Annotated in this window: 110 protein-coding genes, 2 tRNA genes and 5 pseudogenes (2 of these 117 only partly in view); 49 read left to right on the top strand and 68 right to left on the bottom strand. The window is 50.9% G+C overall.

Translation table 11 applies throughout. The features are described from left to right. The 12 genes in view from murB to BN4_RS07980 are tightly spaced (at most 48 nt apart) and all read right to left on the bottom strand, a layout consistent with a single transcriptional unit that may run on beyond the window. On the bottom strand, positions 1-738 hold the 5' portion of the coding sequence (murB, locus tag BN4_RS08035; protein ID WP_015414881.1) for a UDP-N-acetylmuramate dehydrogenase. The gene continues 144 nt to the left of window position 1, outside the view; only the first 738 of its 882 coding nucleotides appear in the window; it begins with the start codon at positions 736-738; its stop codon lies beyond the left edge, outside the window. Between the two features lie 3 nt (positions 739-741). After that, positions 742-2202 carry a UDP-N-acetylmuramate--L-alanine ligase gene (murC, locus tag BN4_RS08030; protein ID WP_015414880.1) on the bottom strand — a complete coding sequence of 487 codons (1461 nt, stop codon included), beginning with the start codon at positions 2200-2202 and terminating at the stop codon, positions 742-744. A 17-nt stretch (positions 2203-2219) separates the two neighbouring features. Continuing rightward, on the bottom strand, positions 2220-3299 hold the full coding sequence (gene murG, locus BN4_RS08025) for an undecaprenyldiphospho-muramoylpentapeptide beta-N-acetylglucosaminyltransferase (RefSeq protein WP_015414879.1): 1080 nt from the start codon (positions 3297-3299) through the stop codon (positions 2220-2222). Then, positions 3296-4420 (bottom strand): putative lipid II flippase FtsW, encoded by a 1125-nt coding sequence (gene ftsW, locus BN4_RS08020; protein ID WP_015414878.1) that lies wholly within the window; start codon positions 4418-4420, stop codon positions 3296-3298. The genes murG and ftsW overlap by 4 nt, the downstream gene beginning before the upstream one ends. Then, complete coding sequence (gene murD, locus BN4_RS08015) at positions 4413-5717, bottom strand: UDP-N-acetylmuramoyl-L-alanine--D-glutamate ligase (RefSeq protein ID WP_015414877.1); 1305 nt, start codon at positions 5715-5717, stop codon at positions 4413-4415. The genes ftsW and murD overlap by 8 nt, the downstream gene beginning before the upstream one ends. Before the next feature lie 14 nt (positions 5718-5731). Then, positions 5732-6808, bottom strand: coding sequence for a phospho-N-acetylmuramoyl-pentapeptide-transferase (gene mraY / locus BN4_RS08010; protein ID WP_015414876.1), 1077 nt, complete (start codon positions 6806-6808; stop codon positions 5732-5734). Continuing rightward, a complete protein-coding gene (locus BN4_RS08005; protein ID WP_015414875.1) occupies positions 6805-8247 on the bottom strand; it encodes a UDP-N-acetylmuramoyl-tripeptide--D-alanyl-D-alanine ligase in 1443 nt (480 codons plus the stop codon). The genes mraY and BN4_RS08005 overlap by 4 nt, the downstream gene beginning before the upstream one ends. Further along, positions 8244-9761 (bottom strand): UDP-N-acetylmuramoyl-L-alanyl-D-glutamate--2,6-diaminopimelate ligase, encoded by a 1518-nt coding sequence (locus BN4_RS08000; RefSeq protein WP_015414874.1) that lies wholly within the window; start codon positions 9759-9761, stop codon positions 8244-8246. Before BN4_RS08000 ends, BN4_RS08005 begins: the two co-directional genes overlap by 4 nt. Further along, the gene (locus BN4_RS07995) at positions 9736-11694 is read right to left on the bottom strand and encodes a penicillin-binding transpeptidase domain-containing protein (RefSeq protein WP_015414873.1); all 1959 of its coding nucleotides are present in this window, start codon (positions 11692-11694) and stop codon (positions 9736-9738) included. Before BN4_RS07995 ends, BN4_RS08000 begins: the two co-directional genes overlap by 26 nt. A 48-nt stretch (positions 11695-11742) precedes the next feature. Beyond that, positions 11743-12027: a hypothetical protein gene (locus BN4_RS07990; RefSeq protein WP_015414872.1), complete on the bottom strand. Its 285-nt coding sequence runs from the start codon at positions 12025-12027 to the stop codon at positions 11743-11745. Continuing rightward, a complete protein-coding gene (gene rsmH / locus BN4_RS07985; protein ID WP_015414871.1) occupies positions 12024-13004 on the bottom strand; it encodes a 16S rRNA (cytosine(1402)-N(4))-methyltransferase RsmH in 981 nt (326 codons plus the stop codon). The genes BN4_RS07990 and rsmH overlap by 4 nt, the downstream gene beginning before the upstream one ends. Then, positions 13004-13450, bottom strand: a complete 447-nt coding sequence (locus tag BN4_RS07980) for a division/cell wall cluster transcriptional repressor MraZ (protein WP_041720220.1) — start codon at positions 13448-13450, stop codon at positions 13004-13006. The genes rsmH and BN4_RS07980 overlap by 1 nt, the downstream gene beginning before the upstream one ends. 324 nt (positions 13451-13774) lie before the next feature. Between BN4_RS07980 and pyk the strand changes: the two genes are divergently transcribed. Continuing rightward, on the top strand, positions 13775-15217 hold the full coding sequence (pyk, locus tag BN4_RS07975; protein WP_015414869.1) for a pyruvate kinase: 1443 nt from the start codon (positions 13775-13777) through the stop codon (positions 15215-15217). Next, complete coding sequence (locus BN4_RS07970; RefSeq protein WP_015414868.1) at positions 15217-16224, top strand: HD-GYP domain-containing protein; 1008 nt, start codon at positions 15217-15219, stop codon at positions 16222-16224. Before pyk ends, BN4_RS07970 begins: the two co-directional genes overlap by 1 nt. 76 nt (positions 16225-16300) lie before the next feature. On the opposite strand, the gene BN4_RS07965 is transcribed toward BN4_RS07970, so the two are convergent. Continuing rightward, positions 16301-16786, bottom strand: coding sequence for a CBS domain-containing protein (locus BN4_RS07965; protein ID WP_015414867.1), 486 nt, complete (start codon positions 16784-16786; stop codon positions 16301-16303). 316 nt (positions 16787-17102) lie between these two features. Between BN4_RS07965 and BN4_RS07955 the strand changes: the two genes are divergently transcribed. After that, positions 17103-17870, top strand: coding sequence for a DUF3108 domain-containing protein (locus tag BN4_RS07955; protein WP_015414866.1), 768 nt, complete (start codon positions 17103-17105; stop codon positions 17868-17870). A gap of 173 nt (positions 17871-18043) precedes the next feature. Next, positions 18044-18409: a helix-turn-helix domain-containing protein gene (locus BN4_RS07950; RefSeq protein WP_015414865.1), complete on the top strand. Its 366-nt coding sequence runs from the start codon at positions 18044-18046 to the stop codon at positions 18407-18409. Positions 18410-18434: 25 nt separating this feature from the next. Here BN4_RS07950 and BN4_RS07945 read toward each other — a convergent pair whose 3' ends face one another. Together BN4_RS07945 and BN4_RS07940 are read right to left on the bottom strand one after the other, a co-directional pair. Then, positions 18435-18710, bottom strand: a complete 276-nt coding sequence (locus BN4_RS07945) for a hypothetical protein (protein WP_015414864.1) — start codon at positions 18708-18710, stop codon at positions 18435-18437. Continuing rightward, positions 18707-19012 (bottom strand): hypothetical protein, encoded by a 306-nt coding sequence (locus BN4_RS07940; RefSeq protein ID WP_041720832.1) that lies wholly within the window; start codon positions 19010-19012, stop codon positions 18707-18709. Before BN4_RS07940 ends, BN4_RS07945 begins: the two co-directional genes overlap by 4 nt. 68 nt (positions 19013-19080) lie before the next feature. Between BN4_RS07940 and rlmD the strand changes: the two genes are divergently transcribed. The 6 genes from rlmD (at position 19081) to trhA (ending at position 24980) form a co-directional block, all read left to right on the top strand. After that, positions 19081-20466 (top strand): 23S rRNA (uracil(1939)-C(5))-methyltransferase RlmD, encoded by a 1386-nt coding sequence (rlmD, locus tag BN4_RS07935; RefSeq protein WP_015414862.1) that lies wholly within the window; start codon positions 19081-19083, stop codon positions 20464-20466. 118 nt (positions 20467-20584) lie between these two features. Beyond that, entirely contained in the window at positions 20585-21832 is a 1248-nt protein-coding gene (locus BN4_RS07930) for an HD domain-containing protein (protein WP_015414861.1), read from the top strand. A 234-nt stretch (positions 21833-22066) separates the two neighbouring features. Then, entirely contained in the window at positions 22067-22675 is a 609-nt protein-coding gene (gene cbiM, locus BN4_RS07925; RefSeq protein WP_015414860.1) for a cobalt transporter CbiM, read from the top strand. A gap of 2 nt (positions 22676-22677) precedes the next feature. Beyond that, complete coding sequence (locus BN4_RS07920) at positions 22678-23274, top strand: hypothetical protein (RefSeq protein ID WP_015414859.1); 597 nt, start codon at positions 22678-22680, stop codon at positions 23272-23274. A 461-nt stretch (positions 23275-23735) separates the two neighbouring features. Then, positions 23736-24182 (top strand): RrF2 family transcriptional regulator, encoded by a 447-nt coding sequence (locus BN4_RS07910; RefSeq protein ID WP_015414857.1) that lies wholly within the window; start codon positions 23736-23738, stop codon positions 24180-24182. A 156-nt stretch (positions 24183-24338) separates the two neighbouring features. Then, the gene (gene trhA, locus BN4_RS07905) at positions 24339-24980 is read left to right on the top strand and encodes a PAQR family membrane homeostasis protein TrhA (RefSeq protein ID WP_015414856.1); all 642 of its coding nucleotides are present in this window, start codon (positions 24339-24341) and stop codon (positions 24978-24980) included. On the opposite strand, the gene BN4_RS07900 is transcribed toward trhA, so the two are convergent. The 8 genes from BN4_RS07900 to BN4_RS07860 all read right to left on the bottom strand — a co-directional run bounded on the left by BN4_RS07900 (position 24942) and on the right by BN4_RS07860 (position 32127). Further along, positions 24942-26093 carry a substrate-binding domain-containing protein gene (locus tag BN4_RS07900; RefSeq protein WP_015414855.1) on the bottom strand — a complete coding sequence of 384 codons (1152 nt, stop codon included), beginning with the start codon at positions 26091-26093 and terminating at the stop codon, positions 24942-24944. The genes trhA and BN4_RS07900 overlap by 39 nt on opposite strands. A 234-nt stretch (positions 26094-26327) precedes the next feature. Further along, a complete protein-coding gene (locus BN4_RS17730; RefSeq protein WP_157871312.1) occupies positions 26328-26429 on the bottom strand; it encodes a methionine/alanine import family NSS transporter small subunit in 102 nt (33 codons plus the stop codon). Between the two features lie 9 nt (positions 26430-26438). Then, the gene (locus BN4_RS07890) at positions 26439-27923 is read right to left on the bottom strand and encodes a sodium-dependent transporter (protein ID WP_015414854.1); all 1485 of its coding nucleotides are present in this window, start codon (positions 27921-27923) and stop codon (positions 26439-26441) included. 448 nt (positions 27924-28371) lie between these two features. Then, positions 28372-28713: a DsrE family protein gene (locus BN4_RS07880; protein WP_015414853.1), complete on the bottom strand. Its 342-nt coding sequence runs from the start codon at positions 28711-28713 to the stop codon at positions 28372-28374. 119 nt (positions 28714-28832) lie between these two features. After that, positions 28833-30209 (bottom strand): SLC13 family permease, encoded by a 1377-nt coding sequence (locus BN4_RS07875; RefSeq protein WP_015414852.1) that lies wholly within the window; start codon positions 30207-30209, stop codon positions 28833-28835. Positions 30210-30502: 293 nt separating this feature from the next. Further along, positions 30503-30579: transfer RNA gene (locus tag BN4_RS07870), tRNA-Pro, on the bottom strand. A gap of 146 nt (positions 30580-30725) precedes the next feature. Further along, positions 30726-31742, bottom strand: a complete 1017-nt coding sequence (gene amrS, locus BN4_RS07865) for an AmmeMemoRadiSam system radical SAM enzyme (protein WP_015414851.1) — start codon at positions 31740-31742, stop codon at positions 30726-30728. A 34-nt stretch (positions 31743-31776) separates the two neighbouring features. Further along, entirely contained in the window at positions 31777-32127 is a 351-nt protein-coding gene (locus BN4_RS07860; RefSeq protein WP_015414850.1) for a hypothetical protein, read from the bottom strand. 281 nt (positions 32128-32408) lie between these two features. Here BN4_RS07860 and purM point away from each other — a divergent pair, with 281 nt between their 5' ends. Beyond that, positions 32409-33470, top strand: a complete 1062-nt coding sequence (purM, locus tag BN4_RS07855) for a phosphoribosylformylglycinamidine cyclo-ligase (protein ID WP_015414849.1) — start codon at positions 32409-32411, stop codon at positions 33468-33470. A gap of 179 nt (positions 33471-33649) precedes the next feature. Next, positions 33650-34072, top strand: a complete 423-nt coding sequence (locus BN4_RS07850; protein WP_407635865.1) for a rhodanese-related (seleno)protein — start codon at positions 33650-33652, stop codon at positions 34070-34072. A 328-nt stretch (positions 34073-34400) separates the two neighbouring features. Here the strand turns inward: BN4_RS07850 and BN4_RS07845 are convergent, their stop codons facing one another. The 6 genes from BN4_RS07845 to BN4_RS07820 all read right to left on the bottom strand — a co-directional run bounded on the left by BN4_RS07845 (position 34401) and on the right by BN4_RS07820 (position 43186). After that, a complete protein-coding gene (locus tag BN4_RS07845) occupies positions 34401-36722 on the bottom strand; it encodes a PAS domain S-box protein (protein ID WP_015414846.1) in 2322 nt (773 codons plus the stop codon). 45 nt (positions 36723-36767) lie between these two features. Next, a complete protein-coding gene (locus tag BN4_RS07840; protein WP_015414845.1) occupies positions 36768-38750 on the bottom strand; it encodes a hybrid sensor histidine kinase/response regulator in 1983 nt (660 codons plus the stop codon). Positions 38751-38855: 105 nt separating this feature from the next. Continuing rightward, on the bottom strand, positions 38856-39209 hold the full coding sequence (locus tag BN4_RS07835; RefSeq protein WP_015414844.1) for a response regulator: 354 nt from the start codon (positions 39207-39209) through the stop codon (positions 38856-38858). 307 nt (positions 39210-39516) lie between these two features. After that, positions 39517-40224 carry a DUF1641 domain-containing protein gene (locus BN4_RS07830; RefSeq protein ID WP_015414843.1) on the bottom strand — a complete coding sequence of 236 codons (708 nt, stop codon included), beginning with the start codon at positions 40222-40224 and terminating at the stop codon, positions 39517-39519. An 18-nt stretch (positions 40225-40242) separates the two neighbouring features. After that, positions 40243-41478 carry a type III sulfide quinone reductase, selenoprotein subtype gene (gene sqr / locus BN4_RS07825; RefSeq protein WP_015414842.1) on the bottom strand — a complete coding sequence of 412 codons (1236 nt, stop codon included), beginning with the start codon at positions 41476-41478 and terminating at the stop codon, positions 40243-40245. Positions 41479-41566: 88 nt separating this feature from the next. Continuing rightward, entirely contained in the window at positions 41567-43186 is a 1620-nt protein-coding gene (locus tag BN4_RS07820; RefSeq protein ID WP_015414841.1) for an FAD-dependent oxidoreductase, read from the bottom strand. Between the two features lie 20 nt (positions 43187-43206). Here BN4_RS07820 and BN4_RS07815 point away from each other — a divergent pair, with 20 nt between their 5' ends. After that, positions 43207-43617, top strand: coding sequence for a hypothetical protein (locus tag BN4_RS07815; protein ID WP_041720214.1), 411 nt, complete (start codon positions 43207-43209; stop codon positions 43615-43617). A gap of 296 nt (positions 43618-43913) precedes the next feature. On the opposite strand, the gene BN4_RS07810 is transcribed toward BN4_RS07815, so the two are convergent. Further along, positions 43914-44339 carry an RrF2 family transcriptional regulator gene (locus BN4_RS07810; RefSeq protein WP_015414839.1) on the bottom strand — a complete coding sequence of 142 codons (426 nt, stop codon included), beginning with the start codon at positions 44337-44339 and terminating at the stop codon, positions 43914-43916. Between the two features lie 291 nt (positions 44340-44630). On the opposite strand from BN4_RS07810, the gene greA reads away from it, so the two are divergent. The 4 genes from greA (at position 44631) to BN4_RS07785 (ending at position 49242) form a co-directional block, all read left to right on the top strand. Next, positions 44631-45125, top strand: a complete 495-nt coding sequence (gene greA / locus BN4_RS07805) for a transcription elongation factor GreA (protein WP_015414838.1) — start codon at positions 44631-44633, stop codon at positions 45123-45125. A 68-nt stretch (positions 45126-45193) separates the two neighbouring features. Continuing rightward, positions 45194-45976, top strand: a complete 783-nt coding sequence (locus BN4_RS07800) for a hypothetical protein (protein ID WP_041720824.1) — start codon at positions 45194-45196, stop codon at positions 45974-45976. Beyond that, complete coding sequence (locus tag BN4_RS07795; protein ID WP_015414836.1) at positions 45973-46620, top strand: RluA family pseudouridine synthase; 648 nt, start codon at positions 45973-45975, stop codon at positions 46618-46620. Before BN4_RS07800 ends, BN4_RS07795 begins: the two co-directional genes overlap by 4 nt. A gap of 438 nt (positions 46621-47058) precedes the next feature. Beyond that, positions 47059-49242: a glutamine synthetase III family protein gene (locus BN4_RS07785; RefSeq protein WP_015414835.1), complete on the top strand. Its 2184-nt coding sequence runs from the start codon at positions 47059-47061 to the stop codon at positions 49240-49242. A 220-nt stretch (positions 49243-49462) separates the two neighbouring features. Here BN4_RS07785 and BN4_RS07780 read toward each other — a convergent pair whose 3' ends face one another. Next, positions 49463-50470, bottom strand: a complete 1008-nt coding sequence (locus tag BN4_RS07780) for a Gfo/Idh/MocA family protein (RefSeq protein ID WP_015414834.1) — start codon at positions 50468-50470, stop codon at positions 49463-49465. Positions 50471-50691: 221 nt separating this feature from the next. On the opposite strand from BN4_RS07780, the gene ppnP reads away from it, so the two are divergent. The 10 genes from ppnP (at position 50692) to BN4_RS07730 (ending at position 60672) form a co-directional block, all read left to right on the top strand. Continuing rightward, on the top strand, positions 50692-51006 hold the full coding sequence (gene ppnP / locus BN4_RS07775) for a pyrimidine/purine nucleoside phosphorylase (protein WP_015414832.1): 315 nt from the start codon (positions 50692-50694) through the stop codon (positions 51004-51006). Between the two features lie 8 nt (positions 51007-51014). Further along, positions 51015-51428: a hypothetical protein gene (locus tag BN4_RS07770; RefSeq protein WP_015414831.1), complete on the top strand. Its 414-nt coding sequence runs from the start codon at positions 51015-51017 to the stop codon at positions 51426-51428. Between the two features lie 294 nt (positions 51429-51722). After that, positions 51723-52781: a UDP-glucose--hexose-1-phosphate uridylyltransferase gene (locus tag BN4_RS07765; RefSeq protein WP_015414830.1), complete on the top strand. Its 1059-nt coding sequence runs from the start codon at positions 51723-51725 to the stop codon at positions 52779-52781. Continuing rightward, entirely contained in the window at positions 52781-54079 is a 1299-nt protein-coding gene (locus BN4_RS07760; protein ID WP_015414829.1) for a galactokinase, read from the top strand. The genes BN4_RS07765 and BN4_RS07760 overlap by 1 nt, the downstream gene beginning before the upstream one ends. A gap of 3 nt (positions 54080-54082) precedes the next feature. Then, positions 54083-55111 (top strand): LacI family DNA-binding transcriptional regulator, encoded by a 1029-nt coding sequence (locus BN4_RS07755; protein ID WP_015414828.1) that lies wholly within the window; start codon positions 54083-54085, stop codon positions 55109-55111. Further along, complete coding sequence (locus BN4_RS07750; protein ID WP_015414827.1) at positions 55108-56160, top strand: aldose epimerase family protein; 1053 nt, start codon at positions 55108-55110, stop codon at positions 56158-56160. Before BN4_RS07755 ends, BN4_RS07750 begins: the two co-directional genes overlap by 4 nt. 30 nt (positions 56161-56190) lie before the next feature. Beyond that, on the top strand, positions 56191-57288 hold the full coding sequence (locus tag BN4_RS07745; RefSeq protein ID WP_015414826.1) for an ABC transporter ATP-binding protein: 1098 nt from the start codon (positions 56191-56193) through the stop codon (positions 57286-57288). 78 nt (positions 57289-57366) lie between these two features. Beyond that, positions 57367-58623: an ABC transporter substrate-binding protein gene (locus BN4_RS07740; RefSeq protein WP_015414825.1), complete on the top strand. Its 1257-nt coding sequence runs from the start codon at positions 57367-57369 to the stop codon at positions 58621-58623. A 103-nt stretch (positions 58624-58726) separates the two neighbouring features. After that, on the top strand, positions 58727-59845 hold the full coding sequence (locus BN4_RS07735) for a carbohydrate ABC transporter permease (protein WP_015414824.1): 1119 nt from the start codon (positions 58727-58729) through the stop codon (positions 59843-59845). 2 nt (positions 59846-59847) lie between these two features. Continuing rightward, the gene (locus tag BN4_RS07730) at positions 59848-60672 is read left to right on the top strand and encodes a carbohydrate ABC transporter permease (protein WP_015414823.1); all 825 of its coding nucleotides are present in this window, start codon (positions 59848-59850) and stop codon (positions 60670-60672) included. 119 nt (positions 60673-60791) lie between these two features. On the opposite strand, the gene BN4_RS07725 is transcribed toward BN4_RS07730, so the two are convergent. Continuing rightward, positions 60792-62072 carry an HD-GYP domain-containing protein gene (locus BN4_RS07725; protein ID WP_015414822.1) on the bottom strand — a complete coding sequence of 427 codons (1281 nt, stop codon included), beginning with the start codon at positions 62070-62072 and terminating at the stop codon, positions 60792-60794. A gap of 400 nt (positions 62073-62472) precedes the next feature. Here BN4_RS07725 and BN4_RS07720 point away from each other — a divergent pair, with 400 nt between their 5' ends. Both BN4_RS07720 and BN4_RS07715 read left to right on the top strand, forming a co-directional pair. Next, the gene (locus BN4_RS07720; RefSeq protein ID WP_015414821.1) at positions 62473-62961 is read left to right on the top strand and encodes a hypothetical protein; all 489 of its coding nucleotides are present in this window, start codon (positions 62473-62475) and stop codon (positions 62959-62961) included. Between the two features lie 150 nt (positions 62962-63111). Next, a complete protein-coding gene (locus BN4_RS07715) occupies positions 63112-63618 on the top strand; it encodes a hypothetical protein (RefSeq protein WP_015414820.1) in 507 nt (168 codons plus the stop codon). 46 nt (positions 63619-63664) lie between these two features. Here BN4_RS07715 and BN4_RS07710 read toward each other — a convergent pair whose 3' ends face one another. Then, positions 63665-64060, bottom strand: a complete 396-nt coding sequence (locus BN4_RS07710) for a DUF2721 domain-containing protein (protein WP_015414819.1) — start codon at positions 64058-64060, stop codon at positions 63665-63667. A 32-nt stretch (positions 64061-64092) separates the two neighbouring features. Further along, positions 64093-64260, bottom strand: a complete 168-nt coding sequence (locus BN4_RS18130; RefSeq protein WP_015414818.1) for a hypothetical protein — start codon at positions 64258-64260, stop codon at positions 64093-64095. 504 nt (positions 64261-64764) lie between these two features. Here BN4_RS18130 and BN4_RS07705 point away from each other — a divergent pair. Then, positions 64765-64956: a hypothetical protein gene (locus BN4_RS07705; RefSeq protein ID WP_157871310.1), complete on the top strand. Its 192-nt coding sequence runs from the start codon at positions 64765-64767 to the stop codon at positions 64954-64956. 638 nt (positions 64957-65594) lie between these two features. Next, positions 65595-66389 carry an Eco57I restriction-modification methylase domain-containing protein gene (locus tag BN4_RS07700; protein ID WP_015414814.1) on the top strand — a complete coding sequence of 265 codons (795 nt, stop codon included), beginning with the start codon at positions 65595-65597 and terminating at the stop codon, positions 66387-66389. Between the two features lie 164 nt (positions 66390-66553). Here BN4_RS07700 and BN4_RS07695 read toward each other — a convergent pair. The 15 genes and pseudogenes from BN4_RS07695 to BN4_RS18215 form a co-directional block, all read right to left on the bottom strand. Next, positions 66554-66940, bottom strand: a pseudogene (locus BN4_RS07695) (integrase core domain-containing protein); the annotation flags it as partial. Between the two features lie 151 nt (positions 66941-67091). Next, positions 67092-67409 (bottom strand): hypothetical protein, encoded by a 318-nt coding sequence (locus BN4_RS07690; protein ID WP_015414812.1) that lies wholly within the window; start codon positions 67407-67409, stop codon positions 67092-67094. A gap of 5 nt (positions 67410-67414) precedes the next feature. Then, the gene (locus tag BN4_RS17965) at positions 67415-68431 is read right to left on the bottom strand and encodes a VENN motif pre-toxin domain-containing protein (RefSeq protein WP_407635868.1); all 1017 of its coding nucleotides are present in this window, start codon (positions 68429-68431) and stop codon (positions 67415-67417) included. Between the two features lie 105 nt (positions 68432-68536). After that, positions 68537-68752: pseudogene (locus BN4_RS18340) on the bottom strand (DUF637 domain-containing protein); the annotation flags it as partial. Positions 68753-69041: 289 nt separating this feature from the next. Next, positions 69042-69314: a colicin immunity domain-containing protein gene (locus BN4_RS07680; RefSeq protein WP_015414809.1), complete on the bottom strand. Its 273-nt coding sequence runs from the start codon at positions 69312-69314 to the stop codon at positions 69042-69044. Continuing rightward, positions 69315-69980: a colicin D domain-containing protein gene (locus BN4_RS18335; protein ID WP_407635867.1), complete on the bottom strand. Its 666-nt coding sequence runs from the start codon at positions 69978-69980 to the stop codon at positions 69315-69317. It abuts the gene before it with no gap. A 66-nt stretch (positions 69981-70046) separates the two neighbouring features. Next, a pseudogene (locus BN4_RS18330) lies at positions 70047-70268 on the bottom strand (DUF637 domain-containing protein); the annotation flags it as partial. Positions 70269-70354: 86 nt separating this feature from the next. Further along, a complete protein-coding gene (locus BN4_RS07670) occupies positions 70355-70594 on the bottom strand; it encodes an Imm32 family immunity protein (protein ID WP_015414807.1) in 240 nt (79 codons plus the stop codon). Between the two features lie 4 nt (positions 70595-70598). Continuing rightward, positions 70599-71369 carry a VENN motif pre-toxin domain-containing protein gene (locus BN4_RS17980; RefSeq protein ID WP_269450399.1) on the bottom strand — a complete coding sequence of 257 codons (771 nt, stop codon included), beginning with the start codon at positions 71367-71369 and terminating at the stop codon, positions 70599-70601. A 66-nt stretch (positions 71370-71435) separates the two neighbouring features. Next, positions 71436-71657, bottom strand: a pseudogene (locus BN4_RS18220) (DUF637 domain-containing protein); the annotation flags it as partial. Positions 71658-71986: 329 nt separating this feature from the next. Further along, complete coding sequence (locus BN4_RS17975) at positions 71987-73027, bottom strand: VENN motif pre-toxin domain-containing protein (RefSeq protein WP_051053245.1); 1041 nt, start codon at positions 73025-73027, stop codon at positions 71987-71989. Positions 73028-73039: 12 nt separating this feature from the next. Next, positions 73040-73168, bottom strand: a pseudogene (locus tag BN4_RS18325) (hypothetical protein); the annotation flags it as partial. A gap of 197 nt (positions 73169-73365) precedes the next feature. Further along, positions 73366-73737 carry a hypothetical protein gene (locus BN4_RS07645; RefSeq protein ID WP_015414802.1) on the bottom strand — a complete coding sequence of 124 codons (372 nt, stop codon included), beginning with the start codon at positions 73735-73737 and terminating at the stop codon, positions 73366-73368. Positions 73738-73892: 155 nt separating this feature from the next. After that, a complete protein-coding gene (locus tag BN4_RS07640) occupies positions 73893-74201 on the bottom strand; it encodes a hypothetical protein (protein WP_015414801.1) in 309 nt (102 codons plus the stop codon). A 71-nt stretch (positions 74202-74272) separates the two neighbouring features. After that, positions 74273-74407: a hypothetical protein gene (locus tag BN4_RS18215; protein ID WP_269450396.1), complete on the bottom strand. Its 135-nt coding sequence runs from the start codon at positions 74405-74407 to the stop codon at positions 74273-74275. A gap of 99 nt (positions 74408-74506) precedes the next feature. Here BN4_RS18215 and BN4_RS17710 point away from each other — a divergent pair. Further along, positions 74507-75672 (top strand): IS3 family transposase gene (locus tag BN4_RS17710; RefSeq protein WP_407635864.1). Its coding sequence is split into 2 segments (ribosomal slippage): positions 74507-74782 and positions 74785-75672, totalling 1164 coding nucleotides; the frame shifts between segments, so codons are not numbered across the junction. A gap of 31 nt (positions 75673-75703) precedes the next feature. Here the strand turns inward: BN4_RS17710 and BN4_RS07620 are convergent. From BN4_RS07620 to BN4_RS07610, 3 genes are all read right to left on the bottom strand, one after another. Beyond that, positions 75704-76225, bottom strand: coding sequence for a hypothetical protein (locus BN4_RS07620; protein WP_015414799.1), 522 nt, complete (start codon positions 76223-76225; stop codon positions 75704-75706). Then, complete coding sequence (locus tag BN4_RS07615) at positions 76209-76829, bottom strand: TnsA endonuclease N-terminal domain-containing protein (RefSeq protein WP_231856592.1); 621 nt, start codon at positions 76827-76829, stop codon at positions 76209-76211. Before BN4_RS07615 ends, BN4_RS07620 begins: the two co-directional genes overlap by 17 nt. Positions 76830-77135: 306 nt before the next feature. Beyond that, complete coding sequence (locus tag BN4_RS07610) at positions 77136-79961, bottom strand: SIS domain-containing protein (protein WP_015414797.1); 2826 nt, start codon at positions 79959-79961, stop codon at positions 77136-77138. A gap of 296 nt (positions 79962-80257) precedes the next feature. Here BN4_RS07610 and BN4_RS17145 point away from each other — a divergent pair, with 296 nt between their 5' ends. The 3 genes from BN4_RS17145 to BN4_RS07595 all read left to right on the top strand — a co-directional run bounded on the left by BN4_RS17145 (position 80258) and on the right by BN4_RS07595 (position 85425). Further along, positions 80258-82918: an ATP-binding protein gene (locus BN4_RS17145; protein WP_231856591.1), complete on the top strand. Its 2661-nt coding sequence runs from the start codon at positions 80258-80260 to the stop codon at positions 82916-82918. A 356-nt stretch (positions 82919-83274) separates the two neighbouring features. Continuing rightward, a complete protein-coding gene (locus BN4_RS07600; RefSeq protein ID WP_015414795.1) occupies positions 83275-83655 on the top strand; it encodes a response regulator transcription factor in 381 nt (126 codons plus the stop codon). 21 nt (positions 83656-83676) lie between these two features. Next, complete coding sequence (locus BN4_RS07595; RefSeq protein WP_015414794.1) at positions 83677-85425, top strand: HD-GYP domain-containing protein; 1749 nt, start codon at positions 83677-83679, stop codon at positions 85423-85425. A 38-nt stretch (positions 85426-85463) separates the two neighbouring features. Here BN4_RS07595 and BN4_RS07590 read toward each other — a convergent pair whose 3' ends face one another. The 4 genes from BN4_RS07590 to BN4_RS07575 all read right to left on the bottom strand — a co-directional run bounded on the left by BN4_RS07590 (position 85464) and on the right by BN4_RS07575 (position 89333). Next, positions 85464-87050, bottom strand: a complete 1587-nt coding sequence (locus BN4_RS07590; protein WP_015414793.1) for a DUF885 family protein — start codon at positions 87048-87050, stop codon at positions 85464-85466. Positions 87051-87073: 23 nt separating this feature from the next. Next, entirely contained in the window at positions 87074-88036 is a 963-nt protein-coding gene (locus tag BN4_RS07585) for a chemotaxis protein (RefSeq protein ID WP_015414792.1), read from the bottom strand. Positions 88037-88334: 298 nt separating this feature from the next. After that, complete coding sequence (locus BN4_RS07580) at positions 88335-88607, bottom strand: acylphosphatase (RefSeq protein ID WP_015414791.1); 273 nt, start codon at positions 88605-88607, stop codon at positions 88335-88337. A gap of 222 nt (positions 88608-88829) precedes the next feature. After that, a complete protein-coding gene (locus BN4_RS07575; RefSeq protein ID WP_015414790.1) occupies positions 88830-89333 on the bottom strand; it encodes a hypothetical protein in 504 nt (167 codons plus the stop codon). 330 nt (positions 89334-89663) lie between these two features. Between BN4_RS07575 and BN4_RS07570 the strand changes: the two genes are divergently transcribed. From BN4_RS07570 to BN4_RS07545, 6 genes are all read left to right on the top strand, one after another. Continuing rightward, positions 89664-89990 (top strand): FmdB family zinc ribbon protein, encoded by a 327-nt coding sequence (locus BN4_RS07570; protein ID WP_015414788.1) that lies wholly within the window; start codon positions 89664-89666, stop codon positions 89988-89990. An 82-nt stretch (positions 89991-90072) separates the two neighbouring features. Then, positions 90073-91380, top strand: a complete 1308-nt coding sequence (gene purB / locus BN4_RS07565) for an adenylosuccinate lyase (RefSeq protein WP_015414787.1) — start codon at positions 90073-90075, stop codon at positions 91378-91380. Beyond that, entirely contained in the window at positions 91373-91936 is a 564-nt protein-coding gene (pyrE, locus tag BN4_RS07560; protein ID WP_015414786.1) for an orotate phosphoribosyltransferase, read from the top strand. Before purB ends, pyrE begins: the two co-directional genes overlap by 8 nt. A gap of 53 nt (positions 91937-91989) precedes the next feature. Continuing rightward, positions 91990-93249: a L,D-transpeptidase family protein gene (locus tag BN4_RS07555; protein ID WP_041720813.1), complete on the top strand. Its 1260-nt coding sequence runs from the start codon at positions 91990-91992 to the stop codon at positions 93247-93249. Continuing rightward, complete coding sequence (locus BN4_RS07550; protein WP_015414784.1) at positions 93246-93953, top strand: hypothetical protein; 708 nt, start codon at positions 93246-93248, stop codon at positions 93951-93953. Before BN4_RS07555 ends, BN4_RS07550 begins: the two co-directional genes overlap by 4 nt. A gap of 159 nt (positions 93954-94112) precedes the next feature. Beyond that, the gene (locus BN4_RS07545) at positions 94113-95864 is read left to right on the top strand and encodes a M14/M99 family metallopeptidase (protein ID WP_015414783.1); all 1752 of its coding nucleotides are present in this window, start codon (positions 94113-94115) and stop codon (positions 95862-95864) included. Between the two features lie 341 nt (positions 95865-96205). Here the strand turns inward: BN4_RS07545 and BN4_RS07540 are convergent, their stop codons facing one another. The 3 genes from BN4_RS07540 to BN4_RS07530 all read right to left on the bottom strand — a co-directional run bounded on the left by BN4_RS07540 (position 96206) and on the right by BN4_RS07530 (position 97162). Beyond that, positions 96206-96457 carry a hypothetical protein gene (locus BN4_RS07540; RefSeq protein ID WP_041720205.1) on the bottom strand — a complete coding sequence of 84 codons (252 nt, stop codon included), beginning with the start codon at positions 96455-96457 and terminating at the stop codon, positions 96206-96208. 161 nt (positions 96458-96618) lie between these two features. Beyond that, positions 96619-96695, bottom strand: a tRNA-Arg gene (locus tag BN4_RS07535). Between the two features lie 50 nt (positions 96696-96745). Beyond that, positions 96746-97162 carry a pyridoxamine 5'-phosphate oxidase family protein gene (locus tag BN4_RS07530; RefSeq protein ID WP_231856590.1) on the bottom strand — a complete coding sequence of 139 codons (417 nt, stop codon included), beginning with the start codon at positions 97160-97162 and terminating at the stop codon, positions 96746-96748. A 95-nt stretch (positions 97163-97257) separates the two neighbouring features. Here BN4_RS07530 and BN4_RS07525 point away from each other — a divergent pair, with 95 nt between their 5' ends. From BN4_RS07525 to BN4_RS17705, 8 genes are all read left to right on the top strand, one after another. Beyond that, positions 97258-97941, top strand: coding sequence for a phosphoadenosine phosphosulfate reductase family protein (locus BN4_RS07525; protein WP_015414780.1), 684 nt, complete (start codon positions 97258-97260; stop codon positions 97939-97941). 338 nt (positions 97942-98279) lie between these two features. Further along, complete coding sequence (locus BN4_RS07520; protein ID WP_015414779.1) at positions 98280-100175, top strand: NADH-quinone oxidoreductase subunit 5 family protein; 1896 nt, start codon at positions 98280-98282, stop codon at positions 100173-100175. Next, positions 100175-101023, top strand: a complete 849-nt coding sequence (locus BN4_RS07515) for a respiratory chain complex I subunit 1 family protein (RefSeq protein WP_015414778.1) — start codon at positions 100175-100177, stop codon at positions 101021-101023. The genes BN4_RS07520 and BN4_RS07515 overlap by 1 nt, the downstream gene beginning before the upstream one ends. Before the next feature lie 3 nt (positions 101024-101026). After that, positions 101027-101470, top strand: a complete 444-nt coding sequence (locus BN4_RS07510) for an NADH-quinone oxidoreductase subunit B family protein (protein ID WP_015414777.1) — start codon at positions 101027-101029, stop codon at positions 101468-101470. Between the two features lie 20 nt (positions 101471-101490). Continuing rightward, on the top strand, positions 101491-101859 hold the full coding sequence (locus BN4_RS07505; RefSeq protein ID WP_015414776.1) for an NADH-quinone oxidoreductase subunit C: 369 nt from the start codon (positions 101491-101493) through the stop codon (positions 101857-101859). A 9-nt stretch (positions 101860-101868) separates the two neighbouring features. Continuing rightward, complete coding sequence (locus BN4_RS07500) at positions 101869-102948, top strand: hydrogenase large subunit (RefSeq protein WP_015414775.1); 1080 nt, start codon at positions 101869-101871, stop codon at positions 102946-102948. A 10-nt stretch (positions 102949-102958) separates the two neighbouring features. Next, the gene (locus BN4_RS07495) at positions 102959-103447 is read left to right on the top strand and encodes a 4Fe-4S binding protein (protein ID WP_015414774.1); all 489 of its coding nucleotides are present in this window, start codon (positions 102959-102961) and stop codon (positions 103445-103447) included. Between the two features lie 340 nt (positions 103448-103787). Then, a complete protein-coding gene (locus BN4_RS17705) occupies positions 103788-104015 on the top strand; it encodes a hypothetical protein (RefSeq protein WP_015414773.1) in 228 nt (75 codons plus the stop codon). Positions 104016-104174: 159 nt separating this feature from the next. On the opposite strand, the gene dxs is transcribed toward BN4_RS17705, so the two are convergent. The 9 genes from dxs to ispG form a co-directional block, all read right to left on the bottom strand. Further along, positions 104175-106088 (bottom strand): 1-deoxy-D-xylulose-5-phosphate synthase, encoded by a 1914-nt coding sequence (gene dxs, locus BN4_RS07490; RefSeq protein ID WP_231856589.1) that lies wholly within the window; start codon positions 106086-106088, stop codon positions 104175-104177. Positions 106089-106124: 36 nt separating this feature from the next. Continuing rightward, positions 106125-107024: a polyprenyl synthetase family protein gene (locus BN4_RS07485; RefSeq protein ID WP_015414771.1), complete on the bottom strand. Its 900-nt coding sequence runs from the start codon at positions 107022-107024 to the stop codon at positions 106125-106127. Beyond that, positions 107014-107253, bottom strand: a complete 240-nt coding sequence (gene xseB / locus BN4_RS07480; protein ID WP_015414770.1) for an exodeoxyribonuclease VII small subunit — start codon at positions 107251-107253, stop codon at positions 107014-107016. Before xseB ends, BN4_RS07485 begins: the two co-directional genes overlap by 11 nt. Before the next feature lie 269 nt (positions 107254-107522). Continuing rightward, complete coding sequence (locus BN4_RS07475; protein ID WP_015414768.1) at positions 107523-108515, bottom strand: M23 family metallopeptidase; 993 nt, start codon at positions 108513-108515, stop codon at positions 107523-107525. Next, the gene (gene xseA, locus BN4_RS07470) at positions 108512-110011 is read right to left on the bottom strand and encodes an exodeoxyribonuclease VII large subunit (RefSeq protein ID WP_015414767.1); all 1500 of its coding nucleotides are present in this window, start codon (positions 110009-110011) and stop codon (positions 108512-108514) included. The genes BN4_RS07475 and xseA overlap by 4 nt, the downstream gene beginning before the upstream one ends. Before the next feature lie 153 nt (positions 110012-110164). Further along, positions 110165-110920: a substrate-binding periplasmic protein gene (locus BN4_RS07465; protein WP_015414766.1), complete on the bottom strand. Its 756-nt coding sequence runs from the start codon at positions 110918-110920 to the stop codon at positions 110165-110167. Positions 110921-110973: 53 nt separating this feature from the next. Then, positions 110974-112680 carry a methyl-accepting chemotaxis protein gene (locus tag BN4_RS07460; RefSeq protein WP_015414765.1) on the bottom strand — a complete coding sequence of 569 codons (1707 nt, stop codon included), beginning with the start codon at positions 112678-112680 and terminating at the stop codon, positions 110974-110976. Positions 112681-113043: 363 nt separating this feature from the next. Beyond that, positions 113044-114789, bottom strand: coding sequence for a proline--tRNA ligase (locus BN4_RS07450; RefSeq protein WP_015414764.1), 1746 nt, complete (start codon positions 114787-114789; stop codon positions 113044-113046). 5 nt (positions 114790-114794) lie between these two features. Continuing rightward, on the bottom strand, positions 114795-115343 hold the 3' portion of the coding sequence (ispG, locus tag BN4_RS07445; protein ID WP_015414763.1) for a flavodoxin-dependent (E)-4-hydroxy-3-methylbut-2-enyl-diphosphate synthase. The gene runs 522 nt beyond the window's last position; 549 of the gene's 1071 nt are visible here — the last part of the coding sequence; its start codon lies beyond the right edge, outside the window — the gene reads right to left on this strand; the stop codon is at positions 114795-114797.

The following is a 115343-nucleotide window of genomic DNA, read 5'->3' as shown; positions in this document are numbered from 1 at the left end:
CATGCCTCCGATGCTGACGCCCTTCATTCCGGCTTCATCGAGGAGCAATCCTGCGGCTTTTTCTTCAGGGTTTTTGAAGACACAGCCCGCACTTCTTGTCGTCACGGGTTGTGTGCTTTTCTTACGGATATAGAAATCTTTCATGGTTGCCCGCACTTCCTTGGGTGAGGATTCCGTCAAGGAGAACTCCACTTCCCAAATCAGGGCCTTGGAAGCTTCGGGACCGCAGGAAAAGTGGCGATATCCGAAAATGCACTCCTTGGCATCAACCCAGTGCAATCCTGCCGAGGGGGTCCAGAGACGGACTCGGGTGATGGCATCACCTATTTCCATCCCATAGGACCCTGCGTTCATGGCGACACTGCCTCCCACTGATCCAGGTATTCCGGTGAGGCCTTCCAGACCGGAGAGTCCGGCCATTTGTGCCCAACCGAGCAGCCCAGGAAGTCTTTGTCCTGCACCGCAATGAACGATGAGTTGTTTTCCTTGCTTCTCGACTCGTTCCGGTCCGGGCATGGTGGCTGTGCGTATCAGGGCCATGTCATGATGACCGTCGGATGCCAGGATATTGCTTCCTTCACCAATGACAAATGGTCGTAACGGGTTTGACATGAGGAACATCCCAAGCCCGTCGAGATCACGCGTATCACGAACGACTATTTCGACCTCGGCTGTGCCGCCGAGTCCCAAAGTCGTGCGTTCCGCGAATGACGGATTCTTGATCAGTTCAAGTTTCATTGTCTAGACCTCGTTTTCTCCGGATTCCTCTTCCAAATCCGGGGTGTCGGCCTGATTCAGCCAGTTTTCACCTATCTGCCAAATGGAGCCTGCGCCTTGGGTGATGAACAGGTCTCCGGGCTTGAGGGTGTCCTTGAGTCGTTTCTCAAGGGCGTCGAAGTCCGGGAAGAAGTGGACCTTGGTTTCGGAAACCTGCTTGATTCCTTGCGCCAGGGACAACCCTGAGACTCCGGGGATGGGGGATTCGCTGGCCGGATATATTTCAGTAAGCATCAGTAGATCGGCCTCGGCAAAAACTTTACAGAAATCGCCGAAGAGCGCCTGGGTTCGAGAGAATCTATGGGGCTGGAAAGCGATAACCAATCGACGATCAGGGAAGCATTCCTTGGCTGTTTTGAGTGTCGCAAGAATTTCCGCCGGATGATGACCGTAGTCATCCACAACCATCACGCCCTTGCGTTCTCCCTTGCGTTCGAACCGGCGTCCGACACCACCGAAATTGGACAGGCCATTGATGATGTCTTTCTTTTCCAATCCGGCTTCCAGGGCCACTCCGATACAGGCAAGGGCATTGAGAACATTGTGCACGCCGGGCTGCGCTACTGTGACTTCTCCCCATTCTTTTCCGTCCAGATAAACCCGAAAAATCGACCGGAGATGGGAACTGATGATTTCGCCACGCAGCTTATTCTTGGGACCAAGTCCGTAAGTCAGGCAGGGGCGTTTGATGTTGGGCAGGAGGCGTTGTACACCCTCGTCATCACCGCATACCACATTCATGCCGTAGAACGGGATCGAGTTCATGAATTTGGTAAAGGAATCATCTATGGCCTGCTGATCCGCGTAAAAATCCATGTGGTCCCTGTCCACGTTCGTAACGACAGTGATAATCGGTGACAAAAGTAGGAACGAACCGTCGGATTCATCGGCCTCAGCGATGAGATAGTCGCCTTCGCCAAGACGGGCATTGGCTCCGAAGGTATTGAGCTTGCCGCCGATAATGACCGTCGGATCAAGCCCTGCTTCAGTGAAGATGGTCGCCAGCAGGGATGTCGTGGTGGTTTTGCCGTGGGTTCCGGCAATGGCGACGCCGGTCCGCAGTCGCATCAGCTCGGCCAGCATTTCGGCGCGGGGGATGATGGGGATACCGCGCTCCTTGGCCGCAATGACTTCAGGATTCTTGTCCGGTATGGCTGTGGACTTGATCAGGACTTCCGCATCTCCGACGTTATCCGCCCCGTGTCCGATGAAAACGGTAGCGCCCAGTTTTTCAAGCCTTCGCACTGCGGCTGATGCCGAGAGGTCCGAGCCTGTGATGGTGAATCCCATATTGATGAGAACTTCGGCAATGCCGTTCATGCCCGAACCGCCAATGCCCACCATGTGGATATTGTTGACTCGTGCCCGCATTGCCGGACACGCTTCTCCGCTCACTGTAAGGTATGGTCCCTGTGCTGCTGCCATGTTTCCTTCTCCCTGCCTTATGCCGCCAGGGCCTCGAGGCCCACTGCTATATCCGCAGCCGCCCGCTCTTTTGCAAAGCGACGTGCTGCTGTTCCCATGTCTTTCACTTGCGCAGGAGCATTCAGAAGCTCCAGTGCCAGAGAGGCCAACACTTCCCCGGTCATTTCCTTTTGGGGGAGGAGTCGGGCCGCGCCTATGTCGGACATGGCTTTGGCATTCATTGTTTGGTGGTCATGTGTGGCGTGGGGGAAAGGCACGAAAATGGCCGGAACCCCTGCCGCCGCTATTTCAAAAACCGTTGTTGCGCCGGATCGGCAGATGATTAGATCCGCCGCGGCATAACAGGCTGCCATGTTGTCGATAAAGGCGTGAACCTGCCCCGAATCTGCCAGGGCTGTCTTGTATGAGTCGTGAACCCGTTGATAATCGGATGCGCCTGCCTGGTGAGTCAATTTGACTCCTGCATTCATGAACATCGGGAGAGCTTGAATCACGCTATCATTGATGGCGCGTGCCCCCTGGCTTCCTCCGAGGACGAGGATATGCCTGCCGATTTTCCGTTGAGCACGGGCCGAGGCTGCATTGATTATTTCGGCTCGAACCGGGTTGCCGGTCAGAACGGTCTTCGCCGGAGGAAAGGCTCCGAGCGTATCCGGAAAACTCAAAAATATTTTCTTGACCATCTTTCCCAACACTTTGTTGGTGACACCGGGCACTGAATTTTGTTCGTGTACCGCAGTTGGGATGCCCAAGAGTGCGGCAGCCAGCACCGGGCAGAACCCCGCGTATCCGCCGAATCCGATAACCGCATCCGGCGCGAATCTTTTGACGGCGTGCATGGCTTTGGGAATGCCGAAACCGAGCCACCCCAATCCGGAAAGAATTCCTTTGATACCGCGCCCCATGATGCCCTTGGCTGGCAATTCGAGAAAATCCAGACCGTGCTTTCGGGCCATATCTCCTTCCGGCCCAGCTCCACCTACAAACAGGATCTTTATACCGGGATTGCGGCGTGTCAGTTCGTCCGCCACAGCCAGAGCCGGGAAAATATGCCCGCCAGTGCCGCCGGTGGTCAGAATGATTTTGCTTAGGCTCATGATTGTGCCGTCCTTGAGAGGTTGAGCAGAATACCGGCACAGATGAAGGAGACGGTCAGGCTGGAGCCTCCATAGCTGATGAAAGGCATGGCAACGCCCTTTGGTGGGACGGTGCCGAGGACAACGGCCAGATTCAGGATCATGCCGAGGGCCAGGATGCAGGTGACACCAAAGGCGGTAAAGCGATCCTGCAGGTCTTCCTGTTTGAAGGAAACACGAAACGCCCGCCACAGGAAGAACCCTATGACGATGAAGAAGAGGGACATGCCCACGAAGCCGAGTTCTTCACCAACCACGGCCATGATGAAATCGTTGTGCGCTTCCGGAAGGAAAAAGAGTTTTTGTTTGCCCGCGCCGATGCCTGTGCCGAAAATACGGCCGGACCCAAAGGCATAGAGCGATTGAACGAGTTGGTAGCCTTCGTTTTGTGCCGAGGCAAAAGGATCGAGAAAAGCAGTCCAGCGTTTGAAGCGATATGGTGAGGAGGAGATCAGCAGCCATCCTGCACCGGTTCCGAAGAGGAAGGAAACAAAGAGATAGATAAAACGGGTTCCGCCTACCAGACACATCAGGAAAAGCAACATTGCCAGGACGACTGCTCCGCCGAAATCCGGCTGGAGCAAAAGCAGGCCACACAGAAAGCCGGTGACGATGAATGGTGGCAGGAAACCGACAGAGAAAGTCCGTACAAGCTCCTGTTTTCTTGCAAAGAAATAGGCGAGGTAAAGGACCAGCGCGATCTTGGAGTATTCCAGAGGTTGCAAGTTCACCGGTCCGAGATTGATCCATCGGCTGGCACCGTTCACATTGACGCCAAGGGGAGTGACGCACAGGGCGAGCAAAATAACAGCCGCTGCGACCCAGACATATGTCAGGCTGTAAAGGAGCTTTCGGGGCATCTGCATGCAGGCGAGCATGATGGCGATGCCGACTCCGGTGAACATGAGCTGACGTTTGAAGAAGAAGTAAGTGTCATTGTAGACACGCTCGGCCATGATTCCACTGCTGGAAAGGACCATGATCAGACCGAAACCGCCCAAGAGCAGGGTGGAAGTCAAAAGCCATGGGTCAATTTTTCCCATGCGGATATTGGGCGTATTGGCGGTGAGTTTATTACTCATTCAGCCCTCCGACTACACGCTTGAAGTCATCGCCGCGCTGGGTATACCCGGTGTACTGGTCAAAACTTGAGGTCGCGGGAGACAGCAGGATCACGTCCCCTTCGATCGCATCCCGAACCTGCCGCAGGGTGGCCTCTTCAAGAGTTTCATCCCAACTGACGGGAAAAACCTTGGAAAGAGGAGCTTCCAGAATATCCCGGCTGCTTCCGAACAGCCCTATTTTCACGACCGTATCCTTGACGCTTTCGGCAAAGGCTTCAACGTCTCCGCCTTTCCAGACACCGCCCATGAGCAAACGGACCGGGCGGTCAAAGGATTTTACCGCAGCCACAACAGCGTCCAGGGTAGTGGCCTTGGAATCATCGACAAAGAGAATTCCGTCTACTTCGGCCACGGGTTCGATCCTGTGGGCAAGGGGTTTGAAATTCAGAATTGCTTCGGCAGCCTGTACCTCGCTGACACCAAAGCGTCTGACAGCCTGCCATGCAGCTTCAACATTGGAACGGTTGTGCTCGCCGAGAAGATACGGGGCTTGGAAGCGGTCCGTGGGACCGAACCATTCAACATGGGCGTTGGTGAATCCTCGGTCTCTGATGACGGGGCGCAGGGATTCGTGGAGTAGAGCCGTGTCTTCTCCCGTCATACGGTTGAACATGACCAGTTTGGCATCGAGATATTCTTCCATGTTTTCATGGTAGTCGAGATGGTTGGCCGCAAAATTCAGGAAGACTCCGACCTTTGGTTTGAAAAGTCGGCAGTTCTGGAGTTGGAAGCTGGATATTTCCAGGACAATGACGTCAACAGGGTCCATATCAAGCAGATATTCGCACAAGGGCGTGCCGATGTTGCCACCGGTAAAAGTCTTTTTACCCGCACTTTCAAGAATTGAGCTGATGAGAGTGGTTGTCGTGGTCTTGCCGTTGGTTCCGGTAATGGCGAGGACCGGAGCTTCGATAAACCATGAGGCGAATTCTATTTCAGAGACAAGGGTGCGTGCAGGGATGCCTTCAAGGGCATGGGCCATTTTTTTGACCGGTACGCCCGGAGAAAGAATAATGACGTCTGCGTCTGAAAAATGTTCTTTTTTGTGCGGTCCAGTTATCAGGTCAGCCTTGCCTGCCATCGGTCCCAGGACTTCCTCAGTGATACCTTCATTCACATCCACGACTCGAACCTTGGCTCCGAGCACATCAAGGAGCCGGGCTGCGGCCAGTCCTGACTTGCCCACGCCTACCACGACTCCTTGTTTGTCGGAGAGGATGGATTGCTCGATGAAGTTGCGAACGATGCGATTCACGTCATTGCTCCGGGTTATCTCAGTTTGAGGGTGGACAGCGCCATAAGCGCCATGAGGATGGAGAGAATCCAGAATCGGACAATGATCTTGGATTCCGGAATACCTTTCAGTTCAAAATGATGGTGAAGCGGTGCCATCTTGAAAATCCGTTTTCCGCCGCTCAATTTGAAATATCCGACTTGGAGGATCACGGAGAGGGTTTCGAAGACAAAGACCCCGCCAACAATAGCGAGCAACAGCTCCTGTTTGGCAAGGACCGCCACGAAACCGAGAGCTCCCCCCAGAGACAGCGAACCGACATCACCCATGAAAACCTGGGCCGGGTGCGCGTTGAACCAGAGAAAACCGAGTCCGGCTCCGACCATAGCTCCGCAAAAGACAGTGACTTCTCCGATGCCCTGCACATTTTGCACGGCAAGATATTCGGCCATTTGAGCATGTCCCGAGACGTAGATGAAGATGGAGAAGCACGCCATGGCAACGACCATGGGACCAATGGCGAGACCATCCAGTCCGTCTGTCAGGTTGACAGCATTGCTCGCTCCAACCATGACGATCATGGCAAAGGGGAGGTAGAACCAGCCAAGGTCGGGGTTGAAATTTTTGAAGAACGGCACGGAAAGTTGGGTAGAGTAAGCCGGTTCCTGGATGAGCAGGGCTATAGCCGTGGCAGCAACGGCGCATTGGCAGAAGAATTTGGTCTTGGCCGACAGTCCGTCGTTGTGGCGTTTGACGACTTTGATATAATCATCGGCAAAGCCCACGGCACCGAATCCGGCAAAAACAAGCAGGGTGAGCCAGACATATGTATTGGTCAGGTCAGCCCATAGCAAGGTGGAAACAGCCACGGAAAAAAGGATCATGATCCCGCCCATGGTCGGAGTGCCTTGCTTGGCCTGATGTTGAGGTCCGTCTTCTTTGATATATTGGCCGCATTTGATGTGCTGGAGCCACCGAATCATGCCGGGACCGAAAAGGATGGAGATGATCAATGCCGTCAGAAGTGCCCACACCGACCGAAAGGTGATGTAGCGAAAGACATTCAGGACGCCGAGGTCCTGACTGAGCGGGACGAGTATATTGTAAATCATCGGGGTGTCTCCTCTGTTCCCGCTATGGTGTTCAGCCTTTTGCACAAGGCTCCGGCGAAAGTTTCCATTTTCAATGAGCGTGATCCCTTGACGAGCACGACAGCCTCGTCCAGCTCCAGATCGTTCCAGGCCTGTATGAATTCTTCTGGCGAGTGAACTTCAGAGAGGTGGATACTCCCGTTCAAGCCTCTCCTGACGTCCTCTTGCAGAGACCCTTTGTAGAAGAATGCCTTGGGAGCCATGTCCCGAACCAGTCGGCCAAGCTCCTCGTGCCGCATGGATGTTTCTTCACCCAGCTCCCGCATGTCACCCAACACCAGCACCAGAGGTCTGGCACCAGCCATTTTCGCAGCGGTTTTCAGAGAATGAGCCATGGAGAGCGGATTGGCATTGTAGCTGTCGTCGATAACCAGCACCGAGTCCGATCCTTTGCAGCAAAAACGCTGGCTGTCGGTCTTGAGCGTGGAAATTCCCTTGATAACATCTTCACGTGTCAGCCCTAATTGGTGGGCAGCCGCAGCCACGCAGGCCAGATTTTCGGCAAAATGGTCGCCACAGAAGGGAGCGGTTATTTCCCCATCCCCATCCGGGGTACGAAGTCTGAAACGCCCCCAACCATTGGCTTCGGCTGCAAGGAATGATGCGACGTAGTCGCATTCGGTCTTTTCGAAAGTGTCATTCCAGGCTGATTCGTGTGTCTGGTCATAGGGTAGGCCGGAAAATCCTACCGGATTGTCTACCAGTTCACGGGCTGCATCCCACAGCAGGGGGTAGTCCTGACTGATGACAGCTGTACCGGACTGGCGAAGGTATTTGAGCAAGGATGTTTTTGCCAGAGCTACACCTGTTTCATTCCCCAGGCCTTCCAGGTGTCCCGGACCGACATTGGTGATGACGGCCATGTCCGGGCTGGCAATGGGCGCGAGTTCTTCCATGTCCCCACGAACTGAAATTCCCAGTTCCATGATCCAGATATCTTGTGTGCAGTCCGCCTTGAGCATGGAGAGAGGGAGCCCTATCTGGTTATTGAAATTGCGGTAATTTTTGGCTGTCGTAAATTTTTCGGAAACCACTACAGAGAGCATTTCCTTGACCGTGGTTTTTCCGGCTGTTCCGGTGACGGCGACCAGTTTGGCACCACAGGTGTCGCGCCAACAGGCAGCAAGCCGTCCCAGTGCCGTGGTCGTGTTGCGGACCATGATCACGGGCACACCAAGATCAGCCAGCATGCGTGAGGCGACGATTCCGGCGGCTCCGCTCTTCGCGGCCTGGGCAGCGAATTCGTGACCATCGAACTTCTCACCATCAATGCAGAAGAAAAGGTCCCCCTTGCCAACGGTCCGACTATCCGTCTGAACCGAAGTAATGGCGATAGTTTCGTGGCCCTCTTCGGCCATGCTGCTCAAGCAGCGTTCCACGTCAGCCAGTGTCAGATTCACGCTGTGCGTTCTCCTATGGCCTTGAGAGCCGCTTCCTTGTCGGAAAAGTGGATGGTTTCGTCTTTGAGGATCTGGTAATCCTCATGCCCTTTGCCTGCGATAAGCAGGGCGTCACCTGGCTGCATCTGGGCCACGGCCATGGTGATGGCTGTTTGCCGGTCAGGGTGTTCGAGAGTCCGGGGCGACTTGGCCAATCCGGGACGGATGTCATCCATGATTGATTCAGGAATTTCACTCCGAGGATTGTCAGAGGTCAGCACGGCCACATCGGCATAGCGGGCCACGGATTGGCCCATGAGCGGGCGTTTTGTCTTGTCGCGATCTCCACCGCACCCAAAAACAGTGATCAACCTGGTGAAATCAAGATTCTTCAAGCTCCGTTGCACATTTTCCAACGCGTCCGGGGTGTGGGCATAATCCACAAAAATATCCAGCCCGGCATCATTGGCAACGCGTTCCAAACGACCGGGGACACCCTGAAAGTCTTTGAGCTTGCGCATGTCCTTGCAGGTCAGCCCGAGTTCCAGCCCCACAGCCTGTGCTGCCAGCAGATTCATGGCATTGAATGCGCCGATGAGGGGAGAGTCTATTTCCCAGCTTTTTCCTTTGTAAGCAGTCTCAATCTTCATGCCCTGTCCGGTGAGGGACAGAATTCGTCCTTGCACCATGGGCTTGTCACCCACTTCATGCCGGACGATACCGGTCTTGCCGATACCATAGCCGATGCCGCGCTCACTGGCGGCAAGGATGCGCCGTCCGTAGGGATCATTGTAGTTGAGGATATTGGTCTTTGACTCACGGGGATAGTGATTGAAAAGTCGTGACTTTGCCGCGAAATAGGTTTCCATGTCACCATGGTAATCAAGATGATCCTGCGTGACGTTGGTCAGAACTCCGGCATCGAAATCCAGTCCGGCCACCCGGTACTGGTCGAGAGCGTGGGAAGAGACTTCCATGACGGCGACGTCTACGTCCGCTTTCTTCATATTGTAGATAAGCTCATGAATCATCCAGCAATCCGGTGTTGTCAGCGGGGCATCCATCTGGAAACCGGGCCAGCGGTAGTTGACCGTGCCGAGAACACCGACTTTCAGTCCGGCAGAGGCCAGAAGATGTTCAATGATATACGTCGTCGTGGTTTTGCCGTTGGTCCCCGTAATACCGACCAGCTTGAGGTCCCGGTCAACCAGTTTGAAGTAGGCGCGGGCAAGTTCGCCCAGGGCCACGGCCGGGTTTTCGTGGTACACGGCCACAGCGCGTTTCTCCACGATGGGGGCGACCAGATCGCGGGCCGCTTCGGGTGCGACAATGTATTTCGCGCCGTTGTTCAGGGCGCTGGGGATGAAATCTATACCGCGCACATGTGTTCCCGGCATGGCGATGAAGCATTCACCTTCCTGAACTTTGCGCGAGTCCGTACGGACGAGCATGCCTTTTTCGGCTTTTTTGAGAAGAGTCTCGAATTCCATAACGCCTGCCTTTTTCTCGCTAGGAGAGCCGGAGAACAAAAACATCATTCGTTCCCTCCGTGTTTGATTCGTCTGGCCATGGCTGTCCTGCAGCCGGAGTTTGCCCTTTGACGGTCATCCCCTCACCCTTGAGCACCGGGACGATTCCCTTTCTGGCGAGCATCTCCAACGCACGGCGGACGGGCATTCCGATGATATCCGGAACCCGTTCGGTCATTGGGTGCGACTGTGGAGTTTCGACAGAGCCGTGGATGGGGTGTTCGACCAACACATCCATGGAAACATCTTCGGCCATGGCTGTGTTGAGAGTCTCGGAAAGCTTGCCGTAATAGGCGAGGGTACGCACGGTCACTTCCCGGCAAACCGGGGCGGCAACCATGGATCCATAGTTGGCTTTCTGAGGTTCATCGACCATGGTGATGACAAGTATTTCCGGGTTTTTGGCCGGAACGAGTGCCACGAACGAGGAAAGATACTGGTCGCCATAGCCGCCCTTGGCAGCTTTTTGGGCTGTGCCTGTCTTGCCTGCCATGGTGATTCCGGGAATACGCGCACTGCGGCCGGTGCCGTCCTCGTGCACCACTTCCTTCATCATGGACAGAACCATGTCAACTGTCTCAGGCTTGAAAATTCTGACTGAGGTATTGGGGCGGTGGGGAGCCGGTTCCTTGACGAGATTCAAGTCCTTGGTAATACCGTTATTTGCGAGGCAGAGATACGCCTTCGCCAATTGCATTGCTGTGGTGCCGATTCCCTGCCCAAAACTGATGGCGGCCAGATCCATGCTTGTCCATCTTTCCGGCGGCATCAGAATTCCGGCGGCTTCACCGGGGAGCCCAATGCCGACCTTTTCGCCAAATCCGAGTTTGGTCAGATAGGAATAATAGACTCCTGCCCCCAGATCCATACCGATCTTTGCGGACCCGATATTGGAAGAATAACGGAGTACCTTGTGGGCCGGAAGCCATTTTTTCGGGTGCGTGTCCCGGATGACCTTGCGGGCAACCTTCCAGCGTCCGTTCTCGCAGTCGATGAGCGTGTCAGGTTCGATAACCCCCTCTTCCAGGGCTGCGGCAAACAGGAACGGTTTCAAGGTCGAACCTGGCTCGTATATATCAGTAATGGGGCGCAATCGGCGGTGGGACGCCTTGGAGTGCGAAACTGCATTGGGATTGAAAAAAGGCTGGTTGGCCATAGCCAGAATGTCCCCGGAATCAACATCCACCACCATGACAATACCAGCGCGGGCATCGTATTTGGCAATTGTTTTGGCCAGCGACTGCTCGGCGGCGTGTTGGATGTGGGTATCAATGGTCAGGCGAACATCAAGTCCGTTGATATTCATTTCGCGCCCCAGATCGTCCAGGTAAAGGCGCTGCCCCTTGGCATCTCGCTGTACCACGAATTCGGCTTTGCCGGGTTTGAGGCGGTCATTGTAGACTCGTTCAATGCCCTCCAGCCCCTTGCCGTCAATGTTGACGAACCCGATGGTCTGTCCCGCCAGATGTCCGTTGGGGTAGATGCGGGAGTATTCGCTTACCAGTCGGACACCTTTGAGATCGGCCTGTTCGATACCGAGAGCTTCCCTGTCCGTGACCTGGCGTTTGATCCAGACAAATTTTTTACGAGATTTGAGGCGCTTGTAAATTTTGGAGCGGGACATGTTCAGAGATCGGGAAAGGGTATCGGCTGCGACGTCCACATTCTCTATCTCAAAAGGACGCACATAGACGGACTTTGCTTCCACGCTGGTGGCAAGCATCTGGCCGTTGCGGTCGAAGATACGGCCCCGCGCACCGTATTCAAATTCGGCGGCGTGGCTTTGCTTCGATGCTTTGCTGAGCAGGATGTCGCCCTCGTGGAGCTGCACCCAGCCTGTTCGGACCCAAAGAGAAGACAGCGCGAGTGTAAAGAGGACCATAACCAGTCCTATCTTCACCCTGCTGTGATCTTTGCGTCCCTGGCTTCCCTTTGCCATTTGGTCCCTGTTATCCCACTTAAGACGCTGATACTATCAGACGCCGTGTTACCGCGTGTCGGCTATGCGTCGTATTTGTCCCGGCGCTGCGACGCCCAGACCGAGTCGGCCTGCGAGTCGCTTGAGCTGGTATGGCGAAATCAGGTTGTTCCTCTCAACCGTGAGTTTTACCGCCAGATCCTCTTTCTGGCCCAGGCTCTTTTCCATCTTGCGCAGATCGTATGCCACGTCCATGCGTTCGATGTTTAACCACACTGCTCCCAATCCAAGGGTGAGAGCCGCACCCAGTAGGGTGAGGATCATCCACAGGAGCGTTTTATCGGCTTGGCTCATACTTCCTCTCCATCGGCGGTGAGCTTTTCGCAGACGCGGAGCTTGGCACTGCGGCTGCGTGAGTTCACTTGCATCTCTTCCTCGGACGGGATCAGCGGTTTTTTCGTCAAGACCTTTACTGCGGGAACTCCATCACATGTGCAGTGAAGTTGATGCGAAGGGCATTTGCACCCTTTTGCCGCGTCCCGAAAGGAGTGTTTCACAGCCCTGTCCTCCAGGGAATGAAATGAAATGATCGCCAATCTTGCGCCTGGATTCAGACGGTCGACTATGGTTTTAAGGTAGTACTCGAGTTCCTCAGTTTCCCTGTTGACTGCTATGCGCAGTCCCTGAAAGGTCCGGGTGGCCGGATGATTGCGCGCCGCATGCCGCATTTTCGGCGGGTAGGCAAGTCGCACTATTTCAGCCAGTTGAAGCGTCCTCGTTATCGCTTCTTTCTCCCGTGCTCTCAGTATTGCAGACGCGATTTTTCCGGCCAGAGGGTCCTCACCCCATGTTCGAATGATCCGCGCCAAATCTCCATGCTTGAGCGTGTTTACCAGGTCAGCGGCTGATTGACCGTGTTCCGGGTTCATACGCATGTCGAGCGGCCCGTCATTGATGAAGCTGAATCCTCGGTCCGCTTCATCGAGCTGCATGGATGAGACGCCGAGGTCCAGGACCGCGCCGTCGATTCCTTCCCAGCCGAGTTCATCCAGGGCTTCCTCAAATCGGGAAAAGGGCAGGTGGAACAGGTGTGTGCGGTCGGCGAATTCCTCAAGTCGCGCAGTCGCGTGTCCCAATGCCGTTTGATCCCTGTCGAGCCCCAAAAGCTCAGCCTTGCCATCTGCCGCCTGCATCAGCGCCAGACTGTGCCCGCCCATTCCCAAGGTTCCGTCCATGTAACGGCCGCCGGGGGTGGGTTTGAGCCACTCAATCACTTCATGTAAAAGAACGGTTGTGTGAATGGACGCCGGGTCCACTTTGCCCATACTCATCAGAAAGGCATGCTGACGTTGTTTTCCGCCAACTCTCCGGACACGTCATAGTCCTCGTCGAGCAAGCGTTCGTAACTATCCGCAGGCCAAATCTCAAAGCGACGACCGGCTCCCAGTATCACCACATCCTTGTCGAGCTTTCCGCTTTTGCGCAGGTGCGCGGGAATGGCTATGCGCCCCTGCTTGCCTACTGGCGTTTCGGTATACCCGGAGTAGAGGATGCGAATGGTATTCTGGAGCGCTCTGCTGGGCGTCTTGACCTTCTCCAATTCACTCTCCAGCAGGGTCCATTGTTCCGGGGTGATGCCGATGACGTGTTTGTCATAGATGGTCAGCACGATGATCGCTTCGGGAACCCCGGAGCGAATCATGTCCCTGAACTCGGGCGGCAAAACTATCCGCCCCTTGTCGTCCAGGCTTCTATGTGCGTGACCTCTGAATTTCATCATTTCCCCAGAGCAAAATCGTGCTCCACTGTTGTGGTCTGTTTGTTCCACTTTATGTCCCATTTCTGGGAATGTATGGCACTTCTTTACACGGGTGCTTGAAATTCGAGAGAAAGTCAACTGCTAATTATGAATTGGAACAGTAAAAAAACGTGAGGATCATTGCTTTTTTCTTCCCAGAAGCCTAAACTTTCGCCAAAATATTGTGAGTCGGGTTTGGGAAGGCCTTGTCATTTCAACATATAAATGTGAAAAATATTCAGAGGTTCAAGGCAGACGCCTTGATACGGGCAAACAGTACAATTCCATTAAAGGGGGAACCCGATGGACAGACACATAAAAATCATAGCGACTCTGGGGCCCGGAACGGAAAGTTACGAGGCTGTCAGGGAACTGGTGGAGTCCGGTGCCAAGATCTTTCGGCTCAATTTCTCACATGGCGGACGCGAATTTTTTGAAAAGATGGTTTCCATCATCCGTCGCCTGGAGGAAGAGACGGGGTTGACGCTCACTGTGTTGCAGGATCTTTCCGGGCCGAAAATCAGAACATGTGATGTCGGGCTTGGTGCCATCGAAGTCAATAAGGGGACAGAAGTCCTCCTCGGCACCACGGAGCAATACAAGGATGACGGAGAACCGTTCATCTGTCTGGACATCCCCGAGTTATTCGAGAGTCTCAAGGAAGGAGACCCGGTAGCTCTGGGAGATGGCGTTATCCGCTTCAAGGTGGTCAAGGTGGAGGAGAAACATCTGATTCGTCTCGTTGCCACCAATTCCGGTATTTGCCCGCCCAGGAAGGGAATCACATTCCCTGGCATGAAAACACCTCTGGCTCCATTGACCGAAAAGGACAAGGCTGATCTCGCCATCGGCATGGAGCTTGGTGTTGATGTGGTCGCCATGAGTTTTGTACAGAAGGGCGAGGATATCGGCAGCCTCCGTGCTGAGATGGTCCAGTACGGCAAGCAGCTTCCGATTATTGCCAAGTTGGAGCGGACGGCCGCTCTGGAATGCCTGGATGAGATTTTGGAGGAAGCGGACGGGATCATGGTTGCCAGGGGGGATCTTGGCCTCGAGTTGGACTTGGCGGAATTGCCGGCCGCACAAAAACGGATCATTCGAGCCTGCAATGCGCTCGGAAAGCCGGTCATTGTGGCGACTCAGATGCTGTTGTCCATGGTTAATTCACCCATGGCCACACGTGCTGAAACTACGGATGTGGCCAACGCCATTCTGGATGGTGCTGATTGCGTGATGCTTTCGGAAGAAACCGCAGTTGGACAGTATCCTTTCGAAGCGGTTCGATTTATGCGTAAGATTGCCTATGAGATAGAACGGTACATGTTTGAAGCCAATGTCGGGAATGTTGCGGTCGAAGGGGTCAGAGAACATCCTTCAACCTTTTTGGCCCATGCAGCCGCCATGTTGGCTGCCAAAACCGATGCCAAGGCCATTGTTTGCCATTCCACATCCGGGGCGACCACGCGGATACTTTCCTCATGTCGCCCGACACAGTCGATTTACGCGTTGAGTTCGGATTCCACTGTACGGCACTTCACAAATCTGTCATTGGGAGTTATCCCTGCCGTACCATTGGACGTTATAGATGATCATCAGGAACGGGCTGAGATCTTTGTGCGCCAGTCCCCGGATTTTGTGGAAGGTGATATTGTCATCCTGACAGCGGGGCAGCCGGAGAAGGGAAAGACCGTGACTCAGACCAATGTGGTCAAGCTGTATGAAAAGTTAGCCAAAGAAGTGAGTTGATGAGTCAGAAGCACGACATACCTGACGGATTGAACGAGGAATACTACCAGATCAGCAAGGATATCCTTGGCAGCTTCAATAAGTACCGTCCTCCGCTGAACATCTTCAGCTTCAAGGAAGACGTTGCCCGCATCATGCCGTATTTCAAGGTGGGCGGACGGCTGACCAATGAACAGGTAGAGGAATTGGCATCCATGACCGATCACGGGCTTATTTTTGTGTCCCGTGACGATCATCCTGTCTATGTCAAGCATATCAGTTATCAGCTTGATCTGGTTCTTGTGGACAGGAATCTCAAGGAAAAGGAGATAGCCGATATCTTTACCCAGGCGTTGACCAGACGGCTTGCCGAATTCTTTGATCAACCGGTTCCCGCTGTTTTTGAGAAGTTGTGGGTGGATTTGATGGTACTCACGGAATATCTCTATGACGACATCAGTCGAGCCAGGGCATTGGTCAGGCGGTTGCATACGGAACATTCTCTGGAGAACCACAGTTTGAATTGCGGTTTTCTCGGCATCGCCTTGTGGGCCAAGATCAAGGAGAAAGGGTTCCAGGATGCAGTCAAGCGCAAGACGTTTGATCGTATGGCAGCAGGATTGTTTCTGCATGATATGGGGATGGCCAAAGTCCCCGCTTTTATTCGTGACAAGGACAAGCCTCTGACCGGAGATGAGCGGACCAAGATCAATGCTCATACCAAAACCGGTTATGAAATGCTGACCAAACTCAATCTCAAATATGCTGAGGTGGAACAGTGCGTGACCGAGCACCATGAACGGGTCAACGGTTCCGGCTATCCTCTCAAGTCATCCAGTCAGGAATTTCCTGGAAGGTTGTGCGCCGTGGTTGATTCCTTTTGTGCCATGATTGCCAAACATCCCTATGCAGAGGCCAAGTCATTCGTGAAGGCTGCCGCCGAGCTTGCCAATGATGTCAGGTATGACAAGGAAATTACTTCCGCATTGCAGAATTTACTCTTGATCGACATGAAAATGAAGGTCTGAGTCTGTCCTTTCCTCTCACAAGCAAAAGCCCCGTTTCATATGAAGCGGGGCTTTTGCTTGTTGAGAGTCCTGAGCCTTAGAAAATCTGCACCATGTCTCTGGTCATTTCGCGATAGACATCGGTGACGTAGACCACGCCCATGACCCTATCCCCTTCGACAACCAGTGCCCAGTCCCGACGTGACTTGAGAAACGTGTCAAGGACCAAAAGTATGGGTTCATTGGGTTTGAGGATCGGGGGATTTTTTATCAGATAGTCGTCAAGCCTGAGTTGCGTGCAAATCAGGCATGCATTCGCGAATTGTTGATCCCAATCGACTTTGCCATCGGACTTGAGATTCTCGTCCTTGAGCACGGATTGCTTGACCGCTTTGAAAAGTTTCCAGAGGTTGATGGCCCCGACCAGCTTGCCGTTTTTATTCTTGACCACAACCACCTGGGAATCCGGGGTGTCAACCATGCTTTGTCGCATGACACGAATGGCTTCGGCCAGACTTGCATCGTCCTGTACGGTGGGGAACTCATCGCGCATCATGTCCCAGGCGCGCTTTCTCAGCATCATAGGCGAATATCTCCTTGGAATAGAGCCGTCTGAAAGTTGTGTTTTTCTTTTCAATTCTTCTTTAACTTCTCCGACTTTATTTGTCCACAGACAAGCGAAGGACGACAGGCTCGCATTTTCTGAACTGAAATTTTGGCGTCTTTGCGAGACGGAAGAATCGAATGATTGTGTACAGCAGCATAGTCTGCTTGTGGAGGAAATACCGAAAAGGAATTCATATGAAGCATGGTCTGTGCCCATTGAAGTGAAGCTTCATTCTTGTATGAACCCATGCCATGGCTTGACTTGCCGGGAAATGCGACTGAATGAGTAGGGTATGACAAAACAAATACTCATGTTGAACTTGATAGGCCTGTTGATATTCGGAGGGACCTCCTACGCCGGGACAGTGCTCCCTTTTAGTCCAGGTGAAAGGTTGACCTATGAAATCCATTGGACCTTCATCCATGCCGGTGATGCTGTTTTGGAAGTGCTCCCAGATACGGAAATGAACGGAGTGCCTGCCCGGCATTTTAAAGCAACTGCATCCACAGTGCCGTGGGTGGATTCCATTTACAAGGTTCGTGACACGATGGAGGCCTGGACGGATAAAGACGTCAACTATGCCCTGCGCTTCAAGAAAGATCAGAACGAGGGGACTTACCATAAAAAGGTGGATTTGATTTTTGACAAGGACAGGAATCAATCTCGGCGATATGTGAAAGGGCTCTTGCAGCATACTCTTGACCAACCGGCGCATGTCTTTGATCCCCTGTCGATTCTCTTCAGCTTTCGCAAGCGGATCCTCTACAAGACCATGCGCTTTGGCATGGATGTTTCAGATGGAAAGAAGACCGTAATGGGAGAAGCTTTTGTTCAGGGTGTTGAAAACGTGAAGACCCCTATGGGCATTATTCAGGCTTTCAAAGTCAATCTCGACGTGAAACATTTATCCGGGGTGTTTAAAAAAAGCCGTGATGCGGAATTGGTCGTCTGGTTTTCTGCTGACAGTCGACGTATTCCCGTCAAAGTTCGGTCTAAGGTCAAAGTCGGACACTTCACACTTGAGCTTGTGGATTATCGTCCTCCTTCAGAGGTGAAATGATTTTTAGGGTGCCCCTGTGGAAAAGGCAATCATCCCTTCTAGTTTACCTGTGAGTAATCTTGCCAGGGATAGATCTGAAATTGGTAAAAAGTTGAGAAACTGAAATTTATAAAAGGTTGTGACTTGTTCAATCTTGTCAGTAGGTTGTTGGCTACTGTATAGTAGACAATATTGTGACGGAAATCAAACCGTTAAGCATAATTGGCGAGGAGAATGTGAGCAAGCTTTTTGGTGACTATATAAGATCGAAGAGGGAGGCTCTGCGTGAAAATGACCCGGAATATTCAATAAGGAAAGTTGCTCAACGCATCGGCATTCACCATTCCTACCTGAGCAAGATCGAGCGCGGCGAACCGGCATCGTTGTCAGAAAAGAAGATGGTGGCTTTGGCAGAAGAATTGGGTGATAACCCGGAACTGTTGATGGCTATGTGTGGAAAAGTTTCTGAATCCGTAAGAAGGGCAGTTTTTCAGGACCCTGAGTGGGTCATTGAAATGCTGAATCAGATCAAGAATGGTCGGGAAGTAGCAGAAGACTGAGATACGGGTTTCTGTCTCCTGTCTTTCATTGCCCGGTCAGGACTTCACGGACACGAATCTTGTTGCTCCGTGGAAATTCCCGCTTCAAAAGTGTTTTGAGCAGTTTACGCAGTCCCTTGATGTCGGTTTCGAACGTGTGGCGTTCGAAACCTTTTTCCGTTATCAAATAACGGTCTTCCTCTGCATGAAAAATGACAACGGATCGGTCCCTCTTGAAGGTGAGCAGGTCAAGACTACTTCCTATGGGAAGTTGTTTGACTCTGGTGACTATGGAAGGAACGGCTCCGGCCTTGTCGATCATATCTTTTTGCGGTTTATATGGTTATCGGCATCACTGTGTCCGAGATCATAAAGCCGGATTTTTGTTGATCTGGGAAATTCCCTTTTCAGAAGGATTCCGAGGAGCTTCTTCATCCTGCCTAGGGAAGTGGAAAAGCGTTCATCGGCAAATCCTTTTTCCACCACTTCATATTCGTCATCCCCGGTGCGGGCGATGACGACGGAACGGTTGCGTTTATATGTGCGCAGGTCTATGGCATGTCCCACAGGAAGTTTTTTGAGCCTGTTTATGAGGGTGGGTATGGCTGTTGCCTTGTCAATCATGTATATAACCATAGACAGCCGCGTGAATCCATGTCAAACAGTCGCCTCATCAAATCCCGGAGAGCATCATGTCCATAGTGAAAGACAGCATCGTAGAGTGTGAGATTGAGTCCCTGGCCTACGGCGGTCGCGGCGTGGCCAAAGTGGACGGTATGGCCGTCTTTGTCGCTGGAGGATTGCCTGGCGACACCGTGTCTGCCCGAATTCTCAAGGCGAAGAAGCGGTTTGCCGAAGCAGTCGCCGAATCCATTGTCGAGCCGTCCAAGCTGAGGGTTGAGCCAGTCTGCCAGCACTTCGGTGTTTGTGGCGGGTGCGCCGTGCAGGATCTCGATTATGCTGAGCAACTGGCACAGAAAGGTGCTCAGGTTGCGAGTGCCTTAAGTCGCATCGGCGGCGTTGAGAATCTGAAAATGGATGCCCCTGTGCCGTCCCCGGATATCTGGCGCTATCGAAACAAGATGGAATTCGCTTTCGAGCACCGTGATGCCGAACTGCATCTGGGCTTGAGAGCCACCCTCCCCAGAGGGGAAAAAGGGCTTGGTCCTGTTATTGATATCGAAGAGTGCCATTTGTGCGCTTCGCGTGATGTGGCGATCATGCACAGTGTGCGGGATTTCTGCCGCGAATCCAATGTCGTTGCGTATCATCCCCAGACCGATACCGGTTTCTGGCGGCATCTTGTCTTGCGTCATACTTCCATCGGCCAGGTTCAGGTTCATCTGATTACGACTGCTGACGAGCGAAAGTACAATCTTCCGGAGGAACTGTCCGAAGTACTCATGGATAGATTCCCCGAGGTCGTCTCCTTTGTTCATTCCATTCGCAGAAAGCGGAGCACCATCGCCTTTGGCGAGGAGATCATCTACCGCTTGGGGCATAAGTTCGTGGAAGAGCATCTGCCCAAGGGAGATGGGAGTGTTCGATATCATCTCGCCCCGAATACTTTTTTTCAAACCAATAGTGGCGGCGCAAGCGAATTGTTTGCCACTATTTCCGAGTTCGGTGGTTTTACCGGACATGAAACCGTCCTTGACCTGTACTGTGGAGCCGGTGCCATCGGTATCTATCTTGCGAACGAGGTCGGTCGGGTCATCGGATACGAAGTCAATGAAGAGGCTATCGGCAAGGCATGGGCCAGCGCCAAGCTCAATCACATCAATAATTGTGAGTTCCATGCCGTGAGCTTGAATGGCGGTATCGAAAATGTCGATGCTCTGCCGACTCCTGACGTGATCGTTGTTGATCCGCCGAGGTCCGGTATGCAGGAGAAAACAGCGTATTCCATTCTGCGCCTGGCTCCGGCCAAGATTGTGGCTGTGGCTTGTGACCCCACAACATTGGCTCGTGATGTGAAACGGCTGTCCTCAAAGTACACCCTGACGCGTGCTCGTGCCGTTGACATGTTTCCACACACGCATCATGTTGAGACTGTCGCGCTTCTGGAACGCAAATAGGCCGCGTTCATACTTTCGGATATTTTCCAGCCCAGTTGCTGGAGGTGAAATCAGGTGGCCGGAAGAGGCCACCTGATTTCCTTTGCCTTTCCGTACCGTTTTCGGCACTCTTCACACCATGTCCATCATAATCAGAAAAAGTCTTCTGGAACTCATCTTTTCCGGTGCGTTCATGAAGCGGTGGAACGACAAGCTTCGGCCCATGGAGCTTGTAGAGGTAGACAAGCAGGCACACAAGATGATCGTGGCCTGGTTGCTTTTCCTGCTCAATTCGCGAGACCTTGATGTGGTACGGAAGCGCGCCCTTGGAGAGTCTCTCATCGAGGGTGGGCTGTTCGACTACCTCTACCGGCTGGTCATCACCGATATCAAGCCGCCGGTGTTCTACAAGATCAAGGAAAACCCTGATGACTACAGTACTCTGACCAATTGGGTTATCAAGCAGTTGCGCCCGCGCATCATGCCGCTGGGCGATGATTTCATGAATCGCATGACAGCGTATCTCATGCAGCCGGAAGATAAGGGGTTGGCTCGCAGGATACTTCATGCTGCCCACCTCTATGCCAGTTATTCGGAATTCAAGCTGCTCAAATCCATCAATCGTATGGATCATGAGTTGATCGAAATCGAAGAGAGTTTCATTGAGCGGCTCAATTCCATGCGAGATCTGGTAGGCGTCTCCGAACTGCTGGATGAGGATTCCAATGTGCTGGGTGGATTTGCCCGCATGTGTGGTCGGTTGCGTTTTCAGAAAAGGTGGTCCCAGACACCGCGTGTGCCGGAGACGTCGGTGCTTGGTCACATGTTCATTGTGGCAACGTATTCCTGGTTTTTCAGCATGGAAGTCGGTGCGTGTCGTGCACGCTGCCAGAATAATTTTTTTTCCGGTCTGTTTCACGATCTGCCGGAGTTGCTCACCCGCGATATCATTTCACCGGTCAAAGGGTCTTCGCAGGAGATAGGCGAACTGATCCATGAATATGAGATTCGAGAGTTGAATCGGGTGGTCCTCGCCCCTCTCAAGGAAGGAGGGTACGAAGATATCGCCAAGCGACTCGAGTATCTGCTGGGGCTGGAAGTAGGGAGCGAGTTCAAGGCCTCGGTGAACATGGATGGAACTATTGTCGAAGCAACGGAAGAGCAGATGGCCGGAGAGTATAATATCGATACCATCGATCCCAAAGATGGCCCTCTTCTGAAAGTGAGTGATTCTTTGGCGGCTTATATCGAGGCGCATACAGCGCTCAAAAACGGGATTTCTTCCGGTCAGTTGCATCACGCATTGTACCGTATCAGTAATCGGTACAATGAGACCCCGGTTATTGCCGGGGTGCAAGTCAGTGCCTTGCTGGCCGATTTCGATTAGATTTTTTTTCTGCCTTATGAGCGGGTGCTTCAACATCGAGTCCAGCCCGTAGAGTAAACCCGCTTCTCCATCGTGGCGGGATGGTTTTGTTTCTTGTGTCAGGCAAGGTATACAAACACATCTTGTTAAAGGTGACTACCGGGTGTATACGGAATTGAGATTAATCACACGAAGCCGTCGATCCGCACTGTTTGAGAAGCGAACCGGTTTGGCTGAGAAGCAGGGTGGATTCATATGCATATTTCCGAAGGGGTTCTGTCAGCGCCTGTTTTGCTGGGTGGTGCGGGATTGACTGTCATAGGCACTGCCATTGGTCTGCGAAAGCTCGACTATGACCATATCATAACGGTGTCGATACTGTCGGCAGCATTTTTTGTCGCTTCTCTCGTTCATGTCCCCATAGGTCCGGCAAATGCTCATCTCATTCTGGGTGGACTGCTCGGTGTTATTTTGGGGTGGGCTGCATTTCCTTCCATTCTGGTCGCGCTGTTATTGCAGGCCGTGCTCTTTCAGTACGGCGGGCTGACTGTCTTGGGGTTGAATACCTTTACCATGGCCGCACCGGCAGTGCTCTGCTCCATTCTCTTTCGTCCATTATTGACGAGAGGAAGCGGGAGTCGTTTTGCTGCGGCTTTTGCCTGTGGTTTCATCGCCATGCTCTTGAGCGCCCTCCTGACAGCCGGAGCTTTGGCTCTTTCGGGTGATGCGTTTGTTGGAGCGGCCAAGGTTCTCCTTGCAGCACATCTGCCGGTCATGTTTGTCGAAGGCGTTATTACTGGCTTTACTTACACATTCATTGCCAAGGTCAAGCCGGAAGCCTTGGCCGTAACATCGGGATTATAATCATGAGACAATTGATAATTGTGGTCTGCATTGCCATGGCGGCGACACTGTGCATGGCTGCTGTTTCGAGTGCGCACAAGGTTAATTTGTTCGCTTATGTGGATGGCGACTCCATTGCCACAGATAGTGGCTATAGTCGGAGCAAGCGGGTGCATAACGGGAGTATTGAAGTGTATGATGCGGCCTCTGGCAAACAGCTTTTGACCGGAAGAACCGATGATAACGGCAAGTTCGATTTCAAGATTCCGGAAGAAGCCAGGGCCAAGCGGATGGATCTTCGACTTGTCCTCAAGGCGGGAAGCGGGCATCAGGCCGAGTGGGTTATTCATTATGCCGAATACGGAGCAGGCCCGGTGCCTTTTATTCCCGAGGAAATCGGTATGGATGCTCAGATACCTGCTTCGGTTACGCCTGTTGCAGGGACTCTCGACACTGCTGCCGTTGAAGCAATCGTTCGCCGAGAGCTGGGACCGGTCAAACAAATGTTGGCTGAAATGCATGACTCCGGGCCGGGCATGACAGAAATTCTTGGCGGTATCGGATATATTATAGGGCTCTTTGGAATCGTCGCTTACATGAAGAGCAAACAATCGAATTAAATTCGACTTTTTTTGTCCATAATACATGAAAAGGGGTCACGCTGTGTTGTCGTGCCCCTTTTTTTATGGTAATTCCCCTCCAAAATAGATCGTTTTATAGTGATAATTTAATGAATTTAATAAAGATGTTGTGAAGGGGAGAGGTTCCCTTGGTGCAAACTTTCTGGATTTATGGGGTGGGTATCAAGCTTGTGATAGTGAGTACAATGCTTGTTCTTTTCCCTATCCTTTCGCTTGGTGCGGGGGGGGGAGTATGTTTTTCTCGGGGTTATTCTCATCAGTTTGGTACACTTGATTTGTATTGGCGTTGCTCTTTGGCGAAGCGCAAATGTGTTTGATGGGCCGAAAATTTGGGGAATTTTGGCCAAGCTGGTGGTGGTTCTCGGGGGCGTGCGCTCTTTTTTGAATTTGTGTGAAGCTGAGATCAACGCTCAATTTATTATAACATTGCGAGGGGAAGCATGCGGTTAACGACACGGAGTCGGTATGGGACACGGATGGCGGTCGATATCGCTCAACATTGCGATAATGGTCTGGTGCGCATTCAGGACATTGCCGAGCGACAGGGAGTCTCCATTAAGTACCTGGAGAAATTGATTCGTAAACTCAAAGATGCGGGATTTATCAAAAGCAAGCGTGGACCGCGGGGGGGGCATGCCCTGGCTCGGCCCGCATCGGAAATTCCCATGGGCGAAGTGGTGCGAGTCCTGGAAGGGGACGATTCTTTGGTAGAGTGCCGGAGCGGTCTTGACGGGTGTGACCGGATTGAGGTCTGCCTGACGCGACGTCTCTGGTGTGAAGCGGCCGAAGCGATGTATGAGCGGTTGAATAGCTTTACCCTCGCAGATATGCTTGCCGATGTGGAGCAATGTGCCCAGAGCGAATCACGCCCCATGCTTATGGATTGATCTTTCGGGGAATCGATTTCAGGCTCGAAAATTGGACAATCCCGTCAGTGTCTTTCGATCCTCATTCAGTGAGTCCGACAGGCATGGCAAGTGCTTGTTCAAGCGAGGGGAAGCGTGTACTCATGGGGTATAGAGACACCATACAGGGAGTTTTCCATGATCCTGAATCTTCGTGATCCGGTCAGCGGATTGACCCATCTTATCGGGGCCTTTCTGGCGGTATTGGCTACCGTGCTGCTTATCGTTCGTTCTGTGAATCCTGTCATGCCGTGGCATATTGTGACTTTTTCCATTTTTGGCGGCGGGATGATCTTGTTGTATACAGCGAGTACGCTGTATCATTGGCTCCCCGTTTCCGAGAAGGGAGTATTGTTTTTGCGACGTGTTGATCACTCCATGATCTTTTTCTACATTGCCGCTACCTATACCCCCATTTGTCTGATCCCCTTGCGTGGACCGTGGGGGTGGTCTCTCTTCGGGATTATCTGGGGGCTGGCGCTGGCTGGAATCATGATGAAAATATTCTGGCTTCAGGCACCGCGCCGACTGTCGACAGCTGTCTATCTCGCCATGGGATGGCTTGTCATTGTGGGGATTTACCCATTGGTTCAGGCCCTCTCTGCCGGGGCGCTGTTCTGGCTGGTAGCCGGTGGAGTTGTCTACTCGTTGGGGGCCATTATCTATGCGTTTAAGTGGCCAGATCCGATTCCGAGAATTCTTGGGTTTCACGAAATTTTTCATCTTTTTGTTCTTGGTGGCTCATTTTGTCACTTTGTGGTCATGTATTGGTATGTCTAGGGAAGGTTTCCCCGAGTAGCGGAAGGCTCGTTTGATCAGCATTTCGAGATCATGGGGGGCAATGCCTTTTTCGATCAGAACCATTTCCCCGGAATAGATAGTCGGGACTGTGTCTCCACGTCCTTCCTGGTCGAGGCGGATTCCTTCCGCCATGGCGACCCCGTTGTCGTCATTCATGCGCATGATGGTTACATCCAGGTCTCCCTTCATGAGTGCCTTCAACTCTGCGCTGCCTCCTCCCCATCCGTTGATCAGAACTTTGCCGCTTTGATGTCGTTGTTTTATGGCTTTGATTGCACCAAGGGCGATGTCGGTGGAGGTCGCGTAGATGAAGTCCACAGTCTGGTGGGACAGGATCTCCCTGGCTGCTTTGGCTGCATCGGCCACTGTACTGTCTGTATGGGCGGATTTGACCAGTTTTATCGATGTCCTTTCCATCAGGTTGCGGAAGGTGTCGCTGCGCATGGTGTTGACATACCCGGTCGGAAAATACAGCAATCCATATGTCCCTTTTCCGCCGGTTCTCATTGTAAAATAATCAGCAAGAAGACGGGCTCCGATGGTGTGGTCAAAAGCGACGTACATGAACGGTTGAAATCCTTCCCAATCCCTGAGCGGGGTTAGGATGTTTTGCAGGATTATCTTGGGACGTTTTCTTTTCAGAAGTCTCTCAACGAGAGTTTTGTGTCGGAAAATATCAAAGGTCAGAATAAGGTAATCCGGGTCATCTTCAAGGGCATTCTGAACCTGGCCGAATTGCGCCTTGTATTCGTTGGAAGTTTTTGAAGAATATTCAGTCACAGAGTGGTTGATGCCGATTTCATCCAGGCGTTCAATAAATGAGTGCAGGCTCCGTCGCCAATAGTCGGAAACCTGAATATCCGGATAGATGACAGCAATCTTGATTCTTTTCTTGTGGATTTTCCCCTGCTTGACTCCTGGTTGTGCGACAATTTGACTGAATGTCTGCATCAGGGAGTGCTGTTCCGGATGCAGGGCAACGAATTCATCCACGGTGATGAATGGGGGGGATTGGTGGAAAGCAGCAGCTTGTCCTCTCCATGATATCATGGTGCAGAGGAGCAGGAACGGGAAGAGGTGTCGTCGGTGCATCAGGATTCTCCAAGCTTCATGTCTTCTCTCATTCTCAGAAGATAAAAGGAATTTTGGTTCTTGGCAATTCCTGCCTTGAAAAGGATGAATTCGAGTTCTTTTGACGACAAAAGAAATGAGGCAGGCCTGTTCCGCTTATACACGGAACAGGCCTGCCTGTTTTGAGTCTTGACAACTCCGGTCAATCCGGAAGTGAGGAACCGTCGTCGGACCGCTCAGCAAAGGTGTCTGGTCTTAATCGTTTTGTTTGCTGATGGCGAGGCGAATGCAGAATGCTGCGCCTCCCCATGTAACACCCAGACCGACGACCATCATGATGATTGCGGATGTGGACATGGAAGTCTCCTATTTTTTGCCGATGAAGCCGGGTACTGCCTGCTTCCTGTTCAGGGCTAAGGACATGACAAACGCAATGGGCAGGATGGACCAGCCAAGGGCCAGAAGGTCTTTGGTGGCATACCCGCCATACGGAGTGCCGTAGTCGGTCACTATATTCATGATGAACGTGTAGCCGAGAACGGCGACGGTCACCAGTTTGAGGCAGAGCATCCATGCATTGCCCACCGTGAAATCGGAAGATGCATTGACATGGTTACGGATGTCCTCAAGCCCGACAATATAGCTCATCAGGACGATTTCCAACAAGGCCAGGCCCAGAATGCAGAGGTTGTTGATGAAGTGGTCAACAATATCGAGAATGAGCAGGCCGCCGCCAGTCGTGAAAATGACGGTCATGGCAAAGCCGAAGGAACAGACCAGCGTTGTGGTCTTTTTACGGCTCCAGCCGAATTTGTCGATAAAGGAAGAGCAGACGGCTTCCACAATGGAGATGTGGGAGCTGACGCCGGCCATGGTCAGGCAAACGAAGAACAAAGTGCCGAAGAATACGGGTGCGGGCATGGTGTTGATAGCTGCCGGAATGGTAATGAAGGCAAGACCGACACCGGCTCCGGCCACGTCATTGACAGCCTGTCCTGTGGCGTGGGCCATATTGCCGAGCACCGCGAAGATCATGATGCCTGCGAGCATGGAGAAACCACAGTTCATGAAGACGGTAATGGCTGCGTTGTTGTTGATATCCGCTTCCTTGGGCAGATAGCTGGAGTAGGCCAGCATGATGGCGAATCCGACCGACAGGGAGAAGAATATCTGGCCATAGGCATCGGCCCAGACAGAGAAGTCAGCCAGCTTGCTGAAATCGGGGTTGAAAAGATAGTCGAGACCAGTGGCTGCGCCGGGCAGGTTCACGACACGGAATATGAGCACCAGCACGAGGACGAAGAGCAATGGAATGAGCACCTTGCAGGCTCGTTCAATGCCTTTGCGTATACCGGAAGTACATGCAAGCCAGGTGATGGCCCAGGCCATGGTGCATGCCCCGAGGATAGGCCAGCGGATGCCGCCCAATTCCAGCGGAGAACCTGTCAGACCGAGATATTCACCGAAGAAAAATCCCTTGGGATCACTTCCCCATGCCTGGTTGACCGCAAAACCGGTGTAGTTGATGGTCCAGCCGATAACCGCCACATAATATATGGAAATGACCAGAGCCACCAGAACCTGCATCCAACCAAGCCATTCCCACTTGGTGCCGATTCGACTGAAAACTTTGGGCGCGGAGCCACGGAATTTGTGCCCCATGCCGAATTCAAGGATCATGAAGGGAATGCCTGCTGTGAGCAGGGCGAAAATGTAAGGAATGAGAAAAGCGCCTCCGCCATTTTCATAGGCCATGTATGGGAAACGCCAGATGTTTCCTAATCCGATGGCGGAGCCGACCGCTGCCAGCACAAAGCCGGCACGGGAACCCCATTGTTCACGTTGAGCCATTATCTATCACCTGTATGGTTTGAGATTCTCCCCGCCTTTGTCCGCGGGATGAAGAAGAGAGACACACGAGGGACCGCCTCGTTTGTCTGCAAGCGGAAAAGATACTCCTGTCTCGTACTTTGTACGAACTCCCTTTGTCTTTTCCGTTTTTTCTCCCCAAAAAACGGCCAATATCTAAGCAATATTCTGCGAAATGTCCAATTGAGATACCTTTGCACGAAAAGACACATCAATGCGCTTCTTATTCTCTTGTATTGTTGATTTTTTTAGTCAGGATAAAATGGCGTAACATTCATGCTCAGGCGTTCCCACGCATGAAATGGATTGATGCAAAAGCATGGAGGCACCCTGTTTCGATCGAAAAGTGAATGCAACTCAGGGTGATGGCAAGGCCAGAGAGCTGAGAGTCTCCACTCTCTTACCAGGGAAGAGGTGTTTTCGAGGAGGGTTAAAAGGTGATGATTGTGTATCCCTTTTCGGTATAAGCCGCCATGGAGGGGTGCCCTGACATGTCATCAAGCAGGACCAGCCCGGCTTCATTGACTGCATCAAGCACACCGAGTTTTGCCGAACATGCTTTGCAGACTCCGTCAATCAGGCCCGTTGTTTTGGCCTTATTATAGAGAGCATGGAAAGGACAGCTCACTTTTTCCAGTTCAGGGACCAGAGTGACCGCAGCCCCCTCAAGGACGATAGCGACATCCTTCCCCCGTTCCTGCATATCCAGCCCATTGAGCAGAACATGGACAAAGCACATCAAGTCTCCATTGAACGCATAGAGGCAATACATGGTTCTCTCCAATCTGTGTTTTTATTGCAGTCGGCACAATGCCGTATTGCTTTTGGCAAGGATATCCGGTTGACCGCGATGCGCAATATTCAGACTTCCCCGGTGGGGTTTCGTGATTCCTAGTGTAAAGGAACGCCCAGCAGTTTCCACCAGAGCAGATCAAGGGGGAAGATGATCAGAAGAGTGAAGAGGAAAATGCTGAGGGTGACCTTGGCCATGGTTCGGTAGGTGATGCCGCCATAATGCATGGTCACGATGAGGGGAGGGGCTTGGTATGGGAGAAGAAAGGATGAAAAGGCAGGGACGAGTAGCATTAGGAGAGATTTCAAAGGCAGCCCGCTGGCCTGTGCGATACCGTCTGCCAATGGGACGAAGACGGATGGAATGCTTGGCATCAGGGTCATGAGTCCTGTTCCCATGAACATGGTCAGAATCACCGGGACTGATTTGGCCGGTCCTGCTCCGTCAAGCGGGACAATGTGCAGGAGGCTGGTGGAAGCAAAGGCTCCAAGCCCGGAAACCTCAATTATTTCTCCCACGCCGATAGCGCAGGCAACGAAAAGCAGAGTGTCAAACTTGACGCCCGAGAACAGTTCCGTGCCGAACCATTTGGGCAGGAGGAGGAAGATCAATGCCGCACCAAGGCTGATCCAGCCCGGTGAAATACCATGGATAGAGTCGAGCATCCAGAGAATCAGGGCGGCAGCCAGAACAACAAGGGCAATTCGTTCAGCCGGTTGCCACGCTTGGGGGGGGCGTTCCTGCCCCTGCGCTGTCAATGTGGCCGGGAAAGCCTTGAGTATGAACAGCCACAGAAGAAGAGCCTTGCCCGCGCCCAGAATCGGGAAATGTAAAAGGAAATAATCCATGTAGCCGATGGTGATGCCGTAGATGGTTTCGGCAGAGCCGGCCATGATGATATTGGGGAGGTTGGACGGCAGGATGGTGAAGCCCGGATAATAGGTGCCGAGAACACCAGCCAGCATGATCCCGATGAATCCGGTATCCTCTTTTTTGAATCCGTAATTGTGGGCTACAGCTTCAAGCATAGGCAGGAGGATAATGATCCTCCCCAGTGCAGAGGGGACCACGAAGGCGAAGAGGACCGCGGCCATGACCACGCGAGCCAAGACCGAAGCATATGAACCTGTGCCTTTCCCCTGAAATATGTAAGCGAGCCGATCGCTCAAGCCGGAAACCTTGATCGCTTTCCCTATGATCAGACCCGAGAAGATCAACCAGAAAGCAGGGGAGGAAAAGCCCCCGAAGATAGAGCGAGGTTCAATGACATGGCCCACTGCGAGAAACAGGAAGAAGAGCATGGCTGCCGTTCCTTCTGCCGTCAGTCGGAACCCCCAGCAGCAGATCAACAAAGTCACTGCGATGCCCGTCAATTGGACTTGAGACCCGGCTGTTCTGGTCGCGTACCCGGCCAGGATTCCCAGACAAAGTGTCAACAATGCAAAAATCGCGGGCCGGGAGATATTTCGTAACATGGCACATCCTGCTGGAGTCGGGCATAAGTGGTTTTCTTACCATGTTTTGTCCTTTTCAAAGGAAAGAGTCAAACAAAGCCGGACGCAGGTTGGAAAATGATTGGTGCAGGGAAAAGTAGTGCCAGACTCATCGCCCAGTGTCGCCTACGGAGTGAAGTCTCGGTAATTCACTTGGCAAATAAACAGGAAGAGAGACTCAATACATGGAGTCCCTCTTCCCGATTTTTCAAGGAAAGTTGACGCCATTGAAAAAAAGTGACCTCAGGTGATCACCTGAAGTCACTTGATTTTCGTGGTCGGGGCAGAGAGATTTGAACTCCCGGCATCCTGCTCCCAAAGCAGGCGCGCTACCAGACTGCGCCATGCCCCGACTGTTTCGCACCCTTGTTTTCCAGTGAACTGGAGAAGCCCGTATTCTGGTGGGCGGGTGACTCTGACGGTCCCAGCCAAAAGCTGATATTCCGTCGAAGGGAGTGAATACCTACTGAAAAAGAATCCCCTTGGCAAGTCCGAACATCATAAATTTATACCATGGATCTTTTTACCGCACTGAGAGCACGTCCCATGCTCCAGTTCTGTCAGGGCCACACCGAAGCCTGAGCGGGTGATCACCCGATGACCGCAACCGGGGCAGTGCGTGTGCTGCCTGTCGAGACCCGGCATATTGCCGATATAGATATATTTGAGCCCTTTTTGACAACCAATTTCATAGGCCATGTCCAGGCTGTCGCGAGATGTTGCCGGTGTTCGGCCCATCTTATAATCCGGGTGAAACCGTGATATATGCCAGGGTGTTTCCGGTCCCAATTCCGAAACAAGAAAGTCCGTCAGGGCATTGAGTTCGTGGGCTGAATCATTTTTTCCGGGGATAAGCAGTGTGGTGACTTCCAACCACCATTTCAATTCGTTCTTGATATACCGAAGATTTTCAAGAACCGGAGCCAGGGCCGCGCCGGAAAGATCCTGATAAAAATCTTCTGTAAAACATTTGAGGTCCACGTTGATGGCATCTATATCAGGGCCGAGCGCATCAAGACATTTGCGACTCATGTATCCATTTGAAACCATAACGTTTTTTAATTTATTATTTCTAGCAAGCTGGGCAGTATCGTGCATCAATTCGAAAAATACGGTTGGCTCAGTATAGGTGTAGGCAATGGATGATGCATTGAGGCGGAGAGCTTCCCTGACCAGCATCTCGGGACTCCTTGGCTGACCTTCAAGAGTTCCATCAACTCGTGGAGGTTGGGAAATGGACCAGTTCTGGCAGAATGAGCAGCTTAGATTGCACCCCATGGTTGCAAAGGAATAGGTTTGTGTACCCGGCTGGAAATGATAGAGCGGTTTTTTTTCGATCGGGTCAAGATTCACCGCCGCGACTCTTCCATAATTCAAGGTGTAGAGAGTGCCGTCAATGTTTTCCCGAACTCCACATCGACCGCGCATGTCTGGTTTGATGAGACAAAAATGATTGCAGAGTTGACACTGGACAAGGGGCTTTCGAAGTGGTTTCCACAGCCGGGCTTCATGCATGGAGGCATTTCCCTCATTTCCCTGATCAATGGGGTTATTGTGTCGTCGTTGTTGTCTGCGTGTCGGTGGCATTGTCATAGGTGGTCGTTGTGGTGGTGCCGTCCGTGGGCCACTTGGTTTCCGGGTTGACTGTGATAATTATCTTGTCATACCAGTCCACAGGCTCTTTCTTGGGTCGTGCCTTGGTCTTGATGGTGGTGCTACCTGTTTCATCCTTGCCGAATTTGGTTGTGCTGGTATCTTCGGCCTGATCGGTGCCGAAGACATTGTCCTGCCGATTGGCGGCAGTATCTTCATTCTTGAATTTTGATTCGGCAGAGGCAAGGGAGAACGTCAAAATAATAACAGTAACAACCGTAATATATATCTTGTTAAGATGACGCATGCTTACCTCCTGAGTACTCACTTTTTCTCGTGTTTGCCTTAAAATAGGCGGCTCTTGTGAAAATGACAATGCAAATGATGCGCCGTACAAGTCTTCGCTTGAACTTGGTGCGCCAACAATCTATAACCCACCCTGGCTTCATGAGAGGTTTGAGGGGATGACGCCGGGCATATGGTTTGGTAATCTCTTCTTGAGTATGCCGAGGACTCTGGTTCCGGTTTTTCCGCACTGTTCACCATTCGGGCATGACCTGAAAGTAATATTTTTTTGAGGAGAGTGAGATGAGCGACAGCGCCAAACGTTCCAAGGCATATACCGCAGCTGGTGTGGATATCGAAGCTGGCAATCAATTCGTCAGTCGGATCAAGGATATGGTGAAGTCCACCTTCACGCCTGGTGTGGCGACTGATATTGGTGGCTTCGGAGGACTGTTCAAGCCTGATGTGGCTGGAATGGAGGCTCCCATGCTGGTGGCCGGGGCAGATGGTGTGGGGACCAAGCTCAAGTTGGCCTTCATGTTTGACCGGCATGACACTGTGGGGATTGATCTGGTTGCCATGTCCGTGAATGATGTTTTGGTGCAGGGTGCGGCTCCTCTTTTCTTTCTCGATTATTTTGCCACGGGAAAGCTCGAATCCGGTGTTGCCGAGCAGGTTGTCTCCGGTGTCTGTGAAGGGTGTCGCCAGTCTGATTGTGCCTTGTTGGGAGGAGAAACCGCAGAAATGCCAGGTTTTTATCCCGATGGAGAATATGATCTTTCCGGGTTTGCTGTGGGGATGGTCGATTCCCCCAAGCTTGTTTCGGGTAAAGATGTTTCTCCGGGCGATGTCCTTATCGGTCTTGCTTCAACTGGTGCGCATTCAAACGGCTGGTCGCTTATTCGCAAAATTCTGACGCAATCCGGTCTCAAGAATGATGATATTTTCCCCGGAACGGATGCGACCGTGGCTGATGTCCTTATCGAGCCCACGAAAATATACGTCAAACCGGTCCTTGAGCTTATGAAGACCCTGCCCATTAAAGGCATGGTTCATGTGACCGGAGGTGGTTTTTACGACAACGTTCCCCGTATCCTGCCCGAAGACACAGCCGCTTCAGTGGAGTTCGGCTCTTGGCCGATGCTGCCCATTTTTGACTGGCTCAAGAATGAAGGGGATCTCTCCTGGCCGGAAATGCTCCAGATCTTCAACTGCGGTATCGGGTATATTCTGATTTGCGATTGTGACTCCGCCGAATCCGCGCTGGAGATACTTGATGCTCGTGATGATGTGGACGCATATCGCATCGGTGAGATCGTCAAGCGCGAACCTGCGGCTGAGCAGGTGGAAATAGTTTTTCCCTAATTCCCCATTGTTTTTTTCTGTAAAGCTCCGTCTGTCTGGCAGGCGGAGCTTTTTTTGGGGGGAAGCCTGGGTTCAAGAGAATTTCTTGTCTTGAGCTATGATCCCGTTTCAGGTTTAATATCTTTGAGTGCGCGTCTTTGGTTTGAGGCGGGCAGAGTCTGTATACTTTGGAGGGAGAGATGAAAAGAATAACAAGAGGGTTAGCCATTGGAGCAGCCCTTCTTTGTCTTGTGTGGGGGATTTCGGTTTCGGCTGGGCCTGGTTTCGTCGGGGATAGAGTTCCGCGTATGACCGGAACAGAGTTGTTGTCACGCCTGGATTCAGATGAAGTCATTATCATTGATGTTCGCCGTGGAAAGGATTTTGACGGAAGTGAAAAAATGATCAGGAACAGTGTCAGAAAGCCGTATAATGATGTTGATGCATGGGCTACCTCTATGGATCGGGACAAGACGTTTGTTCTGTATTGCGCCTGACCCAATGAGTATACCAGTGCTCGGGTGGCACAGGCACTCATGAAAAAGGGATTCAGCAAGGTCTATGCTCTCAAGGGGGGATGGAACGATTGGTTGGACGCAGGATACCCCACTGATATGAAATGATCGGAAGGTCCGTGAAAGCGGTTTTCCGCCTGCTCCCCTTCGACTCTTTCAGGCCCATTGCATTCGCATGCTTTGGGTCTGTTTTTTTACTTGCTAAGTGGACTCTTCCTGAGTGGATCGGGTGATCCTTGCAAGGTTGGGACTCGGTTTACCGTATAACCGACAAAGAGCGGGCATGATCGTCTGTTCAGGAGCGGGGCCGTGGAGGATGTTCTGGAGCCTTCTCTCTCGCTTCAGTGAACCTTTTCCAAAGAGCGGTTGCGTGTGTAGCGGCAAGCGAAAGCTTCTCGTTCATTTTCAGAGACCTTTCAATGTATATTTTGTGAGCTTATCGGTAGGTGTTTGATTTTAACTGCTTCTGGCTTCTTGTGGCAGCGCGAGGAAAGGTGATGGTGAATCGAGAACCATGGGAGCGTGGGGAGGTGACATGAATGGTCCCACCGTAGTCGGTGACGATACCGTAAGAGATGGAGAGGCCTAGGCCGGTCCCTTGCCCGACTTCTTTTGTGGTAAAGAAAGGTTCGAAAAGACGAGGCAGAAGTTCTTTGGGTATGCCGGTTCCGGAATCGTGGATTTCGGCTATGACAGAACGACGGGTGGATCGGGTACGGATGACGATGAAGCGTTCGGGAGCAGAGCACTCGGCATTGGCGCAGCGTTCTTCAATGGCATCTCGGGCATTGATCAGCATGTTGATAAAGACCTGCTCCAGTCGGTTGGAATCGGCATGAATGATGGGTTGCTCTTCCTCAAGATACCATTCGACGGTGATATTATGGAGCTTGAGCTGTTGGCTGAAAAGGTCGAAAGCCCGGCGGACGACTCTGTTAAGTCGGACCTCTTCCGTCTCAAGGTTTGACTTGCGCCCGAACTCGCGCATGTGGTTGATTATCTTGGTAGCTCGGTTGACGTTGTTGGTAATCTTGTCTGCCATGTTCCCGGCGGTTTCAGCGTCAATGGGTTTGTTGTGCTTTAGTTTGCGCCGAAAAAGATTGGCAATCATCTGAAGGACAGCCAGGGGTTGATTCAATTCATGGGCAACACCTGTTGCCATTTCTCCAAGGGTCGCCATTTTGCTGGCCTGGATCAGTTGTTCTTCTGAGCTGATTCGTTCGGAGATATCGGTAATCACAGTCAGAAGGACATCTTGTGTCTGGAAACGGGTCCGCGAAAGAGTCACAGAGGCCCAGAATTCCTTTTTGTTCGCGTCAATGTGCTTGGTACGGCGCAGCGAAAGTGTTGTGGCAAACGCATCTTTGTGAGCGGCAATTTCGTCAGGAGAAATCAATTTTTCAAAAGGCTTTCTGATTAAATTCCCCTTAGTATAACCATACAGAGATATTGCAGTTTTATTGCAGTCAATAATGTGATGAGTGGCAGCGTCAATAGCGAGAACCGCGCTGGGGATGGTGTTGAAGATGGCATAGTATTTTTGTTCCGAAGCCCTGAGGTCTTCTTCGAGGCGTTTTCGTTGTGTGATGTCGAGGCTCATTTCCATGGCGGCCACGACTGTCCCCTTTTCGTCATAGATGGGAGCCGTGTTGACGATCCAGTGTGCTCGGGTTCCATCCTTGTAGGAGCCTATTTCTTCGGTTGTATGTGACAACCCGTCGGCAAAAGTGCGTTCGACAGGGCATTCGTCACATTTGCGATTCCTTCCTTTGTACGCTTCGTAACAATGATCACCCGGTTGGGCGTTAAATCGATCGGCAAACGCCTGGTTGAAACGAAGGAGTGTATAGTTCCGGTCCTGAACGGTAATCAGGCAGGGAACACCTTCGAAGAGCGATTGGTAGAGTGCTCGCTGCCGGGAGAGTTCCGCATGGTGAGTCTCGACATTGCGAGCCATGCGGTTGATGGTTTCGGCAAGAAGTCCGAACTGGTCATGCTGGTTGACGGTAACAACGGTGGTGTAGTCGCCATGCGCGATTCGACGGATGCCCCGGAGTATTCGCTGCATTGGACGGTGAATCATGTATTTGGTTGTCATGAGAAGAGTCAGCAGCATACCGGTGAGCGAGATCAGTGCGACCAAGAGGGGAAGCGTCTTTCGTATGGTGAAAACTTTTTTATTGCTCTCGACTGGAATGGTCAGTTCCAGCGAGCCAAGGAATGGGGCGTCATTTTGAGCGGTATGACAGAGGGGAGTGGAACATCCCTGTTCATTGGGAATTAGACTGACTCGACGTAGAAAACGCCCTGAATTTCCATTGGGTATGAGAGAATCCTGATGCTGGAGAGATTCCTGTCCCGGTTGAGAAATCTGATTTCGGGAAATGAAAAGTGTGAGTATGTCCTTGAAGTCAAGGAGAGTTGGGCTGCTGTCATTCCCGGAAAAGAGCAGAAGTCCCGAGGCATCGTGGATGGAGACTGAATGAATACACTCAAGATCGGCTATCTGGGTGAGAAATTCGGCTGTTGCCTTGTGAGGAATTTGGTTCATGGTAGACCGAAGACCGATTTGTATGACTTTGGTGAGATCTTCGGCACGCATGGCTGCCCTGCGTAAATTATCGTTTTTTTCTTTATCGGCATAGGCAAAGAAAACGCCTGTCATTGAGAGAGTGGTCAGAAACATGACCAGAATGACAAGTTTCATTGAGAGGGACTTTTGCAGCTTCCCAAAACAGTCGCTGAAGGCGGTGAACATGGTTTTCTCCGGTGGAGGAGCAGACCGACTGACGAGCCTCGGATGTCAGCCGGTCACGCTCTCCATACAGTTCTCACAGCCCGCTTGAGTCATTGGAATGCGGATGTGAAAATGTGTCCCTTTGCCCACGCTGGAGTCCACATCAATGGTCCCGTTGTGCCTGGCGATGACCTGATTTGATATGAACAGTCCTATACCGGTGCCGTTTGCGCCCTTGGAGGAAAAGAACAGGGTAAACATGTTTTCGCGGGTCTCGCGATCCATGCCTATGCCGTTGTCAGTGATTTCGAAGTGGACTGTTTTGGAATCTGCGGAAACGGTGAAGGTGACACAGTGTCGGGTGGTGGAGCGGTCGAAGACGCAGGCATCCATGGCATTCTCCAGGAAATTGACCAATGCGGATGAAAGGGCAGCGACGTCAGCTTCGAATGTGACTGTTGGCTGGGAAAAGCGACGGACAAACGAAATGTCATGGTCTGCGGCTTTGGGCGCGATCAGGTCCGCAAGATCCGTGGCATAGTCTCCCAGTGTCGTCCGGGACAATTCCAATTCGCGCGATTTGGCGTAATAGAGGATATCCATGACCATTTTTTTCATATGGCCTATGCGGTGTTTGACGACCTTCCATCCTTTGTCCACGCGATCCATGTCGTTTTTGCTGAGGCCGGATTCGACTCGATAGATGCCACCGTCTATGGCAGTCAGCAATCCTTTGACGCCGTGAGACATGGAGCCAAGCATCATGCCGAGGCTGGTTAATTGGTTCTGCAAGGCCCGGACTTTGGAAATATTGGTCGAGACTTCGAGGACGTGTTCGATTTCCCCATGCTCATTGCGAAGGGGCGCTGTCCAGACCAGGATATCGATCTGTGTGCCGTTTTTGGATGTCACCACTGTTTCCCGTTGATGGGGGAGACCGTCGGAAAAAGTCTTTTGCACGGGGCATCCGTCGCACACGTCGTTGAGATTCTTGTAAGCATGGTGGCAATTGGGACCGCGGTCAAAACCGAAGTCTTCACGAAAGCGGGCATTGGCTTCGACAATGCGCATATTTTGATCCTGGACTGTTATGTAGCACGGGACCTGATCAAAAAGGCGTTCGTATTTATGCTGGGTAGCGGTCAAAGCCGTTTGGAGGCGATTGACTTCGGAAACATCCACGGCCACCTCCAGGACCAAAGAGACTTTGCCATCATTCCCGGTAATGGGAGCGGTATAAACAACGGCTGGAATTTCCGCGCCATCGAGTCCCATGAGCGTGGCTGTGCTTCGTCCGCCGAGGCGGGTGGCGACAGCTTCATAAGCAGGACAACTGCCCTGACCTGTATGAGAGGTGTATATGGACCGGCTGGATTCGCCTGTTCTGTCGCCAAAGCGTTGTTCATACAAACCATTGGCTGTGATGACTTTGAGGTCCGAGGAGTGGATGGAAATGAAACAGGGAAGCTCATTGAAAACACCGGAGTCATCCACGTCATCGGAAATGATGGACATGGCACTGGATAATCCGTCCACAATCTGTTCGGCCGCGGTCTGACGTTCCAGTTCCACAACGCGCGCGGACTTTTCCTCGACAAGTCGTTCGAGATTTTCTGTATGTTCCTTGATCTGGCGGCGTAGAGAGAGCTTTTCCGTCACTTTGTTCAGGGCAATAGCCAGAATGTCGTCGTCAATAGGTTTGGTGATGAAGTCAGCGGCTTGAAATTTGAGGGATTCGATGGCGAGTTGCATGTCACCATGACCGGAGATCATGATCACTTCGATTTCGGGTGCTTCAGCCTTGATGGTGCGAAGGAGTTCGATGCCGTCCATGCCGGGCATCTTGATATCCGTCAGGATGATATCCGGCCTTTCCGTGGTCTGGACCGTTCGGAAAAGTTCGAGAGCAGCTTGACCATTTTTCGCCGTTTGAACGGTGTAGCCGAGGTCGTTGAGGAGCATGCCAAGCAGTTCGCGGATATCTTCCTCGTCATCAACGAGCAAGACCGAAAACGGGTGTGAGGCAGCATAGAGCGGAGCTTCAGTCATGGCAGAGCCTGGAGTGTGTTTTGAGAACCGCGCGCGGGAGGACGTCCCCCCCCGCGCGCAGACCCTATTCAGGCAGGAAACCTGCCCCTTCCCTGGGAAAAGTCATTAGCCGAGCTGAGTGGTTATGCAGGCCATCAGTGCATCGGTATCAATGGGCTTGGTGATGACGGGGACATCTTTGCCGACAGCCGGAGGACGCGGGCCGACGCCGCTGACGATCACGACCGGGATATCCCTGGTGGCTTCGTCCTTGCGCAGGGTCGCATAGAAGAGGACACCTCCCTTTTCAGGCATATCCATATCCAGGGTGATAAGGTCGGGTGATTCAGAGGTGAGCTTATCCAGCCCTTCGCCGCCGTTGAAGGCTGTGACCGTGGCAAAACCGGCGTCTTGAAGAAGGTCTTCCAGGAACTCCACGATAGCGGGATCATCATCGATAATCAGGATTTTCTTGGTCATATCAAACCTCGTATATTTGGAGCCTCGGCTGAGGGGTCAACTGAGCCTTGAGAACCGGGCCGTGACTCGATTTTCATGGAAAGGAGCTGGGATGAAGTTTGCCCTGGGACTTCCTCGTATCAGTTCTTTTTTGCGATGGTGTCCATACACCGTGAGGGGCCCGTGTCGCCAAGGCCAGCTCCATGCCTTGGGCCTTGCAAGCAAGGGGCGACACGGGCCGTCGCGGAGTCCTGGCAATAGCCAGAACAATTAAGGGCGTATTTTTATATCGTGGGCGATCCTGGAAGGACCGCCCACGTCAGTGATGCTATTTGGCGGCAGCTTTGGCTGCGGCTTTCTGATTGGCCAGAGCGTCCACTTTGGGGACTTCCAGGCCAATTTTTCCGAGGGTCTTGGTCATTTCGAGCATAATGCCCAGGCCACGCTTGGCGTCTTTGGATGCCATGCCGCCGACCATGCCCAGAGGCCCGGTGGGTTTGACCGTGGTCAGATCCAGTTCGGAGAAGGCATTGGCAGCGCCTTCGATCATCATGCGAACTTTGGGATCGCCCAGCTTTTCGAGCATTCCGACCAGGAAGACAAAAGAGTCTCCCATGTTGCGAATGTTTTCCACGCCATAGGTCTCAGCGACTTTGGCACGGATCTCGATCATGGCGCGGTAGGTGTCAAAGACGCCTTTCTGCTCCAGGGTATCCATGTACTCGATGAGCTGGGGCACGGAGTGCTGCAGCAGCGGAGCAATGGTCTTCCACAGGTCGATGATGTCTTCCATCTTGTCGAGCATGTAGGTCATGTTTTTCATGCTGACCATCATCTTCTTGATGAACTCGGTGAGATCTTCAAGCTGGAAGCCATGCTCGATGCTTCCGAATTCGCTCATGAGAACCTTGAAACCGTCATGCATGATCGGCGTCAGGTCATTCTTGAGTTCTTCGGTCGCTTTCGCCCGTTCCGTCAGGAAGGCGATATTTTCCTCGATCTTGTCGAGGCGTTCCATTATTGCTTCATTACTCATGATAGTGCCTCCGCCTGGTTATTTTCCGGCCACGTGGCGCATCTTACCAGCCATGAACATCTGGGATTCCAGCGGCAGCTCGTGACCTTTCAGCATCAGGTTGAAATAGGCCCACTTGAACATCATCTTGCCCCAGTAGTTCTGGTGGTTCTCACCGAGCAGGGCAAAGGGTCCGAGACCGGGGAATGGGTATTTACCCGGCAGCGGCTCGACATCGTAGTTGAAGTCGATGAGGTAGGCTTTTTCGTAACCGGAAACGATGAAACAGGTGGAGTGACCGTCGAATTCGGGACGGGCTTCTTCGCCGTCCATCTCACGAAGCATGTTGTCCACGACGATGTCGGCTTCGTAGTGAGCGACGGAACCGGCTTTGGATGTCGGGCAGTTGGTTGCGTCACCGATGATGTACATGTTTTCGAACTGGGAGGACTTCAGGGTGTGCTTGTCTGTTGCCATGTATCCCATGGGATCAGTGATCTCGGAGTCCATCAGGCACTGGGCGCCGAAGTTCGGCGGAATGGCGACGAGCAGGTCGTAGGGTACTTCTTCTCCCATGACGTCCTCGATGACTTTCTTGCCGACATTGACGTTGTCGATGGTGAAGTTCGGGATGACGTTGATATTCTTTTCTTCACAAACGCGGCCCAGAATCTCGGCGGCCACAGGCTTGGTGAAGGCTCCGGTCAGCGGGGTGACCAGGTCGATCTCGATGTTTTCGCGCACACCGTTGACGGTAAAGAACCAGTCGGCCAGGTAGACAAATTCCAAAGGTGCCACAGGGCACTTGATGGGCATTTCGGCAATGTTCAGAACAATGCGGCCTTCTTTCATGTACTTCCATTTCTTGAACAGGGCCATGGCTCCGTCAGGGGTATAGAAGTCATGGATATCGCCGCGCCAATCATCGAGCATACCGTCGATTTCGTCGGGCATGATGCGACAGCCAGTTGCCACGACAATCCAGTCGTAATCGTACTTGCCGCCCTGGCAGGTGACGAGCTTCTTCTCGGGATCGACATTGACGATGGTGTCCTGGACAAAATCGACGCCGTGCAGGAAATCGGCCTTGGGTTTTTCGCAGTCTTCCAGGCTGTAGATACCGAAGGGAACGAACAGCCAACCTGCCTGGTAGTGATGCTTCCAGTCACGGTCGATGACAGTGATTTTCCATTCCTTCGGATCCAGTTTCTCGCGCATCTTGGTCGCGACCATGGTTCCGCCGGCGCCAGCGCCGAGAATAACCAGTTTTTTCATGCTAGGACTCCTTAAAAGTTATTAAAGATACATTTTCCAACCCCCTGTCTCCGCAGAGGGATAATGACCAGTGCTGAGTGGGTGGAGATTAGATCTCGACCCCGGATTGCTTGATGGCGACCATACCGCCGTCAACATTGACGACATCCTCTATTCCGGCAGCCTTGAGGCACACCTGAGCCTCGTATGAGCGAGCACCGCTGTTGCAGATGAGGATGACTTTTTTATCTCTTGGAACCTCGGCTACACGGCGGGCTATCTCACCCTGCGGAATGGTGTTCCAGTGCAGCGGGTGCCGCTCCAGGAAGGGTTCCGCATTGCCGAATTCGCGGCAGTCCAGAAAAAAATATTCGTTGGATTCTCGGTTTTGCCAAAGAGTGTCGAATTCGAGAGGGTCGATGCCCTCGTTGGAACCGGACAGGATGTTCTCGGCCACGTTGCCTGCGGTATTCAGGATGTCCATGGCTGAAGCGAATGGAGGCGAATATGCGACTTCAAGATTGGCTATATCTTCCACTGTGGGGTGTGAAGCGAGCAGGGCGGAAACAGCGCTGATGCGTCCGGCAAGGGCGTCGCCTGACTGCCCGAGTCCCTGGATGCCGACGACGCGGCGGGTTTGGGCATCAAAAACCAGTTCCAGAGTCATCAGACTCGCTTCGGGCATGAAATGGGCCCGGTCAAACTGAACAACCATGGCAGACATGGGGGTGAACCCGCATTCTTTTGCGCCTTCCATGGAAAGCCCCGCGCCAGCGACGGTCATATCACCCATCGGGATAGAGTAAGCACAGACAGGCGCGTGGAAGGGCTGTGACGTGCCCGCCAAAGATGCTGCCAGGGTGCGGGACTGCCTTGGTTCCGTCGATTTGACAGAGGCTCCGGGAATAGGTTTGGCGCAGGCCGGGCTGATAAAAGAGGCACAGCCGCCACAGGCATAGATGGAATCGGCTGCCTTGAGGTTATCGTCCACCAGAATATGGCCGGTTGTGTCGAGGTCGAGCCCCGCGTCCTTAACCATACAGGTGACAGGAATATTGGATGTCGCATTGATGATTCGTGCGGCTTCAATGGTTCTTTTGTCGGTCAACACACGGTTTGCCCGGTTCGTTCCTTCTATTGCCTTGAGGGTTTCCCCGGTGTGTATGATGACACCTTTTTGGGTCAGATGATGCAGGACCATGGCGGTCATGGCGTCGCCCAAAGGCTTGCAGGCTTGCGGAATGGATGATGGAATGACTTCTATGGTGCCGACCGCATCATCCAATAATCGCGCAATGGCGAGAAGCAGATTCAGGCCATCCCCAATAACCACGTTGGTTCCTTCGGCAGCTGTCAGCCGTGTCGCATCGTTATAGTCTCCCACTCGACGAATCCCGCTGAGAAAACTGCCAGGGACATCAAGGGGAGCCGGGGCGGAACCTGTGGCGAAAATGAGTGTGTCATATTCCAGATGAGATTCCTCGCCAGTGAAGTTGTCTCGGACCATGACGGTTTTGTCTTCAGGGGCTATGGCACAGGCGCGAAGGTTCTCGGGAAAGTCGATTCCGTTCCCCATGAAGCTATCGAGCGTCACGCACGAAAATTCTGCCAGGGGATTGCACTCCGGGTAGAGGACGGTTGCCGTAGCGTCCGGTGTGGTGCGTTTGTAGGAAAGCACTGCGTCAAGCGCGGGCTGGTCCGCTCCTATGAGGATAATCTTGTGGGACATGGAGTTTCCTGTGCAATCGTATGGACGATCTATTGGGAATCACTGCATGTGTGGGTGCAGCAATTGGTTGGAACATCCGGAGAGGGAGCTCTGCCGATGTGACGGGCGTGGAGGGTGCAGCGAGGGGATGCGCACCCTCCACGATTTCCGTCATAAAACCCGATCCCCTGCTTTCGGGGCATGAGAAGTGTCTCGCTGAGGGGCTGGAGAAGACTCTCAAGGGAACCGGTATGGTTGGAGAGGGTGAAAACGGAGAGTCCGCTTTCGACCCTTTGGTGGGCTTTGTGGTCCAGACTGCCGGTCACAGGCTGGAGAAGCTTGGAGCTTGCCATTGGCTACCGCCATGTTGTTTCGGAGCAGTGCGCTCCAGTTCCGCGACGAACTCGGAGGTTCAGCCCTCCGTTCTTCCTATTCAGACTAATTTTGTCTAAATTGAATTAATCTGGATTAACTCAATTCGTATTAAATCAATTCGGATTAGGCGACTCTGGATTAACCCCAAAACAAGGAACGTGTCAAGGAGCCTTTCAAAAAAATATCAATTGGTATATTGGGAGCTTATTAGAAAAGAGAATTGAAGATACAAGAAAGATATGACGCAGTTGTGAGGGCTGCAGCTTCTTTTTAAAACCATAAATAATAAGAAAAAGTCTGTAATTACGATAATTCCATACTTGGCAAGTATGAAATTATCGACTTTCAGGAGAGGGAGGAAAATGTGTGGGGTTTAATCTAGAAGTATACTGTCGTTAGGGTGGGTCATCAGGTCTGCAAGGGAGATGGAGTCTAATTCCTGTTCCAAAACTTCGGATGCCCGTTGCCAGACCTGTCTTGTGCGGCAGGTGGGAGAGCGTTCACAGGCGGTCTCATCTGAAACACAGTCAGTGAGGGTTATTCCTCCCTCCATGATTCGGACGATCTCTCCGACGGTGATTGTTTTGGGATCTTTGTCGAGAATGTGTCCGCCTGTCGCTCCACGTTTTGATTTGATAAGCCCGGCTTTTTTCAGGGGCCGGATAATCTGTTCTATGAATTGGACCGTGATGCCGGTAGATTCGGAAAGGACAGTTGTCCGAAGCGGTGTGTCGTCATTATGCAATGCCAGATCAAGCAGTAATCTGGTTGCATAGCGTGACCGTGCAGATAGTTTCATGATTCTTTGCGCTTAGTTATTGAAGTGGGTTAATTCCCCTTTCGCCCGTCCCTCAATGCATATTGGTTACCTGACTAAATCAATCAGGTAGATACGTCAAGGGGGTATGCTTGTGAACATCCTTTCCCAATGTTACAGACCGGCTTTCGTGACTTGACCGCAGCCCGCTGATGTTTTATCGGTCAATGAGTCGAGAGTGAAGACACTGGTTGCAGGGGCGCGGTCCCTTCCCGAGACACCGCGCAATCTGCATCTTTTTTTTATATTTTTTTACAAATGAGGTATGAAAACATGGATCGTATTCCCATCTCCACGCAAGGGTATGAAAAGATCAAGCAGGAGCTTGAGGACCTCAAAGCGCAGCGTCCGGCAATCATCCAGGCAATCAAGGAAGCTCGCGAAGAAGGGGATCTGAGTGAGAACGCCGGGTATGATGCCGCTCGAGAGCGGCAGGGCATGCTTGAAGCTCGCATTTCCTATATCAATTCGCGGATGCCTTTGTTTGATGTCCTTGATCTCGATACCTTGAACGGTGACCGGGCCATCTTTGGTGCCACAGTCGAAGTCGAAGATATTGATACGGAGGAGAAGCGTCGCTTCCTGCTGCTCGGGCCGGATGATGCCAATCATAAGAATGGCTCGATATCGGTCATGTCCCCCATGGGAATGGCTCTTCTGGGTAAGGAAGAGGGAGAAGAGGTGATTGTCGAGGCTCCTCGCGGGCGTATTGAATATGAGATTCTCTCTGTTGAATTCCTGGGTTCCAAAGGGTTGAAGCTCGATTAATTTCACTTTTTTTCAGAGAAGAAACCATGTACAAAGACCTCGCGGAACATTTCGTGAGGTCTTTTTTTATGCATATGGAACCAATTCAAATTGCAGGGGTGTTTGACACCCGCACTTCGGCAAAGGGGTATTGTGCTCGGTGCGATACGGTCCATAGCACGGTTGTGGGCTATGGAGCGAAATATGCCGGGGAGTTGTTTCGCAGGCTTGAAAAGGAAAAGCGCATTGATTTTTCCGTGCCGGAGAGCGATGCCGATCCTCGCCTGGCGACGGAGACCCTTTATGGTGAGGCGCGTGGCCAGATGTTTGGTGTGCTCGTGTGCCGGGATGCGGACGGGCAGTATGGTTTGCTCAAGGCTTTTTCAGGGCAGTACAATGGTATCTGGAATGTTGAGGGCTGGGTGCCTCCGTTGATTGATGTCTCCAGATTGGCTGCCATGAGTTCCGGGGTGGAGCGATTTATCAAACGGCTCGGCGCGATGATCGAGGCGTTGCCCGCCGGTTCACCGGAAAGAAAGGCTCTCATTGATAAACGTAAAAGCGTATCTCAGGCTTTAATGAAAGATATACATATGCTCTATTCCATTCCGAGCTTTGGCGGCAGAGACCTGCCCTTGTCAGAGGTTGTTGTCGGGGAAGGGGGAATCCCCACTGGCATGGGTGATTGTTGTGCTCCGAAGCTTCTCGGCCACGCCGCCCGTCATTCTCTCAAGCCTCTTGGGTTGGCCGAATTTTATGTGGGCAGGGAAAATCGTTCGAAAAGCCGGATGCACGGCGGCATGTATTCAGCCTGTTCTGAAAAATGCCAGCGGATTCTCGGGCATATGCTCTGCGGGACGAGTGAAACATGACTGTTGTCCCTGAAGGCCTGAATATTCATCACGAAGATCCGTTATTTATTGTTGTCGAAAAACCGAGTGGTCTGCTCTCCGTTCCTGGAAAAGGGGAGGCCAATCAGGACTGCGTGGTCAATCGACTCAAACAGCTGTATCCCGATTGTATTGATCAGCCTTCCGTCCATCGGCTTGATCAGGATACGTCGGGGCTGATCGTCATGGCTCGGACTGAAGCTGTGCACAGGATACTGTCAGGGCAGTTCATGGACCGCCTGGTAGGGAAGCGTTATATAGCTCTTCTCGAAGGCCTTGTCGAAGAACAGGCCGGTCTTATCGAATTGGCTTTCCGCCTGGATCCGGACAATCGCCCATATCAGGTTTATGACCCCGAGAAGGGCAAGCTTGGAACAACCCGGTGGCGCATGCTTGGTGTGGAGAATGGAATGACTCGTGTGGAATTTATGCCCTTGACCGGTCGTACCCATCAGCTCAGGCTCCACGCTGCCCATAAGAAGGGGCTTGGTGTCCCCATCGTAGGAGATCGTCTCTACGGGACCGGCACAGCGCCAGGACAGCTGAAATTACATGCTTCAATTCTCCGTTTTCGGCATCCGAAAACACGACAACCCATGGAATTTGTCTCGCCACCTCCTTTTTAGACGGATTTGTGCTTCATCAGAGCAAAGAGTTCTTCTCTTAGTGATCCTTTTTTAGCGAAAGTGGCATTTCGTCAAGGAAGACTCTGCCTCATGAGAGTGTCAATCGTGGATATCAGGGGGTATTTTCCCTTTTTTGGAGAGATGTGTTCCCATTTATGTTATTATTTAACTTATTTATTTCAACAAGTTAAGGAAATAAAAGTTTTTTTTTGCAAAATTGTTATGCCAAACCATGAAAAAAGGGGGTGGAAACTACAATTTCGTATGATTATCATGCTTCAAAAGGATGTCTGAATCTATAACATGCCTTTATGATTACTTAATTATCATTTGGCACATAACTTGGTTATAGCTTCGGCTAGATAATAAAGGGTCAGGCGCCCTTTGGCCCGGATTGAGCCGGAAAATCCATTTTTACTTGCCTGAAGGAGTATTTACATGAGCGGATACCAGACTCGTCAGACCGCCATTGCTGCGGTGACCAACTACCAACCGACTGTTAAACCACTGAATTTTGCAGAGACATCCCCGACGGACGTCTTTGGTTCCAATGTCTTCAGTGACAAGGTCATGAAGGCAATGCTGCCCAAAGAGATATATAAATCTCTGATGGCCACCAAACAGGCTGGCGAAGAAATGGACCCGACCATCGCCGGTCCCATTGCCGCCGCCATGAAAGAGTGGGCCATCGCAAAAGGTGCAACCCACTACACTCACGTTTTCTATCCTCTGACTGGGCTGACTGCTGAAAAGCATGATGGTTTCCTGTCCCCTGACGGCCAAGGTGGTGCTATTGCAGAATTTGACGGTAAGCTGCTCATCCAGGGCGAACCTGATGCTTCCAGCTTCCCGTCCGGCGGTTTGCGCGCGACTTTCGAGGCTCGTGGATATACTGCCTGGGATTTGACCAATCCGGCTTACATTCTGGAAAATCCCAATGGTACCTTCCTGTGCATTCCCACTGCCTTCATTTCCTGGAAGGGACATGCGCTGGACAAAAAGACTCCGCTGCTGCGCGCAAATCAGGCTATTAATAAAGCCGGACGCCGCTTCCTGTCTCTCTTTGGCAACGATGATGGAAACATGGTTGTTTCCAACGCCGGTCCCGAGCAGGAGTATTTTCTGCTTGACCGTAATTTCTACTTTGCCCGCCCTGACCTGATGGTCTGCGGACGGACTCTGTTTGGCGCCAAACCTGCCAAGGGGCAGGAATTGGATGACCACTACTTTGGTGCCATCCCGCGTCGCGTTCTGTCTTTCATGCTGGAAGTCGAACGGGAACTCTACAAACTCGGCGTGCCTGTCAAAACCCGTCATAACGAGGTTGCTCCTGGCCAGTTCGAAATCGCACCGCTCTATGAGCAATCCAACCTGGCCACTGATCACAATCAGATGATCATGACCACTCTGAAGTCCGTTGCCAAACGTCATGGCATGGCGTGTCTGTTGCATGAAAAACCGTTCGCCGGTATCAATGGTTCCGGGAAGCACCTGAACTATTCCCTGTCCACTCCGACTCAGGGTTCTTTGTACTCTCCGGGCGATACTCCGGCTGAGAACATGCAGTTCCTGGCTATCACCGCCGCCACTATCCGCGCTGTGGAAAAATACAGCAAGTTGCTTCGTTCCGTTGTTGCCAGCGCTGGTAACGATCACCGTCTGGGTGCCAATGAAGCTCCTCCTGCCATTATTTCCATCTTCCTGGGTGGAGAATTGGCAGAGATCTTCAACCAGATCGAGTTGGGTGATCTCAAAGGAACCGAAGCCAAAGGCATGCTCCGTGTCGGTGTCGATACACTGCCTCCGTTGCCAATGGATTCCGGTGACCGTAACCGTACTTCACCGTTCGCCTTCACCGGCAACCGTTTCGAGTTCCGTGCTGTCGGTTCTGATCAGTCCATCGCCGGTGCTCAGGTAGCCCTGAATACCATGATGGCCGAATCTCTCGATTTCGTTGCCGATGAGATTGAAAAAATCACCAAGGGTGATGCTTCCAAACTCAGCGCTGCGTGTCAGAAGGTTATCCAGGGTATCATGAAGAAGCACGGACATGTTGTCTTCAATGGCGATGGATATGCTGATGCATGGCAGAAAGAAGCTGCCAAGCGCGGTCTGCCCAACCTGAAGACCACCCCGGATGCGCTGCCCGCCATGATCGAAAAGGACGTCATCGAACTCTTCGAGAAATACAGCGTCCTGTCTGCTGACGAGCTGCACTCCCGTTGTGAAATCTACCATGAGCAGTACAATCAGCATATTCAGACCGAATCCCAGTTGGTCGTCAAGATTGCCAAGACCATCATCCTGCCCGCAGCCATGCGTTACCAGGGCGAGTTGGCTGGCACTGCCGCCAATTTGAAGGCCGCCGGTGTCAAAGCTGAAACTCCTGCCTTGTCCGCCATCACTGATCTGGTCGGCAAGTTGGATAAGTCCATCGTTGCTCTTGAGAAGCTGATGATCAAGGAAGACTTCAAGTCCATAGAGGAAGAAGCTCAATACAAGACCAGCAAGATTCTGCCAGCCATGCTGGATGTTCGCGCTGTAGCCGATACCCTCGAAGGCGAAGTGGCCGATGATCTGTGGCCGCTTCCCAGCTATCAGGAAATCCTTTTCATCAAGTAGCCTTGGTGAGGAAAATATAAATGAAAAAGGCCTGCACAATGTGTGGGCCTTTTTCTTATCCGGACTTGGGGAGCGGCTAGAACTGTATGAAATCCCGAGGTGGGAATGTCCTTCTCTTTATCACCGATCGCTGTGCGACCCAGTGGTGCAAGCTTTTTTTGAAGCAGTGGAGATTGGTGTGACTCCATGAATATGATCAGTCTTCATGGAATGATTCCAGTTAACAAACAACCCATTGGTTGGATTGTGCGCTTGTGAAGAGAGCCTCAAGAGTGTGCATGTTTGCCCAGGCATCGGTGAGGGGAGTCGGGACAGGGGTGTCGTCGAGTATCGATTTGGCAAAAAGGTCTCCCTGGAGGGTGTACTGGTCTGAAACACCAAACGTTATGGTGCGAAGCTTGTCTTCTTCGTCTTCCAACATGTCGCGCTGGAGAATTATCTGCGTGGGAGCATTGGGCGGGGCATTGAACGGGATGAGTATTTCAATGCGACCAGACGTTCCGAGAATGTTTACACGCTGGTACGCGGTGAGTTGGGTGGCGCAGGTAAAAGTGGAAATTCTGCCTGAAAAATCCAGCATGCCGGAGAAGAGACGGTCGGTTCCGAATTTGGCATCGGTGTTCATGAAGCCGCAAACCCTTTTGGGTTCGGCATCAAAAAGAAAGCGGGAAAGTGAAATGTTGTAGCACCCTATGTCCATGAGGCCACCACCGCCGATGTCAGCCTTGTTGCGAATGTTTTCCGGGTCGGTGTTGAAATAGGAGAAAAACGATTGGAGAGTAATGAATTCGCCAATCTCTCCAGCCTTGATCAGTCGTTTGGCTTCGACCCATTGGGGATGGTGGCGATACATGAAGGCTTCCATCACTTTGAGATTGGGATAGCGGCTGGTTGCGTCGATGAGTTGGTTGACCTCGTTGGTGTCCAGGCCGATGGGTTTTTCACAGAGGACATGCTTACCGGCTTTCATGGCCTCGATGGTCCATGGAATATGCAGGTGGTTGGGGAGCGGAATATAAACGGCGTCGATCTCAGGGTCAGCGAGGAGTGCTTCATACGTTTCATGAATTTGAGGAATATGGAGTTCCGATGCGGCCTTTTGGGCATTTTCAATAGATCGGGAAGCAATGGCGGTTACTTCTGTATAACGACCGGACTGCATGGCTGGGATGACCTTGGTGAGCGCGATTTTGGCAGTGCTGAGAATGCCGAGGCGAATTTTTTTCATATGGATATCCTTGTGATTTTCAGACGAACCTACAATAAGTGAGCAACTCCTGGCAATGGTCAGCGAAAAGTTGCGTTGGAAGCGAATTATGCGCGTGTTTGAAAAGGAGAGACCGTGTCAGTCCTTGACGTTTCGGGTCTCTGGCAAGTATTATATTAATACGGATTTGTTGAAAAAGATTCAGATTGGACGATTAGAAAAAGTCGAACCCGGGAGGGATGATGGACGAGTTCGCAGGAGTCACCGTGAATAAATCGGCAAATATCTATTTTGACGGAAATGTCAGTAGTCGGAAGATTACTTTTGCCGATGGTTCGGTGAAAACATTGGGAGTCATGTTGCCCGGAGAATATGAATTCGGCACGGAAAAAGCCGAGATCATGGATATCACCACTGGAGAACTGTCGGTTCTGCTTCCCGAGAGTCACGAGTGGGAGACCTTCAAAGCAGGCGAAAGCTTTAACGTGCCTGCTGATTCTTCTTTTCAAATCAAGGTGGCCGAGGTCACCGATTACTGCTGCTCATACGTAGATTAGGAGGCAAGATGTCCGAAGAAGGTCAGAGAATTGAGTTCGGAGATAAGGGGCCGTATCTTTTTCAGGTGTTGGCTGAACCGCCACAGGCCATGCTGCTTGAGGATCATGACGTCTGCCTGCTTGAGTTCGGGCAACTGTATCTTCCGGTCAGCCTTGATGTGTGTACCTCCATGGCTGAAGGTCTCGCCAATATGAGCCAGGCTGCCATGGGACCGGAGAAAGAAGGCATGATCCCGGTCGAGTTCGATTTGAACGAGACAACTGAATTGCCCTTGATCACTTGGGCTGCGGCTGAAAGTTATCAACATGAAGAAACCATTTACATGGATGTTCGTTTCGGTGAAACCGACGCACGTCTTTGTTTCTCCATCCTCGCAGCGGCGACTGTCGGACAAATTCTGTCACAGGTCCCTGCGGAATAACCCGTCCTTTTGCACCGCTCTCGATGCAACTCGGGAGCGGTTTTACATTTTTGTCCTCTCTTTAGGGCGTGAATGAATCCTTTCATTTTAAGCCTGTTATAGAATTCTCTGAGAGTGATTAGTCCTTGTTTTCAGCCCCGGTTCTTGACAGAAACCCGGCCGTATGATTGTGTTGCGGGTGGGTGTCGCAAACGTTTGCGGTCTTGTCTGCACCCATTGGGCGAGGCTTACGGGGTCGAAATATCGAGGCCGTTCGGGGTGTACGGTTTGTACGGTTTGTATCGCAGGGGAAACATGAAATTTGACGAACAGCCGCATAGGCGTTTGAATCAACTGACCGGAGAATGGGTTCTTGTGTCACCCCATCGGACCAAACGGCCGTGGCAGGGTCAGCAGGAAAAGCCGGACAGAGGAACTTTGCCTGCACACGATCCGACGTGTTACCTGTGCCCCGGTAATGAGCGCGCCAGGGGAAGCGTTAATCCAGAATATCGTGATGTCTTTGTTTTTACGAATGATTTTGCAGCTTTATATCCTGATGATTCCCCTGCTGGGGCATCGTTTTTTGAGCCGGATGGATTGCTGGTGGCTGAGCCGGAGCCAGGTGTCTGTCGTGTAATCTGTTATTCCCCGCGCCATGATCTCAATATGGCCCGCCTTGGTGTTGAAGCAGTATCCGAGGTCGTGGATGTTTGGTGTCGGGAATACAAAGTCTTGGGGAATCGTCCTGAGATCGGTTATGTTCAGATATTCGAGAATCGGGGAGCGGTCATGGGGTGCTCGAATCCGCACCCTCATGGGCAGATATGGGCGACCGGGAGTGTGCCCATGTATCCTGCCATGGAAGAGGAACGCCAAAAGATTCATCTTGAAGACACAGGAGAGTGTCTTCTGTGTCGTTATCTTCGGCAGGAACAGGCACGTGGCGAACGGATCGTCTTCGAGAATGAATCCTTTGCTGTCATTGTTCCTTTTTGGGCAGTGTGGCCTTTTGAGACCATGGTCCTGCCCAAAGTCCATATGGCATTCATTGCCCAGATGAACGAAGCCCAGCGCAAGGATCTTGCAGACGCTCTGGTCCGTATCGGCATCCGGTATGACAATCTTTTTCAGACCTCATTTCCCTATTCCATGGGAATACACCAGCAGCCGGTGGATGGGAAAGACCATCCCCACTGGCATTTTCATCTGCATTTTTATCCGCCGCTACTTCGTTCCCAATCTGTAAAAAAATTCATGGTCGGGTTTGAAATGATGGCCATGCCCCAGCGAGATCTGACAGCTGAATCAGCTGCATTGCGCCTTCGTGAACTGTCAGAGGTTCATTACCGTGATTCTCTGGAGAATGATTAATGGCGACAGTCCAAGAGTACAAGGCGGCCCTGTGCCGTGGCGATTTGGATGATGTCTTGTTGGCCTTGTATGGGGAAGATGCCCTGCTTCAGCAACATGAACGGTGGCAGCATCTGTTGACCCGGATGATGCCGTGGTCGAAGGAGCGCGCCGTCTGTCTGGTCAGTGTTCCGGGCAGGACCGAATTGGGTGGAAACCATACAGACCATAATCATGGTGTTGTACTTGCCGCTGCGGTCAGTTTTGACTGTTTGGCGGTTGCTCTCCCTTCGGACGGGAATAGGGTCCGTATCAAGTCCGAAGGCTTTTCCGAAACCATTGAAGTTGATCTTGGCGACCTCTCCTTTCATCCTTCCGAAGTGGGAGACCCGACAGCCTTGGTCCGGGGCGTGGCTGACGGCTTTGTCCGGGCTGGGCTTGCCGTCGGAGGATTTGACGCGTGTGTCACTGGCAATATCCCCATGGGAACCGGGTTGAGTTCTTCTGCTGCCTTTGAAGTCTGTGTGGGGAGGATTTTCAATCAGCTTTATAACGCCGGTTCAGTGGATGATGTCACGCTTGCCCGTATCGGACGTAGGGCGGAAAATGTTCATTTTGACAAACCATGTGGGCTTATGGACCAACTGTCCTGCGCAGTTGAAGGTGTCCTCAGTATCGATTTTCTCGATCAGGAAAAGCCGGTTGTTACTGATGTCGCGTGTGATTTTCAGCGGACAGCCTATCAGTTGGCTGTCGTTGATACCGGGGGGAGTCATGCGGACCTGACCCCGGAGTATGCCGCAATTCCTCGTGAAATGACACAGGCCGCCCGTGCGCTCGGACAGGAATATGCACGGGGTTTAACCATGGGGCAGATCATGAGTGCCGCGGCGGATATCCGCTGTATGGCCGGGGATCGTGCAATCCTGCGTCTGATTCATTTCGTCGAGGAAAATGAGCGTGCCATAAGTCAGGCTGAAGTCTTGCGACAGGCTGATATGGAAACTTTTCTCGAGCTTGTCAGGGATTCGGGGGACTCTTCCTGGCGGCTGTTGCAGAACTGTAGCAGCACCATCAAGCCCGATGAGCAGGGGGTGCCCCTTGCCCTCACCCTGACGGAACGCTTTCTTGGGGGTGAGGGCGCTTGCCGCATCCAAGGAGGTGGCTTTGCCGGGAGTATTCAAACCTATGTTCCCCTCCATGTCTTTGCAGCATATACCGAGTTCATGGAATCGGTCTTTGGCCCCGGTTCCGTGGTGCCGCTTCGTATTCGCAAGCCCGGACATTCCGTGATCCGGTGTCCAAAGGGGCGAGAGTAAGCCGTGGCGCAATATACCATCAAAGATCTTGCCCGTTATGTCGGAGTTTCTCCCTCCACTGTCTCTCGGGCATTACGGGATCATCCGGATATCAGCGAAAGCATGAAAAAGCGGGTGGAAGAAGCTGCCAGAAAATTCAATTATCAGCCCAATCAGCTGGCTCAGTCCCTCCAGAAAAAAAGGAGCAGTACCATCGGTGTCATTGTTCCTGAAATCCGCCACCATTTTTTTTCCACAGCCATCAGCGGGATTGAAGAAGTCGCCTATGAGCACGGCTATACCATCATGGTCTGTCAGAGTAATGAAACCTTGGCTCGGGAAAGGATCAATACTCAGGCGTTGATTTCCAATCGAGTGGCAGGACTGCTGATCGCCATTTCATCCGAGACAACTTGTTATGACCATCTGGCTGATGTGCTCAGACAGGGAGTTCCTCTCGTCCAGTTCGATCGCGTGGTCGAGGAGTTGCCAACCGGGAAAGTGGTCGTTGATGACTACAAGGCAGCCTACGAGGCCGTGGCTCATCTGGCCTCCTCGGGATACCGTCGTATCGGTCATATGGCGGGGCAGGATGGCATTAGCCTGAATGGCTTGCGCTATAAGGGCTATCGAGACGCCCTACATGCCTATGGATTGGAGTATGTCCCGGCGTATCACCTGCACGGTGGATACAGGGAGGAAGACGGTCGGCAAGGGGCAAAACAGTACCTTGCCATGGAACGTCCGCCCGAAGCCATTTTGGCCATCAACGACCCTGTAGCCGTGGGCCTGTTTTCCGAATTCAGGCGGGCTGGGCTGTGCATACCCGAAGATGTTGCCCTTGTTGGATTTTCCGATACTCCGGTTGCTGCTCTTCTTGAACCCGCCCTGACCACGGTGTATCAGCCCGCTTTCTGCATGGGAAAGACAGCCGCGCAACTTTTAATGAGGCAATTTGACGAAGAAAATGGTACCTTCCTGCCCGAAACCGTGGTTCTTGAGACTAAGCTCTTGATTCGAGGTTCATCCATAGCAAGGGAGAGAAGACAATGATCACCAGAAATTCATGGGGTTCCATGCCGGACGGCAGGACTGTTGACCTGTTCACCTTGACTAACGCGCAGGGGATGACAGCATCCATAACTTCCTATGGAGCCATTCTGGTCGGCCTGACAGCCCCGGACCGAAATGGGACCATGGCTGACGTGGTCCTCGGGTACGATACTGTTGATGAATATATCAACGGCCGAGGGTATTTTGGCGCTGTGGTCGGTCGTGTTGCCAATCGAGTCAGTCACGGACAATTTGAGCTTGATGGTGTTCTCCATAAATTGCCGCGGAACAAGGAAAAATTTCAAATGCACGGTGGTGCAACCGGTTTTCATTCTCGTCTGTGGGAAGCGGAAGCCGAAAAAACCATGGAAGGTCCGGCCGTGACTTTGCGTTACAGAAGCGCAGATGGTGAAGAGGGGTATCCCGGCAATCTTGATGCTGAAGTCGTCTATCTCATGACGGGAGCGGGGCTGCGCATGACGTGCCGTGCCAGGACGGATAAACCGACAGTTGTTACCATGACAAATCACGCTTACTTCAATTTGAGTGGTGATCCGGGAAGTGATATTCTTGACCATGTTCTGACGCTGAACGCCAGCCGTTATCTGCCGACGGACAATGATCAGATTCCTACCGGTGCAGTGCATGACGTGGCTGGCACCCCTTTTGATTTTTCCCGGCCAAAGGCCATCGGGCTGCATATTGATGCAGATCATGAGGCCATTGGTATCGGGCAGGGATATGATCATTATTTCATTCTTGATGGGGATATTGGAGAGATGACTCCGGCGGCACAAATTTTTCACGGCGGGAGCGGGCGTGTGCTGGAAGTCTGCACAACCCAGCCCGGACTGCAATTTTATTCAGGTAATCATATGGCTGACCGTATCAATGGAAAGCTGGGGGTCATGTACGGCTATAGATCCGGTTTCTGCATTGAGACTCAGGCCTATGTCGATGCGCCCAACAGGCCGGAATTCCCGGCTATCACACTGCGCCCTGGTGAGCGGTATGAACAGATAACAGAGTACCGTCTCTCTGGAAAATGAGAGCGGGAGTAACGAGATCAAGGGACGAAAATGGCACATGTCGAGTTGAAGAAAGTCGTCAAGCGATACGGCAATGTGGAGGTTGTTCACGGTATAGACCTGGAGATCAAAGACAATGAGTTCATTGTGCTGGTTGGCCCCTCCGGGTGTGGTAAGTCCACTGTGCTGCGCATGGTGGCCGGACTGGAGGAAATCAGCGGCGGAGAAATCCACATTGGCGATCAGGTGGTCAATCAAATGTCGCCGAAAGATCGCAACGTTGCCATGGTCTTTCAGAACTATGCACTGTATCCGCACATGACTGTTCGTGAAAATATGGGGTTCTCCCTGAAAATGCGCAAGCGGTCCAAGGATGACATTCAAGCCAAGGTCAACGAGGCTGCCCGTATTCTTGAACTGGAAAAATATCTGGATAGAAAGCCTTCAGAACTCTCTGGTGGGCAGCGTCAAAGAGTTGCCATGGGACGTGCCATGGTTCGCAAGCCGGATGTTTTCCTTTTTGACGAGCCGTTGTCCAATCTGGATGCCCAGCTCCGCACCCAGATGCGGATGGAATTGCGGAAGATGCATCTCAGGGTGTCCACGACGACCATCTACGTGACGCATGACCAGATAGAAGCGATGACCCTGGCAGATCGTATCGTGATTCTCAAGGATGGGCATATCCAGCAGGTGGGCACGCCCATTGATGTCTTTGAAAAACCAGCCAATGTCTTTGTTGCCAGTTTTATAGGCAATCCTCCCATGAATATTCTCAAGGGGATTTATGAAGTGATCGATGGTCGACGTTGCGTGGTCGCCGGGAAATCAACTTTTCCTTTGGTGGACGGTAAGGCCGAATCCTTGAAACATGGTGACCCGGTGCTGATCGGTATTCGGCCGGATTCCATCAAAATGGGTGATAATATTGACAAGCTACCCAAGGAATGGCTGTGCCAGGGGGAAGTTGTTGTTTCAGAAATTCTCGGTGGGCAGTCTCATTTGGAAATCGTGGTCGATGGCGACAATGAATTGATTGCCGAAGTGGAGGGAAGGATTGTCGCCCATCCTGGTGAGATAGTTCCCATCGGTTTTGAGTTTAACAGAATGGTTCTCTTTGACCCTGAGACAACCAATGCGCTCACTTGATTTTGTGCCATGGTAAGTGGTTATTTTAATATTGTTTTGATTGGCTGTAGGTGTGTTTCACAATACTTAGGAGGTAGTATGAAAACGACCGTTGCGAAGATTCTCATGGCTCTGGTTGCCGTCCTTGTGTTGGCAGCCCCCCAGGCCGTGCAGGCCAAGGAGTTGACTGGCGATCTGGAGATTTTTTCCTGGTGGGCAGGGGATGAAGGTCCAGCCTTGCAGGCCCTGATCGATATTTACAAGAAACAGAATCCCAAGGTGGATGTGATCAATGCCACCGTGACCGGTGGGTCAGGTGTCAATGCCAAGGCTGTTCTGAAAACTCGGATGCTGGGTGGTGAGCCGCCGGATTCCTTTCAGGTCCACTCCGGTCAGGAACTGATCGGTACCTGGGTCAAGGCTGATCGTATGGAAGACCTGACTCCGTTGTTCAATGAGCAGGGATGGATGGATGTTTTTCCCAAAGGGCTGATCAAGCTTATCGGAACCGATAAGGGCATCTGGTCTGTGCCGGTCAATGTTCACCGTTCCAATGTGCTGTGGTACATTCCCGCCAATCTCAAGAAATGGGGTGTGGAAGTTCCCAAAACATGGGATGAATTTTTCGCCATCGCTCCCAAACTCAAGGCGGCAGGAGTCACCCCGCTGGCTCTGGCCCAGAACTGGACTGCCAATCATCTGTGGGAATCCGTTGCCCTGGCTTCCTTGGGTGCGGACAACTGGGATGCTCTGTGGGCCGGAAAGCTGAAGTTTGATTCTCCTGAGGGAGTCAAAGCTTGGGAATTGTTCGGCAAGGTGCTTGAATATACTAACTCCGACGCGACCTCTCTCTCCTGGCAACAGGCGACCGACATGGTTATTGACGGGCGTGCTGCCTTTAACATCATGGGAGACTGGGCCGCCGGTTACATGACGACCACTAAAAAGTTGGTACCGGGTCAAGGGTACGGTTGGGAAGCCTCTCCCGATACCGAGGGCGAATTCCTGTTCCTGGCGGATTCCTTCGGGTTGCCAAAGGGCTCTCCTCACAGGGACAATGCTCTCACATGGTTGAAATTGCTTGGTTCCAAGGAAGGCAGCGACACATTCAATCCGCTCAAGGGGTCTATCTCTGCTCGTACGGATTCCGATTTGAGCAAGTATAATGACTATCTTCAATCTGCGGCTGCTGATTTTGGCAAGGATCGTGTGGTTGGTTCCTTGGCTCATGGCGTTGCCGCCAATGAGACATTCATGGGCGGTTTCGCCTCTGTCATGGAAATGTTCCTGAAAACTAGGAATCCCATGGCGGCTGGCAAGGCGTGCGCTCAATTGGCCAAGAAGTCCGGCATCTAAAACAACACGTTGTCCGCATCGGGAATCATGCGTTTCCGGTGCGGACAGCATAAACGAATGGAGAGTTGTCGCGACTAGTGCAGCGGCAGCGTTAGGTTAGAGAATGCGCGAAGCATCACGAGATAAATACAAAGCCTTTTTGACATTGTTGCCATCCATGATCCTCATAGCCGTTTTTGTTTACGGCTTCATTGGCGATACCATCTGGACATCCATGACGGATTGGGGTGGCTCCGGGTCACTTGCTTTTCATCCACAGAAAAATTTTGTTGGTTTAGATAATTATATTGAGCTGTTTACAGGCTTTCTGGGAAGCGGTTTTCGGCAGGATCTGGTCAATGCCGTCTATTATTCAGTGATGCTTTTGGTCGGAGCCATAGGTCTTGGAATGTTCATTGCCATTCTCCTTGATCAGAAGCCCAAGGGCGAAGATATCCTGCGCACCATTTTTCTTTACCCCATGGCATTGTCATTCATTGTCTCGGGAACCATTTGGAGATGGCTTCTCGCTCCTCAGGGGGGTGTCAATATCCTTCCCACCTATCTGGGACTGGACCCTCTTTCCTTTGACTGGTTGTCAAGCACTGGGGCCATCCTGGAATTCAATTGGCAGAATCTCTTTGCGATTCTTCTTTTTCTGCTCACATTTGTTCTTATTCTTGTGGGTCTGTACAAGCTCAAGGGAAATACGAGCCGTGCGATCAAACGGTGGCTCGTTCCAGGGATTGCCCTAGGTGCCGCAACGTGGCTTTTGGGCGATTTTTTGCCCGACGCTCTCTTCATGGAAGAGACTCACGGGTTCAATATGGCGACACTTGGTATTATCATGGCGACCATATGGCAGTATTCCGGGTACACCATGGCACTCTACCTAGCTGGGTTCAACGGAATTTCTCAAGATTTACGGGATGCGGCCATGCTCGATGGCGCAAGTGAAGTTGGTTATTACTGCCATGTCGCCATTCCGATGCTCAAACCGATTACTATCAGTGCGGTTATTATTCTGTCACATATCTCGCTGAAAATGTTTGATTTGATCTTTGCCATGACTGGCCCGGATAACGCGGAGACAGGTCATCCCGCGCTCAATATGTATTTGACAACCTTCAGGGCCAACGACTTTGCCGCAGGTGCCGCCATAGCTATCGTTCTTTTTCTGGTGGCAGCCACCTTCATAGTGCCGTACCTGGTCAGCCAATATCGTCATAGAAGGAGAGGCTAACCATGAAACGTGCCATGACTCCCGGTTCCTTTTTACTGTACGGAACTCTCGCTGTTCTCGCCCTTCTTTTTCTCATGCCAGCCTATATGGCCTTGGTGACAGCACTCAAAATGCCGGCAGAGATCAATCTTCCAACGGCCTGGGAGCTTCCGTCTGTGCTCAATTGGGGAAGTTTTTCCCAGGCGATTTCGTTGCTCAAACCGAGTTTTGTCAATTCAGTCATTCTCACTATCTGTGCCACGGCCGGGTCCACTCTACTCGGTTCTCTGAATGGATATGTCTTTTCCAAGTGGAAATTCAAGGGAAGTGAAATCGTTTTTACCCTGTTCCTTTTCGGCATGTTTATTCCATATCAGGTCATCCTGATCCCGTTGTTTCAGACCCTGCGCGCTATGAATCTGTATGGCGGGTTGCCGGGGTTGATTCTGGCACATATCGTGTATGGACTGCCGATCACATCATTGATCTTTCGTAATTTCTATTCGCAGATTCCGACTGCGCTCATCGAATCCGGGCGTCTTGACGGGGCCGGATTCTTTTCCATCTATACACGGATCGTCTTTCCTCTTTCGATTCCCGGTTTTGTCGTCACATCGCTGTGGCAGTTTACACAAATCTGGAATGAATTCCTTTGGGGTATCTGTTTGACCCGTCATGCTGATAATCCGATCACGGTCGGGCTGGCTCAGCTGGCCGGGGGACAGGCTGTGAGTTGGAATCTCCCCATGGCAGGGTCGATTATGGCCGCTGTTCCGGTCCTGTGTATTTACATCTTCCTTGGAAGATATTTTATACGCGGATTGCTTGCAGGATCAGTCAAGGAATAGAAAGGGATTCTCTGCGCAGAGTGGCATTGAGGAGTGTGCGCAGAAGGATTGATGCGCGTCATGTGCTTTGAATTGTGCGTTGGGAAATACCTTTTCAGGAACTGTTGCCGCAGAAAAGTTTAGATACCGCTTGGATCGACAAAGTAGGTTATCTTTGTCCTGGGTGACAGGTAGTCCAGAACTTCCTGTGGAAGGTGCGCGAGCCTGATGGATTTTTCCACTCGCAGGTCGGCTTCATCGGCGAGATCCACGATCAATGCTTCCTTTTTGGGTACTTCTTCATCGTAAAGGACCACGCTGGGGTTGAGCTGATTTTTGGGATTGACCGACATCACCATCCCGATGGATCCGTTTGATAATTCGACAACTGTTCCGGGGGGGTAGACCCCAAGACAGCGAATAAAGAGAGCGAGTATCTCGACATCGAAAAGTTGTTTTTGCTGGCCGAACATATATGACAGGGCGAGATATGGTGTGAGGGAATCATCCGGGATATGAGCGTTGGTATGGTTGTCATAGGCATCTGCTATGGCGACAATGCGGCTCATCCTGTTGATAGCCTCTCCCATCAGTCGGGCAGGTGAACCAGAGCCATCCATGCGCTCATGGTGATGAGCGACAATCAGTGGAACTTCTGAGGGGAAAATATCTATTTCGGTCAACATGGCTGCACCGGCGAGGGCATGTTGCTCAATGAGTTTCTTTTCCGATTTGGTTAATATCCCTTTTTTTCGGAGAAGCTTTTTCGGAATATGCGCCTTGCCAATGTCATGAAAAAGTGCCCCCAAGCCAAGCGCCATCATTTCTTCGGCATCAAAGCCAGCTTCCTTGCCAACCATGAGTGACAGGACTGCCACGTTCATGGGGTGAGAATAAGCTGCCTCGGCATGATCAACCACATTCATGAGGTGGAGTGTGGACTCCCGATCTTCCAGGAAATAGGTAGAGAGTCGTTCAACAAAAGCGATGGCTTCTTTGATGGAATGCACATTGCCACCAAGCACTCCGGTCATGATGTTGTCAAAAGTTTTGATGCAAGTGGTAAAGTGTTCTTCGCACTCGGCTATACGCTGTTTTTTAGCGCGTAAACGCCGGGTCCGCTCTCTCTTGATCTCCCATAAGTGATCAATGATTTCCTGGGGAAGTTGCCGTCTTGCGACAGTCTTATCCTTGTCTCCTTCAGCAGGGCGTAATGGGAGAATGTCACTCTTTTCCGGAATACAAAAGACTTGGGTCATTCCAAGGTTTCGGAGCAGTGCTATCTGATCTTCATCTTTAACCTTGAATTGGTTGAAGAGAAACGGGTGATCAAACCAACTGGTCTTGTCCAAGCGGATGAAGACACCGATTCGCAATTGGTCCACTGAAACCCTATATTCCGGCATATCTGTTTTCACCATATACCGACATCTCCTACAACATTGTTGCATAACACTCAATACAGAGTAAAAACGGGAAGAATCCAGCTGTGAAACTTGCATGATTCGAGAAGAATAAAACACATAGCTGAGGCTTGAATCGCTCTTTGTTTTGTATAGAGAAACACAGGGAATATTGAGGAGAGGTGAGAGAGTCTCTGTAAGTATCAAATTATGATAATGGAGTTGATACTTGTAAAAAAATATAAAGTATTGTATTCTGTAAAATTTTTCTTTGTATTGTGAATGGTTAAAAATGGTGGGCTTAAAATTCGCCCAAAGGTGGCGTTGCCAAGTCGCCACAAATGATTTACCTCTGAATCTCTATAGAGACATCCTTAATTTTTTACTGATATTCTTAGCCCTTCGGGAGATGTGGAAGATGGTTGTTGAAAAAGCTGTTCCCAGGACTGGCTATAAGGTAATAGCCATTGTTGCGCTCTTTTTATGTATGGCAGGACTGGTTGCATTTAAGGCAGGGCTTTGGGGGGCGCGCAGCGCCATGAGTGACACCCTGACAGGGGTGGTTGCGGTTAAGGGCACGATCAAGGTCTCCGAACTTGGACTGACAGAAAATGAAGTCAAGAAGATCAACAGGACTGTCAAATCGCATAGAAATACTTTTACACAAGTTGCCGTCTTCCTCGATAGAAAGTCAGGAAGTGGGCAACTTGATGGGAAGTCGGTCCTTGTCATGGCCATGGTCCTGGAGACGGATGGAAACTGTGAGGTTCGTTCTTGGAGTCGAAAGGTTCCAAGGAGCGATCTGGTGCCGCAAATGGTCCTATATATGGACAAGGCCGCCAAGGAATTTGAGCAGTTCAAAAAGTATCCTGATGTGCAACAAAGTTTTAAATGTCTCTATATATAGTCGGTTGATAAATTGAGTCAGCCAATATAGGGTCTGAGTAAAAGCTCGGACCCTTTTTTTATGAGCAGGTTTGTTCTGGTAGACTGTGATTGTCAGAGTTAGTTGTTTCCTCATTTCTGATGTGAGGATGTGGCATGGGAGCAGAGCACTTTGGCGAAAAAGCAGACAAATAATACGAAGCGGACACTCGTAATCGCAGTCATGTTGCTGATTGCAGTTGCTGCCGTTGTTGCCTTTCAGACCAATCTGGTGGGGCTGACCTTTCCTTCCTCTCAACCAACATATGATACGCAGATCATTGAAAGTGTTTCGGTGAAGGGTGCTGTGAGTGTGAAAGCGCTCAGGCTTTCACCAAAAGAGATGAGAAATATCAATTTCATGGCCATCAAGAATCAGGATATATTCCCGGCCATGGATGTGACCGTGAACATGCAGGATCAGTTCGCACCCGTGGTGGTGGAGCGGGGCACTGGGCTGGAACTGACAATGGTTTTTAAGACTGATGAGACATGCGAAGTGCGTTTCTGGACTCGCAAAGTCACTCGGGCAGGATTGGTGCCACTCATGATTCGATCGATGAAAAAAGCTGCGGCTGAATATCTTCACTATAGAGATTTGCCAGAGAAAGGGGCCAGCTTCAAGCGTCTATATATTTGAGCCTCAAAAGTGATTGCCTTTGAGTTTTCCCGTTGATTGCGAAGCTCTATTCTTCTCGCTCCATATCTTCCAGCAATATTTCGAGTGCGTTGACTGATATCCGTATTTCCATAAAGGAAATACCCAGGGACAGAATGAGAAAGATCAGGCTGATGCCGAATAATATTTCGCCTTCCAATTCCCATGTCTGGAAAAGGCAAACCATGGAAAATATGCAGCTCAGCATGGACATGACACCAAATCCCTGCATTCGGCGTATCATGTGAACGCGGATTCGCAGGTTTTCGATCTGCTTTCGGATGGATTCATCCGGTTCGATCCTGTACTGATCATGCAAGGCTCTGATGCGTCCTCCCAGTGAGAGAAAACGGTTTGTAAAGGCGAGCATGAAAAGTGAGATCGCCGGGAAGAGAAGCGCTGGTGTGGTGACGGAAATTTGCATAGCCTATTCCTTGTATGGGGACTTGCCTGGGTTCATCTCGGTGGGGCGGTGAAAACTTCAATGGTCGGACGAGCGACAGGAACATGGTCGTCAGTGTCCAGATCACTCTTGACCGTGCGTTTGTAGATCTCACGTTGCCCAGCCAAAGAATAGAGTTGAACACTCACTGAGGTCAATCGGCAATTTCTGAAATGTGTCACTATATCAGTCTGAATATCCAGCTGAAAACTTTCTTGTCTGGAGGGTTCGTAAGCAGGTTGTCATGGAGGCTTTGCCTATGGAAGACTGGGTGAAATATTCTTTAGCATTTCTGGTGGATGAGCTTCCGGAGCCTCTTTGCTTAGCCATCAAGAGCGTTCCCAGCAGGTTGCATGCATGCTCTTAACTCTCAATTCGGTGATGCTGACTACCAAAGCCCCTCCCAGTCGGCTAGGTTATATGTTTGACAGCGGTAGGTTCTGATAATGCGATGATTAACTAAATGATCACATATGGGGAGTGGGATGAATAAAATACGTGTGATTTTGGCTCTAGTCTTTGTTTGCCTGCTTCCAGACGTAAGCTTGCCTCAGGCGTGCGAGGTCGATCTCTCTTGTGATAATGCACAAGTAATGCATGTGGGCACGGGGAGAGAACATCTACCAAATGGCAAAGTCTAATCTCATTATAGCATTCTGGTTTTGGTGGACGCGGCAAAGAGTGGCTTGAAGAAGATGTATGCAAATTGGCCACAGAATACTCTTGCGGTCCGTTTTGGGGGCAGTGTCCTTGAAATATTGAAAAACGCCACAACGCCTGCAGGGGATTGGTTTGGAATTGAACGCACCACTTCAGCAGAGGCATTGGATATCGCTGTGGGGATGGCTTCAGATAAGGTAAAACCGCATTTACAATAAAAAACGATTGTCTACAGAGAGATAAAACCGCTCCTGATTATTTCTATTTTCAAGAATACCAGAAGCGGTTTCAGTTCTCAACTTTATTACTTGCTAAAGAACTTTTATTACTCACTTAAAAACTTTATTACTCACCCACAAAAAATGTGGGCGAACAATAAAGTTGTTTACAGCATTGCCCCAAAAACTCTGAATCCGCCCATTAAAAAGAAGATGAATTAGCATCTTAGTTGTTAATACTCCCTCAGGAGGGTGCAAACAAATGATAAAATCGAAATAATAAAGTCGTTAACAGGTTCGTCTTAAGGTTGCCTTAGTAATATCGTCTCGATGCAATAAGTTGTGTATTAGTTCAGGTATTTCTGAGTCCTAGACTTGAATGGGGCGACTTGCTACTTCAAAACAGAACCTTTGTGAACAGTTTGGTGTTACACTCCACTTTTTTTGCTGTAATAGGTTGATATGTGATGACAAATAAGAAAAGCGGAAAATACTATACTCCAGCAAGTCTCGCCAGGTGGATATCGCAAAGGGTGGTGGGCCTGACATTCCCAGGTGATCAAGTTCGAGTGCTTGAGCCTAGTTGCGGCGACGGTGTCTTTTTTCGAGCACTAGCGGGTTTGAAGAGCCGTAATTAATTGGCAGTCGATGGGGTTGAGATTGATTGCGATGCCCTTTCCATTGCGCATCAGAGCATGCCATCTTCTAAGCTTTTTAATGAAGATTTTCTCGCATGGGATGCTCCCCACTCATACGATATCATCCTCGGGAATCCCCCTTACATAAGTAAGACGAATTTGGCGTCGGATCAGGCTGCTGCTTGTAAGAAAATCCATGTAGAAGCAGGGTTGGTCAATAAAGAGATATCAAATATCTGGACAGCTTTTGTTGTGAAAGCTGCCCAGTTGTTGACCCCTCATGGCGTGATGGCCTTCGTGATTCCAACAGAGTTGTTGCAAGTAAAGTACGCTCAAGAAATCAGATCGTATCTGCTTCAGAGTTTTAATCGCGTAGAGATTATCTCATTTAGGAAACTTGCCTTTGAGACTTTAGAACAAGACACAGTTATTCTGATTGCTCATAAGGAGGCAACAGAAGAGGGATTTTATTTTACAGAAGTAGACTCTATTGAGGAGCTTAGTTCAGCTGAAGTTCAATTAACTAAACATGAAGGTGCTGAAACTGCCAAATGGACATCGTTTATCCTTAGTTCTGAAGAACTTGGATTGGTTAAACGATTGACAGAGGCCTGCAGACCAATTTCATCTTACTGCACTTCTGTAGCTGGGATAGTAACTGCGGCGAATAATTTTTTTATTGTATCACAGGGTACTGTTGAGCAGTACGATCTAGGTGGATATGTCAAGCCTGTCATTCAAAAAGGCATGTTTGTGAATGGTTCAGTTAGATATACAGACGTAAATCACGAATAGCTAGTAGCGAACGAGAAGCCTCGTTATTTATTGGACTTAAATGGTGTAGATGCTGATAGTTTTACTGAAGGGCTGTTGGAATATTTAGCGTTTGGAGAGTTGAAGGGGATTCCTGGTCGTTATAAGTGTACACTTCGAGAGAGATGGTATTGGAGTTGCCCTCGCTAAATCGGACACTCGGCGGTTGCCAATGAGCGGATGAATTCGCGGGGAGATTGCATCCGCAGTCCCTTGTGGGGATGCCTTTCGTTGTAATCCTCGAACCAGTCGGCCAATTGAGCGAAGAGCGTCCTCGCATCGGGCCGGTCATGCACGTAGGCATAATCGCGTTTGAAGGTTTTCACAAATGACTCGGCCATGCCGTTGCTCTCCGGGCTGCGTACCGGCGTAAAACAACTTTCCAGCCCCAGCCAGGCGGCGAACTCAACGGTCTCCTTTGCCGTGTAGCAGGAGCCGTTGTCCGACAGCCATTGCACCTTGTGCGGCGCACGGCTCGCGCCGAATCGTTTCTCCACGCATTCGAGCATCAGATCCCGGATCATCTCGCCAGATTTTCTCCCAAATCATCGCCTTTGATGGCGATATTCACCCGGCTGAGGTGTGGAGTAGATAGTGAGGAGCTATATCAAAGAACAAAAAAAGGCCCACTAAAGCAGGCCGTTTTCTGTAATCATGGGGTGACCTGATTAGACTTCATGATTTCTATTTAATACCGAATTTTGATTCAACGATATATCTTCCGTTTAATTCTTCTTTAAGTCTCAAAAATAATTCTTTCCCTTCTAGCTTGAATGCCTCTTGTAATAGCACATTAGCCTCGTTTGAGGAAAAACCAGAATCCGGTGGGTAGTTCTCATTGAAAGTAACATGGTAAACATCGTTCCAAATGGTAATATCTTTTTTTAAAGAATCACTTATATTCATATTCTCAATAGCCACAGTGTCCAAATCTCCATCTTCATCAATTATCCAAATAGGCGAGCAACCATATTCCAATGCAAGTCTTATTCTTTTTATCATATTAATTATTTAAGCCCTTTAGGGTTAGCGCCAACGACAAAACCGTTATTGCCAACAGTTATTGCAACACGCTGTCTTTTACCTTTATAAACAAGTTCGTAAATAGGTCTACCGCTTCCTTGTCCCTGATAGCCAACCACGTTGTTTTTCTCTAGGGCTTGTTGAAGGAAATCTGGAATTTCGTCTTTAGAAATACCTTTTCTCCAAAAGTCCTGCTTGTGTTCTTCAAGTATATGAGCGAGCCCCCCATTTGAGCTTCCTTTCTCAAGGAATGCAATCTTATCATCAGGCATTTTGTGGGTGAAAAGTACATCCTCATGAGTATACTTAACTCCTAAGCTTTTCATTTCTTCAAGATGTTCAGCATGAACCTGTGTTGCAATATCGACAGCCCCACTTGTCGAGCCATCCGGCTTTCCACCAGAAGAATTCCCGTGAGAACCTCCAGAAGAACTCCCACCAGAGGAGCTGCCACCGGAATTCGGAATATCCGTATCGCCCTTTTTCTTGGCGAGAATTTTATTCAGCTCGTCGCTATTTTTAAGGCCATCGAAATTAAAGTTGTCCAGATCAGCTTTCAGGTCCGGGAATTTTGAATGAAGCGTACTTCGAAGCTCGCCGATGGCATCGTCTGAATGTTCGATAATCCACTTGACTGCTTTGTCTGGAAGCAGGTCGATGATCACGTCGAGCTTGCCAGCCTTGATGGCTCCCTTGAGCGCGACATAGCTGCCGGGGAGTATGCTGCCGACAGTGGTTTCGATACCCATGCCGATCAGGAAACCCAGCATGATCTCGTTTTGTTTTTCGACATCCCCTGTAATGACGGCTTCGCCAAATTCCACGGCATCGGCAGCCATGAGGATCTTGTCTGCCACTTCCAAAAGAATTGGTATGGCGATCCAGAAGGCATTGTTCTTAGCAGCATTATCTGCCACATCGGCCGCAGTGTTGACATCGCCGCCAGCAGCGGCCGCAACAAGACCAGCTGCAAGCTTTGAAACGTCGACACCGGCATCCATCCACTGATGAACTTTGGTGGGGTCTATATCCCCTGCTCTCAGAGCATCTTCGATTTCTTTGGAAAGAAATTCACCTGTGATCTCACCCACAGCCCCGCCAATGACACCGGATGCGACATCGCCGCCAGTTCCTGCTGCGATGGCTCCGCCGAGGGCGGCATGGGCGATTTTATGCGTCACATAGTTCAGATCGCCTTTATGGTACGCCTCACCAATCTTCATAGCCGCGTGCTTGCCGAGCACGCCCACTGCGGAACTATGCAGGCTCCCCACCAGATTGTCGCCGAAATCGCCGCCGTTGATGACGGTGTTTACAGTGGCGGAGGTGGTGGAGGTATGTTATGTCAAAGAACGAAAAACGGCCCGCCGAAGCGGGCCGCTACGAACGCACAAATCATTTCAAATTAATCACAATTCTTCTCTTCATAACCACTACCCTTTAAGGCATATTCATATCTTTTTTATCAAGAGCATTCGCTCTATCTCCCATCAATTCATACACTTTGATCAAATCAATATATTTTTTCTTCCCATTTTTTTCTCATTAAGAATCCTTTTCATGGCTTCTAAGCATTCTGTATTATTTTTATATCTTTTCGCGACCTTGCGACTATCCTTTTCCGTCTGACTTTAAATCAGAAAGAGTTCGCATGCAGCTTCTCCGCAGCTCCTCTTCCGTTAAATCTTCTTCTTCTATCAACTCTGGATCAGAGCAGAATGCATCAATATCAAAGAACAATTCTTCTAATGCATTATTATAATTGTTTTTATCATTAAGATCTTGACGCCGTTGTCTGATAAATGACATTTCGAACTCTGAAGCCGTAATTCTATAATGTAAGAAATCATCTATTAAATTAATATATATATTCGTAGTATCCATTTAAAGTTTACCTCTGGTCAAAACATTTTTTAGCTGGTCAGGTTTTAATTTCCACCCACTAATGAACTCCCCATCCGGCTTTTTAATAACATTATTACCTGTTTTGGGGTTAACGTAATGAACCACATCTTGACCTCTATAGGTTCCTTTTATTTCAACAGTTTCTGTATTACGGACATGATCGTCAATAGCTTTTCTAAATCTTTCACCTTTTGAAGGATTGTAATTTTTTCCTTCAATACCAAAATCTCCAGCGTGTTTAAATTTACGCTTTAACTGCTTCTCTGAATAAGTAACTGATCGCTTAGCGATATCAATAACATCATCAGATTTACTTGCAGCTTTTTGGAATATTCTCGCAATTCTAGTTGTTCCTGCTGGCACAAATGGTATGAGCATAGCGGCACTGTCTGCACTAAGATCAATCAACCCTTCATTAACCATCCCATCGTCATCGATGATATAGCCCCAAGTGATCTTCCCTGCATCCGCCAGAACAAAAAGTGCGTCAAAGAAAGTATCGACAGCGTTATTTTGAGCGGCGTTCTCTGCTGTTCCTGCGGCAGTATCAACGTCGGCTCCTGCCACAGCTGCCGCCAATCCAGCCGCCAACTTCGAAAAGTCTACGCCGACAGCTTCAAGCTTATCAATATCTTCCTCGGTCATGCCTGATTGGATACGATCAGTAAGGAATGCCTCGGCGGTGATTTCCCCAATCATCCCACCAATGGCACCTGCAGCAATGTCATCGCCACTAGCTGCCGCAATAGCTCCTCCCAAAGCTAAATGCGCTATTTTATGAGTGACGTAATCAATATCCCCATTGCCGCCGTCATACGCCTCACCAATCTTCATGGCCGCGTGCTTGCCGAGCACGCCCACTGCGGAAGAGTGGAGGCTCCCCACCAGATTGTCGCCAAAATCGCCGCCGTTGATGACGGTGTTTACCGTGGCCGAGGTGGTGGAGGTACGTTATGTCAAAGAACGAAAAACGGCCCGCTGAGGCGGGCCGTGCAAATTACTCATCTGGTATTTGTGTATTAAGTTCTTTCAATAATTAATTCTGTAGAACCTTCTTCAAGGCCAGTATTTACGTCGAGATGTAAATGGTCATGCGCCCGAACATCATCCAAAGAGAACTGCAAGCAAAGTCTCGCAAGGGAAATAAATCCTTTTGCATTAGCTTTGATGACTGCCTCAAAGTCATCTCCAATTTGAACTTCTATTTCGGCCCCAACTTCCCAAAAATTATCATCTGATATGTCAAGGGTATACTTCATGAATTTAATCCTTCAAAAAGATATGAAGATTGTCTTTTTTCTTAATCATCATTTTACCAAGTTTTTTAGGGTTAGGAGTTAATATTTCAAAATTCATATGGTTTCCTCCTGCATGTTGACCTGTAATGTCAGCATCTCCCATTCGTACTTGTCGAGTACCATCTTTAGATAAAAATCGTCCACCACCCATGTCTTTATACCCTGAGCCAAGAAAATCTTGTGCTAAATCAAGAGCATCATCAGTTTTAATGGTTTTGTTATCAAATTGTCTTGCTGCATTCTCATCAAGCCTTTTACCAACATGAGCATATTTGTCACTATGTTTGACACCGCCTGATACATTTTCGCCAATTTTACCAGCATCAGCGACATTATCGACAACTTTCGCAGCATCTCCTGCATTATCAATAGCTTTTGCTGCATCAACAACATCATCTGTTTTACTAGCTGCTTTCTGGAATATACGAGCGACTCTGGTTGATCCTGCGGGAACGCATGGTATAAGAAGGGCTGCACTATCAGCAGTGAGGTCAATGATACCTTCTTGAAGAAGTCCGTCATCGTCCGTATACCAACCCCAAGCGATCTTCCCTGCATCCGCCAGAACAAAGAGTGCGTCAAAGAAAGTATCGACAGCGTTATTTTGAGCGGCGTTCTCTGCTGTTCCTGCGGCAGTATCAACGTCGGCTCCTGCCACAGCTGCCGCCAATCCAGCCGCCAACTTCGAAAAGTCTACGCCGACAGCTTCAAGCTTATCAATATCTTCCTCGGTCATGCCTGATTGGATACGATCAGTAAGGAATGCCTCGGCGGTGATTTCCCCAATCATCCCACCAATGGCACCTGCAGCAATGTCATCGCCACTAGCTGCCGCAATAGCTCCTCCCAAAGCTAAATGCGCTATTTTATGAGTGACGTAATCAATATCTCCATTGCCGCCGTCATACGCCTCACCAATCTTCATAGCCGCGTGCTTGCCGAGCACGCCCACTGCGGAACTATGCAGGCTCCCCACCAGATTGTCGCCGAAATCGCCGCCGTTGATGACGGTGTTTACAGTGGCGGAGGTGGTGGAGGTATGTTATGTCAAAGAACGAAAAACGGCCCGCAGAAGCGGGCCGTGCCAATCATATTATACCTACAAGTCACTACAATTTACTCTTTCCCATAACCCTTTAAACGGAAAGTCAGGCTCTATAAGCCTCCAAACCTCTCCCGAAGAAGGGTCTTGAAACCATCTTCCTCCACAAATCATCCCTTCACAGTAATCTGGATCTACAACTATTTCTACGACACGCCCCAGGACAACTTGATCATGAATGAACTGCAAAAAACGTTTATATTCGCTTGGGCTAATAAACCCATGTATCTCTTCCCACATGTTAGCCTCAGTTACTTTGTGATCCATTTGGGGTTCACAGACTTTATGAACACTTGATTACCACCACCAACTAATCCGCGTTGTGAAGCAGCAAAGCCTTCGTATATAGTCGTCCCTCTTGGAATAACCGCTTTCACAACTCTCGTGGCAGTATTTCCCCAGTTTTGATCAAGAGCTGAATCAACTACAGATTGTAATGGTCCTTTAGGTTTAATACGAGTCCAATACCCTCCAGCAGGATTTCCATTATCACTTATCACTCGATACAAGGTGGTAGGTTTGGTTGTAATTTTCTCAGTATAAGTTGCACTTCTAAATGTTTTTGCTATTTCAGTATTAAGAGGCCCTTTGTCAAGAGGAGTGTATTTTTTCCCCTTCAGTTTCTGCCCTAATTTAACGATTGGCTTAATTGCTTTATTATTTATAAGTTTTGTAACAACCTTACCAGGAATCAAGACTGAAACAACCTTTGCTCCACCCTTGAGCCTCTTTCGAGTTCGCTCAGGAAGCTTATTCCAACGACTACTTACTTCTTTACCGGTTGCTTCATCTACATAAGTGACTATTGCATCAATATTTTCACCAGCTTTCCCCAAAACATCTATAACTGCGTCCGTTTCTTTTGGGAGCTCCTTCCTTGAAAAATTCACAGCTTCCTTAGTGCCAGTTGCAATGGCTTGACTAAGCGGATCAGTTCCATCGCCAATTTCTTCCAAGCCTTCTATAGGATCTCCTTCTCCTGATGCTAACACCCATATAGCTGCAGCAAGTGCAGCTATGCAGAATCCACCACAAAGGGCATTATTTTCGGCGGCATTTGCTCCAGTTTCAGATGCAGTGTTTACATCACCACCGGCAGCTGCCGCAGCCAAACCTGCAACAAGAGCCGACATGTCAACACCTGCATCGCCCCATCGTTGAACCTGATCTGGTTCGACTTCACCCATTCGTATGGCATCTTCCAACTCACTTCTAAATTCTTCAGCAAAAACTTCCCCAACGACACCGCCAATGGCACCAGAGGCGATATCTCCCCCTGTTGCCGCAGCCATGGTCCCGCCAAGAGCGGCATGAGCGATTTTATGAGTGACGTAATCAATATCTCCATTGCCGCCGTCATACGCCTCACCAATCTTCATGGCTGCGTGCTTGCCAAGCACGCCCACTGCGGAAGAGTGGAGGCTCCCCACCAGATTTTCGCCGAGATCGCCGCCGTTGATGACGGTGTTTACAGTGGTGGAGGTCGAGGAGTTGGGGTTATGTCAAAAAACGAAAGACGGCCCGCTGAGGCGGGCCGTCTTTAAGGTGGTAAGAGGGTCGATGAAAAAAATTAAATAGATTGGTAGAAAGCAAGCGGTCTGATGAATCGGTTGCTTTCTAAATCTAAGTACTAGTCATGAAAGATATCTTCTTCCAAAGGCACTGAAAACTGCCAATCAAAAGGAAATACGTCTTTCTCGTTTAATGACAATGCTGCGAAAACGGCAGGGCGTTCAAAAAAGTCCCACCATTTGTTATCAATCTTCCAGTACACGCTGGAAAGCTCTCCTCCAGAATTCGTATCAACAATAAAAACAGAGTCTAGCCGATCACCGTTAGCAAGTATGGTTACTCCAGCGATCCAGTAATCACCGTCATCCTTTGGAACAAGAGGGATTGCTGTTGTTGTTGAACTTTCATTTTCATTACCATGTCTGATTACAAAATCAGGAGACAAATTCAGTAAGTTTAACCATTGGAGTAATGTTGTATCGTTTATCATATGTCCTTTGCCTAGTACTTACTTGGGATTGGCAGATTAGTTGATAATACCCCCTCTCCCTTGAGAAATAACGAGACAGAAGCCACTCTTCACTAATGGTCTTACCATCGTTACACACCAGACAAGATAGGCGATAATTCTTATCACACAAGAAATCATGCCATATATTCAAATATATACTTACCTTTTAACTCTTCTTTAAGCCTCAAAAACAATGCTTTTCCTTCTAGTCTAAATGATTTTTTCAATAAATCATCGGCCTCCTTTGAAGAAAATCCAGAATCTGGAGGATATTCAGCATCAAAAGTGGCCTGATAAAGATTATCCCAAGTAATGATATCTTTCTTAAGAGAATCACTTATATCCATATCTTCAACAGCTATAGTGTCGGAACTCCCATCATCATCAATTATCCAAATGGGTGAGCAATAATATTCCAACGCAAGTCTCATTCTTTCCAACATATTAATCACCTACTACTTCTAAAGTTAGCACCAACTATATAGCCATTACCTCCAATAGTAATCGCAATACGCTATTTTTTACCTTTATAGACAAACTCGTAAATAGGTCTACCTTTTCCTTTGCCCTGAAAACCAATCACATTATTCTTTGCTAAGGCTTGTTGAAGAAAATCAGGAATTTCATTTTTAGAAATACCTTTTCCCAAAAACTCCTTCATATGTCTTTTAACTATATGAGAGAAGTGGGTCTAAGAAACTGGACCACAGTATAAGGTGGACATATGATAGCCGAAGGAGGCTTTTCGATGTCCAAGAAGAGAAGAAGATTTACTGCTGAATTCAAAGCCCGTGTAGCCCTCGACGCTTTGTCTGGCGAGCACACACTTTCCGAGCTGGCCAGCAAGTATGGAGTTCACACCAACCAGATATCCACGTGGAAACGACAAGCCAAAGAAGGTATTGTCGCGTCATTTTCTGGCAAGGCAGAGAAGAGCCAGCAAATGGACGATGCACATATCAAGGATCTGCACGCTAAGATCGGCCAACTTCTGATCGAGAAGGATTTTTTGCAACAAGCCTTCGCCAAAATCTGAGCTGCGAGCGAAGGCGTGAAGTCGTCGACAAAGAGCATCCACAACTCAGCGTCCGGCGACAATGCAGAATCCTCAAACTGCAACGCTCAACATACTATTATCAGCCGATTGGCGAATCATCGTATAACTTGGAGTTGATGAAACGCATCGACGAGTTGTTCATGGAGCTACCATTTTTCGGCTCACGCCAGATGCGCAACATTCTGCGGGATGAAGGGCATCTGGTTGGCCGTGGTCGTGTGAGACGACTTATGCGCAAGATGGGCTTGATGGCGATTTACCAAAAACCGAGGACGAGTGATCCTCATCCACAGCACAAAATATATCCGTATTTGTTGCGGAACATGAAGATCACAAAGCCAAATCAAGTTTGGTGTACCGACATTACTTACATTCCGATGAAACGAGGCTTCTTGTATCTCGTGGCAATCATGGATTGGCATAGCCGGGCAGTATTGTCGTGGCGTTTGTCGAATACGATGGAGGCCGACTTTTGTGTCGTAGCTTTGGAGGATGCGATCAACCGTTATGGAGAACCTGAGATATTCAACACAGACCAGGGGAGCCAGTTCACCAGCTATGAATTCACAAAGACTCTGCGGGATGCTGGCATCCGCATTTCAATGGATGGCCGAGGACGCTGGATGGATAACGTCATGATCGAACGACTCTGGAAGTCTTTGAAATACGAATGTGTCTACTTGCGGGAACTGGAGACAGGAAGTGAGCTGCGGAGTGCCTTGGCCTGGTGGTTTAACTTCTACAATAATCGGCGTCCTCATAAGACCTTTGACGGACGCAAGCCGATGGAGATATATCAAAGCGGTCCCATCCCAGAGGGGGTACCCCCTCTGGGATGGACCCACAAGGCGGCGTAACACGTAAAACTGTCCACCTTAAATTCGCCGCTCAGTGGTCCGATAAAGTGAACCCACTTCTCATAAACTCGCGCGGTCTCCCGAGTTTTTTCCCGTTCGCTACGCGTTTCTTTTCTTTGCCGCCAGAGTGTTTGTAGTCTGGAAGAAGGGCATTGGGCGTTTGCCCCCTTTGCCAATAACGCCTCAGTAATTTGTACAATTGAGGCTTGGACACCTTGCCACTCGAAACAACTTCATTGATGCGAGCAGTTAATTCTTTGCGATCGAAGTACTCAAGTTTATCAAGCGTCTCCTGGACAAATGCGTAATTGGTATCTCGTTTGATTTGTGCCGAACTTCCTGGTTTGGGATTTTTAAATGCAAGCTCGGAGTGAGGGTCTTCAGCCCGGAATAGGGTTTCATCTTCAATTGATTGAATCAGATCATTTCTCAAAATGAGCGCAGGGAAGGGCTTAGGGCTTTCAAGGTCAATCCAGACCAACTGTTCACCAAGCAACGAGAGGACTCGGAACAACCGGCCTTCATACTTAAGCACTTCATTGATTCTGAACATGAAGCATCTCCTCTAAGGTCACGGCTTCAGCTGCGACTAAATCCCTGGGTGCAAGCTTACGAAAAGCAATATTGATATCGAATGAAAAGACTCTTTGAGATAGTAGCTGTCTGATTTCTCGTAAAGATTCTCCGGGAGCAAGGTCGTAGGCTACTTCAAGAGATTTAGCGAGATTGATTAATGTAGACTCTTTGTTTTCGGCAAAGTGGTGACTGTAAAAATCCGCTCGATGCTTCAGATCAGCATCCTCGATTTCGTCACGTTGAGCTGGGTAAAGCCACTTTATGTTTTCAAGTGCGACAGAAGAAATTTCCTTTTCAGTCACCAGATGCCAGTGGACGCCTTTCTGCTCCCAATACCTGCGTTCTAATTCCAGCTTCTCTATCATTCGGGGCTTTTGAAGCTCATCGGAGTACTTAGCCTGTAGCGCCACGCGCATTTTGTCTGACCGTGATGTGTCGACGAGAAAGTCTGAAGTCATGTACTGAAGGACGCCAGAGGCCGAAGGGTGTGTAATGCCGTATTGGTCGGCGATTTCAATCGTGAGTTCTCGTTGAAGCGGAAATTGTTCCCGAATGTCGGTTACGTCTTGCTGCCATTCCAAAGGGAGGAAGACAGCAAGCTCTAGGTCGGAGAAAAGGTGGTGCGTTCGGCGTACTTTGTGTCCGAAGATTCGATGTGAACGCCCTTGGGAAGGCACATCCCACACAGTCAACCAAGGCTTATAGTTGCCATGCCTGCCGGCACCGCGACCTTCCTTGCGCCAACGTTAAAATCTTTCGTCGGATGGGGAATATCGTTTGGACATAAAAGCCGCTCCTAGTTTTCTACATTTTGTAGTTACCAGAAACGGCTTTTGTTAACAACTTTATTGTATCGTTAACAACTATATTGTCACGCTACACAAAAACTACCCCTGTGGTCTGCTGATTCCTACGGTGACGGTCTTGGCTTGATGGCGGATGGTGTCGATGGGGCGGGTCATTTCTTCGATCGCTTTGTTGAGCACGGTAAGGATATCGGCAAGTCTGGCTTCGGTGACGCAGATATCCTGGGATTGGTTGACCAGCCAGAGCATGTAGTTCGCCAAGCCGGAAGCTACGCGGGCTGGCAGCGCCGAGTCTGTTGCGCCGGAGGCAATACGGTCCACGCATTGATTCAGCTGAGTAAGGACGGCTGTGCGGTCCCATTTTGATGGGTCCACAACCATCTCGGCTATCAGGATGCGTGCATTGCGAAATGGCTCGGCATGGGCGTCGATGGCCTTGGCAGCCATGATGCCCCACCAGTGACCTGCGACAGTTTCCAGAACAAAATCCAGCCCTCCCCCAACTCGGGGAACCTTGATAGTCGCTTCAGCCACTGCGTCAAAACGGGTCTCATCCTCGGCGCAGAAGACTATGGGCGATCCGTTGTGTGCCTTGAAGATGGTTGTTTCCTTGACCGTATCCATGACAACCATTTCAGGCAGGTCGGACGCCATGACAAGGGTCAATGGCTCTGTGGACAGGTCGATATGTTTCTTGTCTTCCGTAACATCACAGGGAATGGATTTATAACAAAGTTCGGAGAGCTTGATGCGCACTTCCTGTGCGGCGATGCAGTTGGCGCCGTTTCCGACCAATGCCCAGTATCGATGGACAGGGGCGTATTTTTTGGCCACCTCGCCAATGGCATCCTTGGTTTCCAGTACTTTGTCAATGGCATTGGGAAGTGATTCCAGCGAATCCATATCTGCTGAAATAGTGGCCGTGTCCATGGTGCCGAGTACATCGGCCAACCAGAGAGAAAGGAGTTTGCCCGCAGCGACCTGAGAGTAGAAAGCCTTGGTCGAGGCTACGGCCATCTCCACATCGCGCCCATTACTGGTGTAAATATAGGAATCGGATTTTTGGACCAAAGGAGAATTACGGCGGTTGACAATGCAATTGACCCAGGCTCCACGATCACGGCAGAGATCCACGACACGGTTGGTATCAGTGGTGGTACCGGATTGGGAAACCGGGATCAAAAAGACATTATCCATACTTTCATCACCCATGAATCCGACCAATTCGGAGCCTGTGTAGGCTTCAATGGAAATGTCGCTCCCCTTCAGCGCCCGGCGCAGGAGCGATGCCACGGCCATGGCCGCGACGGCAGCAGTGCCTTGCCCCACACAGATGATGCGTGCAATCGGAGTCTTTCCGTTGCGGAATCGATTGACGAGAGCCGGGCCATTGCCAAAACCTTCGGGCAGGAAAGTGACGTGTCCATTTTGGCGAAGGTATTTACCGTGTAAGGTGTTGCGAACAGAGCTTGATGCTTCGTGCACTTCCTTTTCAATGTAATGATTGTATTTACCGCGAAATATATCGCGTGAAAATATTTCAATTTTTTCTTCCTTGAGTGGAACACATTCCCCGGAGTGAAGGAAACGGGCTTGAGGGACCATGTCCGCAGGGTCGCTGTCACTCAGGATGACGGAGACGCCACCCTGGCGGTGGACAGCCATGGGGAATGAGGAGCGGGCGCGGGCCGCCATTCCGTACGCTTCACTGGCGACAAGCCAGCCGTCCTGCGTTTTCCCGATATAAAAGGATTGTCCAGATCCTTTTTGGGCAAGGAATTGGGAGTCGAAATCATTGAGGTTCTGCATGACAACAGCCAGGGAGCCTTCACATCGTTTGAGGACGTTGCGGAATCGCTCTTCAGCGTTTTCGTCCTTGGGTGCGTCAAGGTGAAAAAGAACGGGCAGAATCTTGGCGTCTGTGGAAATGGCAGGTGGAATATAGGCACCTTTGGAGACCACGGTTTCTTCGACCAGTGTGCGGTAGTTATCCACATCGCCGTTGAGAACAAACATGGTTTTCTCAAGGCCGGTGGAGACATCGCCTTCGACGAGTCCGTCCACCGGGTGGCAGTTGGGGACCGAGATGATGCCATTGGAAGCCCAGCGTGTGTGGGCTATGATATTCAATGTTTCCAGACCTTCAGCCATGGACCACAACAGCTCATCTTTGACAATGAATTCACGAAGAGCTGCTCCGTTATCTCCAAGTTGGCCAACCAACTGGGCCACTTTGTAGAGGAAGCGACACGCTGTGCGGCCATCGGGCAACGTGCGAACCAGCACTTGTCGAGTGTCAGCATTATGGATGGAGCAACGGTCGCAGAACTCGGTTTTCTGGTCGCATGAAAGTGCTGTTTCCGGATTCTTGTTTTCCGGCAGAATAAACGCGACTGCGATTCCTGCGGAGTCCCGCCCCCGAACTTCAAGCTTGTCTATGGATTCGAGAACTTGCTCAATGCCCCAAGCCAGAAAATGGCGATCACGCACTTCGGCATCCGTTGCGAGAGCGTCGGGCATGATGGTCAGGGTGCGGTCCTTGTTTGCCAGTACTTCCTTGTCAATCTGCCAGAGATAGTCATCAAGCTGTTCCCGCAGGCTTTCGAGTGCATCCGTGCGTGGTCCCTGCTCTAGCTTGACGGCTGCGGCATTGCGAAGTTGACGAATGGAATCACGGATGGATTCCAGACGAGAGCCGGTCTCGGGGTTAGCAACCAGACTCATGTGCAAACCGAAAGACATCAGATCATAGAAATGTTCGGCCAAGGTTCCCAAGGGGGTTGCGGCCTGCAGGATATCGTTGCCCGCGACAATTGTTTTGAACTCGGTGTCGAGGGTTTCAAGCCAGCCTGTGTCCGGGGTGGCTGTCCACTGGCGATTGCTGAGAAAACTGGCGATGCCACACATGGTGTGCGTACTCCTGGTGTGTTGTTTTGTTGAAGCTCCGGCTGGCCGGATGCGGTGTACAGAACTACTTCACAAGCAACACATTGGCAAGTCCCGTAGCGAGGCTGGACATTCATATAAGAATGGTCTAGGCCCGAAAGGTATGGCCTCACAAAGCTGTGATGCGGGCAGTGTATAATTATGGGAGCGTATTGGGCGAAGTGAGGTCTCCTGATCGGGAGGGTTCTGAACGCCGGTCAATTTTTACAATGAATCCATTCGTATATCTAGACAATAAATGGCGGTCTCTCTGTATCGTGTGTAAATTCACGGTTGCATTGGGATCTATGCTTGCGCTCATCCTCTTTGTGGCGACCACGGGGTATATCGCCCTGGATATTCTGGAAGGTAAAGCTGCGGAGATCGTCGCCGATTCCATGCGGATGCAGCGGTTGGCATTGGAAATTGATTCTCGTCTGCAACTTGCACATCAGGCTGAGCGCGATTTCGTGTTACGTATCCATGATCTTGGTTTTCAAGGCGCACGCACGGCTTATGCTGGTGAATTTAAAGAACGGGTGGGTGAAGCCGGGCGGAATATTATATGGCTTCAGGACATGATGCAGTTTTCTCAGGGGATGAATGAAAGGAAGGCATCCCGTAGACGGCTGGAGGATTTACACTCTTCTCTTCTGAAGTATAATGAGTACTTTCAGCAGCTTGTTTCATTGGCTACTGTTGGTGGGGCGGGGGGGGATGCCTTTGAGCGCAAAACGGGTGATCTTGATGGGGAATATCTCCACCTGACTTCCCTGGTCCGACAGCTTGCCATTTCTGCTTCAGATGGAGCGCGCAATGCACATGAAGAGATTGCTGAATCCAGTGTTGTCGTCAAATATGTGCTCGGTCTTTTTGTCTTTTTTGCTCTTCTCATGGCGGCGAGCATTGTGTGGGTGCTGAACAGGACAGTCGCCAAGAGCGTGATTCGTCTGAGTGATGCAGCCACGGAACTGAGTCTGGGGAATCTTGAGGCCCGTGCGCATGTTCGGGGGGATGACGAATTCGGCCAGCTTGCGCGGTCGATCAATGCCATGGCTTCGCGGATAACCAATCTGGTCAATGACCTGGAAGGGCAGGCGGCCATGGCCAGTGACCGGTTGTTTGAGGCCATAGATTCCATTTCAGAAGGCTTCCTATTATACGATCAGCGGGAACGTCTGTTGTTGGTCAACAGGCGTATTCATGAGATGGCAGGAAATAATACGGATTGCCTTTATCCCGGCACCCCTCTGGAGGAAGTCCTTCGCTTCTATGCCGAGAGCGGGGTCTTTGTGAATGCCATGGGGCGAGAGAACGAATGGGTTCAGGGACGTTTGAAGGCTCATCGCGGGCAGACTCCACAGATGGAAGAACCTATGAACGATGGCCGGTGGTTTTTGATCAAGACATACCGGACCAATCGAGGTGAATCCGTTGTCATCTTGAGCGATATTACGGAAAGAAAGCGTACGGTCGAGAATCTGGCATCCATAAATTCCGACTTGGAGGAATTGGTCCGCAACCGTACCAGAGTTCTCGTGGAAAAGGCCATGGAACTCAAGCATGCCAATGAGCGTTTACGGGAATTGGATGAACTCAAATCAGCTTTTCTTTCTTCGGTCTCCCATGAATTGCGAACTCCGTTGACGTCACTGCTTGGCTTTTCAAAAATTATCAAGCGTGATTTCATGCGTACTTTCATGCCGTTGGCCCTGGAAGAGAAAGCATTGAAACTGGGACTGCGCATTCAGGGCAATCTGGATATTATAGGAAGTGAAGGCGAACGTCTGACCAGACTTATCAATGATGTGCTTGATCTGAGCCGTATTGAATCCGGTAAGGAAAGTTGGCGATTCACCGAAGTGGATATGGCGGGGGCACTCAATCGCGCTGTCAGTTCCGCCAGTGGACTTTTTGCTCCCAAGCCCCAGGTCAAGCTGGTTATCAGGCGTTTTGACCCGGTTCCTTTTGTTCACTGTGACCCGGACAGACTGCATCAGGTACTTATCAATCTTCTGAGTAATGCTGCTAAATTTACCGATTATGGTGAAGTTGCCGTGGATCTCTTCGTGGATGGAACCGGAATGATTCGCGTTCAGGTCCAGGACACTGGCAAAGGGATTGAAAAACAGTGTGTTGCGCGTATCTTTGATAAATTTCACCAGGCACATAAAGGGGACACCCTGACTGAAAAACCGGCTGGGACCGGCCTGGGGCTGGCCATCTGTCGCCAGATAGTCGAACGGTATGACGGTCGTATTTGGGCAGAGTCGGCTTTGGGGAAAGGAACGACCATGCATATGGTCCTGCCGCCAGCCGAACCTCCCGATGCGCCGCTTATCCTGGTCGTGGATGACGATGAGTCTCTTTGTGATTCCTTTTCCCTGTTTCTCAAGAAGGAAGGATATGGTGTTCGGACTGCTCGCGATGGGGAGCAAGCCCTGGATATCATCCTTCGACGCAGACCGGCCTTGATCACCATGGATCTTGATATGCCGGGCATGGATGGCTGGACCTTGATCGATCATCTCCGTCAGAGTCGGGATTTTGGAGATATCCCTCTTCTGGTCATATCCGGCATTTCCGGTTGCCACACGTCAGGTGGTGATGCAACCCTATTCAAACCAGTGGACCGCAAGTCTCTCCTGTGCGCTGTCAACGGTCTTCTGGGCAAGACCGGGTATACTCTTCCTGTTTTGGCGCTGACTCCCGAAAATGATGTTGAGTGCTACTTGATGCCCGAATTGTGTGGCACACGTGTGACCCGGTGTTCGGAAGAGGAGTTGTGGCGGTATCTTGAGAGGGGCTTTGAAGGCACTGTCATGGTGCCGGATTCTCTTGCCGGTCTGGTGGATTTGAAACGGTTGTGTGATAGGCAGGGTATACAGGTTCTTTTCTTGCCTGTGGAGAGTGTTCAGGCTCCTGAAATCATGACCTGAACCGTGGTGAACTTTGCTCTTCCTGCCGTTTTTTCTTCTGTGGAATGCTTGTGTCATTCGAAGAGCAATAGGAAAGGGGTAGTTTTAAACTTTGAGATAAGATAAGCAGAGAGGAAGGCTGGAAATATTTGCAGATTTTGCCTTTGCTCGGTATGGGGAGTGTGCAAGGCCGGGAAAAGGATGCTTTGAGGTCTCCCCAGGAAGCGAGTGTTGTCTGTGTCAGATGAGAAAAACTAATATAATCGGGTTGTCACATTTGCAGAGATGCACTATTGTGTGTCATATAACGAATGGCCGCTGTCACCATGTCGGCATTGGCCTGTACGAAACTTTATCTGGTTCCAAGGAGTGACGTGATGCCCAAAAAAATCCTCATTGTCGATGACGAGGTGCATATCAAAATGCTTCTCGAGCAGACCCTTGAAGAGCTTGAGGATGAATATGCTGTCGAGTTGTTCACCGCTTCGGACGGTGAAGAAGGACTGGCATTTATTCGGAGTGAACGTCCTGATCTGGTCTTTCTCGATATCATGATGCCGAAGATGAACGGGTATGAGGTTTGTAGGATCGTTATGGACGATCCGCAGTTCAAAAATGTGAAAATCATACTCCTGACTGCCAAGGGACAGGAAGTTGATCGGAAGCAGGGACTTGAACTCGGGGCCATGATGTATATGACCAAACCTTTCGATCCTGATGAAATTCTGAAAGTTTCCAAGGATCTATTGGAGCTGTAAGCCGGACATTATCCACGCTGAATGACGCCTCTTAAAAAGTATATCCGTCCGGCAGTGCTCCGGAATTTGTTGCGCAAGGCTCTTGCCGTTTCCTGCAAGGAATGTTGTTTTGCCATTACGTTTGAAGGCGAGGTCGTGATAGCCGAGGGATGTGATGGGCTGGGGGGATTCGAGGCAGACCGACCCAACGTCCTGACCGAACGTATCAAATTCGACTCCGTGCACACCGGCCAGGTGCGAATGCGGATACCCATCGAATGTTCCCCCGAAGAAAAAAAGACCCATGAGCGATTATTGGGATTTGCCAAGTATTCTATCCAGGAATGTATCGACATGGAAGGGGCCAGGCGGTCCATCGCTGATGAAGCTCTTTCCAAATATCGTGAGCTTGCCCTGCTCCATCGCTCTGTCCCCACAATCAATACTTCTCTGCGTATGCGCGATGTGGTCGGCTCGCTGATCAATGAATGTCGCCGGGAAAACTATCCCGGAGAGTTCGGGGCCGTCTTCCTGTCAGAACCTGGTAGCAAAAGTTTTCGAATGGCGGTTGAGTTCGGGTTTCCATTTGGTCTGAGTCCTCAGGCCTTAGTGGATAGTGACTTGTTCCGCGAGGTGGTGGATTCGGATCGCGGAGAGATTGTCAACGATTTGGATGCCGATGGCCGATGGCAGGGGGAAATTTCCGGGCTGGGGTCCATTGCCTTGATTCCCATTGTTTCGCCCAATCGCACTGAAGGTGTTCTTGCTTTGGCCTCGGAGAACAAGGGGCTTTTTGAAGCCGCTCATCGTAAAAGCCTCGCCACGCTGGCGTCTGTTGCCGGGATTTCCGTGAGTAATGCCTTCAATTTCGAAGGTATTCAAACGCTCATGAACGCGATTCTTCAGGCGCTGGCAGAAGCCATTGATTCCCGTGATCCTTTTACGGCAGGGCATTCAGAGCGGGTTGCCCAGCTCGCTGTGGCCTTTGCCTACAGCTTGAGTGAGAATATCGGTTTCAGGGATATTTTCTTTGCGGATCTGGAGCTTCGTGAAATATATTATGCGGGCATCCTGCATGATGTCGGGAAGATCGGTATCAAAGAAAATGTTCTGACCAAGAAGACCCGCCTTCCCAAACGCCGTATGGATGTCCTGCGTGCTCGTTTCCATCTTTTGGGGCAGACATCGGATTTTGATTGGCTCGCGGCATATGAGCTTGTGCGTTCCGTTAATCGGGCTATGGCACCGGAGAAGGAAAAATTGGATGCCATCCGCGAGCTTGGTAAATTGAACTGGATGATTGGTGATGAGCGACACCCTCTTTTGTACGAAGATGAGCTTGAAGCCCTTTTGCTCGAATACGGGAACCTCACACCTGATGAGCGCAAGGAAATTCAGCGGCATCCGGCTGAAAGCGAACGCATTCTCCAGCATATTCCCATGCAGGAAGGATATTCCAATATGCTGACGATCATTCGTCAACACCATGAGCGTATGGATGGCTCCGGCTATCCCGATGGTCTCGTGGGCAGCGATATTATGATTCAGAGTCGTCTGATGGCGATTGTTGATATCTATGATGCTGTCACACAGGAGCGCCACTATAAACCTGCCTCCACCAGAAGCGAAGCCATGAAAATACTCAGCTTTGAAGCGGAGCAGGGTAAATTGGACACCCCACTTGTCAATTTTTTCCTCAAGAATATAGAAAAGATAGAAATTTTATCAGAGCGGGTTAAATCCACCCGCGTAACCCACCTCTCAGAAATCGGAATTCTCTCCGGCATGTAGCCAAGCGCTGCCTTGCCTGAAATGTGTTTCAGCTGGTGCTAGCCAAGCATGATTCTTCTGGCAGAGACAAAAGGTATCTGACCATTGGCAAAGAGTTTCTTGCAAAATTCATCCAATGGTAGCCCGGAATCTTTGTACAAGCTCGTCATTTCGTACAGTCCGAGTGTGGATATGACACGGCTGGCTGGCGACAGCCGGATACTCTTGAGCCTTTCAAGGGCTTCCTTGGTGGAATACCCGGTGTCTTTCAGTATCGCCATGCATGCTTCCTGATCCAGTTTGCCGACGGCTAACCCGGCGTCGATCATGGCTGAGGCCGCCCGAGACAAGGCTCTCCGATGGTAGGCGAGTCGGTCTTGCTGTGTTTGCAGGTAGCCTAACTCCTCAAGCATGTTTTCCGCAAAGGCGAGCCAGCCATGTGTGAAAAGCGGGTTGGTTATCTGTGCCAGGGGAGAGTCTCCCATGGTCCGTCGCTGACTGTCCAGGAGATGGCGTCCCGGATAGGATTGGCGAGCGACCATAAACACGAACTCCCTCTTGATTCGTTTGAGTCGAGTGGGGTTGTCTCTGAATCCTCGTCCTGTGAATATCAATGGACTGACATAGCACCGGGAAGGTTCCTCTGCCCAGGCACCCAATGCCGGGGCATAGTGAATGGGCCGAAGGGTGGATGCTTGATGCAACGGTTGCGGCTCGATCCGCAATGAACTGTCGGTAAAAACCGAAGGCAGGGCTGTCTCAAAGACAAAAGCCCTGAGTCGATGAATTTCGCGGACAACAATGTCCTGCGCTTCCATGCCATTCTCAGCAGGACCGTCATACTCGGCGAGCGCAGTTTGCCAATCCACGCCAGTGTCGGATTGTATCTTTTGTAGAATTTCAAGCCGTTTGGAGAATTCCTCTTTGGCGAGTTCATAAATTTGGTGGGGAGTTTTGCCTGTCCCCAGAACCTCTGCTGCCATGATGGCGAAGGAGGGGCCTTCCTGATCCGGGATTTCCTGTTGGGTTGCCAGAAAACGATCAAAATCGCGGAGTGCGACCATGCAATCGGCAAGCATACGAGGTCTTTTCCCTACCTTGCCGAGATCACTTTCTCCAAGGGCAGAGAGAGAGCGGGCGCAGTCCCGGACCATGGTCTGGGCAAGTGCACGCTCACTCGTGGAAACTGATTCGATATTCGCTTGAGCCAGTGCAAGGAAAGATGGGACAGCCTTGAGGCGTTTGGTCAGTCGCTTCTCGCGAAGACGCTCTGTTTTGCTTGGCAGGATTGTGGCTTGTTCAAGGCCTATGAAAGCAACCTGGAGATACAAGGCCGGGGATTTCTCCCATGTTCGAATGATATCTAATTCTGCGAGGACACACGAGACGCTGAGACAGAGGGCTTCGCCCACAGATCGTTCCTGAACGGTGCCCGCTCTTGCTGTAGCTTCAGTGAATTCTTTTTGAAAGCGCCTCAGTTTATCGACATGCTTTGCGATCCCCTTGCTTGAGAGGTCATCGTAGCTATCCAGATATTTTGCCGCATCCGAGACAGGGGGCATGAGCTGGAAGACCCCGGATGTACACATCACGGGGAAATTTTTGGCAAGGTAGGAAAAGTATTTCCCCACTAATTTGGTCTGCATTGTTTGAGGCTCGGTAAACGGCGTTACGCTTCTTGTGGCTGTGGTGTCCGCATCAGGCTGTAGACACGAGAAACCAGTTCATTGAGTTCGGCTTTGGAGACCTGATCATCAGCACCAACGGAAATACCCTTGTGGTGCAATGTTTCTGTGATAATTGAAGAGCACAAGACGACGGGCAGTGCTTTTAAGTACGGGTCTTCCTTGATGTAGCGTGTCAGAGTATGGCCGTCCATCGAAGGCATTTCGATGTCAGAAACGACGATGTCCACCATATTCTGTAGGGGGATATCTTTGTCCAGCGATTTGCGCTTGCAGGACTGAAGATAGTTCCAGGCAAGTTCTCCATTTTCCACAGCATGAACATGAAATTCCGCTTTTTCGAGAATTCCCGTGATCATCTTTCGGGCCATGCTTGAGTCATCTGCGACCAGAGCCTTTATCCTGCGCTGTTTGATCTGTTCCTTCATGGCTTCGGCTGGCTCCTGGACAGGAATTGCGTCAGGATTCAGGTCGGCACATATCTTTTCCATGTCCAGAATGAAGATGATGCGATTGGTGAATTTGACCACCCCGGTGATGGAATTGACCGTCAGGGATGAGACATATCCGGTGGGTGCTTCCACCTCGTTCCAGTTGATACGGTGAATACGGGTGACACCTGAAACGAGGAATGCCGATTTGGTTCTATTGAATTCGGTGACGATGACCTTGGGAGCTTCTTTTTCGACTCGGCTTTTATTGAGCCATCCGGCAAGATCGATCAGAGGAATTATTTCCTCCCTGAGATTGAATGCTCCCAGTACCGAAGGATGAGAGACCTCGGGCATATCTGTTAGAGTTGGCATTTGTAAAATTTCCAGTACCTTGGCGACGTTGATGCCATAGAATCCCCGGTAATCGCCGGTGCTTCTTTTTTCATCAAGGTAGAATTCAACAATCTCGAGTTCATTGGTGCCGGACTCGAGCAGAATATTGGTTTCGGACATGATCAACGTCTCCAATGGGGTTCTCATGAAAATTCGGCAGAGCCGGAATCTTGTTCATATACTAAGGGGTTCTGATCTTGCAAGCGTACCAGTGCCAAAATAATACCTATCTTACATATCAGAAAGAGTCGTTCGGGTTGGAGTATTTTTTTATTATGACTTGGAGAGTGGTGAGAGCTGCGTATGGATGGTGCTTGGTTGTTCCATCTCATCGTTCAAAGCTGACTGGAGGCGTCTATAAAGACGACAGCCGGGAGAGTTTTTTGGCTCCACGGCTGCCGGAATCGTGAGACCTTTTTTATCCACGAATTTCAAATTTTTCGTAAACCCTGTCGTAATCAATACTTTTGCAGGAGACGCTCTTGAGGTCAGGGATCGGTGCTTCTTCCTTCAGTTTTTTCTGGAACTGTTCGAATGCTTCTTGTTCACTTTGAATCAGGACTTCAGCCTGATGGTCTCCTATATTGCGAACCCAACCTTTGAGCCCGAGTTGCCGGGCAACATCAAGAGCCCAGGATTGAAAATTACCGCCTGTGACAGAGCCTTCAACAAGGCAAGTGTAGCTTTTCATGGAAATACCTCCGAATAAGTTATCAACAAGCTCTTGATAAAATCAGATTTTAGTGAAGATGTGTCAACTATAAAATCCGGGAGTCATTCAGGCTTTGCCTTGGTGTGGCGGTCATTTCCTAGAGTTGAAGGGAGTGAGAGCGAGAGGCTTTTTCAGTGATACTCAGCAGAAAGCCCCCCGAAATAATTTTCTTTCGGGGGGCTTTCTGCTGAGGCTGGTCGGCTATTGGGCGGTGCTGCACTCGGGCATGCCGGGGTCCGTTCCGTTCTCAACGAGTTTGGCACGATATTCCTTGACCTCGTCCAGATCATTCCAGTTCGCGTACATATCGACCCATTCGTCAAAGGTCAGTTGTTCTTCGTCGAGATGCTGTTCATGCATCTTGAGCCAGACATTGAATATATATAATTCAACCTTGAAAGTGGAATTGTCGAAAACCTGTGGAAGCACGGTTTTCTCATATTTTTGTCCATCCAGCCGGGCAGCCACATAGGAGCAGACATTATCCTGTGAACGCTGGTAGTCGATTACCGCGTTATTCACCATGTCTGCCAGTCGGTGCATCTCCGGGCGGTGTTCCTTGATCCAGGCCAGTGTGGCATCGGGAATCTCTATCCAGAGTTCTTCCCCTTTTTGGACCACGAAATAAAATCTCAACCATTGGTCGAACTGAAATATTTCCAGGGTGTCCTTGATAGCGCTTTTGATGCTGACACTTCTAATCATTATGGTATCCTCCCGGCGATAATTGGCTTTGGAGTGGGAATATGGTCATCCTACAGCTTTGAGTCAAGGAAAAAACGGTCCTATTGGGGCTGGACAAAGGGTTGTGAGTTGGTTTAAGAAGTGCGGCTTGCAAGAAAGAAAAGTCCGACTTGGGCTATAATATTAAGGAGACCAGCATGGCACGTCACAAGAAGCATGAGCGTAAGAAGGAATTGGATCGTAAGCGTCAGCGCCGTAAGAAGGCCATTAAAGCCGCGATCAAGGAAGCCAAAGCCGCCAAGGCTTAAGGCTCTTTTATAACAATCTTTTCGTTGAATTCGGGGGTGGCCTATGCCCATCTATGAATATCAATGCGCGAACTGCCAGTCCATTTTCGAGGAGTGGCAGTCCGGGTTTGAAGACCGAGAAATGGAGTGCCCTGAATGTGGCGGTCCATCAAATCGGCTTATTTCCCATTCCTCTTTTCACCTGAAAGGCGGCGGATGGTACGCTGACGGGTATGGTGGAAAGAAATCCGGGTCCACACCAGGAGAAGCCGCAGAACCAGTGAAAACCGGTGATACGGCTTCCACGGCAAAATCTGACACTGGCGGGGCTGATTCAGCTCCAGCCAAAGCAACTTCCTCGGATACTTCTTCCGCAGGTTCCGCATCGTAGCTGACGCGGAAAAAGGCAGCCACGGCTGCCTTTTTTTATGCTCCATATCATTCATCTACCATAATCATAGAGAGAGGCGGTTATGCTTGAGAGATATTCCCGACCGGCAATGAGAGAACTTTGGACTCTGGAGAATAAATTCAGGGTCTGGCTGGAAGTAGAACTGGCCGTGACAAAAGGTTGGGCTGACATGGGCGAGGTTCCCATGGATGCCTGCGAAGAAATTCATGCAAAGGCGGATTTCGATCTGGATCGTATCCTTGAGATCGAAGAAACCACCAAGCATGATGTTATCGCCTTTTTGACTTCCGTTGAAGAGAAAGTCGGCCCCAGCTCTCGTTACATCCATCTCGGGTGTACATCATCTGATATCGTGGACACCGCCAATGGGGTGTTGCTGACCCGCGCTGCGGATATCATCGCGGAAGGGATCAGCCGTATCCTTGATGTTCTCAAGTCCATGGCCCATGAGCACAAGGGGCTGCTCTGCATGGGACGGACTCACGGCATTCATGCGGAACCCACGACATATGGTCTCAAATTCACAGGATTTTATGCTGAGTTCAAACGGCATCAGGAACGTTTTGAAGCCGCCCGTGAGAATATTCGCGTGGGAAAACTGTCAGGTGCCGTTGGCACCTTTGCCCATCTCAGCCCAGAGCTGGAAGAGCGAGCATGTGCCATCCTCGGTTTGAAGGCCGACCCGCATTCGACCCAGATCATCCAGCGAGATAGGTATGCGCAATTCTTCACTTCCCTGGCTATGCTTGCCGGGGGAATAGAGCGTCTCGGTCTTGAACTCCGGCATTTGCAACGCACGGAAGTGTTGGAAGTCGAGGAAGGGTTTTCCAAAGGACAGAAAGGCTCTTCGGCCATGCCTCATAAAAAGAACCCCATTTCAGCGGAAAACCTGTGCGGTCTGGCCCGGCTTGTTCGTTCCAATTCCGTGGCGGCCATGGAGAACCAGGCCTTGTGGCATGAGCGCGACATTTCCCATTCCTCGGTGGAGCGTATGATCATGCCTGATACCACGGCATTGATTGATTACATGCTGCATCGTCTGTGTGGTGTGCTGGAACGACTTGTGGTCAAGGAAGACAATATTCAGCGTAACCTTATGGGTTCATTTGGCCTTTTTTACTCACAGCGGGTGCTGAACAAGCTCATTGCAACCGGCCTCAGGCGTCAGGCCGCTTATGAAATGGTGCAGAAAGTAGCCATGCGTTGCTGGGAAGGGCGTGTCCAGTTCGAAGACGAAATTCGCAAGGATGCGGAAGTAAATAAACATCTTGCGGCTAACGACCTTGACGAAGCCTTCGACCCCTCGTATTACAAACGGTACGAGGATGTGGTCTTCAGTCGTGTTTTTGAGGGAGAGTATCATGAATGAATTGAAATCGAAGCTTGCCGAGCTCCTGCTTGAACTTTCATATCGTGAAGGTGACTTCACATTGACCTCAGGAAAGAAAAGCGAGTATTATTTCGACTGCAAGCAGACCGCACTTCATGCTGAAGGAAGTTATCTCATTGGCCGTCTTTTTGTTGAAATGCTCAAGGATTTTGACGCCAAAGGCGTTGGGGGTATGACCCTTGGCGCAGACCCTCTGGTCTCCAGTGTGACCGTGGTGTCGCACCTTGAAGGACGCCCCATGCCCGGCTTCATCATAAGGAAGAAGTCCAAGGGGCATGGTACGGATCAGTATCTTGAGGGGCTGGCCAATTTCAAGAGTGGTGATAAGGTCGTCCTGCTGGAGGACGTGTGTACCACCGGTGGCACGCTCATAACGGCGGCCCAACGCGTGCGGGACGCGGGGCTTGAAATTGTGGGTGTGCTGGCTGTGCTGGATCGTGAGGAAGGTGGACGGGAGAAACTCAAAGAGGCCGGATTGGAGCTTAGCTCCATCTTTACCCGTGCTGAATTGTTGTCTGCCGGAGGCAGGGCGTAGCATACGCTGTTCGGGGTATGGATTCCAGGCGCAAGGAGCTGCTTGATTATCTCATGCGTTTACTGATTGTCATTTTGTCTTTTTTCATGAGTGTTGCTCCGGCCTTGGCCGAGGGGTGGACTCCGCTGTTGTCATCCCACAACTACGGTCCCGAACGGATTCTGGCTGTGGACAAAGGCGCTCAGACGCTGATCATGCTGGAACGCAAGTCGCCCCTGCATGAGGTGCGTCGCTTTCCCTGTACCACGGGACAATCCGTGGGTGATAAATTGGTGGAAGGTGATCTGCGAACCCCTGAAGGCGTGTATTTTGTCGGCTATAGAATAAACCGTTCCCTGAACTGGGATCTCTATGGCAATCTTGCATATTCCTTGAACTATCCCAACCCGATAGACCGTATTAACGGAAAGACCGGGAGCGGAATCTGGATTCATGGGCGTGGAAAGACTTTTCTGCCTCGGGATACCAGAGGATGTGTGGCGCTCAAGGTTCCGGACATGAAAAATGTGGCCCAGGAGATTGCCTATGGGACTCCTGTTGTCATTGCTAGCGATGTCGAATGGACACCTGATTCCGGTCAGGATGAAGGGGAAGCTGAAGCCGTGGTTGGTCAGTTGCAGGCGTGGGCCAATGACTGGCAGAATCAAAGTGAAGCTTTTTTTGATCATTACGACCCCGCCCTCATGGTGCTTTCGGAGAATATCGACTTCAAGGGGTTTGTTGCCCATAAGCGTCATGTGTTTGCGGCAAAACCATGGATTCATGTCATGCTTGGCAATATTCGCGCCATTCCCGGCCCTGATTATTGGGTGACTTGGTTTGACCAATATTACCGTACTCCTGGCATGGCTTCCACAACGGGCAAACGGTTTTATTGGAAGAAAGACGCACAAGGGCAATGGCGGATTGTTGGACGTGAATATGTCCCGGCTCGCGAAGATCTCTCAGACAAATACATGGCTGTCAAAACTCCTGAAGCCGTCGCCTTGGTCGAAGCTTGGAAAACTGCATGGTTGAATATGGATGTAGATGCGTATGGCAAGCTTTATGCCGAGAGGGCTGTCCAGGGGGCACGGCGTGGCGCAACCCGTATAATCAATTACAAAAAGACATTGTGGGCAAAGACAGCTCCTGTTAAGGTCGGGATTGACGGGTTGAAGGTTTCCTCGCACCCCAGAGGGCTTCAGGTCGTCTTCGTTCAGACGTTCGAGGATAGTGGCGGGTATTCGGATATCGGTCGCAAGACAATGATTCTGGTCCCGGACGGCGAATCATGGAAGATTGAAAGTGAGCAGTGGAGACGGGGTAGATGAGCGATTCAAAATACAGCGTGCTCTTCATGAGGGACGATCGAGACGTGACCCGGTACCGTGTCAGTCCCTTTTGGCTCAAGATGTTTGTATTCATACAAATATTTCTTTTTATCTGTGCCGCTGGAGGGTTCTACATGGGCGTCCGCGGCTTTAGGATCAACCGAACTCTCCAAGGTGAGAACAAAGCCTTGGAACAACGGCTTGCCGATGCCGAGGTCCGATTGGAGCGCCTCGGCAATATGGAGAAAATCCTCCAATCCTATGATCCTGCCGAATTGCAATCGCTGCTCTCTGCTGCAACCAGTGAAGTCGAGCGAAAGCAGGTGGAGCGGGTCGAGGTGGATCTTAACAAGGTGTTTGTTCGGGTCGATACGCAACAGGTCGGAGTTGAAAATATTCAGGCCCGCATTGCCAAACGCAAGGTCAGTGTCAGTTTCGAGTTGAATAACCTTCAGTCCTCCAAAGCTGTCATCGGAGAGGGGGATATTGATTTTGTCCGCAAGGATGGTTCTCTCGTCGAGGCCAAAGTCAAAAGAAGTGATCTGGGTTTTCAGATTCAGCGATTCAAGCGTATCCAAACGACTTTTTCCCTCCCTGAAGGGTTGGAGCAGAAAGACCTCTTCGGGTTGAGGCTTGAAATCAAGGGGAAGGACGGTGATGTTATCTTTGCCGAGACATATCCTTTCTATCACATCCTTTCTTGATTCATTGACGGACGGTATCGGCCTTTTGGTCGGAAGAGTCGGGCCAGCCTTCCATACGGAACGATCGTATGGATATCTGGTCTTTTTTTGTGCTGTGCATATCACCCTTTCTCGACAGTTGTACCGCTTGGCTGTATAGGAAAGGTCAGGAGTACTTCTATGAGACGCATCCTTTTCCAAATATTGATTTTTTGCTTGGCTATAATGGGCTTGGCTCCATGTGCGAGCGCCGATTCCTGGGAGCAGTCCTTTTTTAATGGTACACAATATCCCCTGAAGGTCGTCTACTTGGAAGGGGATATACCTGGTCCGACAATTATGGTTCAGGGGGGCATCCAGGGGGATGAAACGTCTGGATTTGTTACGGCTCAGTTGCTCACTCAGGCCAAAGTGACTCGTGGCAACCTGATCATTCTGCCCCGAGCCAATGTTCCCTCCATCAATCTGCATAAACGGCAGATCAATGTGGATATGAACCGGCGTTTTGACAGGAATTACAACCGTTTTTACGAAGACAGGGTCGCTCGGGTCATTCGTTTCCTCCTGGCTCAGAGCAGCGCTTTTATCCATCTGCACGAGGGGAGTGGTTTTTACAATCCGACCTATGTTGACAAGCTGCGCAATCCAAAACGGTATGGGCAGTCGATCATTGTCGATACTCTTGTCTACAAGCAGATCGATCTTGCCCATACGGTCAATTCGGTCTTGAATGAACTCAACAGTTCCATCGGAACATCTGATTACCAATTCAAGCTGTTCAATACACGAACCTTTGATAAGGGAACCAGCTATCCGGAGATGCGAAAATCCCTTACCTGCTATGCCTTGGCTGAACATGGTATCCCGGCTATGGCCGTTGAAGTCAGCAAGGATATTCGGCAAATAGGATGGAAGGTACGGCAGCAGTTGACAGCCACGATCATGCTCCTCAATCGTTTCGGTGTGCAGGTTATTCCTCCGAAGTTCAGCAATAAAGATATTAGAGCGTATGCGCGAAAGGGAATCCAGGTTCGTGTGAACGGTCGACTGTTGCAGTCCGATTCCACCATCGACCTTGCTCCAGGGTCCACTCTCGCTGTGGAGCGTGTCTCTGCCGGGGCCAGGGAATTTGCTCCTGAACTCGCGCTTTTTGCATCAGATCGCCCCGGAGTGAATCTGATGCAGGCCAAGCGCATGGCCTTGGAGCCTTTTTCAGAATTGGAATTGCGAAGCGATGGGAAACGAGTGGCACGGACTCGCGTCCATTGGACAGGGAAAATGCCTGCGTCTACCAAGAGCGACAAACCCGTTTTTGTCTGTTGGCTCAATGGCAATCCAATTTTTGTCCGAGACGGTGAGGTACTGCATACCGTTCTGGGGGACCAACTGATTCTGGAAGGTATTTGGGGCAGTCATCGGCAGGAAGTTGTCAATCTCAAGGGTTTTGTGGCTATCCCATGGGCTAATAATGGGCAGGATATGGGCTGGGAGATCATTCTTGATCCCGGGAATTTCCTGTCGAGATATAGTCTCAAATCAGACAGGAAGGGGTCTGTCCGGTACAGGGTCGTCCGCGAAACGCCCGGTGCTCCCAGTGCTTCTTTTTCGATTGATATAGCTCCAAGAACAGTCTTGGCACTGCGCCTTGCCGATAAGCAGGGACAGTCGCTTCTTGTTCCATGGAGTGCCGGTGGCAACTATCATTTGCCGGTTGGTGAATATATTCTTGAAGACGCATGGAGTAATGGTCCTGGTGACAAGCTCATGGCAACAGCCGGGGATATCCCTTTACAGATAGGCAAACCATTCTCTGTAGAATATGCCAAGCCACTCAAACTGACCGTTCGTCAGGCCACGACATTTGGAGATTTGGGGTCCATGACTTTTACGGCAGGCGGGTTAGCACAACGGGAAGATCTGTCGCTCTACTAGATTGAGCCTCAGGTCACTGTGGCGGCTTCCACATGAAGCGTTGGAGCCATGTGGGGGCCTGGAGGACGGACGTGGCAGGGTTCACTGTGGGAGCTTCGTTCTCTTGTGCATTCTTTCTGAGGCTGTCATGGTCAGGCTTCCATTTTCAACTCATCTTCTGCCAAGCCCGTTGCGTTAAGCAGGCTTTTGTTCAAGGCAGCACACTTCTCTGCTCCTTAAGGAGGAGAGTCGGGCTGTCACAATGAATGATGAAGAATGCATCAGGACTTCGAAATGAAGATGTCCTGGTGCATTTTTCGTGAAACGATTTCTACTGATATCAGGAAGGAATTTGATGTATGCTAGCTGGAAAGGACGCCAATTGCGAGAAGTGCGGCTCCGGTAATGCATGTCACCGTGGCAAAAGCGTCGATATCATTGGAAAGCAGTATGGCCCCGAGTATGAGAAGGAAGCAACCACATACCATAGCTATGCGTGGTGAGAGGATGACCTTTCGGGCTATCTTATCGCTTTGCCGAATAAATCGGATGTGGCATTTTTTGCAATGCGTTGCTGTAGATTTGTTGACCGTTCCACATTTGTTACATTTCATGGCAGGAGTCTTAGCAAAAAAGGGAAGACGAGGGTAGTCTGAGAATGGTTTTTTTGAAAAATGAATAAATTGAAGGAATTATCGATTTTATATGCCCGTAAAGTGGTTTTTTTGGACGAGAAAAAAGCCTTCCATCATGGAGATGGAAGGCTTATTTTCGCTGGTGCGCCCGGCACGATTCGAACGTGCGACCTTTCGGTTCGTAGCCGAATGCTCTATCCAGCTGAGCCACGGGCGCGCGGTGGAAGAACTATTTATGCTCAGGGGCTTTTCCCGTCAAGAAGTTTTTTAGGAATTCTTTAATTTTATTTCAAATTTATCGGAAAATCCGTGCATCAATTGTGCATTTTGTCCCTGGATTCGAATTAATTCAACATTGTCGTCTTCTATAAAATCCTTTAATTCAGGATGTTTAATTGGAATAAGATGTTTTATTGCTTCCGCAGTTTGCTGCTTTTTGATTGGAGAGTACACTCCAGCGATGGTGAGTGAAAGATTGTGTTCCCTTCTATCAATATGGATGGCGACATGAGGATTTCTTTTGATATTTTTGCTCTTTTGCGAATTCTTGTGTGAAAGAAAGTAAAACTTCATGGCTGCATGGTCTGCGAAAAACGTCATGAGTGAGGTCCATGGTTCTATTCCATTAGAGGTGGCCAGTATGCAGAACTCCTCGTTGATCACGAGGTCTTCGATGATTTTCATGTTGTCATTGCTCATGGATGGACGGTAGGTCTTCTTTCTGATCATGGCAATTATAACAAGTGGTGTACTTCAGAATTACGGAAGACGAGGTCTTGATGTCTGATATGACTTTGGAGAAGAAAATAGAGGCAACTGAAGCGATTCTGCTCGAAGTTGCAACCTCTGCCGCACCGGGTGCAGTGCAGGTGGCTTGGACCGGTGGCAAGGATTCAACAGTGGTCCTGTTCATATGGCGGGCTGTCATGGCACATGGCGGCCGGGGATCAGTTCGGGCCATTAATTTGGATACTGGGTGTAAGTTCACAGAAATCATCGCTTTTCGAGATAGACTTGCTGTTGAATGGGACGTTGACTTGACTATAGCTCGGCCAAACATTGTTCTGAAAGACTACCCTCTGGCTGTCGATCCTGTGTCATGTTGCCGTGAACTCAAGGTCGAGCCGCTTCAACAGGCAATTCGAGATCAGGCCGCAACCCATCTGCTGACGGGTATCAGACGTGATGAGCACCCCGATCGGGCAGGTCGTAAGGAATTTGAGGTTCGCACTCGACCTGACCATGTCATGGTCAATCCCATTCTTGAGTGGACAGAGATGGATATTTGGGCTTTTCATTCCAGATTTAATCTCCCTTTTTGTGAATTGTATGAAAGGGGATACCGATCGCTCGGTTGTCAGCCTTGTACCACCAAGCCGGGAGAGGGAGCCGAAGAACGTTCGGGGCGAGATCAGGCCAAGGAACGTGTCATGGAGACCCTCACCAGCCTGGGATATTTCTAATGTGAAGTATCGCCTTTTTCAATTTTACGCATTCGGGAAATAGTCCTGACCCGATTTTTTGCACACAAATTCACAAAATTTCCCACCTTTTTATACGGGAATATAACTACAATATTGTCGCTGTTACCTGTTAGTATATAAATACCAAAGACTTGACCTATTGTGTTGATTGATCAAACAATTTTTTACCCCCCCTTGACCTATCCCCATACTTCACCTATTGACCCTTGTTTACTAGGCTAAGGGTTAGGTGCATTCGCACGCTATTTCCGGAAGGAGGTGATCCGGATTTAGAGTGTTCGTTGTACTCGTCTTCAATCATCTGAAACGAGGTCATCATGTCGAATTTGCTTCTGCTTCTCGTTCTTTTGCCGGCGGTTGCAGCAGCTGTCTGTTATTTCGTTCGGTCTCATGCCGTTCGGACACTGACAGTCGTTGCCACTGGCGCAATCCTTGCGGTCGCTTCGCTTGGGTTGCTCGGCCAGGGAACTTTTGAACCGGTTGCGGTCGGTTCATTCCTGGGCATCAGCAGTGATTTTCTGGTTACGATTCTGGATTTCGCATTGCTGGGTGTCATTTTCTATTATGGATATAAGCACAAAAGTGTTTTGATCCAGGCTTTTACGTTGGCTCAGGCCGCGCTGCTCGTGTGGTTCGAGTGTGTTGTTCTCGAACATGCGGATGTCCCTGCTTTGGTGGGAGATAAGCTCTCCCTGATCATGGTGTTGGTTATTTCCGTTATCGGTTCGCTCATCTGTATTTTTGCTCTCCCTTATATGAAAGAGCATGAGGAGCATTTACAACTGAAGAAGTCTCGCCAGCCGCGGTTCTTCTTCTTTCTGGTCCTTTTTCTTGGAGCGATGAACGGCTTGGTCCTCGCCAATAACATCATGTGGCTCTACTTCTTTTTCGAAGTGACCACCCTGTGTTCATTCATGCTTATCGGGCACGATGCAACGCCGGTTGCCGTCAGAAATTCAGTGCGGGCATTGTGGATGAACTCTTTTGGAGGATTGGCCTTTGTCATAGGCACCATGTTGGTCTATGCGCAGGCCGGGACTCTCGATATATCTGCTCTTCTGGCTGCGGGGCCTCAAGGGGCATTGATGGTTACCGGAGTTGGTTTTCTCTGTCTTGCCGGCTTTACCAAAGCTGCCCAGATTCCGTTTCAGAGCTGGCTGCTCGGTGCCATGGTCGCACCGACCCCGGTTTCGGCTTTGCTCCACTCATCGACCATGGTCAAAGCGGGCGTCTATGTAATACTTCGTTTCGCTCCTGCTTTTGCAGGAACACTGCTCTCCGACGGTGTGGCCGTGTGCGGCGCATTTACTTTCATGGCCTGTGCCGCCCTGTCCATCGGCCAGTCCAACGGGAAGAAGATTCTGGCGTATTCCACTGTCTCCAATCTGGGATTGATCATCTGTTGCGCTGGCATCAATACACCGCTCGCCATCACCGCCGCAGTCATGCTGATCATCTTCCACGCCATATCCAAGTCTCTACTCTTCCTGTGCGTCGGGACCATTGAGCAGGCCATCGGATCACGTGATATCGAAGATATGCGAGGTCTCTATGCCAAGCATCCCAGAACCGCGCTGATCACGATCATCGGCATCCTGACCATGCTTCTGCCGCCGTTTGGTGTGCTGATGGGGAAATGGATGGCCCTTGAAGCTGGTGCGTCGAATATCTATGTGATTGTCATGCTGGCCATGGGATCGGCCCTGACTGTGGTTTACTGGGCACGCTGGGGCGGTTCGCTCATGGCGTCCCGCAATGCGGATGCACCGGCAGAGAAACAGGCGACCTTGATTCGACTGCCGCTGACGATACTGTGTGTCGGAGCCGTGGTGCTCTCGCTTGCTTCTCCGTGGATATACAATTCCATGATAGCGCCAATGTTTGATGTTGCTCCGTTTACCATGAGTTTCGGATCACTTGATGCGGCGACCGGTTCATTTGCGGTCGTGCCTTTGTTCATCATTCTGGGTCTGGGATTGCTCTATGCGGTCAAGGCCGCGTCCGGGTTTCGCACGGTCCGGGTCATGCCTCCGTACACTGGCGGGATCAATGCTGCCGAGGACGGAGCCTATGTTGGTCCCATGAATTCTATCGTGCCGTTTGCCGCCAGTAACATGTACATGGGCGAGCTGTTCGCAGAAGGCAAGCTTACTCCGGTCTTCAACGCTCTGGCGGTCGCTTTGATCGTCCTCATGCTGGGAGGGGCTTTATAATGGATACACTTGTTCTCATCATTCTCGGCCTTGTGGCCGGCCCCCTTCTCGGAGGTTTGATCGCAGGTCTTGATCGTCGTATCACCGCGTGGTTTCAGTCCAGGCAGGGACCGCCGATCATGCAGGCCTTTTACGACGTGGCCAAACTCCTGGGCAAGGAAAAGATGGTTGTCAACCAGTGGCAGATCCTGTGCTCATGGGTTTACATGATCGCGGCAGCTGTCTCTGTGGCGCTTTTCTTCGCTCAAGGCGATCTGTTGCTGATCTTCTTCATTCAGGCCATTGGAGCGGTGTTTTTGGTCATGGGAGCCATGGCCGCAAAATCTCCGTACTCCCAAGTCGGGGCACAACGAGAGTTGATGCAGATTCTCGCCTATGAGCCTGTTCTCATTCTGGTCTTTGTCGGTATTTATTTGGTTACCGGCAGTTTTTCCATTGAAGCGGTCTGGAATCTGAATCAGCCTTTACTGGGCAAGATGCCGTTGCTGTACCTGGCTCTTGGGTATGCCTTGACTATCAAGCTGCGCAAGTCTCCCTTTGATTTCTCTACATCCCATCATGGGCATCAGGAGTTGGTTAAGGGGGTTCTTACTGAATATTCAGGGCCATATCTGGCTCTTATCGAGATAGCACATTGGTACGAGACAGTCCTCGTCCTCGGTGTGTGCTCCCTGTTTTGGTCCACCAACGTGATGTGGATGGCCGTCCTGCTGATCGTCACCTACATGCTCGAAATCCTGGTGGACAACACCATGGCCCGAATGACCTGGCGCTGGATGCTCAAGCGTGTCTGGGTGCTCGGCATGGGCATGTCTGTTGTTAACCTTATCTGGCTGTACGCGGGGTAAATCATGTTCGGTTCATTTATCAAGAAATCTCGCGCCAAGTCCCCGTGGATCATGCACTATGACTGCGGAAGCTGTAACGGCTGCGATATCGAGGTCCTGGCTTGCCTGACTCCGCTTTACGATGTGGAGCGGTTTGGTATTATCAATGTCGGTAACCCCAAACACGCTGATGTGCTTCTGGTTACCGGCACGGTCAACCATCGCAATAAAAAGGTGCTCAAAAACATCTATGACCAAATGCCCGAGCCAAAGGCCGTCATCGCCATAGGCGCTTGTGGTAATACCGGCGGTGTTTTTCGCGAGGCCTACAACGTCGTTGGCGGCGTTGACAAGGTTATTCCCGTGGATGTCTACGTTCCCGGTTGTCCGGCCAAGCCCGAAGCCATTATTGACGGCGTTGTCGTCGGTCTTGGCAAGTTCGCGCAAAAAGTGGAAGAAGCCGGCTAGGCTGCAACACGAGGTGAATCATGAAAGGTAAAGTAATTGACGTGACCATTGACACCATTGTCGGTGAGGTCATGACTATGAAGAATGATGGGCAGCGTCTGATCACGTTCTCGACCTATCAAGAGGACGAGAGCAGGATTGGCATCCTGTATCATTTTGATAAGGATTTGGAAGTGACCCACCTGCGACTCGTTGCGGATATGGATAAACCCATCCCCAGTGTGTCCGGGGTCTACTTCTCCGCTCTGTTGGTGGAAAATGAAATTCGTGACCAGTGGAACGTCTCCTTTGACGGCCTGGTTCTTGACTTTAATCGTACGCTCTATCTTGACCCCGAGGTCACCCAGGTTCCGCTGGTGTCCAACGTCAAGATCGAGCCGAAAAAATAGGGGGCTGAAATGGCAACTACCGTAATTCCCTTCGGTCCTCAGCATCCTGTCCTGCCTGAGCCAGTGCATCTGACGCTCAAGGTTGAGGACGAGATCGTCAAAGAGGCCATTCCGGCTTTGGGCTATGTCCATCGCGGGTTGGAGAAATTGGCTGATATCCGTGATTTCAGACAGATGATTCAGGTCTGTGAGCGCGTGTGCGGGATTTGTTCCATGATCCACGCTGTGTGCTATTCCCAGGCTGTCGAAGAGCTTATGGGGGTCGAGATTCCCAAGCGTGCAGAAATGCTGCGGGTCATTTGGTCCGAGCTGCACAGGACCCATTCCCATTTGCTTTGGTTGGGACTTTTTGCCGATGCATTCGGTTTTGAAGCTCTCTTCATGCAGTTCTGGAAGATTCGTGAACGGATTATGGATATCAATGAAGCGACGACAGGAAGTCGTGTGATCGTGTCCGTCAATGTCATTGGCGGAGTGCGTGCCGACTTGTCGCCCGACCAGATCCGATGGATTCTATCCGAAGTCGATATAGTGGAAAAGGAAGTCCGCGCTCTTCAGGATACCATCATGAATGATTATTCGGTCAAGGCCCGGACCGTTGGCGTGGGCGTTCTGACCAAGGAGCAGGCCTGGGAACTGGGTGCAGCCGGTCCTATGCTGCGTGGTTCCGGGGTTGCGCAGGATATGCGCATGCTCGGTTATGGCGGCTATTCCGAGATCGATTTCGAACCCATGGTGGAAATGGCTGGCGATTGTTGGGCACGTTCCACTGTGCGTTTTCGTGAATGCCTGCAATCCATGGACCTGGTTCGTCAAGCTATCAGCAAGCTCCCCGAGGGCGAGTTGAACGTCAAGGTGAAAGGGAACCCGCCCGAAGGAGAAGCGTTCATGCGTGTTGAACAGCCTCGTGGCGAGTGCATGTACTATATCAAAGGTAACGGTACCAAGCATCTGGATCGACTGCGTATTCGAACCCCCACATTTGCCAATATCCCGCCGCTTCTGGCAACGCTGCCCGGCTGCGAATTGGCTGATGTGCCGGTTATCGTCCTTGCCATCGACCCGTGCATCAGTTGCACCGAACGCTAAGGAGATCGCCATGCTGTTTACACCCACTGTCCTTAAGAACCTGATCAGGAAACCGGCGACTAGGAACTATCCCTCCGAGGTCCGGGAGCCTTTTTCCAAATATCGGGGTGAATTGATCATAGACATTGATTCATGCATCTTTTGCGGGACCTGTTCTCGCAAATGCCCGAGTCAGTGCATAACGGTCACCAAGCCGGAAGCCACATGGGAGTGCAACCCGCACGCATGTGTTTACTGTGGTGTTTGCGTGGATAATTGCCCGACCAAGTGCCTTTCCATGAAAAATGTTCATCGTAAACCGATGACGGAACGCATTACATGGATTGAGAAAGGAACGCTTCCAAAACCGAAGAAAAAGGCATCGGCTCCGAAAGTAAAGGATGCTGCGGCCAAGGATACGGCTTATCCCGAGAAGAAAGCCGATGCACAGACAACGGGAAATGACGTCAAACCCGTGACCAAAAAAGGCGGTATGAAAGCCGCTCAGAAAAAGAGTTGATTCAAAGAATTGAGAGTGAACTCATCCCTCCAGCCCCGGACAGGAAACTGTCCGGGGTTTTCTTATGCAGAGAAATTGGCTCTGGTTCATTGGGAAAAAACGTCGCAAGAAAGGTATGAAATACAGGTTGAGACTCTTGAGTGGACAATCTCCCGTGTCACAATTGTCATCAGGGATGTCACGAAAGTGTCTTCATGGGGACACCTTTTCATCTTAGCGTGAGGGCAATCGTGGTAGGAGTATTCATGCGTGGTGATTCAATCTGTCGGGACGCACCCTGTCTTTGCTGCAAAGACTCCTGCTTTACTTCCCTGTTTGGCATCAGCAGAAGGGGACTTGCATGAAAATGAGTGAAAAAAGTGGGCAGGTCGTTGCAACAGAACCTCAGTCGAGACGGTCGCGGCGGTGGGCATTTCGCGAAAAAGGGATTCTCATCGCTTTGTGTGGCGTGCTGGTGTGCCGTTCATTCGGATTGGGGTTAGGCAGCACGCTGTGTCACGGTCTATTGGTAGCAGCTCTGGGGGTGCCATCGCATAAAGTGGATTTCGGTTCCAGTCAGGCGCAGTAAGGCTCGATGAATGTCCTGGTCAGGTGGAGCTTTTTTCACACATTCTACGAGTCGTTCACAAATGGTGGGGGGGGACTCCATATGCAGCAGTGACACCGTATCGGCCCCCTTTGAAGGGGGCGCAAGGCCTGCTGTTTGTGAATGGGGTATCTGTGTGCGTCAGGCTTTTTTGCTTGAGTCGTTGGTTCGCCCCGTGCAGAGAGCTTTCAGTGTCTTCTTGATACCGTTCTTGTCGATTCCAAGCAGGGCACGGAGTTCTTTCTGTGTGCCGTGTTCTATGAATTCATCAGGGATGCCGAGTCGTTTGATGGTCTTGCCGTCAGAGGCTCCCGCTGCATTGAGAAATTCCATCACGGCAGAGCCGAATCCCCCGGCAAGAGCATTTTCTTCCACCATCAAGATGATATTGAATCGTCCTGCAAGCTCCAGAATGTGTTCTTCAGGCAGGGGTTTGACAAAGCGGGTATTGAAAACAGCTATATCCAGGCCGACTTCTTCCAACTCCATGGCCGCTTCCACGGCAGGGTAAACACGTGAACCGATGGTAATGACTACGGCGTCAGAACCATCTCGCATCAGTTCCCCTTCGCTGAGTGCAATTTTCTGCGGTGTTTTCGATACCTCGGCTCCGACGCCGGTTCCTCGGGGATACCGGATGGCACATGGTCCGTCATATTCAAAAGCGGTTGCCATCATGCGAGCCAATTCAGCTTCATCTTTGGGGGCCATAACTACAAGATTGGGAATATGGCGCAGGTAGCTGAGATCAAAGGCCCCATGATGAGTCGCACCGTCTTCCCCGACCAACCCTCCTCGATCAAGGAAAAGATTCACATTGAGATTTTGCAGGCAAACATCATGCACGATCTGATCATAGGCGCGTTGCAGAAAAGTGGAGTAGATGGCAACAGCCGGTTTGTATCCCTGGGTGGCGAGGCCCGCCGCAAAGGTCACGGCGTGCTGTTCGCAAATACCCACATCCACAAACCTCTCCGGGTAGTTCTGGCGAAAACATTCTGTTCCTGTGCCCTCTGGCATTGCAGCGGTGATGGCCAGTATCTTGTCGTCGCGTTCAGCCAGGTTGCAGAGGGTCGCGCCAAATATCTCCGTATAGGAAGGGAGCCCACTCGCGGAAAACTTGCTGGCCAAACCTGTTTCCGGGATAAATGTCCCAACACCGTGAAAATGAGTCGGGTCTGACTCAGCTGGTTCGTATCCCTTCCCTTTTTTTGTCATGACATGGACCAAGACCGGTTTGTCGAGTTTTTTTATCTCGTTGAAAACCTTGATCATCAATGGCGTATTGTGTCCATCCAGCGGCCCGACGTAAGTGAAGTGGAACGCTTCGAAAAGAATACCGGGCGTAAAAAACGATTTGACGGAATCCCCATATCGTTTGGCATAGCCAGCCAGGTCATCACCAATTTTCGGGATGCCGCCGAGCAATCCTTCCACATCGCTTTTAAGACGCTGGAGGAACGGGGTGGTCATTTTCCGGCTCAGGAATTGTGACAGCGCTCCCACATTTTTGGAGATGGACATTTCGTTGTCATTGAGGACAACCACCATTTTTCGGCCGAGATCGCCAGCCTGGTTCAAGCCTTCGAAGGCAAGACCGGCAGTCAGCGACCCATCCCCGATAACAGCGATGACATCATTGTCTTCGCCTTTGAGGTCACGGGCCATGGCCATACCCAGAGCCGCAGAAATGGATGTGGAGGAGTGGCCCACTCCGAAATGGTCGAAAGGAGATTCTTCCGGTCTGGGGAATCCACTCAGCCCACCTTTTTGACGCAAGGTGTGGAATTGATCTACCCGGCCGGTGAGCAGCTTGTGGGCATAGGCCTGGTGGCCGACATCCCAGACCAGTTTGTCCGTACCGATATCATAGGCACTGAAGAGAGCGAGTGTCAGTTCGACCACGCCGAGAGAAGGCGCCAGATGACCTCCGTGTCCCGAGACCTGGGTAATAATGGTGGCACGGATCTCTCCGGCCAGTGTTTCCAGTTGCTCAACCGAGAGTCTCTTGACGTCGGCTGGCTCCTTGATCTGCGAGAGGAGTGTTTTGTTCATGGGGGCATGACTCATAGGGCGAAGACTCTAAGCCAATCAGTAGACTCTGTCTACAATGTACCGGGCCAAATCCGCCAGGAATTGATGTTCGGCTCCGGCATACGTTGTCAACCGTTCGAGCGCACTGTCCACATGTCTTCGGGCCAATGCTTTGCTTTTGTCCAGTCCGATGAGCGCCGGGTAGGTTGATTTTCCCATAGCCTCATCACTTCCGGCAGGTTTTCCAAGGGTTTCCGTATCACTGACAACATCAAGGATATCATCAACGATTTGAAAGGCGACGCCTATTGCCTGGCCATATTCGCGCGCATTTTCGATATCCGCTTCAGTCGATCCGGAGAGAATCGCGCCACACTCGCAGGCCGCAGTAATCAGCGCTCCTGTTTTCATGGCATGCATGATGCGGAGTTGCTCAAGGGCGACACTCGTGCCGCCGGTCAGTTCCATATCCACAGCCTGGCCACCGACCATACCGCTTGCACCGGCTGCATGGGCCAGTACGGCTATGGCTCGCAGCACCCGATCAGCAGGCAACCCTTTGACAATGGATGCGGTGGACATCAATCCGAACGCTTCGGTCAGGAGGCCATCTCCGGCCAGGATGGCTGTGGCTTCATCAAATTTTTTGTGGTTGGATGGTTTTCCCCGGCGCAGGTCGTCGTCATCCATGGCAGGCAGGTCATCGTGAATAAGCGAGTAGGTGTGAATACATTCCAGACTGGCTGCGAAAGGCATAACCGCGTCCGTGATGGTGGCCTCGCCAAGCATTTGAGCCCATGAGAGGGTCAGGACAGGGCGTAGTCTCTTGCCTCCTGCCAACAGGGAGTACTCCATGGATGCATGCAGTCGAGCAGGAATACCACGGTCTTTCATGGCTGCTTTGAGATAGGATTCCACGACTGCGGCGCGTGAGCCTAACTGCTCCTTAATCATCATCAGCTTCTGTCTCCATGGTTTCAAGCGCCTCGAATTCCTTGACGAGTCCTTCGGATACCAATTTGACTTCATGGCGGGCATTTTCCAGTTGTTTGCCGCAGGCCTTGGTCAATTTCAGTCCTTCCTTATACAGGGCCACACCTTCCTCTAGAGGGAGATCGCCGCGCTCCAGCCGTTCCACTACCGATTTGAGTTTGTCTAATCTGTTCTCAAAGGTTTCTTGTGCCATATATCATTCTCCTGCGGGAGATTTGTTCTCTGTTCACAGAGGGATTGTAACTAAATTCATTTTCGATACAGGGGACTGAACGCTGTCAAATCGTGTTCAGTGCCATTGGGAGACCAGACACTTTATTAAAGGCTGGAGAGCGGGCCTGGGGTGTTGAGATTCCCCTCTTTCATGGATGCGCTTGCCTTTATCTGGTAGGAGCGGACCATTTTGAAAAACGCATCGCAGTCGGACTGTTTCTTCCGTTGATGATGCTCATGGCTTGTCTCCTACTGCAAAAGGGTATCAACGCTGTTCGTGAACAATGGGGCCGGGTCGACCAATTGGCCGAGGACGGAAACGGAAAGGTGCAGGTGGGGACCAGTGGCACGGCCCGACATGCCGGACAGCGCTATGGCTTGCCCTCGTTTCACCTGATCACCTTCCTTGACCATGGGTTTGGACAGGTGAAAATACATGGAAACGACCCCGTTCCCATGATCAATGTAGATTGAATTCCCGGCATAATAGTGGTCACCAACAAGAATAACCACGCCATCGGCCACTGATTTGACCGGATTCCCTATGGGAGACCGGAAATCAAGCCCCCGGTGCGGATTCTTGGGTTTGCCGTTGAGAATGCGCTGGACTCCATAGAGGCTGGTAACCTTGCCCTGAACCGGCCGTTCAAGTGGCAATTGCCATGTGCGTTGTGGCGAGACTGTTTCCTTAGCCTTGGAGGTGGCAACCCTATCAGCCTTGATACGTTCATAGACTGACTCGGGTGGTGTCACCATTTTTTCCGGCAGTGTCAGAATCTGCTTTGGATAATCCACAGGAATAATCTGGACAGTGCGGCGAAAAGTGTTTTCCTTGCCGTTGATGGACGCTATGACGGAGAGTTCCTCCTGTCCGGGTTTGGCAGTCAAAACATCGGTACCGAGCAGGGTCATCGCCACATGGTGATCGTTCCAGACGGAGATGGATGGGACAACTTGCTTCCCTTGCCAGTTGATGGAGACGGAATCCAGCGGTTGGTCAGACGTCAGTCGAACTATAAAGGCTTTACCCAGACCGATGCGACTTGGGGCAGCAAGGACGATGGCGGAGTCGGCAGAAGTCTTTTCCTGAGTTTCCATCTGGGCGGCCTGGGCATCCTTGGGCAGGATGAAACCGATGTCATCTCCGTCTTCCAGGCCGAAATCCTGAGCCGGAACCGTGGCTGGTACAAGAGGTAATGTCAGTGCGGTGACGAGAAATATGAGCAAGATAAGCCGTTTCATCTGTTCTCCTGAGAGTCTGTATTTTCGTTGGTGACAACTGCGCTAATGTGTCCTTCTTTCACTCTGATATCAAGAGCGTCGCCCGACGTCACCTCTTTCGGGTCACGTAAAAAATCGCCTGTCTTTTTTACCCGGATCAGGGAATAGCCGCGTTGCAGAGGTGCCTCCGGATCAAGTCCGCCAAGGGTTGCGGTCGAGATCTCACATCGTCGTTCTGCTGTGTCCAAAAAATGTGTCATGGCCTGATGCATCTGTTTGGCAAGCAGAGCTGTTTCACGACGTTTTTCTTGAATGACAGAGGGGCCGAAGGCACGCATCAGGCGGGTGCTTTGCTCTACAATCCCCATTTTTTTTCGTTCAAGGTGATCCGGGCCATAGATTCGGTTTAATCGCCATGCAAGGTCTTTGGTGTCCGAGTTCTTGTCATGGATAAGGTCGTGCCCCGCATCCTCAAGGCGCGCCAGCAAAGTGGTGAATCGGTCTTCCATCCTTTCCAGTTTACGCTCGGGAGACAGCCAGCCCAACGCCTTGCGTAGATGTCTGAAATTCGTAGTTTTGGTCAGGAACCACTGAGTATACAGTCGTGTCAGGTTCATGTCGAGGTCATCCAGGCGCTGAGCAAGCGTTTCCCTGCGCGGCCAGAGTTCCTGCGCCACATGACTTGGGGTGGCAGCACGTTTGTCAGCCACGAAATCAGCAATGGAAACATCGGGTTCGTGCCCGACTCCTGTTATCACGGGCAGGCGCATGCGAAAAAGGGCATCTGCCACCGGTTCCGTATTAAAGGCCCAGAGGTCTTCCAGTGATCCGCCCCCACGAATGAGGACAACGACATCTGCCCAGTCCTCGGCATCGACCAGGTCAAGTGCCGCTGCTATTTGTGATGGAGCATTCTCTCCTTGGACCAGTGTGGGGTAGATTCTGATTTCACTGCCGGTGCCACGAGTATTGGCAATGCGCAGGAAATCCCGGATGGCGGCCCCGGATGGCGAGGTGACGACGGCAACCCGAGCCGGGTTACTCGGAAGTTCAAGTTTCCTTTCGTCGTCGAAATATCCTTTGGCAGAAAGGGCTTTCTTGAGAGCTTCGAAGGCGAGAGCCAGATCGCCCCGACCCTGGTCCTGCACCAGTTCGGCGACCAGCTGGTACTGACCTCTTGGTTCGTAGACATTCAGCCGTCCGGCACAAAGCACTTCCATGCCGTCGTCAATGGTGGTTCCGGTCAGACTGGTGGCACGCGCTTCTTCTTCCACTTCCCCGGTCAGAGGATTGATAGTCTCATTCCCCAGTGTCACGGGCGTCGCAGACTTTTGGGAAGATTTGAACCAGACCACGGACACGGCCGCATCGCCATCGGTCAAGGTGAAATAGAGGTGCCCGCTTGCAGGGCGGGACAGGTTTGTCACATCGCCGCGTACCCAGACAAACGGAAATTCCGCCTCCAACAGGTTCTTGACTGAGCGGGTCAGCTCACTGACAGTGAATATGGCGGACAAAAAAACCTCCTGAAAACGCGCTTCTCCTTGGTACGAAGCTCACGGTAGCACTCACCCCCCTATGGCACAACCGCAAACAGTGCTGGTCGGACACCAAAGAAAAACCCCGGCAGAGTGGACCTGCCGGGGCTGTTTAGACCATTGAAAACCGGATTACTTGAGGTAGCTATCCAGGATTTTCTGGTAGGTTCCATTGGCCTTGACAGTGTCGAGAGCCTTCTGGAACTCGGCGATCAACGCATCCGGGGTATCCTTGTGGAAGGCGTAGTAGAGACCTCCGTTTTTCAAGACGTATGCGACATCAAAGTCTGCGGTATTCATACCAGTCTGTTTGATTTGGAACATGGTGGAAGTCTGCTCGTATGCAATGGCGTCTATGCGGCCCTTGTCGAGTTTCTTCAGGTTGGAATCCATCTTGGCGGTGATGTCCATGTTCCCTTCGCCCACACCGTTGGCTGCGAGCATTTCCATACCGATATCATCGCGGATGACACCATAGGTATATTTACCCAGGTCGGCTGCGGAGTCGATCTTCACGCCGGAGCCTTTCTTGGTAATGACAGAGATATTGGTTTCAATATAAGGGCCGACCCATTTGAAAAGGGGTTTGCGGGCATCAGTCAGCGTCATGGAGAACAGGCAGGTGGCTGGCTGACTCTGAACGCGCTTGTATCCCTGGGCCCAGGGCAGAACAGAGAAGTCCTTGGTGGTTTTGGAAGATCCCATTTCCTTGAGCATTGCGGAAAGAATTTCCACGGATATACCGGTCACCTTGCTGCCGTCATCGTAGTTGAACGGCGGATATTGTTCAGTCATGAATGTTATATCATCAGCACCGGAGGCCATAGCCGTGCAGGCAATGCCAAGCGTCAGGACCAAAGCGCCAATGAGTGTCAAAACTTTCTTCATGTGTCTGTCTCTCCTATCTCTCTGTTATTATGACAAATGCCGGACATCCGGCCTTACCTCTTCAGTTGGTCGATCAAACCTTCCAGGTCGGCAACCAGATTTTTGAGATCCTCCACACCGTCTGAGGCCACGTGCATGTCGCGGCTTGTCTCGTCCGTGATGGAGTTGATTTCATCAACGCTCCGCGTAATTTGTTCACTGGTAGCGGATTGTTCTTCGGCGGCAGTGGCAATGGATGCTATGCGGGTGGAAGTTCCTTCCACCAATCCGAGAATTTTATCCAATGCGGTGCCCGACATGCTTGCCAATTCAGTTGCCTTCTTGACAACCTCGTCAGCTTCCTTGGTCGTTTCTCCACTCTTTTTCGCGCCCGAGCGAATACCGTTAATGGATTCCTCAACCTGTTTGGTCGCATCCATGGTCTTTTCTGCCAGCTTGCGGACCTCATCCGCAACAACGGCGAAGCCGCGTCCGGCTTCTCCGGCTCGGGCTGCTTCAATGGCCGCGTTCAAGGCAAGCAGGTTGGTCTGATCGGCTATATCTGAAATGACTCCGAGAATCTGTCCCGTATTTTGAGCCTGACTGTTGAGGACGGTCATGTTCTCCATCAATTCATCAGTTTTGCTGTCCACTTTGCCAATGGCTTCCACGGCTTGCCGGACGATGTCAGCCCCTTCTTTGGCCTTGTTCATGGCCTCTTCTGCTTGAATCGATGTTTCGCCAGCATTCTTGGCCACTTCCATGACTGTTGCATTCATTTCTTCCATGGCGGTGGCGGTCTCTGCAGAACGGGCAGATTGACGCTCTGCCCCTTCGCTGGTCTCAATGATTTTTTCGCTGATATGGTGTGATGTCGAGTTGATTTTTGAAACGATCCCCTCAAGCGTCCTTGCCGCTTCCATCATGCCTTCCTGACGGGCTGATTCAGCCTGAAGTCTGGCGGCATCGGCCTGTTGCGCGGCATCTTTGGCCAGTCGAGTCTGTTCTTCCGCTTCTGCCTGGCGTTCCTGAACTTCATCCATCTTGTCGCTCAGGGAGCAGACCATGCTTTCCATGGCATCCTTGAGCACAAGGAGTTCATCAGTATAGTGACCAGTTACCAACGTGCAGGTCAGGTCTCCTCCCCCGACGCGAGCGGCAAATGCCTGTATGCGTCCAAGAGGTTTCATCACAAAACGCCGTATGAAAAAGGCCAGGACGAGCACAATGGCGAGATCAATGGCAATGGTCTTGACAGCAATCCCGTAAATGGATTGCATGAGTGCTTCGTCCATGAATTTTTCAGTGATCAGGACGGTGACGTGTCCAACCACTTTCCCCCTGCGGAGAATGTCCGCTTCGGTTGTGACGAATTTTCCTTTGATGGCTGTTTTTGTTTCTACAGGCTTCCATTCTTTGTCACGAGTCATGGCCGCGAAGATGTTTTTACCACCTTCTTCGTGCACGAGGATTCCGTAGACTTCGTGTTCCTTCATCTCACTTTTCAATGAAGTAATGGCGCTGTCGGAGTCATAGTCCCACAAGGCGGAGATCAGGTGCTGCTCCAGGCGTTTCCTTATGTTTTCGCCTTTGCGCTCCAACTGTGCGGTCATGGCCGTTTTGCTGGTGATATATTCATACACACCGAATCCAGTGAGGATCGTGGTGACGGCAAAAACAATGACCAACAAAATCTTGAGCTCCAACCCTCCCCTCATCTGGGAGGGGGCTTTTTTCTCAGGAGTTTCAAGGGCTGTTGCTGTGGGTTCAAATGTATTCATGGGATCAATACCGATTTTTATATGTTTTATTCCATATTTACTTTATTATATTCTGATGAGCAGAACCTTTGGGGCAATTTGTCCGTTTTTAGCCAACTTTGTCAATGAGAGATTGTCGTTTTTTGTAGCTATTCGGTGTGTTTACAATATTGAAAAGCGTCTTGTTGTTTTTGACAAAAAAGGGCAGGGAGGTCATGCAGAGGTTCTGAGCTATTCTTTAGCTTGAAAGGAGAATACATAATTCAATAAAACTGATAGCATGGCACACTCAGAAAAAGGCCCAAGCGATACTTGGGCCTGAGTCGGAAGAATCTTCTGGTGAGCCTTTCAGACTTTTCAAGTATGAAAAGTACAAAAGTGTCGCTAAAGATCCAATCCCCATTGGGACCAAATCTTTTTGCGCCAAGCGACAAAAGCTTCGGCAAAGCCTTCAAGAGGCAGTTCCGATTTTTCTCCGGTCTTGCGATCCTTGGCTTCAATGATGCCATTCTTGAGTCCCTTGCCGCCCAGAACCAGTTGCATCGGATACCCCACGAGGTCGGCATCGGCGAATTTGACGCCCGGACGCTCCTTGCGATCATCGTAGCAGGCATCAATACCCATTTTCATGATTTCGGTATAAAGTTCTTCTGCCTTGTCTGCCACATCCTGGTCCTTGCCGCCGAGTGATATCAATGCCACTTCAAAGGGGGCGATGGACGGAGGAAAACAACAGCCGTTCTCATCGTGATTTTGTTCAATGGCAGATGCCACTATCCGGGAAACACCTATGCCGTAGCAGCCCATAATCATGTGCTTTGATTTGCCATTCTCATCAAGGAACGTTGCTTCCATCTTTTCCGAATATTTCAGGCCCAGCTTGAAGACATGGCCGACTTCGATGCCCTTGGTAAATTCGACTTCACCGCCGCATTCCGGACAGGGGTCGGTTTCTTCAATGACACGAAGGTCGGCAAATTGCTCAATGGTGCAATCCCGCTCAAGGGATACGTGAAGCAGGTGGGTATCAGCCTTGTTGGCTCCGACAACCCAATCTGTCCCGGTACATAATTCCTGATCTGCAAAAATTCTCAGACCTTCAGGCAGCCCCACTGGCCCGGCAAAACCAACAGGCGCGCCTGTTTTCTCTTGAACTGTTGCTTCATCGGCCATTTCTATCTCATTGCCACCAACCAGGTTGCGTAACTTGATATCGTTGAGTTCTCTGTCTCCTCGGACAAGGGCGAGGACCGTCTCTTCTCCATCAATGGTCAGCAATAACGATTTGATCAGTTTTTGGGGCTCGACTGAAAGGAAAGTACAGACTTCCTCAATGGTTTTAGCTCCGGGAGTGGCTCTCGCTTCAATCTCCGGACAGGGCGTCCCGCTTGCATTAGGTGTCCCTTCAGGGAGAACAACACGTGCTTTTTCCAGGTTTGCGCCGAATTCGCAGGACTTGCAGGATGCGATAGTATCTTCGCCGGTGTCTGCCAGGACCATGAACTCATGGGAAAAGTCACCACCGATGGCACCGGAATCGGCCTGGACCGGTTTGAATCGAAGTCCGATACGGGCGAAAGCAGCCTTGTAGGCTTCAAACATGGCCCAGTAGGATGCTTCTGCTCCAGCCTCGTCCTTATCGAAGGAATAGGCATCTTTCATGATGAATTCCCGGCCGCGCATGAGGCCAAAGCGGGGGCGAATCTCATCGCGGAATTTTGTCTGTATCTGGTAGAGATTAATGGGTAATTGCTTGTATGATTTGATCTCGCCGCGCACAAGGTCAGTGATGACCTCCTCGTGCGTGGGGCCGAGGCAGTAATCGCGGCCGTTGCGGTCATTGAGCCGCAGGAGTTCCTTGCCGTAGTAATCCCAGCGTCCGGTCTCGCGCCAGAGGTCGGCGGGCTGGACCATCGGCAGGAGTACTTCCATGGCTCCGGCTCGGTCCATCTCTTCACGGATAATCCGGGCGACCTTGTTGATGGATCGCAGCCCCAGGGGCAGGTAGTTGTAGATGCCGCTGGTGAGCTTGCGGATCATGCCCGCGCGCATCAACAGTTTGTGTGAAACGACTTCGGCATCAGCCGGGTCTTCCTTGAGAGTCGGGGCATAATAACGGGAAAGACGCATGGTGTTTATGAACTCCTTTCTTTGAGAAAAATCTCTATTTCTTTCATGAATTCGGGAAGGAGATTCTCGTCGCCCTTGACTTTGCGGACGACCTCTCCCTTGCGGAAAATGATGCCAAGACCTCGGCCCCCGGCTATGCCTATATCAGCTTCTCTGGCTTCGCCTGGGCCGTTTACTACGCACCCCATGACTGCCACGGTAAAGACTTCCTCCACGTTGAGAAGGGCTTCCTCGACTTTTTCAGCCAGTTCTATGAGCCGGATTTCAGTCCGGCCACAGGTCGGACAGGATATGATTTCCGGGCCACGCTCCCGTCGTCCCAGGGAGCGGAGAATTTCATACGCCACACCTATTTCGGCAACCGGGTCATGGGTCAGGGAAACCCGAAGAGTATCACCGATCCCTTCGTACAGAAGAATACCGAGACCCACAGCGGATTTGACAGCGCCGCGAACAAGTGTCCCCGCTTCGGTAATCCCGATATGCAGTGGATAGTCCACCTTTTCGGCCATGAGTTGGTACGCGGCAATGGTGTTGAGCACAGAGGATGTCTT

The sequence above is a fragment of the Pseudodesulfovibrio piezophilus C1TLV30 genome, assembly GCF_000341895.1.
Lineage (GTDB): Bacteria > Desulfobacterota > Desulfovibrionia > Desulfovibrionales > Desulfovibrionaceae > Pseudodesulfovibrio > Pseudodesulfovibrio piezophilus.
Note: the sequence above shows the minus strand (reverse complement) of the source record. Positions and strands in the feature narration are given on the sequence as shown.

Coding starts and splice junctions, on each gene's coding strand:
- murC (WP_015414880.1), bottom strand. CDS start 2,202: ATGGCAGCAGCACAGGGACCATACCTTACAGTGAGCGGAGAAGCGTGT.
- murG (WP_015414879.1), bottom strand. CDS start 3,299: ATGAGCCTAAGCAAAATCATTCTGACCACCGGCGGCACTGGCGGGCAT.
- ftsW (WP_015414878.1), bottom strand. CDS start 4,420: ATGAGTAATAAACTCACCGCCAATACGCCCAATATCCGCATGGGAAAA.
- mraY (WP_015414876.1), bottom strand. CDS start 6,808: ATGATTTACAATATACTCGTCCCGCTCAGTCAGGACCTCGGCGTCCTG.
- BN4_RS08000 (WP_015414874.1), bottom strand. CDS start 9,761: ATGTTTTTGTTCTCCGGCTCTCCTAGCGAGAAAAAGGCAGGCGTTATG.
- BN4_RS07995 (WP_015414873.1), bottom strand. CDS start 11,694: ATGGCAAAGGGAAGCCAGGGACGCAAAGATCACAGCAGGGTGAAGATA.
- BN4_RS07990 (WP_015414872.1), bottom strand. CDS start 12,027: ATGAGCCAAGCCGATAAAACGCTCCTGTGGATGATCCTCACCCTACTG.
- rsmH (WP_015414871.1), bottom strand. CDS start 13,004: ATGAGTATGGGCAAAGTGGACCCGGCGTCCATTCACACAACCGTTCTT.
- BN4_RS07980 (WP_041720220.1), bottom strand. CDS start 13,450: ATGAAATTCAGAGGTCACGCACATAGAAGCCTGGACGACAAGGGGCGG.
- pyk (WP_015414869.1), top strand. CDS start 13,775: ATGGACAGACACATAAAAATCATAGCGACTCTGGGGCCCGGAACGGAA.
- BN4_RS07970 (WP_015414868.1), top strand. CDS start 15,217: ATGAGTCAGAAGCACGACATACCTGACGGATTGAACGAGGAATACTAC.
- BN4_RS07965 (WP_015414867.1), bottom strand. CDS start 16,786: ATGATGCTGAGAAAGCGCGCCTGGGACATGATGCGCGATGAGTTCCCC.
- BN4_RS07955 (WP_015414866.1), top strand. CDS start 17,103: ATGACAAAACAAATACTCATGTTGAACTTGATAGGCCTGTTGATATTC.
- BN4_RS07945 (WP_015414864.1), bottom strand. CDS start 18,710: ATGATCGACAAGGCCGGAGCCGTTCCTTCCATAGTCACCAGAGTCAAA.
- BN4_RS07940 (WP_041720832.1), bottom strand. CDS start 19,012: ATGATTGACAAGGCAACAGCCATACCCACCCTCATAAACAGGCTCAAA.
- rlmD (WP_015414862.1), top strand. CDS start 19,081: ATGTCCATAGTGAAAGACAGCATCGTAGAGTGTGAGATTGAGTCCCTG.
- BN4_RS07930 (WP_015414861.1), top strand. CDS start 20,585: ATGTCCATCATAATCAGAAAAAGTCTTCTGGAACTCATCTTTTCCGGT.
- cbiM (WP_015414860.1), top strand. CDS start 22,067: ATGCATATTTCCGAAGGGGTTCTGTCAGCGCCTGTTTTGCTGGGTGGT.
- BN4_RS07920 (WP_015414859.1), top strand. CDS start 22,678: ATGAGACAATTGATAATTGTGGTCTGCATTGCCATGGCGGCGACACTG.
- BN4_RS07910 (WP_015414857.1), top strand. CDS start 23,736: ATGCGGTTAACGACACGGAGTCGGTATGGGACACGGATGGCGGTCGAT.
- trhA (WP_015414856.1), top strand. CDS start 24,339: ATGATCCTGAATCTTCGTGATCCGGTCAGCGGATTGACCCATCTTATC.
- BN4_RS07900 (WP_015414855.1), bottom strand. CDS start 26,093: ATGCACCGACGACACCTCTTCCCGTTCCTGCTCCTCTGCACCATGATA.
- BN4_RS17730 (WP_157871312.1), bottom strand. CDS start 26,429: ATGTCCACATCCGCAATCATCATGATGGTCGTCGGTCTGGGTGTTACA.
- BN4_RS07890 (WP_015414854.1), bottom strand. CDS start 27,923: ATGGCTCAACGTGAACAATGGGGTTCCCGTGCCGGCTTTGTGCTGGCA.
- BN4_RS07880 (WP_015414853.1), bottom strand. CDS start 28,713: ATGTATTGCCTCTATGCGTTCAATGGAGACTTGATGTGCTTTGTCCAT.
- BN4_RS07875 (WP_015414852.1), bottom strand. CDS start 30,209: ATGTTACGAAATATCTCCCGGCCCGCGATTTTTGCATTGTTGACACTT.
- amrS (WP_015414851.1), bottom strand. CDS start 31,742: ATGCATGAAGCCCGGCTGTGGAAACCACTTCGAAAGCCCCTTGTCCAG.
- BN4_RS07860 (WP_015414850.1), bottom strand. CDS start 32,127: ATGCGTCATCTTAACAAGATATATATTACGGTTGTTACTGTTATTATT.
- purM (WP_015414849.1), top strand. CDS start 32,409: ATGAGCGACAGCGCCAAACGTTCCAAGGCATATACCGCAGCTGGTGTG.
- BN4_RS07845 (WP_015414846.1), bottom strand. CDS start 36,722: ATGTTCACCGCCTTCAGCGACTGTTTTGGGAAGCTGCAAAAGTCCCTC.
- BN4_RS07840 (WP_015414845.1), bottom strand. CDS start 38,750: ATGACTGAAGCTCCGCTCTATGCTGCCTCACACCCGTTTTCGGTCTTG.
- BN4_RS07835 (WP_015414844.1), bottom strand. CDS start 39,209: ATGACCAAGAAAATCCTGATTATCGATGATGATCCCGCTATCGTGGAG.
- BN4_RS07830 (WP_015414843.1), bottom strand. CDS start 40,224: ATGAGTAATGAAGCAATAATGGAACGCCTCGACAAGATCGAGGAAAAT.
- sqr (WP_015414842.1), bottom strand. CDS start 41,478: ATGAAAAAACTGGTTATTCTCGGCGCTGGCGCCGGCGGAACCATGGTC.
- BN4_RS07820 (WP_015414841.1), bottom strand. CDS start 43,186: ATGTCCCACAAGATTATCCTCATAGGAGCGGACCAGCCCGCGCTTGAC.
- BN4_RS07815 (WP_041720214.1), top strand. CDS start 43,207: ATGGACGATCTATTGGGAATCACTGCATGTGTGGGTGCAGCAATTGGT.
- BN4_RS07810 (WP_015414839.1), bottom strand. CDS start 44,339: ATGAAACTATCTGCACGGTCACGCTATGCAACCAGATTACTGCTTGAT.
- greA (WP_015414838.1), top strand. CDS start 44,631: ATGGATCGTATTCCCATCTCCACGCAAGGGTATGAAAAGATCAAGCAG.
- BN4_RS07800 (WP_041720824.1), top strand. CDS start 45,194: ATGCATATGGAACCAATTCAAATTGCAGGGGTGTTTGACACCCGCACT.
- BN4_RS07795 (WP_015414836.1), top strand. CDS start 45,973: ATGACTGTTGTCCCTGAAGGCCTGAATATTCATCACGAAGATCCGTTA.
- BN4_RS07785 (WP_015414835.1), top strand. CDS start 47,059: ATGAGCGGATACCAGACTCGTCAGACCGCCATTGCTGCGGTGACCAAC.
- BN4_RS07780 (WP_015414834.1), bottom strand. CDS start 50,470: ATGAAAAAAATTCGCCTCGGCATTCTCAGCACTGCCAAAATCGCGCTC.
- ppnP (WP_015414832.1), top strand. CDS start 50,692: ATGGACGAGTTCGCAGGAGTCACCGTGAATAAATCGGCAAATATCTAT.
- BN4_RS07770 (WP_015414831.1), top strand. CDS start 51,015: ATGTCCGAAGAAGGTCAGAGAATTGAGTTCGGAGATAAGGGGCCGTAT.
- BN4_RS07765 (WP_015414830.1), top strand. CDS start 51,723: ATGAAATTTGACGAACAGCCGCATAGGCGTTTGAATCAACTGACCGGA.
- BN4_RS07760 (WP_015414829.1), top strand. CDS start 52,781: ATGGCGACAGTCCAAGAGTACAAGGCGGCCCTGTGCCGTGGCGATTTG.
- BN4_RS07750 (WP_015414827.1), top strand. CDS start 55,108: ATGATCACCAGAAATTCATGGGGTTCCATGCCGGACGGCAGGACTGTT.
- BN4_RS07745 (WP_015414826.1), top strand. CDS start 56,191: ATGGCACATGTCGAGTTGAAGAAAGTCGTCAAGCGATACGGCAATGTG.
- BN4_RS07740 (WP_015414825.1), top strand. CDS start 57,367: ATGAAAACGACCGTTGCGAAGATTCTCATGGCTCTGGTTGCCGTCCTT.
- BN4_RS07735 (WP_015414824.1), top strand. CDS start 58,727: ATGCGCGAAGCATCACGAGATAAATACAAAGCCTTTTTGACATTGTTG.
- BN4_RS07730 (WP_015414823.1), top strand. CDS start 59,848: ATGAAACGTGCCATGACTCCCGGTTCCTTTTTACTGTACGGAACTCTC.
- BN4_RS07725 (WP_015414822.1), bottom strand. CDS start 62,072: ATGGTGAAAACAGATATGCCGGAATATAGGGTTTCAGTGGACCAATTG.
- BN4_RS07720 (WP_015414821.1), top strand. CDS start 62,473: ATGGTTGTTGAAAAAGCTGTTCCCAGGACTGGCTATAAGGTAATAGCC.
- BN4_RS07710 (WP_015414819.1), bottom strand. CDS start 64,060: ATGCAAATTTCCGTCACCACACCAGCGCTTCTCTTCCCGGCGATCTCA.
- BN4_RS07690 (WP_015414812.1), bottom strand. CDS start 67,409: ATGATAAAAAGAATAAGACTTGCATTGGAATATGGTTGCTCGCCTATT.
- BN4_RS17965 (WP_407635868.1), bottom strand. CDS start 68,431: ATGGATGCCGGTGTCGACGTTTCAAAGCTTGCAGCTGGTCTTGTTGCG.
- BN4_RS07680 (WP_015414809.1), bottom strand. CDS start 69,314: ATGGATACTACGAATATATATATTAATTTAATAGATGATTTCTTACAT.
- BN4_RS18335 (WP_407635867.1), bottom strand. CDS start 69,980: ATGACCGAGGAAGATATTGATAAGCTTGAAGCTGTCGGCGTAGACTTT.
- BN4_RS07670 (WP_015414807.1), bottom strand. CDS start 70,594: ATGAAGTATACCCTTGACATATCAGATGATAATTTTTGGGAAGTTGGG.
- BN4_RS17980 (WP_269450399.1), bottom strand. CDS start 71,369: ATGACCGAGGAAGATATTGATAAGCTTGAAGCTGTCGGCGTAGACTTT.
- BN4_RS17975 (WP_051053245.1), bottom strand. CDS start 73,027: ATGGCTGCGGCAACAGGGGGAGATATCGCCTCTGGTGCCATTGGCGGT.
- BN4_RS07645 (WP_015414802.1), bottom strand. CDS start 73,737: ATGATAAACGATACAACATTACTCCAATGGTTAAACTTACTGAATTTG.
- BN4_RS07640 (WP_015414801.1), bottom strand. CDS start 74,201: ATGTTGGAAAGAATGAGACTTGCGTTGGAATATTATTGCTCACCCATT.
- BN4_RS07620 (WP_015414799.1), bottom strand. CDS start 76,225: ATGTTCAGAATCAATGAAGTGCTTAAGTATGAAGGCCGGTTGTTCCGA.
- BN4_RS07610 (WP_015414797.1), bottom strand. CDS start 79,961: ATGTGTGGCATCGCCAGTTTTCTCAGCAATCGCCAGTGGACAGCCACC.
- BN4_RS07600 (WP_015414795.1), top strand. CDS start 83,275: ATGCCCAAAAAAATCCTCATTGTCGATGACGAGGTGCATATCAAAATG.
- BN4_RS07595 (WP_015414794.1), top strand. CDS start 83,677: ATGACGCCTCTTAAAAAGTATATCCGTCCGGCAGTGCTCCGGAATTTG.
- BN4_RS07590 (WP_015414793.1), bottom strand. CDS start 87,050: ATGCAGACCAAATTAGTGGGGAAATACTTTTCCTACCTTGCCAAAAAT.
- BN4_RS07585 (WP_015414792.1), bottom strand. CDS start 88,036: ATGTCCGAAACCAATATTCTGCTCGAGTCCGGCACCAATGAACTCGAG.
- BN4_RS07580 (WP_015414791.1), bottom strand. CDS start 88,607: ATGAAAAGCTACACTTGCCTTGTTGAAGGCTCTGTCACAGGCGGTAAT.
- BN4_RS07575 (WP_015414790.1), bottom strand. CDS start 89,333: ATGATTAGAAGTGTCAGCATCAAAAGCGCTATCAAGGACACCCTGGAA.
- BN4_RS07570 (WP_015414788.1), top strand. CDS start 89,664: ATGCCCATCTATGAATATCAATGCGCGAACTGCCAGTCCATTTTCGAG.
- purB (WP_015414787.1), top strand. CDS start 90,073: ATGCTTGAGAGATATTCCCGACCGGCAATGAGAGAACTTTGGACTCTG.
- pyrE (WP_015414786.1), top strand. CDS start 91,373: ATGAATGAATTGAAATCGAAGCTTGCCGAGCTCCTGCTTGAACTTTCA.
- BN4_RS07555 (WP_041720813.1), top strand. CDS start 91,990: ATGCGTTTACTGATTGTCATTTTGTCTTTTTTCATGAGTGTTGCTCCG.
- BN4_RS07550 (WP_015414784.1), top strand. CDS start 93,246: ATGAGCGATTCAAAATACAGCGTGCTCTTCATGAGGGACGATCGAGAC.
- BN4_RS07545 (WP_015414783.1), top strand. CDS start 94,113: ATGAGACGCATCCTTTTCCAAATATTGATTTTTTGCTTGGCTATAATG.
- BN4_RS07540 (WP_041720205.1), bottom strand. CDS start 96,457: ATGAAATGTAACAAATGTGGAACGGTCAACAAATCTACAGCAACGCAT.
- BN4_RS07530 (WP_231856590.1), bottom strand. CDS start 97,162: ATGAAAATCATCGAAGACCTCGTGATCAACGAGGAGTTCTGCATACTG.
- BN4_RS07525 (WP_015414780.1), top strand. CDS start 97,258: ATGTCTGATATGACTTTGGAGAAGAAAATAGAGGCAACTGAAGCGATT.
- BN4_RS07520 (WP_015414779.1), top strand. CDS start 98,280: ATGTCGAATTTGCTTCTGCTTCTCGTTCTTTTGCCGGCGGTTGCAGCA.
- BN4_RS07515 (WP_015414778.1), top strand. CDS start 100,175: ATGGATACACTTGTTCTCATCATTCTCGGCCTTGTGGCCGGCCCCCTT.
- BN4_RS07510 (WP_015414777.1), top strand. CDS start 101,027: ATGTTCGGTTCATTTATCAAGAAATCTCGCGCCAAGTCCCCGTGGATC.
- BN4_RS07505 (WP_015414776.1), top strand. CDS start 101,491: ATGAAAGGTAAAGTAATTGACGTGACCATTGACACCATTGTCGGTGAG.
- BN4_RS07500 (WP_015414775.1), top strand. CDS start 101,869: ATGGCAACTACCGTAATTCCCTTCGGTCCTCAGCATCCTGTCCTGCCT.
- BN4_RS07495 (WP_015414774.1), top strand. CDS start 102,959: ATGCTGTTTACACCCACTGTCCTTAAGAACCTGATCAGGAAACCGGCG.
- BN4_RS17705 (WP_015414773.1), top strand. CDS start 103,788: ATGAAAATGAGTGAAAAAAGTGGGCAGGTCGTTGCAACAGAACCTCAG.
- dxs (WP_231856589.1), bottom strand. CDS start 106,088: ATGAACAAAACACTCCTCTCGCAGATCAAGGAGCCAGCCGACGTCAAG.
- BN4_RS07485 (WP_015414771.1), bottom strand. CDS start 107,024: ATGATGATTAAGGAGCAGTTAGGCTCACGCGCCGCAGTCGTGGAATCC.
- xseB (WP_015414770.1), bottom strand. CDS start 107,253: ATGGCACAAGAAACCTTTGAGAACAGATTAGACAAACTCAAATCGGTA.
- BN4_RS07475 (WP_015414768.1), bottom strand. CDS start 108,515: ATGAAACGGCTTATCTTGCTCATATTTCTCGTCACCGCACTGACATTA.
- BN4_RS07465 (WP_015414766.1), bottom strand. CDS start 110,920: ATGAAGAAAGTTTTGACACTCATTGGCGCTTTGGTCCTGACGCTTGGC.
- BN4_RS07460 (WP_015414765.1), bottom strand. CDS start 112,680: ATGAATACATTTGAACCCACAGCAACAGCCCTTGAAACTCCTGAGAAA.
- BN4_RS07450 (WP_015414764.1), bottom strand. CDS start 114,789: ATGCGTCTTTCCCGTTATTATGCCCCGACTCTCAAGGAAGACCCGGCT.